This is a genomic window from Paenibacillus bovis (genome assembly GCF_001421015.2).
In the GTDB taxonomy this organism is placed as follows: domain Bacteria; phylum Bacillota; class Bacilli; order Paenibacillales; family Paenibacillaceae; genus Saccharibacillus; species Saccharibacillus bovis.
Genome location: NZ_CP013023.1, coordinates 576,714 through 672,500, shown reverse-complemented (window position 1 = coordinate 672,500; position 95,787 = coordinate 576,714). Strand labels below are relative to the sequence as shown.

Annotated in this window: 89 protein-coding genes, 1 tRNA gene, 1 pseudogene and 1 riboswitch (2 of these 92 running past the window's edge); of the genes and pseudogenes, 68 read left to right on the top strand and 23 right to left on the bottom strand. The window is 47.1% G+C overall.

Translation table 11 applies throughout. The features are described from left to right. Positions 1–247 carry the 3' portion of a hypothetical protein gene (locus AR543_RS02935; protein ID WP_060531706.1) on the top strand. Its footprint begins 209 nt before the window's first position, so 247 of the gene's 456 nt are visible here — the last part of the coding sequence; its start codon lies off the left edge, out of view; it ends in the stop codon at positions 245–247. Between the two features lie 155 nt (positions 248–402). Here AR543_RS02935 and AR543_RS02930 read toward each other — a convergent pair whose 3' ends face one another. The 9 genes and pseudogenes from AR543_RS02930 to AR543_RS02890 form a co-directional block, all read right to left on the bottom strand. After that, entirely contained in the window at positions 403–1,482 is a 1,080-nt protein-coding gene (locus AR543_RS02930; RefSeq protein WP_060531703.1) for an HD-GYP domain-containing protein, read from the bottom strand. 326 nt (positions 1,483–1,808) lie between these two features. After that, on the bottom strand, positions 1,809–4,358 hold the full coding sequence (gyrA, locus tag AR543_RS02925) for a DNA gyrase subunit A (RefSeq protein WP_060531701.1): 2,550 nt from the start codon (positions 4,356–4,358) through the stop codon (positions 1,809–1,811). A 388-nt stretch (positions 4,359–4,746) separates the two neighbouring features. Further along, positions 4,747–6,666 carry a DNA topoisomerase (ATP-hydrolyzing) subunit B gene (gene gyrB / locus AR543_RS02920; RefSeq protein ID WP_060531699.1) on the bottom strand — a complete coding sequence of 640 codons (1,920 nt, stop codon included), beginning with the start codon at positions 6,664–6,666 and terminating at the stop codon, positions 4,747–4,749. A gap of 52 nt (positions 6,667–6,718) precedes the next feature. Then, positions 6,719–6,970 (bottom strand): extracellular matrix regulator RemB, encoded by a 252-nt coding sequence (gene remB, locus AR543_RS02915; protein ID WP_060531697.1) that lies wholly within the window; start codon positions 6,968–6,970, stop codon positions 6,719–6,721. Positions 6,971–6,985: 15 nt separating this feature from the next. Further along, positions 6,986–8,098: a DNA replication/repair protein RecF gene (gene recF / locus AR543_RS02910; protein ID WP_060531695.1), complete on the bottom strand. Its 1,113-nt coding sequence runs from the start codon at positions 8,096–8,098 to the stop codon at positions 6,986–6,988. Positions 8,099–8,115: 17 nt separating this feature from the next. Then, positions 8,116–8,334: a S4 domain-containing protein YaaA gene (yaaA, locus tag AR543_RS02905; protein ID WP_060531693.1), complete on the bottom strand. Its 219-nt coding sequence runs from the start codon at positions 8,332–8,334 to the stop codon at positions 8,116–8,118. 246 nt (positions 8,335–8,580) lie between these two features. Continuing rightward, positions 8,581–9,723: a DNA polymerase III subunit beta gene (gene dnaN / locus AR543_RS02900; RefSeq protein WP_060531691.1), complete on the bottom strand. Its 1,143-nt coding sequence runs from the start codon at positions 9,721–9,723 to the stop codon at positions 8,581–8,583. A gap of 206 nt (positions 9,724–9,929) precedes the next feature. Further along, positions 9,930–11,281 (bottom strand): annotated as a pseudogene (gene dnaA / locus AR543_RS02895) (chromosomal replication initiator protein DnaA). A gap of 676 nt (positions 11,282–11,957) precedes the next feature. After that, positions 11,958–12,902 carry an SMI1/KNR4 family protein gene (locus tag AR543_RS02890; RefSeq protein WP_060531689.1) on the bottom strand — a complete coding sequence of 315 codons (945 nt, stop codon included), beginning with the start codon at positions 12,900–12,902 and terminating at the stop codon, positions 11,958–11,960. 249 nt (positions 12,903–13,151) lie between these two features. On the opposite strand from AR543_RS02890, the gene rpmH reads away from it, so the two are divergent. From rpmH to mnmE, 5 genes are all read left to right on the top strand, one after another. Beyond that, positions 13,152–13,286 carry a 50S ribosomal protein L34 gene (rpmH, locus tag AR543_RS02885; protein WP_017815451.1) on the top strand — a complete coding sequence of 45 codons (135 nt, stop codon included), beginning with the start codon at positions 13,152–13,154 and terminating at the stop codon, positions 13,284–13,286. A 205-nt stretch (positions 13,287–13,491) separates the two neighbouring features. Then, a complete protein-coding gene (rnpA, locus tag AR543_RS02880; RefSeq protein WP_060531687.1) occupies positions 13,492–13,842 on the top strand; it encodes a ribonuclease P protein component in 351 nt (116 codons plus the stop codon). Between the two features lie 76 nt (positions 13,843–13,918). Then, on the top strand, positions 13,919–14,776 hold the full coding sequence (locus tag AR543_RS02875) for a YidC/Oxa1 family membrane protein insertase (protein WP_060531685.1): 858 nt from the start codon (positions 13,919–13,921) through the stop codon (positions 14,774–14,776). Positions 14,777–14,839: 63 nt separating this feature from the next. Continuing rightward, the gene (gene jag, locus AR543_RS02870) at positions 14,840–15,577 is read left to right on the top strand and encodes an RNA-binding cell elongation regulator Jag/EloR (protein WP_060531683.1); all 738 of its coding nucleotides are present in this window, start codon (positions 14,840–14,842) and stop codon (positions 15,575–15,577) included. 113 nt (positions 15,578–15,690) lie between these two features. After that, positions 15,691–17,067, top strand: a complete 1,377-nt coding sequence (gene mnmE, locus AR543_RS02865; protein ID WP_060531681.1) for a tRNA uridine-5-carboxymethylaminomethyl(34) synthesis GTPase MnmE — start codon at positions 15,691–15,693, stop codon at positions 17,065–17,067. Between the two features lie 36 nt (positions 17,068–17,103). Here the strand turns inward: mnmE and AR543_RS02860 are convergent, their stop codons facing one another. After that, a complete protein-coding gene (locus AR543_RS02860; protein ID WP_060531679.1) occupies positions 17,104–17,298 on the bottom strand; it encodes a YjzC family protein in 195 nt (64 codons plus the stop codon). Positions 17,299–17,547: 249 nt separating this feature from the next. Here AR543_RS02860 and mnmG point away from each other — a divergent pair, with 249 nt between their 5' ends. From mnmG to AR543_RS02810, 10 genes are all read left to right on the top strand, one after another. Beyond that, positions 17,548–19,434: a tRNA uridine-5-carboxymethylaminomethyl(34) synthesis enzyme MnmG gene (gene mnmG / locus AR543_RS02855; RefSeq protein ID WP_060531676.1), complete on the top strand. Its 1,887-nt coding sequence runs from the start codon at positions 17,548–17,550 to the stop codon at positions 19,432–19,434. 2 nt (positions 19,435–19,436) lie between these two features. Then, entirely contained in the window at positions 19,437–20,159 is a 723-nt protein-coding gene (gene rsmG / locus AR543_RS02850) for a 16S rRNA (guanine(527)-N(7))-methyltransferase RsmG (protein ID WP_060531674.1), read from the top strand. 308 nt (positions 20,160–20,467) lie between these two features. Next, the gene (gene noc / locus AR543_RS02845; RefSeq protein ID WP_060531672.1) at positions 20,468–21,286 is read left to right on the top strand and encodes a nucleoid occlusion protein; all 819 of its coding nucleotides are present in this window, start codon (positions 20,468–20,470) and stop codon (positions 21,284–21,286) included. Positions 21,287–21,368: 82 nt separating this feature from the next. Beyond that, positions 21,369–22,130, top strand: a complete 762-nt coding sequence (locus AR543_RS02840; RefSeq protein WP_060531670.1) for a ParA family protein — start codon at positions 21,369–21,371, stop codon at positions 22,128–22,130. Further along, entirely contained in the window at positions 22,123–22,971 is an 849-nt protein-coding gene (locus AR543_RS02835) for a ParB/RepB/Spo0J family partition protein (protein ID WP_060531667.1), read from the top strand. Before AR543_RS02840 ends, AR543_RS02835 begins: the two co-directional genes overlap by 8 nt. A 22-nt stretch (positions 22,972–22,993) precedes the next feature. Then, positions 22,994–24,181, top strand: a complete 1,188-nt coding sequence (locus AR543_RS02830; RefSeq protein WP_060536612.1) for an aminotransferase class V-fold PLP-dependent enzyme — start codon at positions 22,994–22,996, stop codon at positions 24,179–24,181. Positions 24,182–24,395: 214 nt separating this feature from the next. Next, the gene (locus AR543_RS02825; protein WP_060531665.1) at positions 24,396–24,896 is read left to right on the top strand and encodes a DUF4446 family protein; all 501 of its coding nucleotides are present in this window, start codon (positions 24,396–24,398) and stop codon (positions 24,894–24,896) included. 304 nt (positions 24,897–25,200) lie between these two features. Further along, positions 25,201–25,458, top strand: a complete 258-nt coding sequence (locus AR543_RS02820; RefSeq protein WP_060536611.1) for a putative Se/S carrier protein — start codon at positions 25,201–25,203, stop codon at positions 25,456–25,458. A gap of 24 nt (positions 25,459–25,482) precedes the next feature. Continuing rightward, entirely contained in the window at positions 25,483–26,505 is a 1,023-nt protein-coding gene (locus tag AR543_RS02815) for a mechanosensitive ion channel family protein (protein ID WP_060531663.1), read from the top strand. 318 nt (positions 26,506–26,823) lie between these two features. Next, entirely contained in the window at positions 26,824–27,048 is a 225-nt protein-coding gene (locus AR543_RS02810; RefSeq protein ID WP_060531661.1) for a DUF951 domain-containing protein, read from the top strand. Between the two features lie 156 nt (positions 27,049–27,204). Here AR543_RS02810 and AR543_RS02805 read toward each other — a convergent pair whose 3' ends face one another. Further along, complete coding sequence (locus AR543_RS02805) at positions 27,205–27,732, bottom strand: VTT domain-containing protein (protein ID WP_060531658.1); 528 nt, start codon at positions 27,730–27,732, stop codon at positions 27,205–27,207. A gap of 726 nt (positions 27,733–28,458) precedes the next feature. On the opposite strand from AR543_RS02805, the gene AR543_RS02795 reads away from it, so the two are divergent. The 11 genes from AR543_RS02795 (at position 28,459) to dnaB (ending at position 39,058) form a co-directional block, all read left to right on the top strand. After that, positions 28,459–28,550, top strand: a tRNA-Ser gene (locus tag AR543_RS02795). 306 nt (positions 28,551–28,856) lie between these two features. After that, positions 28,857–29,144 (top strand): 30S ribosomal protein S6, encoded by a 288-nt coding sequence (gene rpsF, locus AR543_RS02790; RefSeq protein WP_017815435.1) that lies wholly within the window; start codon positions 28,857–28,859, stop codon positions 29,142–29,144. Between the two features lie 38 nt (positions 29,145–29,182). Next, a complete protein-coding gene (gene ssb, locus AR543_RS02785; RefSeq protein WP_060531654.1) occupies positions 29,183–29,677 on the top strand; it encodes a single-stranded DNA-binding protein in 495 nt (164 codons plus the stop codon). 21 nt (positions 29,678–29,698) lie between these two features. Beyond that, the gene (gene rpsR, locus AR543_RS02780; protein WP_017815433.1) at positions 29,699–29,974 is read left to right on the top strand and encodes a 30S ribosomal protein S18; all 276 of its coding nucleotides are present in this window, start codon (positions 29,699–29,701) and stop codon (positions 29,972–29,974) included. A 521-nt stretch (positions 29,975–30,495) separates the two neighbouring features. After that, the gene (locus AR543_RS02775) at positions 30,496–32,130 is read left to right on the top strand and encodes a copper amine oxidase N-terminal domain-containing protein (protein ID WP_060531652.1); all 1,635 of its coding nucleotides are present in this window, start codon (positions 30,496–30,498) and stop codon (positions 32,128–32,130) included. Between the two features lie 465 nt (positions 32,131–32,595). Further along, the gene (locus tag AR543_RS02770; protein ID WP_060531650.1) at positions 32,596–33,618 is read left to right on the top strand and encodes an LCP family protein; all 1,023 of its coding nucleotides are present in this window, start codon (positions 32,596–32,598) and stop codon (positions 33,616–33,618) included. 147 nt (positions 33,619–33,765) lie between these two features. Continuing rightward, positions 33,766–34,224, top strand: coding sequence for a CBS domain-containing protein (locus AR543_RS02765; RefSeq protein ID WP_060531648.1), 459 nt, complete (start codon positions 33,766–33,768; stop codon positions 34,222–34,224). 103 nt (positions 34,225–34,327) lie between these two features. Next, complete coding sequence (locus AR543_RS02760) at positions 34,328–35,254, top strand: DUF2232 domain-containing protein (RefSeq protein ID WP_060531646.1); 927 nt, start codon at positions 34,328–34,330, stop codon at positions 35,252–35,254. 11 nt (positions 35,255–35,265) lie between these two features. Beyond that, positions 35,266–37,257 carry a DHH family phosphoesterase gene (locus AR543_RS02755; protein ID WP_060531644.1) on the top strand — a complete coding sequence of 664 codons (1,992 nt, stop codon included), beginning with the start codon at positions 35,266–35,268 and terminating at the stop codon, positions 37,255–37,257. Next, entirely contained in the window at positions 37,254–37,697 is a 444-nt protein-coding gene (gene rplI, locus AR543_RS02750) for a 50S ribosomal protein L9 (RefSeq protein ID WP_017815427.1), read from the top strand. The genes AR543_RS02755 and rplI overlap by 4 nt, the downstream gene beginning before the upstream one ends. A 2-nt stretch (positions 37,698–37,699) precedes the next feature. After that, on the top strand, positions 37,700–39,058 hold the full coding sequence (gene dnaB, locus AR543_RS02745) for a replicative DNA helicase (protein ID WP_060531642.1): 1,359 nt from the start codon (positions 37,700–37,702) through the stop codon (positions 39,056–39,058). Positions 39,059–39,252: 194 nt separating this feature from the next. On the opposite strand, the gene AR543_RS02740 is transcribed toward dnaB, so the two are convergent. Continuing rightward, positions 39,253–39,621, bottom strand: a complete 369-nt coding sequence (locus tag AR543_RS02740) for a DUF2512 family protein (RefSeq protein WP_060531640.1) — start codon at positions 39,619–39,621, stop codon at positions 39,253–39,255. A gap of 251 nt (positions 39,622–39,872) precedes the next feature. Between AR543_RS02740 and AR543_RS02735 the strand changes: the two genes are divergently transcribed. The 16 genes from AR543_RS02735 to AR543_RS02660 all read left to right on the top strand — a co-directional run bounded on the left by AR543_RS02735 (position 39,873) and on the right by AR543_RS02660 (position 59,018). Further along, positions 39,873–40,241 carry a GNAT family N-acetyltransferase gene (locus AR543_RS02735; protein ID WP_335582705.1) on the top strand — a complete coding sequence of 123 codons (369 nt, stop codon included), beginning with the start codon at positions 39,873–39,875 and terminating at the stop codon, positions 40,239–40,241. Between the two features lie 308 nt (positions 40,242–40,549). After that, positions 40,550–41,836 (top strand): adenylosuccinate synthase, encoded by a 1,287-nt coding sequence (locus AR543_RS02730; protein WP_017815423.1) that lies wholly within the window; start codon positions 40,550–40,552, stop codon positions 41,834–41,836. A 385-nt stretch (positions 41,837–42,221) separates the two neighbouring features. Then, on the top strand, positions 42,222–43,787 hold the full coding sequence (locus AR543_RS02725) for a peptidoglycan DD-metalloendopeptidase family protein (protein ID WP_060531636.1): 1,566 nt from the start codon (positions 42,222–42,224) through the stop codon (positions 43,785–43,787). A 142-nt stretch (positions 43,788–43,929) separates the two neighbouring features. Then, positions 43,930–44,661, top strand: coding sequence for a response regulator YycF (yycF, locus tag AR543_RS02720; protein WP_060531634.1), 732 nt, complete (start codon positions 43,930–43,932; stop codon positions 44,659–44,661). Between the two features lies 1 nt (position 44,662). Beyond that, positions 44,663–46,513, top strand: coding sequence for a cell wall metabolism sensor histidine kinase WalK (gene walK, locus AR543_RS02715; RefSeq protein WP_060531632.1), 1,851 nt, complete (start codon positions 44,663–44,665; stop codon positions 46,511–46,513). Further along, positions 46,510–47,823, top strand: a complete 1,314-nt coding sequence (locus AR543_RS02710) for a YycH family regulatory protein (RefSeq protein WP_060531630.1) — start codon at positions 46,510–46,512, stop codon at positions 47,821–47,823. Before walK ends, AR543_RS02710 begins: the two co-directional genes overlap by 4 nt. A gap of 18 nt (positions 47,824–47,841) precedes the next feature. Further along, positions 47,842–48,588: a two-component system regulatory protein YycI gene (yycI, locus tag AR543_RS02705; protein ID WP_060531629.1), complete on the top strand. Its 747-nt coding sequence runs from the start codon at positions 47,842–47,844 to the stop codon at positions 48,586–48,588. Between the two features lie 6 nt (positions 48,589–48,594). Then, entirely contained in the window at positions 48,595–49,434 is an 840-nt protein-coding gene (locus AR543_RS02700) for an MBL fold metallo-hydrolase (RefSeq protein WP_060531627.1), read from the top strand. 73 nt (positions 49,435–49,507) lie between these two features. Then, entirely contained in the window at positions 49,508–50,779 is a 1,272-nt protein-coding gene (locus tag AR543_RS02695) for a S1C family serine protease (protein WP_060531625.1), read from the top strand. A gap of 40 nt (positions 50,780–50,819) precedes the next feature. Then, a complete protein-coding gene (locus AR543_RS02690; protein ID WP_017815415.1) occupies positions 50,820–50,987 on the top strand; it encodes a CxxH/CxxC protein in 168 nt (55 codons plus the stop codon). A gap of 476 nt (positions 50,988–51,463) precedes the next feature. After that, entirely contained in the window at positions 51,464–53,542 is a 2,079-nt protein-coding gene (locus tag AR543_RS02685; RefSeq protein WP_060531623.1) for an acyltransferase family protein, read from the top strand. A gap of 564 nt (positions 53,543–54,106) precedes the next feature. After that, a complete protein-coding gene (gene rlmH / locus AR543_RS02680) occupies positions 54,107–54,586 on the top strand; it encodes a 23S rRNA (pseudouridine(1915)-N(3))-methyltransferase RlmH (protein WP_046212405.1) in 480 nt (159 codons plus the stop codon). Positions 54,587–54,896: 310 nt separating this feature from the next. Next, on the top strand, positions 54,897–55,520 hold the full coding sequence (locus AR543_RS02675) for a DUF2306 domain-containing protein (RefSeq protein WP_060531621.1): 624 nt from the start codon (positions 54,897–54,899) through the stop codon (positions 55,518–55,520). 98 nt (positions 55,521–55,618) lie between these two features. After that, entirely contained in the window at positions 55,619–56,704 is a 1,086-nt protein-coding gene (locus AR543_RS02670; protein WP_060531619.1) for a 5-methyltetrahydropteroyltriglutamate--homocysteine S-methyltransferase, read from the top strand. 33 nt (positions 56,705–56,737) lie between these two features. Beyond that, on the top strand, positions 56,738–58,237 hold the full coding sequence (locus tag AR543_RS02665) for an aldehyde dehydrogenase family protein (protein WP_060531617.1): 1,500 nt from the start codon (positions 56,738–56,740) through the stop codon (positions 58,235–58,237). A gap of 379 nt (positions 58,238–58,616) precedes the next feature. Beyond that, positions 58,617–59,018 (top strand): VOC family protein, encoded by a 402-nt coding sequence (locus tag AR543_RS02660; protein ID WP_060531615.1) that lies wholly within the window; start codon positions 58,617–58,619, stop codon positions 59,016–59,018. Between the two features lie 155 nt (positions 59,019–59,173). On the opposite strand, the gene AR543_RS02655 is transcribed toward AR543_RS02660, so the two are convergent. Next, on the bottom strand, positions 59,174–59,836 hold the full coding sequence (locus tag AR543_RS02655) for a YczE/YyaS/YitT family protein (protein ID WP_060531614.1): 663 nt from the start codon (positions 59,834–59,836) through the stop codon (positions 59,174–59,176). Continuing rightward, on the bottom strand, positions 59,833–60,846 hold the full coding sequence (locus AR543_RS02650) for a YndJ family transporter (protein WP_060531612.1): 1,014 nt from the start codon (positions 60,844–60,846) through the stop codon (positions 59,833–59,835). Before AR543_RS02650 ends, AR543_RS02655 begins: the two co-directional genes overlap by 4 nt. Before the next feature lie 414 nt (positions 60,847–61,260). Here AR543_RS02650 and AR543_RS02645 point away from each other — a divergent pair, with 414 nt between their 5' ends. From AR543_RS02645 to AR543_RS02615, 6 genes are all read left to right on the top strand, one after another. After that, positions 61,261–62,526 carry a VanZ family protein gene (locus AR543_RS02645; RefSeq protein ID WP_082472096.1) on the top strand — a complete coding sequence of 422 codons (1,266 nt, stop codon included), beginning with the start codon at positions 61,261–61,263 and terminating at the stop codon, positions 62,524–62,526. 655 nt (positions 62,527–63,181) lie between these two features. Then, positions 63,182–64,426 carry a TerD family protein gene (locus tag AR543_RS02640; protein WP_060531608.1) on the top strand — a complete coding sequence of 415 codons (1,245 nt, stop codon included), beginning with the start codon at positions 63,182–63,184 and terminating at the stop codon, positions 64,424–64,426. Positions 64,427–64,518: 92 nt separating this feature from the next. Continuing rightward, positions 64,519–65,160, top strand: a complete 642-nt coding sequence (locus tag AR543_RS02635) for a hypothetical protein (RefSeq protein ID WP_060531606.1) — start codon at positions 64,519–64,521, stop codon at positions 65,158–65,160. A 109-nt stretch (positions 65,161–65,269) separates the two neighbouring features. Beyond that, a complete protein-coding gene (locus tag AR543_RS02630) occupies positions 65,270–65,557 on the top strand; it encodes a hypothetical protein (RefSeq protein ID WP_060531604.1) in 288 nt (95 codons plus the stop codon). Between the two features lie 245 nt (positions 65,558–65,802). After that, positions 65,803–67,542: an ABC-F family ATP-binding cassette domain-containing protein gene (locus AR543_RS02620; RefSeq protein WP_060531599.1), complete on the top strand. Its 1,740-nt coding sequence runs from the start codon at positions 65,803–65,805 to the stop codon at positions 67,540–67,542. A 415-nt stretch (positions 67,543–67,957) separates the two neighbouring features. Next, a complete protein-coding gene (locus AR543_RS02615; protein ID WP_060531597.1) occupies positions 67,958–69,142 on the top strand; it encodes a winged helix-turn-helix domain-containing protein in 1,185 nt (394 codons plus the stop codon). A gap of 72 nt (positions 69,143–69,214) precedes the next feature. Here the strand turns inward: AR543_RS02615 and AR543_RS02610 are convergent, their stop codons facing one another. Continuing rightward, positions 69,215–69,598, bottom strand: a complete 384-nt coding sequence (locus AR543_RS02610) for a RidA family protein (protein WP_060531594.1) — start codon at positions 69,596–69,598, stop codon at positions 69,215–69,217. Between the two features lie 105 nt (positions 69,599–69,703). On the opposite strand from AR543_RS02610, the gene AR543_RS02605 reads away from it, so the two are divergent. Continuing rightward, positions 69,704–70,072, top strand: a complete 369-nt coding sequence (locus tag AR543_RS02605; protein WP_060531592.1) for a winged helix-turn-helix transcriptional regulator — start codon at positions 69,704–69,706, stop codon at positions 70,070–70,072. Between the two features lie 96 nt (positions 70,073–70,168). Here the strand turns inward: AR543_RS02605 and AR543_RS02600 are convergent, their stop codons facing one another. Continuing rightward, positions 70,169–71,020: an SDR family NAD(P)-dependent oxidoreductase gene (locus AR543_RS02600; protein WP_060531590.1), complete on the bottom strand. Its 852-nt coding sequence runs from the start codon at positions 71,018–71,020 to the stop codon at positions 70,169–70,171. A gap of 180 nt (positions 71,021–71,200) precedes the next feature. Here AR543_RS02600 and AR543_RS02595 point away from each other — a divergent pair, with 180 nt between their 5' ends. From AR543_RS02595 to AR543_RS02585, 3 genes are all read left to right on the top strand, one after another. Further along, on the top strand, positions 71,201–71,692 hold the full coding sequence (locus AR543_RS02595; RefSeq protein ID WP_060531589.1) for a MerR family transcriptional regulator: 492 nt from the start codon (positions 71,201–71,203) through the stop codon (positions 71,690–71,692). A gap of 129 nt (positions 71,693–71,821) precedes the next feature. Then, entirely contained in the window at positions 71,822–72,403 is a 582-nt protein-coding gene (locus AR543_RS02590) for a GNAT family N-acetyltransferase (protein ID WP_060531587.1), read from the top strand. A 74-nt stretch (positions 72,404–72,477) separates the two neighbouring features. Beyond that, positions 72,478–72,765 carry a hypothetical protein gene (locus tag AR543_RS02585; protein WP_060531585.1) on the top strand — a complete coding sequence of 96 codons (288 nt, stop codon included), beginning with the start codon at positions 72,478–72,480 and terminating at the stop codon, positions 72,763–72,765. Positions 72,766–72,792: 27 nt separating this feature from the next. On the opposite strand, the gene AR543_RS02580 is transcribed toward AR543_RS02585, so the two are convergent. Then, positions 72,793–73,173: a hypothetical protein gene (locus AR543_RS02580; RefSeq protein ID WP_060531583.1), complete on the bottom strand. Its 381-nt coding sequence runs from the start codon at positions 73,171–73,173 to the stop codon at positions 72,793–72,795. Positions 73,174–73,269: 96 nt separating this feature from the next. Here AR543_RS02580 and AR543_RS02575 point away from each other — a divergent pair, with 96 nt between their 5' ends. Then, on the top strand, positions 73,270–73,536 hold the full coding sequence (locus AR543_RS02575) for a SunI/YnzG family protein (RefSeq protein WP_060531581.1): 267 nt from the start codon (positions 73,270–73,272) through the stop codon (positions 73,534–73,536). 158 nt (positions 73,537–73,694) lie between these two features. Here AR543_RS02575 and AR543_RS02570 read toward each other — a convergent pair whose 3' ends face one another. Beyond that, positions 73,695–74,045, bottom strand: coding sequence for a DUF418 domain-containing protein (locus AR543_RS02570; protein WP_227871879.1), 351 nt, complete (start codon positions 74,043–74,045; stop codon positions 73,695–73,697). Positions 74,046–74,214: 169 nt separating this feature from the next. Then, a complete protein-coding gene (locus AR543_RS02565) occupies positions 74,215–75,342 on the bottom strand; it encodes a low temperature requirement protein A (RefSeq protein ID WP_060531577.1) in 1,128 nt (375 codons plus the stop codon). Positions 75,343–75,546: 204 nt separating this feature from the next. Here AR543_RS02565 and AR543_RS02560 point away from each other — a divergent pair, with 204 nt between their 5' ends. Then, positions 75,547–76,542, top strand: coding sequence for a DNA-3-methyladenine glycosylase family protein (locus AR543_RS02560; protein WP_082472094.1), 996 nt, complete (start codon positions 75,547–75,549; stop codon positions 76,540–76,542). 10 nt (positions 76,543–76,552) lie between these two features. Here the strand turns inward: AR543_RS02560 and AR543_RS02555 are convergent, their stop codons facing one another. Then, entirely contained in the window at positions 76,553–77,446 is an 894-nt protein-coding gene (locus tag AR543_RS02555) for an AraC family transcriptional regulator (RefSeq protein WP_060531575.1), read from the bottom strand. Between the two features lie 157 nt (positions 77,447–77,603). Here AR543_RS02555 and AR543_RS02550 point away from each other — a divergent pair, with 157 nt between their 5' ends. The 6 genes from AR543_RS02550 to AR543_RS02525 all read left to right on the top strand — a co-directional run bounded on the left by AR543_RS02550 (position 77,604) and on the right by AR543_RS02525 (position 84,787). After that, on the top strand, positions 77,604–78,515 hold the full coding sequence (locus AR543_RS02550; RefSeq protein ID WP_060531573.1) for a DMT family transporter: 912 nt from the start codon (positions 77,604–77,606) through the stop codon (positions 78,513–78,515). A 47-nt stretch (positions 78,516–78,562) separates the two neighbouring features. Next, the gene (gene csaA / locus AR543_RS02545; RefSeq protein WP_060531571.1) at positions 78,563–78,895 is read left to right on the top strand and encodes a chaperone CsaA; all 333 of its coding nucleotides are present in this window, start codon (positions 78,563–78,565) and stop codon (positions 78,893–78,895) included. Positions 78,896–79,253: 358 nt separating this feature from the next. Next, on the top strand, positions 79,254–80,627 hold the full coding sequence (locus tag AR543_RS02540) for an SLC45 family MFS transporter (RefSeq protein ID WP_060531569.1): 1,374 nt from the start codon (positions 79,254–79,256) through the stop codon (positions 80,625–80,627). Positions 80,628–81,046: 419 nt separating this feature from the next. Continuing rightward, complete coding sequence (locus AR543_RS02535) at positions 81,047–82,273, top strand: MFS transporter (RefSeq protein WP_060531567.1); 1,227 nt, start codon at positions 81,047–81,049, stop codon at positions 82,271–82,273. Between the two features lie 147 nt (positions 82,274–82,420). Then, positions 82,421–82,501: riboswitch (glycine riboswitch) on the top strand. A gap of 145 nt (positions 82,502–82,646) precedes the next feature. Continuing rightward, the gene (locus tag AR543_RS02530) at positions 82,647–84,026 is read left to right on the top strand and encodes an amino acid permease (protein WP_060531565.1); all 1,380 of its coding nucleotides are present in this window, start codon (positions 82,647–82,649) and stop codon (positions 84,024–84,026) included. A gap of 146 nt (positions 84,027–84,172) precedes the next feature. Then, the gene (locus AR543_RS02525) at positions 84,173–84,787 is read left to right on the top strand and encodes a TetR/AcrR family transcriptional regulator (RefSeq protein ID WP_060531563.1); all 615 of its coding nucleotides are present in this window, start codon (positions 84,173–84,175) and stop codon (positions 84,785–84,787) included. 313 nt (positions 84,788–85,100) lie between these two features. On the opposite strand, the gene AR543_RS02520 is transcribed toward AR543_RS02525, so the two are convergent. Further along, positions 85,101–86,042, bottom strand: a complete 942-nt coding sequence (locus AR543_RS02520) for an alpha/beta hydrolase family protein (RefSeq protein ID WP_060531561.1) — start codon at positions 86,040–86,042, stop codon at positions 85,101–85,103. Between the two features lie 362 nt (positions 86,043–86,404). On the opposite strand from AR543_RS02520, the gene AR543_RS02515 reads away from it, so the two are divergent. Continuing rightward, positions 86,405–87,967 carry an SAM-dependent methyltransferase gene (locus AR543_RS02515; RefSeq protein ID WP_060531559.1) on the top strand — a complete coding sequence of 521 codons (1,563 nt, stop codon included), beginning with the start codon at positions 86,405–86,407 and terminating at the stop codon, positions 87,965–87,967. Between the two features lie 188 nt (positions 87,968–88,155). Here the strand turns inward: AR543_RS02515 and AR543_RS02510 are convergent, their stop codons facing one another. After that, a complete protein-coding gene (locus AR543_RS02510) occupies positions 88,156–89,247 on the bottom strand; it encodes a GntR family transcriptional regulator (protein WP_060531557.1) in 1,092 nt (363 codons plus the stop codon). Positions 89,248–89,815: 568 nt separating this feature from the next. Here AR543_RS02510 and AR543_RS02505 point away from each other — a divergent pair. The 3 genes from AR543_RS02505 (at position 89,816) to araA (ending at position 93,671) form a co-directional block, all read left to right on the top strand. Beyond that, a complete protein-coding gene (locus AR543_RS02505; protein ID WP_060531556.1) occupies positions 89,816–91,429 on the top strand; it encodes a xylulokinase in 1,614 nt (537 codons plus the stop codon). Position 91,430: 1 nt separating this feature from the next. Next, positions 91,431–92,126, top strand: a complete 696-nt coding sequence (locus AR543_RS02500) for an L-ribulose-5-phosphate 4-epimerase (protein ID WP_060531554.1) — start codon at positions 91,431–91,433, stop codon at positions 92,124–92,126. A 120-nt stretch (positions 92,127–92,246) separates the two neighbouring features. Further along, entirely contained in the window at positions 92,247–93,671 is a 1,425-nt protein-coding gene (gene araA, locus AR543_RS02495) for an L-arabinose isomerase (protein ID WP_060531552.1), read from the top strand. Positions 93,672–93,824: 153 nt separating this feature from the next. Here the strand turns inward: araA and AR543_RS02490 are convergent, their stop codons facing one another. Then, positions 93,825–94,703 (bottom strand): LysR family transcriptional regulator, encoded by an 879-nt coding sequence (locus AR543_RS02490; RefSeq protein WP_060531550.1) that lies wholly within the window; start codon positions 94,701–94,703, stop codon positions 93,825–93,827. A 109-nt stretch (positions 94,704–94,812) separates the two neighbouring features. Between AR543_RS02490 and AR543_RS02485 the strand changes: the two genes are divergently transcribed. The 3 genes from AR543_RS02485 to AR543_RS02475 form a co-directional block, all read left to right on the top strand. Next, entirely contained in the window at positions 94,813–95,220 is a 408-nt protein-coding gene (locus AR543_RS02485; protein ID WP_060531548.1) for a tautomerase family protein, read from the top strand. After that, entirely contained in the window at positions 95,217–95,570 is a 354-nt protein-coding gene (locus tag AR543_RS02480; RefSeq protein ID WP_060531546.1) for a carboxymuconolactone decarboxylase family protein, read from the top strand. Before AR543_RS02485 ends, AR543_RS02480 begins: the two co-directional genes overlap by 4 nt. Before the next feature lie 158 nt (positions 95,571–95,728). Beyond that, positions 95,729–95,787, top strand: partial view of a PQQ-dependent sugar dehydrogenase gene (locus tag AR543_RS02475; protein WP_060531544.1) — the 5' portion only. 1,147 nt of this gene lie beyond the right edge of the window; only the first 59 of its 1,206 coding nucleotides appear in the window; it begins with the start codon at positions 95,729–95,731; its stop codon lies beyond the right edge, outside the window.

The window sequence follows — 95,787 nt, the reverse complement described above, 5'->3', positions numbered from 1 at the left end:
TATCAAAGAGCAGCTTATTAAAATTATAGCTGCTCATGATTATGAAGACGATAGCCTAGTCGTGTACTGCATTAATACATTATCGTTATTAACTGTCAGCGACAAAGAAATCGACTTTGCAGTGAATATTATTCGGAGTAACAGCTACATTCTATTTAAAGCAGCAGCTTTGGAACTGCTTCGTCAGCACAAGTATCATCCTAAAGCGATTGAAGCGCTCAAAGATCTGGACAAAGGTACACATTAGTTGCGATGCGTCTGCCTTTGTTTTTCATAACCGCAGTATCGCGCTTTGGTGCCATGCTCTCATTGATGCTTATACGTATTAAATAACACAGTTTTTATGCTTCACCTTATATTGATATTCTCACACTACATGCATTGCTTAAGCGCAGATTACATTCATCCCGGAATTACAGCCTGTATATGCAATTTGCGATTCTCCATTAGATTATAAATGGTTTCTCCTACTGCTATTAGAGGTCGGGTTGGATGATCACGATCAGAGAAAATGATACGTCCGACCATTCCATTACTCAGACGCACGCGCGTACCATTATGGAACTGAGTAACTTTATGAACAAATGTAGTGACTATCATTGGATCCAGTTTGCCAAATGCCTCGGAATCCAGCTGCTCTAGTACGAGATAGGGAGACTGTGCCTGCCTGTAGTATTTGGACAGTGTCATGGCATGGAAAATGTCTGCTACTGCTACGATACGGGCATATACATGAATTTTGCTGTTATGAAGGCGCAATGGATAGCCAGTGCCATCTACCTTCTCGTGATGCTGTAATGCAGCAATCCGTACTCCGTCTGTGATTCCTTTTACATTTTTGAGCAGTTCATATCCATATAAAGTATGACGCTGGATCTCTTCGTGCTCCTGTGCAGTAAGCTGAGATGGTTTGTGCAGGATATCCGGATCTACTTTGCTGTTGCCGATGTCATGGAATAGACCTGCAAATGCAACCTGCATCCATTCTTTGGCCGGAAGATTCATCCACTGGGCAATTCGGTAAGAAGTAAGACTTGTTAATACAGCATTATGATATACATATTCTTCTTTTTTCATATAGGCAGGAGTAAATGTAAGAACATTGTATTCCCGGGAATAAGATAATAATTCTTCCATCTGATTACGCAGTTTGTAGATTGGTAGTTCTTCTGCCAGGATCGATTGAAATGCCTGCTTGGTCGCCTGAACCATTTCGGTATAGCATTTCTCAAACTTTATTCTAAGGGCAGAGCGGGAAGCAGCGGGGATCCCTGATTCGGCTAATGGCATTTCTGTAGTAGGGGCAGCGGTTGTTGACGCTATTCCATTTTGAATCTCGTCTATCATAAAAGCATGCAGTATTTTCAGGTCACGCGGCATTAGTACTTTGCCTTTGGGAAGCAGCAGATTACCTCTGGCTGTAAATACATCGTTATTGAGTTTCATACCAGGCTTCAGTTCATTAATAGTTAAAGTAGACATTGGCTACCCTCGCTTTTCATCATAAAATCAAAAATGGTTATATATCAAAACTGATATTTTTGCCTATTATATTTATATGTAGTTCTAAAGACTTGGTTATTTAGGCTTATTATATTCATAATATTACTTATTTACAATCTAATTTAGTAAATTATTTAGGATTTTAGACTTAAAAAGATTATTTAATACAGAAAAAATCCCTTATCTGTCTAAAAGATAAGGGATCAATATGGGGATTGGGCTGAACAACAGATTCACAAAATACATTTTATAATAGTCTGTCGGCCTTTTCCTATTTAGCTATCTGTCTGTTATAGAAATGTTATTTACTCTTCGATATCTTCGGCTGCTGAAGTATCCGGTTCAGGGAAATCATTGGTTTCTTCAATCGTCTCGACAATAGCATTTTCCATTGCCTGTTCCGCTTCTTCCAATTCTTCCTCTTCCGGCTCTTCGTTTTTGTTGGTTCGGCAAATGGTTGCGACCGAATCCTCTTCACGAATATGGATCAGACGTACACCCTGTGTATTACGTCCCATAGTAGAGATACTTTCCATATCCATACGAATCAGTGTACCGCTGGTTGTAATGATCATCAGATCCTGATTATCCTCAACAACCTTAAGTCCTGTAAGCTGACCATTTTTGTCTGTTACATTCATGGTCTTGATTCCTTTACCGCCACGTGTCTGCAGACGATATTCCGAACCTGGTGTACGTTTACCGTATCCCTTGGCTGTAACGATGAGTACTTTGAGATCGTCGTTGATCAGGTCCATGCCGACTACAGAATCACCTTCGTCCAGGGTAATCCCTTTGACACCGGTCGCGCTACGTCCCATGGAACGTACATTGTTCTCGTTAAAGCGAATCGACATACCATAGGCTGTACCCATAACGATATCCTGCTGTCCATCTGTCAGCTTCACTTCGATCAGTTCGTCATCTTCACGCATATTGATCGCGATCAGACCGCCTTTACGAATATTCGTGTAGTCATCCAGACGCGTCTTCTTCACAATACCCTGCTGGGTAGCAAAGAACAAGTATTGATCCCCTTCGAAGTTCTCTACCGGAATAACTGCGTTAACGGATTCGCCCTGTTCGATCTGGATCAGGTTAATAACCGGTGTACCACGTGCGGTACGACCCAGCTCCGGAATCTCGTAGGCTTTGATCCGGTACACTTTACCTTTGTCTGTGAAGAACAGCAGATGGTGGTGAGAGTTCGTTACGAACAGATGCTGGACAAAGTCCTGATCTTTCATATCTACGCCCATTACACCGCGTCCGCCGCGTCGCTGACTACGATACGTAGTAACTGGAGAACGTTTGATATAACCGGTATGCGTTACTGTTACGACAACCTCTTCCTGTGGAATCAGATCTTCGTCCAGAATACTTTCTTCGCCAATTGTAATCTCGGTACGGCGTTCGTCTCCAAAACGTTCTTTTAGTTCATTCAGTTCTTCACTGATGATTTCCAGAACACGGGATTCGTTAGCCAGAATATCGCGATATTCTCCGATCATACGCAACAGCTCGTTATATTCGTTCTCGATCTTGTCGCGTTCCAGGCCGGTCAGACGTTGCAAACGCATATCCAGAATCGCCTGGGCCTGTTCCGGACTCAGTGCAAAGCGTGCGATCAACCCTTCACGAGCAGCTTCAGTAGTCTGGGATGCACGGATCAGCGCAATCACATCATCCAGATTATCCAGAGCTATGCGCAATCCTTCCAGAATATGAGCGCGGGCTTCCGCTTTTTTGAGCTCAAACTGGGTACGACGACGAATAACTTCGATCTGGTGCTGGATGTAATGATAAATAACTTCGCGCAGACCGAGCAATTTCGGTTCGTTATTTACAATCGCCAGCATATTCACACCAAATGTGGATTGCATGGCTGTATGCTTGTACAGGTTGTTCAGTACAACACTCGGATTCACGTCACGGCGCAGCTCGATAACGACACGCATACCGTTACGATCGGACTCATCACGCAGATCGGTGATGCCTTCGATGCGTTTCTCACGCACGAGTTCAGCGATTTTCTCTACCAAACGAGCTTTATTCACCTGATAAGGAAGCTCGTTCACTACAATACGAGCCTTGTTGTTGTTTTCTTCGATAGTAGCTTTGGCGCGCATAGTAACGGCGCCGCGTCCTGTCTCATACGCCTGGCGAATACCGGAACGTCCCAGAATATAACCGGCCGTCGGGAAATCAGGGCCATGGATATAATCCATCAGTTCCATGGAAGTAATATCCGGATTCTGAATCATCGCCTGAACACCATCAATGACCTCACCCAGATTATGAGGAGGAATATTGGTAGCCATACCTACCGCGATACCCGATACGCCGTTGACCAGCAGATTCGGATAACGAGCAGGCAGAACAATCGGTTCTTTTTCTTCGCCATCATAGTTGGGCGCAAAGTCGACTGTTTCTTTGTTGATATCACGCAGCATTTCCAAAGCCATTTTGGACATACGGGCTTCGGTATAACGCATAGCTGCGGCCATATCGCCATCGATCGAACCAAAGTTACCGTGGCCGTCTACCAGCATATAACGCATCGAGAAATCCTGCGCCATACGTACCATGGTCTCATATACGGCAGAATCACCGTGCGGGTGATACTTACCGATAACTTCACCGACGATTCTCGCCGATTTTTTGTACGGTTTGTCCGGTGCCATGCCCAGTTCCGACATTGCATATAAAATACGCCGGTGTACAGGCTTCAATCCGTCACGCACGTCAGGCAAAGCCCGGCTGACGATGATGCTCATCGCATAGTCCATAAAGGACTCACGCATCTCTGTACCAATATCCCGGTCTTTAATTTGCGAAATATTCTCTTCCGCCATGCTAAGCCTAGCCTCCCTTATTGCAGCCTTCGTTTGCACAAATGGATGCTCATGGACTGAATACAGAATGTTTATTTCCGTATTCAATCTTTGTATAAAAATAAGTTTCTTGTCACCAGATTGGGGTTAAAAATCGTTACATGGTGCGGTGTTACATACACTATGGATGCCTACGGCTACATCACTTTATTATACCATTTTTCTGCAATTCTGTCCTGTATTTTGACGTTATTTCGCATGTATTTGCTGTAAAAAATGATAAATCGGATGCTTCCTTTCCTGAAACAACAAAAGCTAATGAAAAGAGCATCCGCAGCTTCGCGGATGCTCTCTGTAATTTGCATAATTACACTACTGTATACTGATTATTCGTTTGATAAAGGACCTATTAGAAATCGAGGTTTTTAACGTATTTGGCGTTTTCCTGAATGAAATCGCGTCTTGGTTCTACGTTATCTCCCATCAGCGTATCAAAGATGGCATCTGCCAAAATCGCATCCTGGATGCTAACCTGCAGCATGATACGGCTCTCTGGATCCATGGTTGTCTCCCAGAGCTGGGTCGCATTCATCTCTCCAAGACCTTTGTAGCGCTGTACGTTAAACTTAGCGTTTTCGCCAAATCCGGCAATAATCTCATCGCGTTCCTTTTCGGAATTCGCATACACCGCTGTTTTGTTGCGTTCTACTTTGAACAGTGGCGGTTGAGCGATATAGACGTAGCCTGCTTCGATAATCTGACGCATGTAGCGATAGAAGAAGGTAAGCAGCAGTGTACGAATATGGGCACCATCGACATCGGCATCGGTCATAATGATGACTTTGTGATAACGGGCTTTGGACAAATCGAATTCATCGCCAATACCTGTACCCAGCGCTGTAATGATGGCACGAATCTCGGCATTACCTAGAATACGATCCAGACGTGCTTTTTCTACGTTAAGGATCTTACCGCGCAGCGGCAAAATCGCCTGGAAATGACGATCGCGTCCTTGCTTGGCCGAACCGCCTGCAGAGTCACCCTCAACGATGTACAGTTCACTGATCGAAGCATCCTTGGACGAGCAGTCTGCCAGTTTACCCGGCAGCGCACTGACTTCCAGCACACTTTTACGACGTGTCAGTTCGCGTGCTTTGCGGGCTGCTTCACGGGCACGAGATGCCTGCAATGCTTTGTCCAGTACCCGGCGGGCTACAGAAGGATTCTCATTCAGGAATTCTTGCAGCTTTTCGGAGAACAGGGATTCCACGATACCGCGAACTTCACTATTGCCCAGCTTGGTTTTGGTCTGACCTTCGAATTGGGGCTCCGGAATTTTGACGGAAATGATTGCTGTCAGACCTTCACGTACGTCTTCACCAGTCAGATTGCTGTTGTTGTCTTTGAGCAGTCCGTTGCGGCGAGCATAGTCGTTGATGATCCGCGTCAATGCGCTTTTGAAGCCGGATTCGTGTGTACCGCCCTCATGCGTATTGATGTTATTAGCAAAAGAATAAATATTCTCGGTATAGCCTTCGTTGTACTGCAGGGCAATTTCTACCTGAATCTGATCACGCGTACCTTCGACGTAAATCGGCTGTTCACTGATTACTTCGCGGTTCTGGTTCAGATACTGCACGTACTCGATAATACCGCCATCGTATTTGAAATGATTGGAGACACCTGTACGCTCGTCTGTCAGCGTCATGGCAATTCCTTTGTTCAGGAAAGCCAGCTCACGGATTCTGCCAAGCAGCGTGTCATAGTCATAAACGGTCGTTTCGGTGAAAATCTCTGCATCCGGCCGGAAAGTAACAGTAGTTCCTGTACCTTCTTCCTCAGTCATATCACGCAGAACCTTGATATCGTACATTGGAGCACCGCGTGTATATTCCTGCTGGTGTACTTTGCCGTCTGTTTTGACAACGACGCGTACATGCTCGGACAGGGCGTTTACAACGGATACACCTACACCGTGCAGACCGCCGGATACTTTATATCCGCCGCCGCCGAATTTACCGCCGGCATGAAGAACGGTCATAACCACTTCAAGCGCGGAGCGCTGTGTTTTGGCTTCTACACCTACCGGAATACCGCGTCCGTTATCTACAACGGTTACGCTGTTATCTTCATGGATAGTTACTTCGATATGATCACAGTATCCTGCCAATGCTTCGTCAATACTGTTATCTACAATTTCCCAGACCAGATGATGAAGTCCCTTGGAGCTGGTCGATCCGATATACATACCCGGACGCTTACGCACCGCTTCCAAACCTTCAAGCACCTGTATCTGACTGGCATCATAAGCCGGTTGATTCATCGACATGCTGTTTTCACCTACTTCTATATTTTAAGACAGCCGGAGTCGCCAGCTGTATCTATGCGTTCGCAAAAAAGGTATTGGTACGTTTCTTGAGTGTAGCCGAGGAAATGGGGGAGTAATATACTTTGTTCTTGGTTACGACAATGGATTTGGGCTCTTCTTCGCCAATTGATTCGACTTTTTTGTCTTCATGGGCAAAGCTGACGAACTGTTTGGAGATTTTGGAAGACTTTTCGATCGATATATCAAAAATGGCAATCAGCTCGGAAAAGCGAATAATCTTCTCGCCGCCCAGGTGAATATACATGGAATAATCCTCCCTTTATTTCTCCACATGCCCCTGATGGACATGAAAAATCTGCGCTTCTTTCAGCCGGCCGGCGTTAATACTTTCTATTCCGGTCGCTGTTATGAAAGTCTGCACTTTATTCTGGAACGTCTCGATCAGCTGGGTCTGACGGTACGGATCCAGTTCGGACAAGACATCATCCAGCAAAAGAATCGGATATTCTCCGATCTCTTCGTGTATTAATTCGATTTCAGCCAGTTTCAGCGATAAAGCGGTGGTACGCTGCTGGCCCTGTGATCCAAAAACGGCGGCTTCATTCCCGTTAATGTGAAAGGTGAGATCATCGCGGTGAGGACCTGCCAAAGTCGCGCCACGCCGATATTCCTGTTCTTTCACTTGTGATAATTTTATCATAAATTGCTCAAATAAGACAGCTTCATCTTCTTCTTCCACCCCGCCAAACGACGGAACATACGACAAAACAAGCTTTTCCTTGCCACCAGTTATCCCCATGTGGATATTTTCTGCCCAGCCCTGCAGCTTGTGGATAAACTGCTTGCGCTTGCGGACGATTTTGACACCATGCTCTACCAGCTGTTCATTCCAGATATCCAGCATAGTGGCATCCTTGCTGCCGGCACTCCATGACTGCTTGAGATAATTGTTACGCTGAACGAGCACTTTTTGATACTGCTGCAGGTGGTACAGGTAGCTCGGCTGCACCTGCCCAATTTCCATATCGAGAAAACGACGGCGCACCCCCGGTGAGCCTTTGACGATCTCCAGATCTTCGGGTGCGAACATAACCGCATTGATCGTGCCGATAAAATCGCTCAGTTTGCGCTGCTCCAGGCCATTAATTTTGGCTTTTTTGCCTCTGGACGAGAAGTTGAGCTCCAGTTTGACGTTGCCGTATTTTTTCTCGGCTTCGCAAGCGATCCTGGCATTGTCGGCGCCGAAGGAAATCAGTTCTTTGTCTTTGTTGGTACGGTGGGATTTGGATAGAGCCAGCACAAAAAGAGCTTCGATCAGATTGGTCTTGCCCTGTGCATTTTGCCCGATGAAAAGATTGACGGGGGAAAAGGAATCCAGCTGGATATGCTCGTAATTGCGGTAATTCTGCAGACTGATCTGATTAATAAACATGGATGAGATCCTCCGGATTATTGTTCACTCTGAACTTTGAAAGACCCCTCACCCTGTACCTCTACTTCATCGCCGGCATACAATTTGCGTCCGCGGCGTTCTTCGGTTTCTCCGTTTACTTTGACCATTTGCTCCTGTAAAAGGGCTTTGGCACTTCCTCCTGTGGATACGCAGTCTGCCAGCTTCAAAAATTGATCGAGCTTGATATATTCGGTGGAAATCGAAATGTTTTTCATGAATAAATAACCGTCCTTTCAATGACAGATGGGGATAAGGCGCAGATATACGCCAGATAGGGAATGAATAGAATAGCCAGGTCTCTGCATCTTGTATTAGTGATTGTCGCACTATTACAGACAGGATGCAAAGTACCCGGCTATTTTGCTGAAGACATAATCGGTCTGCCGGAGTATGACCTGTTGTCATCTTCCGACAGACAGCCTGATAGGATAGATCCGGAAACAAGTTACAGTATCCGGAGATTAGTTGGTTGTACGATAAGGCAGAATGATGTACAGGCTGCGGCTTTCATCCAGCGGCTTGATAATGATTGGACTCATGATACCTGTAAACTGGATCGACAGCTGCTCGCTCTCGATAACTTTGAGTACATCCAGCATGTACTTGGAGTTGAACGAAATCCGCAGCGGTTCGCCTTCGAATTTGGCGATATCCAGCTGCTCGGTTACGCGACCAAGCTCGGAAGAACTGGAGGAAATTTCTACAGCACCGTTTTCCAGCGTCTGCATGCGGACGATGTTGGTTTTCTCTTCGCGGGACAGCAGATAGGCCCGGTCGATCGAGTCCGCCAGCTTTTTGGTATCGATAACGAGCTCGGTTTTGAAGCTGGTTGGAATAATTTTGGATGTATCTGGATAAGTCCCATCCAGAATACGTGAGTAGAACAGTACACGGTCAATTTTAAATAATACCTGATTATCGGCTACAACGATATCCAGCAGCTGATTTTGGTCGGGAATAATTTTGCTCAGTTCATTGAGCGTTTTGCCTGCGATAACTACGTTGCTAAAACGAACGCCGGTATCTTCGCCGGTATTCACTGTGCGGCTGGCCAGACGGTGACGGTCGGTAGCAACGAATTTCAGTTCGCCTTCGGCCAGATTCCACAGTACGCCGGTCAGGATCGGAGTTGTCTCCTGGGTAGAAATCGAAAAGGCGGTTTGTTTGATCATATTTTTGAGCAGATCACCGGGAACGGAGATTTGCTGATTTTCTTCGATGCTAGGCAGAACAGGGAATTCTTCCGGATCCAGTCCAACGAGCTGGATATCGGTAGCGCCTGCACGGATAAAAGTCTGGAAACCATCTTTGACTTCCATCTCGATTTCCTGGGAAGGCAGTTTTTTGATAATTTCTACAAAAAATTTGGCAGGTAGAACAACGCTGCCGGGGCGATCGATACGAACGACTGTTTTATCATTATCTTCTGCGGGTATGAAAGATTGAATTGAAATATCGGTGTCACTTGCTGTCAGTGTTACACCTGCATAATTCACATCGAATTTGATACCGCCAAGGATTGGAATCGTTGTACGGCTGGAAATCGCTTTGGATACTTGTTGTATGGAATCGTTGAGATAAGTTTTGGATATTTGGATCTTCATTTTTTCACTCCTAATCAGCATCGTTCATGCTTGGATATGCTTCATGCCATTTAAGAGTCCAGACGGACGCAAAATGTAAGAAGTATATATCTTTTAATTAATAGTAATAGTAGTAGGGGCACTGAATATGTGGATAACCCCTTCAAAGCCGCATAAAAGTAAGCCTATCCACATGTGTATAAAGTGTGTATAGGCTTGTTAGTTGTTCAGGATGGATTTTTGATCTTATCCATCAGACTGTTAACGACTTTAAACAATTCCTGGTCCACCTTGAGTGACTGGGAAATTTTCTCGTGGGCGTGAATAACGGTCGTATGATCGCGTCCGCCAAACGCTTCGCCGATTTTCGGCAGCGAATAGTCGGTCAGCTCGCGGGACAGGTACATCGCAATCTGCCTTGGGAACGCTACTGCCTTGGTACGTTTTCTTGCTTTGAAATCTTCCAGTTTGAGGTTGTAATACTCGCCAACCCGCTGCTGGATATCCTGAATCGTAATAATTTTGGGACGGCTGGAAGGAATAATATCCTTCAGGGCTTCGGCTGCCAGATGGGAAGTTACATCCTGATTAGTCAGCGAGGAATAAGCAACTACCCGGATCAATGCACCTTCCAGTTCACGGATGTTGGTATCGATCTGATTGGCAATATACATCATCGCTTCGTTCGGAATATCCAGATTCTCCGCTTTGGCCTTTTTCCGCAAAATCGCAATCCGCGTCTCCAGATCCGGAGGCTGAATATCTGTAATTAATCCCCACTCAAACCTTGAACGAAGCCGTTCTTCCAGGGTTGGAATCTCTTTTGGAGGACGGTCACTCGAAATAATGATCTGCTTGCTTTCCTCATGCAGAGCATTGAATGTATGGAAAAACTCCTCTTGTGTCGACTCTTTTCCCGCCAGAAATTGAATATCATCAATCAGCAAAATATCGATATTCCGGTACTTGTTGCGGAAGCTTTCCCCGCGGTTATCCCGGATCGAATTGATAAATTCGTTGGTAAACTTCTCCGAAGAAATGTAGACAACCTTGCTGTTCGGATTGTGCTGCAAAATGTAATGTCCGATCGCATGCATGAGATGCGTTTTGCCAAGTCCTACACCACCGTACAAAAACAGCGGATTATAAGCTTTGGCCGGCGCTTCCGCGACAGCAAGTGAAGCAGCGTGGGCAAAACGGTTGCCCGCACCAATAACAAAGGTATCAAACGTATATTTGGGATTGAGCATGTTGGCGAGAGGCTCTTCCGACTGCACAACTGCCGGCTGCACCGGTGCCTGCGGGGGATAAGTGTCTCCTCGGGAACGGCTTCTTCAATGACGAATTTGACGTCTACCTGTCTTCCCAAAAATTCAAAAACGGTGGAACTGACCAGTTTGGTATACCGGCTTTCCAGCCATTCTACAGCGAAGGTGGTCGGTGCTGAAATCACGATCAGATTTTCCGTAAATGTCAGCGCTTTGGTTGCCTTGAACCAAGTGTCAAAGCTGGGCTTGCTTAGCTTTGTCTGAATAATAGATAGAATTTGCTGCCATAATTCGGAGGTATGGCTGTCCACAGACTGTCACTCCTTTTAAACTTCCAATGTGTGGCTGAAGCCATGTGCAGATATCGGAAATGTAGATAATAGATATGGTAAATAGCGTAATTTATCCCCAGAATACCGGAACGGTGAATAAAATAAAAAATGGATAAGAAGAAATTGTTCACAACTTTATCCACAGGCTGTTGATAGTTTTTAAGTTTTAATTATCTATTCACAACGAAAACAATATCATAATAGCAAAAAGAACCCTTTATTTCAACGAAAACTGATAATTTATCCACAAATTCAATCTGTTGTGTATAAAAGTTATGCACACCACTAGATATTGTTTATAAATTGTTCGGAACAAGAGTGAAGGTTGTCAAGAATCAAAAATGATTATACACAGGCTTTCTGTCGATAAGTGAATAACTGTGTATAATTTCGGGATTTCTGTTGGTTGTGGATAAACAGGAAATGAACGAGCAGAGGTACGAATGGAGAGCTCACCATCTGTTCATAACAGACATCGAGAATACCGAGATTTGAAAGCTATAAAAAAACGACTGCCCCGGTATACCGGATAGCAGTCGTTTTGGTGTGCGATCTTTTGTTGACCTGGATAACAGTTAACAGCCCGAAAAGTGACAGTCTGAAAAAACAGCTCCAAATTCAGCGGCAGCATTGGTGCTTGAAACCCTAGCGTGTACTAGATTTCCAACTCCTCTGCATCGACCAATCCACAGATAAAGGCTTCAAAATGAGGAGCCAGATAGGTAATCTCATAATCATTTTCCTGATCGACGTGGACGACAGCCGGTTCGCCTGTAGGTCCGCAAAAACGGTAATCCAGCATAATGACGTCATGTCCGGCAGAAGGACAATCACCGAATACGATACCCAGATCCGGATATCCCCACTGTTCGATCATAAATCGGCTGCCCATATCTCCGGTCAGAGAATATGATTTTTGCCCGCCGATCCCGGAAATGCTCGTGATGGCTACATGATCGTTGGCCCACGAGGTAGCGCCTGCTGTTGGAAAAGCAGTACGTGCAGGAAACCCTCCATTTTGCGTATGCATCAGAGCGATATAGGAGGCCGGCAGCTTGTAACCCAGCTCCTGTTCAATCGACCGAATCATTTCCTCGTCAAATGGAGGTTCTATATGATCCTTTACAGCGTACTCGCTATCTTCCCAAAAATCACTCAGATCAAAAGAGGAAAACGGCAGCTGTTCGCCATGCTGCTGCTTCCACAATGCGGTTTCCTGCTCATAACGCTGTCGATCCTGCTCCATTGTATGTGCATAGGGCCGGATGCTCGACAAAAACTCCTGAACATACTCGTCTTCCGGCTGGAGCCGATTCGCCTGTTCAAAAGCAGTCAGCGCTTTATCATATTGAGCCAGGTGAGAATAGGCATAACCCAAACGGAAATGCCATGCATAATCATCTTGCCCTTCGGAAGCTGTGGACAACAAAAGTTCCAGTGCTTCCCGGTAGCGTTCCAGATTATTGTAGGCTCTGGCCAGCTGACCGGTAAGCTCGTAATTTCGCTCAACCGCTGGAACCTGTTCGATCTGTTTCACAATTCGTTCGTACTCTTCTTCGTTATGCCATCTGTTCAATTGTTCAATCCATTCCGAATTCATACAGATATCCCCTTTTCTTAAATTTATGGAATAGGTATAGCTTAATATGATTTTATCAGGTATATTCAAGAGAATCCCGAACGTATCAGGTTTCCTGTAGCATTAGGGATCCATAATTTATTCTAACAAATTGCAGAAAATCCATTGACGCCACCGTACTATTCATGATTAAATATAAAATGGTATTTTTATGTGAATTAGACATAGAATCAATATGGGATATAGATTACCTGCAAGGAGGTGCACAATATGAGACCGACATTCAAACCGAATGTAAGAAAACGTAGTAAAGTACACGGATTCCGTAAAAGAATGAGTACTAAAAACGGCCGTAAAGTGCTGGCGGCTCGTCGCCTTAAAGGCAGAAAAGTCATCAGTGCCTAATATGTACGTAAAGACCACTGCGGTGGTCTTTTTTTCTTAATTCCGGATTTTTGGGATCATTTTCGGTCCCGATCCGAGGTTAAAGAAGCTTTTTATAATGAGAAATGAATCTCTGTTCCGGACAATTTTGAAACAAATAAGGAACAGGTCACCAGATAAATAGTTCAGCAAGCGATGCCCAAGTAAACAGTAAGGAGAATTTACGGTGCAAAAAAAGCTGCGTTTACGGAATCGAGCCGACTTCAGCCGTGTCTACCGTCATGGCCGCTCCTTTGCCAATCATCAGTTTGTGGTGTACTGGTTTCACAAAAAAGAGATTGAGCAATTCCGCATGGGTGTGTCTGTGAGCAAAAAGGTAGGCAATGCGGTTGTCCGAAATCGGATGCGCCGTGTAGTCAAGGAAATCGTACGTCATCATGCCGAGGAGATCGTTCCGCATATTGATATGGTGCTGATCGTACGCAAGGGAGCCCTTTCCCTTCAATATAAGGAACTCGAAAAAAGTATCCTGCATGTACTGCGCAAATCTTCGTTACTTAAGCGTTCACAACGCTAGTGGTTTCAGTTTATTTGTGCTGGCAAATATGATATGATTTGCAAGGAAATGCAATGGTTAAGAGAGGGGTTATGAAGTGTCGCGATTGAAGACTCGTGGAGGACGATGGTTTCTCCTTATGGCTGCTGTAGCAATGGTAGCCCTGTTGGCTGGTTGTACGCCTTCCAATGTACAAACCCATACAACAGCAGATTTATTAAATCATGGCTGGTGGAACCGGTATGTCGTGTACTGGTTTGCATATGCACTGGACACATTTGCCAAATGGTTCAACGGTGAATACGGTCTGGCTGTCCTGGTCCTGGTATTGATTGTACGTACACTGATTTTGCCGTTAACACTCAAGCAGGTAAGAAGCTCCAAAGCGATGCAGGCGATTCAGCCTCAATTGCAAAAGCTGCGTGAACAACACAAGGATGATCCGCAAAAGCAGCAGGCGGAAACGATGAAATTGTTCCAGGAGAACCAGATTAATCCGGCTGCCGGATGTTTCCCGCTTCTGATTCAAATGCCGATTTTTATTGCCCTGTACAATGCGATTATTTATAACAGTGCTCTTCGTGAGCATACCTTCTTATGGATGCAGCTCGGTGAGCCTGACAAATGGCATATCCTCCCGATTATCGCTGCAATTACTACATTCCTGCAAACCTGGATGATGATGAAAATGAATCCGGCGTCCATGCAGGGACCGATGCAAATGATGATGTACATTTATCCGGTCATTATCGTTATTATGGCTTGGAGTTTCCCATCAGCGCTGCCGCTGTACTGGGTATACAGTAATATTTACACGATTGTTCAGAACTATTTCCTGTATCGCAACAACCAACCGATCGTTACCGATCTGGGTGTAGCGGTAGATACACGCGGTGCTGGCAATGGTGCCAACAAAAACCGCAACAAGAAAAAGTCCAAAAAGAAACGCCGCTAATGTACGGCATTGGCCGTATCAGGTTCTACTATTCCGACCACCGCAAGGAGGGCCGAACATCGAATGACTACAGTCATTGCGTCTGGAAAAACAATTGATGATGCTATCGCCGAAGGACTTGCCCGTCTTAATACGAGTAAAGAACATGTTCAAATCAGAATAGTGCAGCAGCCGTCAAAAGGATTCCTGGGCTTGATCGGTGTAAAACAGGCGCAGGTCGAACTGACGCTGATACAAGAGTCTGCTGCTCCGGTTTCTATTCCGACAGATGTTCCCCGGCCCGCGCCGGAGCTGAAGCCACATGCTGCAGCTTCGGTCCAGCCGGAAACGATGGAACCCGATTCCAGAGCGCAGGCTGCTTCCTATGAAGAAGCAGTACAGTTTGTCAAAGAGATCGGCGATAGTATCGGCATGGAACTGGAAGTGGATGTAAAGCGAACCCGCGACGGCTATATTATGAGCATATCCGGTAATGATCTGGGTCTGCTGATAGGTCGCCGCGGTCAGACACTGGATGCACTGCAGTATCTGGTCAATATCGTAGCGAACCGTTATTCCGATAAATACATTCGTATTATGCTGGATGCGGAAAATTTCCGCGACCGGCGTCGTAAAACGCTGGAAGAGCTGGCCGACAGGCTGGCTAACCGGGTAATTCGCTCCGGCAAAGAAGTTGTACTGGAGCCTATGTCTTCGCAGGAACGCAAAGTTATACATGCCCGGCTGCAAAATCATAACCGGGTCAAAACGGTCAGCAAAGGTGAAGAACCAAACCGCCGCGTTGTGATTACTCTTCGTTAAGTCTTACATGCAATGATTTTCTGTCTGCGGACAGGAGATCATTGCTTTTTATTTAGCCAAACAGCAGAACTTCGTTCTGTCATATAGATAGGGAAAAGAAAGGTGGAGCAGCAATGATCAGCGATACAATTGCAGCGATAGCGACAGCTGTAGGAGAAGCCAGTATTTCGGTAATCCGAGTCAGTGGTCCGGAAGCGGTACAGGAAGTGGACGCTATTTTTAAAGGGCGAATTCCACTGCAGCAGGCGGACAGCCATACGGTACACTATGGATTTATTATGGATTCGGCATCCGGGGAAAAGGTGGAGGAAGTGCTGGTGACGATCATGCGTGCACCGCGTTCTTTTACGATGGAAGATGTAGTGGAAATCAGTTCCCACGGCGGCGTAGTCGCTGTAAGACGGGTGATGGATATACTGCTGCAGCAAAAGATTCGGATCGCCGAACCGGGAGAATTCACCAAGCGTGCCTTTTTGAATGGACGGATTGATCTGTCGCAGGCAGAAGGTGTAATTGACCTGATTCGCTCCAAATCGGATCGTGCCTTTACCGTAGCCTTGAAGCAGGTAGAGGGCAAATTGTCCCGTCAGATCAAGCCTCTGCAGCAAACGCTAATCGAAACTCTGGCTCATATTGAAGTAAATATCGATTATCCGGAGCATGATGTGGAATCATTTACCTCTGAATTGATCAAAGAAAAGTCCGCCGAAGTAATGAAGGCGATTGATGAGCTGCTGCGCACTGCCAATGAAGGGAAAATACTGCGTGAAGGTATTACGACAGCAATTGTTGGCAGACCGAATGCCGGCAAATCATCGTTGCTAAATGCGCTGGCACAGGATAATCGTGCAATTGTAACCGATATTCCGGGTACCACGCGTGATGTGATCGAAGAATTCGTCAGTATCAACAATATTCCGCTCAAACTGCTGGATACAGCAGGTATTCGTGAGACTATGGATATTGTCGAAAAAATAGGTGTAGAGCGTTCACGCAGTGCTGTAAATGAAGCGGATCTGCTGCTGCTGGTATTGAATAGCAGTGAGCCGCTGAACGAAGATGAACTGGAACTGCTGGAGCAGATCCGGGATCGTCAGGTGATCGTCATTATGAACAAGATTGATTTGCCACGTCAGCTGGATATGGATCAGCTGCTGCAATATGTACAGGAAGACAGCATAGTGCCGATGTCCATTGTAAATGAGGAAGGAATCGATCGTCTGGAACAGGCTATTTCGTCCCTGTTCTTTGGCGGTAAGCTGGAAGCCGCAGATATGACCTATGTAAGTAATGTGCGGCATATTGGTTTGCTCAAACAAGCGAGACAATCCTTGGTGGATGCGTATGAAGCGGCTGACCAATTGATTCCGATTGATATGATCCAGATTGATGTACGTCTGGCCTGGGAACAACTGGGCGAAATTATCGGCGATTCTGCACCGGATTCCCTGATTGACCAGATCTTCTCCCAGTTCTGTCTGGGCAAATAAACAGACAACCGGGAGAGCTGGTCTGGAAGTGGCTTTTTATTTGCCGCTGCGCTTGTGCTTGGTTTTATCGACGAGTGTCCAGTGATCGCCGGCTTTATCGGTCGGCGGGAACGTTTTGCCTTCGATCGCCGTAGTTTCATTTTCAATCACTTTCTGTTCGTGAGGTCCGCGTTCCTGATATTGACCGGAATCGGACACTTTTTCACCGGGTTTGTGATTGTTGTCTGTCATCTGGAGCCCTCCTTTGAAGTAGAATAAGGATTTCATGCAAGCTTCATCAATCGTATGCTCCCAGCGGTTGTAGATACCGCTATACTATATTTACCCACTTATTTAAAATTATTTTAATTTTCATTTTCTCTCATATCGCCGTTCATTTTACGATATACTACTTGAGTATGGCTGTGAGCCTATGCTTGCAGCCTTTAATTTACCTGTCAGCTGAGAATATTCAGCTTGAGCTATAGAGGAGGAATACCCATGAGCTATATGGGTGGAGAATACGATGTAATCGTTATTGGCGCAGGCCATGCCGGTAGTGAAGCAGCCCTGGCTGCAGCACGAATGGGATGCAATACGCTGATGGTAACGATCAATCTGGATATGATTGCTTTTATGCCGTGCAATCCGTCAATCGGCGGACCGGCCAAAGGCCATGTTGTGCGTGAAATTGATGCACTGGGCGGCGAAATGGGCCGCAATATCGATAAAACTTTTATTCAAATGCGTATGTTGAATACCGGTAAAGGCCCAGCCGTTCACGCACTGCGTGCACAGGCTGACAAATTCCTGTACCAGCACAGCATGAAAGAAACGATGGAAAATGAACCGAATCTGACACTTCGTCAGGGAATGGTCGATCGTCTGATCGTTGAAGACGGCGTATGCACTGGCGTTATTACCCAGACCGGTACAACGTATAAAGGCAAATCGATCGTACTGACAACCGGTACGTATCTGCGCGGTAAAGTCATTATGGGCGAACTGGCTTACGAAAGCGGCCCGAATAACCAGCAGCCGTCACTGAAATTGTCGGATCATCTGCGTGAACTGGGCTTCGAGCTGGTTCGCTTCAAAACGGGTACGCCGCCGCGTGTACACCGCGATACGATTGATTTCTCCAAAACGGAAATCCAGCCTGGAGATGACAAGCCCAAATTTTTCTCTTATGATACGGAATCATCTACGAATGAGCAGCTGCCATGCTGGCTGACCTACACATCTGGTGAGACGCATCAGATTATCAGTGATAATCTTCATCGTGCGCCGATGTTCTCGGGTATTATCGAAGGAACGGGTCCTCGTTACTGTCCGTCGATTGAAGATAAAGTCGTACGTTTCAATGACAAGCCGAAGCATCAGATTTTCCTGGAGCCGGAAGGCAAAAACACATCCGAATACTATGTACAGGGACTGTCCACCAGTCTGCCGGAAGATGTACAGCTGCGGGTACTGCGTTCAATCCCGGGTATGGAAAATGTAAAAATGATGCGTAACGGTTATGCGATTGAGTACGATGCAATGGTCCCTACCCAGCTGTGGCCTACGCTGGAAACCAAACGTCTGCCTGGGCTATTCACTGCCGGACAGATTAACGGAACATCCGGTTATGAGGAAGCGGCAGGACAGGGTATTATGGCTGGTATTAATGCAGCACGCAAAGCACAGGGCAAAGAAGGTCTGGTGCTGGATCGCTCCCAGGGTTATATCGGTGTACTGATCGATGATCTGGTGACCAAAGGAACGAACGAACCTTATCGCCTGCTCACTTCACGTGCCGAATATCGTTTGCTGCTTCGTCATGACAATGCTGATCTGCGTCTGACCGAAATCGGTCATGAGATCGGTCTGGTTACCGAAGAACGCTACCAGAAATTCCTGGACAAAAAGTCCAAAGTAGAGCGTGAAATCGAACGTCTGCGCAAAGTGAAAGTGAAGCCGGTAGAGGTAGACGAGCTGCTGGCGAGTCTGGAATCTGCACCACTACAAAATGGTACCGATCTGCTGACCGTACTGCGTCGTACCGAGGTAGGCTATACGCATATCGAAAGCATCTCGCCATCACCGGAAGAGCTGACTGAAGATATGAAGGAGCAGGTCGAAATTCAGACCAAATACGCCGGCTATATCGAGAAACAACAGGCTCATGTAGAGCGTCTCAAAAAAATGGAAAAGAAAAAGCTGCCTGAAGATATTGTCTATGAAGACGTAAAAGGACTGGCGATTGAAGCTCAGCAAAAGCTGGCTAAAATCCGTCCGCTGTCGATCGGACAGGCTTCCCGTATTTCCGGTGTGACGCCGGCAGATATCTCGATTCTGCTCGTCTATCTGGAACACTATAATCGGGTAACGGCAGCACGGGGGTAATAATGGATCAGGTACAGCAGCAATTTACAGAAGCACTCGCAGCACACCATATCCAGGTGAATGAGCAGCAACTGCAGCAGTTCGAAGATTATTACCAAGAACTGATCACATGGAATGAAAAAATGAATCTGACCGGGATTACCGAGCGCGATCAGGTATACAACAAGCACTTTTACGATTCGGTGACACTGGCTTTCTATACCGATCTGAATAGTGTACAATCGCTGGCGGATATCGGCTCCGGAGCCGGATTTCCCGGTATTCCCCTGAAAATTCTGTTCCCGCATATCAAGCTGCGGATTATTGATTCCCTGAACAAGCGGATCAAGTTCCTGCAAAGCGTTGTTGATCGTCTCGGTCTGACAGATGTGGAACTGATTCATGGACGTGCCGAGGAAGTAGCACGCAAAGACGGATACCGGGATGCACACGATCTGGTTACAGCCCGTGCGGTAGCCAAACTGGCGGTATTGAATGAATTCTGTCTGCCTTTTGTCAAAACCGGTGGAACTTTTGCAGCCATGAAAGGCAGTGATCCTGCCGAAGAAATCAAGGAAGCGTATCGGAGTCTGGGACTACTGAGAGGCAAAGTGCAGCAGGTGCACCATTTCCAGCTGCCGGTTGAGGAATCCGATCGTCATATTATCCTGATTCAAAAAGAAGCGGCTACGCCGGTGAAATATCCACGCAAGCCAGGTACACCACTCAAAGAGCCGCTGCTATAAGCAAAATTAATGTTTCACGTGGAACAATGCAGCAAAAAACGAAAGGCGCCGGAAGGCGCCTTTTTCTTATTTGCAGCAGTGGAAACTACTTATAAGACAGTATTTACAGAACAATTGCAGCTGGAAGTTTTCGTAGAAAATTCTACGGTAATCATAGGATTATAGGGCGAAAAGTGATAAAATGAGTAGACGGAGCAGATGGAAAATACCGGAGCATAACAGGTCCGGAGAGTGCAGCGAGAGAGTCAGTATAAAGCACACCTGCAGACCAGGTGCTGCTATCATAAGATTAGGTGGTCTCATACCGAATGAAAGAACACATTTCCAAATTGTTTGGCTTGTCTGAACGTACCAGCGGGGATGAAGTCAAACAGATACCGGTTGCGAATATTACAACCAGTCCGTATCAGCCCCGTACTATTTTCGATGATGCCAAAATCGACGAGTTATGCCAGACGATCAAGACGCATGGAGTAATTCAGCCGATTGTCGTGCGGATGCGAAATGGAAAATATGAGATTATTGCGGGGGAACGACGCTGGAGAGCCGTAACCAAACTCGGATTGGCTACCATTCCGGCCATTATACGTGAGTTCAATGACTCGCAGGCAGCGTCAATCGCTTTGATCGAGAATCTGCAGCGGGAAGGCTTGACTTCGATTGAAGAAGCTATTGCCTACCATAAGCTGATTGATCTGCATTCATTAACCCAGGAAAGTCTGGCACAGCGTCTTGGCAAAAGCCAGTCAACGATTGCCAACAAAATCAGATTGCTGCAGCTTCCCGAAGGAATCAAGCAGGCACTGATGAACCGCCAGTTAACAGAAAGACATGCAAGGGCCCTGCTGTCACTCGACAGCGAGGAGATTCAGCTGCGCCTGATGAACGAAATTATCGAAAAAGAGCTGAATGTCAAACAAACCGAAGCGCGTGTCGCTTTTTATAAAGAAAAAAGCAAAGTGGCGAAAAAGTCCAAACGTGTATCCTACAGCAAGGATGTACGTCTGGCACTGAATACGATTCGTCAATCGATCGATATGGTCTCGGGTTCGGGACTTGCGATTGATACCTCCGAACAGGATCACGAAGATCACTACGAGATTGTTATCAAAATACCAAAACGCTGACAGCAAGGCGGCATTAAGCCGCTTTTTCTGTCTTGTCCGACGCTGATCACAGAACGATTTTCATAACATTGGGGTGAAGTAGTTGTCAAAGATCATTGCCATAGCGAATCAAAAAGGTGGAGTAGGGAAGACGACCACATCCGTGAATCTGGGAGCCTGTCTGGCTACGTTGGGAAAGCGCGTTCTTTTGATCGATATTGATCCTCAGGGCAATACGACCAGTGGAGTAGGCATCAACAAGGCAGATGTGGAAAATTGCATTTACGATGTCATTATCAATGATGTAGGACCCCGGGAAGCGATTCAGTCCACAGCGATTGAGCGGCTGGATATTCTTCCGGCCACGATTCAGCTGGCCGGTGCGGAAGTAGAGCTTGTCCCCGCTATCTCGCGTGAACTAAGACTCAAAAATGCGATTGCACAGGTGAAGCAATCTTATGATTACATATTGATTGATTGTCCGCCTTCGCTTGGTATTTTGACAATTAATTCTTTGACAGCGGCCGATTCGGTACTGATTCCGATCCAGTGTGAGTATTATGCGCTGGAAGGACTCAGCCAGCTGCTTAATACGGTTCGTCTGGTACAGAAACATTTGAATACGGATCTTCAGATTGAAGGCGTACTGCTGACCATGCTGGATGCCCGCACGAATCTGGGCTTGCAGGTGATTGAAGAAGTGAAAAAATATTTTCAGGACAAAGTGTACCGGACGATTATTCCGCGTAATGTCCGGCTGAGCGAAGCCCCTTCCCATGGAAAGGCGATCATCACCTACGATCCGCGTTCCAAGGGTGCAGAAGTTTACTTAGAGCTGGCAAAGGAAGTGGTTTCTTATGAGTAAACGTCTCGGTAAAGGGCTGGATGCATTGATTCCCTCCCTGTCCGTGAGTGAGGATGATAAAGTGATCGAGATACCGTTAAAAGAACTGCGTCCCAATCCATTTCAGCCGCGTAAGGCATTTGATGATGAAAATATTCAGGAACTGGCCGATTCGATTGCCCAGCATGGCGTGATTCAGCCGATTATTGTGCGCAAAGTACTCAAAGGGTATGAAATCATTGCCGGAGAGCGTCGATTCCGTGCTTCACAGGTCGCTGGTAAAAAGACCATTCCTGCAGTGGTACGCACATTCAGCGACCAGCAGGTAATGGAAATTGCGCTGATCGAAAATCTGCAGCGCGAGAATCTGAATGCCATGGAAGTGGCTACCGCTTATCAGGCGCTCATGGAAGAATTCAAATTAACCCAGGAAGATTTGTCGGCACGGGTAGGCAAATCGCGTTCGCATATTGCCAACTTCCTGCGTCTGTTATCTCTGCCGGAAGAAGTCAAAGAATATGTTTCACGTGGAACATTATCGATGGGTCATGCCCGTGCTCTAGTCGGTATCAAAAAAGAAGATTTGATCCTCATGCTGGCTCACCGCGCGATAGAAGAAGGCTGGAGTGTAAGACAGCTGGAAGAAGCGGTGCAGAATCTTGAAACCAAGCGCAAGGATAACGACAAGGATAAAGACAAAAAAACCGATCCGTATCTGGTCGATGTAGAGCAGACTCTGCAAAGCCGTTTCCAGACAACGGTCAAAATCCGTAACAGCAGCAAAGACAAAGGCAAGATCGAGCTGAACTATTACAGCAGGCAGGAGCTGGAACGGCTGCTGGAAATGCTGAACAATATGTAATAGCGGAGGAATACGGTTGGATATGGAACGAGTGGATACGGAAATAAAAGCAGAACGCCCGACTATCTATCTGGATCATGCGGCCACCTCCTGGCCCAAGCCGCCTGCTGTATATGAGGCGGTACTGCATACTCTTCAGAATGATGCAGCCAATCCGGGCAGGGGAAGTCACCGAATGGCTGTCAGAGCGAGTCGGGTACTATTTAACTGCCGCAAGGTGCTGGGTAGATTGCTGGATATTCGCAATCCGGTCGATATTGCTTTTACAGGTAATACGACGATGGCGCTCAATATGGCTATTCAGGGCTTTCTAAGACCGGGTGACCATGTGATTGCTACCATGACCGAACACAACTCCGTATGGCGGCCGCTAGAGGCTCTAAAACAGACTTTGCAGCTGCAGGTCGATTATGTTCCGGTAGACAGCCAGGGACAACTGGACCTGCTGCAGGTCGACCAATTATTTCAAGCTAATACTCGCCTGCTGATCTGTAATCACAGCTCCAATCTGCTGGGCAGCATACTGCCAGCAGCCGAACTGGCCGAGCTGGCGCATCGGCGGGGGGCACGTATATTGCTGGATATTGCCCAGAGTGCCGGACATATCCCGGTGCGACTGCAGGAATGGAAGATTGATATGGCTGCTTTTCCGGGACATAAGGGACTGCTGGGACCTCAGGGTACCGGCGGTCTCTATATTGCGCCGGATATGGAGCTGGAACCGTGGATCTATGGTGGAACCGGCAGCCAGTCCGAAGCATCCGGTCAGCCGGCTGTACGGCCGGATCGCTATGAGCCGGGTACACCGAATACACCGGGAATTGCCGGTCTGGCAGCAGGAGTACAACATGTACTGGAACAGTCTGTAAGTCATATTGCCAGTCAGGAACAGCAGCTGTCCCATCAAATGATGGAAGGGCTGCTGTCTATACCGGGAGTGCAGGTACTGGGACCGGAACTTGGCAGAGAACGTACAGGTATTGTATCTTTTATAATGGAGCATCAAGACCCGGCACAGATTGCTTTTCAATTGGATCGGGAATTCGGAATTGCTGTCAGAGCGGGGATGCATTGTACACCGCTGGCTCATCGTTCGGCGGGTACGATCGGTACAGGCGCAGTAAGAGCAAGTATCGGTTATGGATCGACAGCAGATGAAGTGCAAGCGCTTATTGAAGCGGTGCGCTGGATAGCACGGCAGAACAAATGAACAGGTAATTAATCTGTAACTTATATATCGAATTAATCGTGATATAGTCATATTCGTGAGTAATCTGGTGAATATAAGGTAGAAAGTGGTAAAATTCGGGAGCAGGAAATGCAGCCTGAATCGATAATAGGCGATAAGACCCCACAACTGCCGGAAAGTAGCCCAAGCAAACAACATCACAGTACGGAAAGAAATAAGAGGAGAGCGGACAACGATGGCGGAATTGAATAGTCTGATTGCAGAACAATTATTTGTATGTGTAGGTGCAATTGCCCTGCTGGTAGTGATCCTGTTGATCATTGTTATGGTACAGGGATCCAAATTGCGGAAAATGCGCAAGCGGTATGAGCTAATGATGTCTGGTAATGGAGTAGAGGATCTGGAGAGTCTGCTACTGGATCTGAAGCTGCAGCTGGATTCCCTGGAAGATGGGGAGAACCAGAAAAAGGCTCGTTTTCAGGCTATCGAGGATCGTCTGCGCCGGGTTCAGGCCTACACTGGTATCAAGCGCTATAATGCGTTCTCGGAGCATGGCAGTGACCTTAGCTTCTCTGTAGCCCTGTTGAATGATGAAATGGACGGAATTGTATTGACCGGGCTGCATAACCGGGACAGCTCCTATGTGTACGCCAAGCCGATTGTTAAAGGAGAATCTACCTACAATCTGTCTCCAGAAGAACGCGAAGCGATTAGTATTGCCAGATCATCCTCTTGATCGACAGGATCTGCACCGATAGCAATAGGCTATTTTTGAAAATGCACGATGCAAGTGGAAAGGACAGGGGCGCTCACCCTGTCCTTTTTTGAATTTGGCAGTCCTATACGGATTATCTCATCGATCAATTTGTCACCAGTCCATATCCATAGGTGAACTCTGAATACACAGCACGGCTGTATCGGCTTGTGGCACGGAAAAATGGGCAGGGATTGAAGAAGAGTACTAGTTCTTATTAAACTGGTACATAAGACAAATCTGTGGCAGGGCGAGACAGTCTGCATAGAAGGGGGTAAAGGTAATGATGGAAGATAGTCTGGTAATGGCCTTTGATTCGACCCAGCAAGCGCTGCGGGCAGAGATGCTGCTGGAATATGCGGATATCGAAAACGACATGTTCCCTACGCCAAAAGAGATTACGGCAGGATGTGCTTTGTCCCTGCAATTCCCGGCAGCCGAACTGGAGCAGGTCAGACAGATTGTCCGCGAGGAGCAGGTAGAGATTCGGGGAATTTTCCAGAACAACCAGGGCCGGTATGAACTGCTGGTACAACCGACATAAGCGGAAAAGCAAGGAGGACGAATAATGAATTTATTTTTGACAGGAAAGACTTCGGATGCAGATGGAATTACCGAGAATGCTGCCAAGGAATTTAACAGTTTTACCAGCGGGTTCTGGAATTGGTTTACGGATATCAGCATGTGGTCACATATCGCTTTCTCGGCGCTGCGCATTGTTATTATTTTTATCCTGACCCGGATAGCGATCAAGCTGATCAACAAGGTGATAGACCGCTCACTGGCAGGCAAGGACAAAACAAGAATCGCTGCCAATCCGAGAAGATTGATTACGATTCGCGAGCTGTCCAAAAATGTAGTATCCAGTGTGTTCAACTTTATTATGATTATGCTGATTCTGAACGAGTTTGGCTTCAATCTGGCGCCGCTGCTGGCAGGAGCTGGTGTAGCCGGTCTGGCAATCAGTTTTGGTGCCCAGAGTATTATTAAGGATATTATTACCGGATTCTTTATTATTTTCGAGGATCAGTTTGCGGTAGGAGACGTCATTCAGACCGGTACGTACAAAGGAACAGTACAGATGGTTGGTCTGCGTACGACGCGCCTGATCAGCTGGAACGGAGAAGTAAATATTATTCCCAATGGATCGATTATCAGCGTAACTAATTTCTCGCTGTCCAATTCGCTGGCAGTCGTCGATATTCCGATGAGCATGGACCGTTCGCTGGAAGATGCGCGTATGCTCGTTACCCGGGCTACCGAACATATGAAAAACGACAAGGACGAAGTGCTGGACGCACCGGAGATTCTGGGGATCCAGACACTGACAACAGGCGAATACTCTCTGCGTATCATCGCCAAATGTCAGCCGAATTCACGCGCCGATGTAGAAAGAGCTATTCATACAGCTATCAAAACACAGCTGGATCAGGATAAGGAACAAGCACGTCTGGAAGAAGAGCGCAAAGCAGCTGCCGAAGCGCAAACAGCCGCTCCGGAATTGCAAAAAGAAGCTGCAGATGCGCCTGTGACAGGAGTATTAAAAACAGAAGTAAACGAAAAACGTGATCCCAAAGAATCCAATGATTAACTAAATAAAAGTCGATCAAAATTCAAACGAGAACACGTTCACAAGGCTAAAAAAGTGTATAAATCAGAACAACAGTTATTAAAAAAGCAAAATTATAATGATGAAAAACATCAATAGTGATGCAAAAGGTCAACCGGGAACTGTCTGTAGACGTCCCGGTTGATCTTTTGTACGGATAATAAGAGCTATATCACGCAAATGCCAGAAAATCTGGTAAAATAACTGTGGGTAAACAATCGGCAGCATAACGAAGCAGGGTAGAAAGTTATGCACAGCCGCAAACAGAAGGCGGCTTAGGAAAAAGAAAGGGTGGACCGAATGGAGCGCAAGCAGTTTCAACTGGGAGATATCGTGCAGATGAAAAAACCGCATCCGTGCGGCAGCAATGAAATGGAAGTGATCCGAATGGGGATGGATATCCGGATTAAATGTGTAGGCTGCAAGCATAGTGTGCTTGTACCGAGAGCCAAGTTTGAGAAAAATATGAAAAAAGTGCTGCGATCGGCTGCAGATTCAGAACAAACGATGCCGACTGGAGAGTAAAAGCAGGAAAAAAGCTATGATATAATAAAAAGATAACAAAAAGTTATCAACAACCGCAAAACACATAATAGCGCACCAAAACCGGTTATCCACTGTGGATAACCGGTTTTTCTTTGGAATGGAACTCGAATAGAAACCTGCTGATTATTGAAATACTTAATCCAGGTTCCGTCTGGATTGGTATTTTACATAGACGCGATACAGGATAATCATCAGCAAAAGATATAAACCGGTAATAAGCAATGTTCTGCCGGGATGACTTATGAACTGGCTGCCTACAGAAGAAAACAAAAACATAACAGGCAGCTTGCCGATCAGCGTAGCCAGCAGGAATATTCTCCAAGGAATGCGGGCGATCGAGCAGGTGATATTGATCAGCTGGGACGGCACGATCGGCAGCATCCGCGCGAAAACAATAGCCATAAAAGCATGCCGCTGAAGCTGCTGCATAAAAGGATGTACGGACTGCTGCGATTCTGGAGTATGGGGTGATATCGTTAATTTGACCAGTCCGTACATCAGCAAAGAAGCGAGAGTAGAGCATAACAGGGAAAGCAATCCTCCGGCAAACCATCCATACAAAAATCCGAACAAACCACTTACGATACCATAAGGGACAATCGGAAAAAATCCGACAAGCAGACCGATAGCAAATAGCAGGAGAAGAGAAGGATGTTGCTGCATAGACTGTAGTATATCCTGAAGAGGAATCCGATAGACCAGTATGATAACCAACAGAATCACATATATAGCAGCTAGTATAATTTTGCTGATCCAAGGGGCACGAAAAGGACGGTTAAGGAATCGCAAAGGTGATTTTCTCATTGGATTTCCTTTCGAGAGAATAAGGTGAATTCAGGAAGTGGGCGAAATGATGTATGCGCTTTACAGAAGAAAAGGGAACGTCTGTAAAAGAACGAGACGTTACCTAATGAATGAAATGAAAGTATTATTAGAAAGTTATCCACTGTGGATAACTTTTTGCTTGATTCCAATAGTAAACGGGAAGTCCAAACAAAGAAGAATATATACTGATAAAAGACAGAGAAAAGAGCTATTCTATTCTGATCTATTTGCAAAGCTTCTGAGAAGAATCTGGCTGTAGATAATCTTTTCTATCATATAACGAAATCCGCTCAATGCAAGTCGTTGCCAAAAGGTAATAAAACCAATTGGCAACGACTTAATTACGAATACATACCAAAAACAGTTATCTGCAAAAGGAATAAAAATACAAAAAAACAGCATAAAACCAGATGGATTATGAAAACAAAGGGTGGCATAGAAGGGACCGATCGCAGCAGCATAATCTTCATTCGAAAATGTTGAACACGTCTATTGCCAATGCAGAAATAATCAAGTATAATCAATTTTGTCGTAAATTGGACATCGTAAAACGGTCTATATTACGGAGAGGTACCCAAGCGGTTATAAGGGGACTGACTCGAAATCAGTTAGGCGTCTTAGGGCGTGCGAGGGTTCGAATCCCTCTCTCTCCGCCATCCCATATTGATTTTGCTACATATATATAGCGCTCGGCACTGGAGCGCGGCAAACATCGTGACTAAGCTCTGCTGCAGTTTTCTGCGGTGGAGCTTCTTTATTTTATATACGGATTAGTAGGGTGACACGAACAGTGATTTTCCATCTTCTCGGACAAACCGGCCCAGAGTGAAAAAGCCGGATTTCTTATTAAAAATGTCTTGTACTTCTACTTTATTTCTGATAGACTAATAGGGTTCGAGTTTGTGCTCGTTCCTTGCTCCTGGCATTGATCAGGGGCCTTAGTCCAAGAGGAGGTGAAAAATATGCGCAATTATGAAGTAATGTACATCCTGCGTCCAGAAATGGAGCAAGAAGCAGTTGAAGCACTCAACGAGCGTTTCAAAGGCATCATTACAACTGACGGCGAAATTACAAAGCACGATGTAATGGGTAAGCGTCGCCTTGCGTATGAGATCAAGAAAATTCGTGATGGTATCTATGTTCTTGTTAACTTCACAGCTACACCAGCTGTTGTTGCAGAACTTGAGCGTATCATGAAAATTTCTGACGATGTTATTCGTTATCTCATTACTGTTGATGTAACAAAATAAGAAATTGAATTGTAAACTCGTTTGAGGAGGGGATTGGATTGTTGAACCGTGTCATTTTGATCGGACGGTTGACCAAAGACCCGGAACTTCGCTACACACCTGCAGGTGTGGCTGTTACGCAGTTTACGCTGGCGGTGGATCGTCCTTTTACGAGCCAGGGTGGAGAGCGCGAAGCGGACTTTATTCCGGTCGTAACTTGGAGACAGCTAGCAGAGACTTGCGCCAACTATTTGCGGAAAGGCCGCTTAACAGCGGTTGAAGGACGTATTCAGGTACGTAACTATGAGAATAACGAAGGTAAACGTGTCTACGTGACTGAAGTTATTGCTGATAATGTACGCTTCCTGGAGTCCAACCGTGATGGTGGAGGCAACAGCAGTGGAGGCAATCGTGAGGAAGCACCTTACGGCGGCGGTAACAGTAGCAATACGAACCGCAGCAGCAATGGAAACAGCTACTCGCGTGACAATCAGGATCCATTTTCCGATGACGGTAAACCGATAGATATATCCGATGATGATTTGCCATTTTAAAAACGGAAAGGAATGAATCAGATGAGCTTTAATAGACGTGAAAGCGGAGATGGAGAAGGCAGACGTCCAGGCGGACGTCGTGGCCGTAACAAGCGCCGTAAAGTATGTTACTTCACTGTAAACAAAATCACTCACATCGACTATAAAGATACGGACCTGCTTCGTAAATTTATTAGTGAGCGTGGTAAAATCTTGCCACGTCGTGTGACTGGTACAAGTGCAAAATATCAGCGTATGCTGACTATCGCGATTAAACGTTCCCGTCAAATCGCACTGCTGCCATACACTACTGAATAGTAGCAGAGATCTATTCGAAGTCGCGGCTTGACCGTGCTCTGAATAGAAGCGCACCGAATGAAATCTTCTTCGTTGAAGATGTTCATTCGGTGCGCTTTTTCTTTTATTATGGCGTTAACAAGCGTCCAATTTAGCTTACTTTACCTATTATTCACCTTACTAAAAAATAATTTTTTGTAGAATCAGCTTCAAATCAGGTTTAAAGAGCAAGTTAGTGGTTATATTTTATCGTACCGAAAAATCACTTACTTACTTAATACCTCTAATTCATTATACATAAAGGACGTATGAAAAATCCGGAGTTTTATACTTCATTTGTATAGGAACGAGTGTGGGTAGAGAAGGCGAATAATATCAGGTATTTTAGTGAAATGCGCTTATCATGCAGGGTGGATTTCCGGGATCATGATTATAAAAAAACAAACAAAGTGATCCAAAACGAAATTGCGCCCGTTTATCCAATCATGGACGGCAAAACAGAAATAGAAAAACAAATTCACTTACAATAGGGAGCGTACACTATGAAAATTCAAAAACTGATTGTACCTGCATTGAGTCTTTCTCTACTTCTTCCGGCAGCTGGAGCATTTGCAGCCACTCCGGTAACTGCCACACCAACGGTTAGCACCAAGGCAGCCGATCTTCGTGCAGGCCTGGATTACTTACTATCCGAACATTTCGCACTGGCTGTTGTAGCCATGACCAAAGCCTATGAAGGCGCACCTGATGCTAAAGAAGCTTACCAAGCACTGGATCAGAATGCACTGGACATGCAGCCGGCCATCGAAGCGATCTACGGAAAAGCAGGCGCAGCTGAATTCGAAAGAATCTTCCGTGCCCACAACAAATACACAGATAACCTCGTTAAAGCTACCAAAATGAACAACAAAGCAGCTATCAAAAAAGCTGAAGCACAAGTACAGGGATTCGTAGATGAATTCTCCAAATTCCTCGCTACAGCTACAGAAGGCAAACTGCCACAAAAAGCAGCTGCTCAGGCACTACGCATGCACGAAGATCAAGTACAGGATGTATTTGAGAAATATGTAGCAGGTGACTACAACGGCGCATATATGGAGTATCGTGAAGGTTTTGAGACGATGTTTACAGTAAGTAAAGCATTGTCCGGTGCGATCGTAGCCCAGAACCCGGCGAAGTTCAACAATGGATCGGTAGATACACCGGCAGCAGATCTGCGTTCGGCTCTGAATCATCTGGCAGCAGAACACTTTGCCCTGTCCGTCCTGCAAATGCAAAAACAATACAACGGCAAAACGAAAGATTCCGATGCGCTGATCAAAGCAGAAGCAGCGAATACAGCAGCATTTAAAAAAGCAATCACTTCGATCTATGGTGCAGAGGGTGGTAACCAGTTCGAGAAAATCTGGGTCACCAACCATATCAAAGCACAAAGCGATTATGTAACTGCTCTGAAAAAAGGAGATAAAACTTCTCTGCAGGCAGTGAAAGACCGTATTACCGATTTCACCAAAGAATTCTCTACATTCCTTGGAACCGCTACAGCTAACAATCTGCCAGCAAGTGCGGCAGAAAAAGCACTGATGACTCATGAGAAGCAAGTACAATCTGTTATTGACCAATATGCGTCCAAACAATATGCAGCTGCTTACAAAGCAGACCGTGAAGGATTCAAAACGATGTTTGGTATCGGTGAAGCACTGGGTGGCGCAATCGTGAAGCAGTACCCTGATAAATTCAAAAAAGCAGCAGCACCAGCACCAGCTCCGGCTCCAGCCAAACCATCCAATGCTTCGATGATGACTGTATGGATGAAGCTGAACAGCAAACAACTCAAAGTAGGCGACAAAACTACGATGATGGATACAATGCCTGTCGTGAAAAACGGAACGACTTATATCCCGCTGCGTTACCTGGCGGAAGGTATTGGCGCTAAAGTAAAATGGAATAAATCTGCTGGTGAAGTGACTGTTATGGCAGGTAAAGATACAATGAAATTCTGGATCAACAAAACGGCAGTCGATGTTAATGGTAAAACACAGCAGCTGGAAGCAACTGCTATGGTGAACAATGATGGCAGAACGCTGGTTCCTCTGCGCTCTATCACTGAACTGCTAGGTTGGGATGTAAAATGGAACAAGTCTACAGGTGCGATCACTCTGACTAAATCCATGTAATCTATAAACTATACTGATCTTATTGGAATGCTATCCCATGATCCATTAAGATAAAGGAAAAGCCTGCTGATGCAATACGGTCAGCAGGCTTTTTTTGTACAAGTATTATATAGGGACTATGCGGAATGATTATACAGTGGCTACAATGAAAGACAAGATAAATATCGTTCGGTACAGCAAAGAAAGCGAACCTGTTTCTACTATTAATATGGAGCAGGGAAGCGAAAAGCATATAAAGTACAAATCATGCGAATTCAACAAATGAATTCCAAATAGAAGATTCCCATGATAAGGGCATGAACTGTACGTTTATTTCCAGCCCCTGCGCCTGTAATAGGCTTGCAATTCATCCAGCTTTAAGCGAAACTGAAGAAATGGAACAAAATATTCTTATCTGTGTCACGGCTGGTACGAGGCGTTTAATGAAGTAAGAATATACGTCTGCTCGAAATGAGGAATGGAAGAATGACGAAAAAGCAAAAGATTCTGTCCGCGATCGCTGCTGTTGTGGTTATTATCGCGTGCAGCTTGCTCTTGTGGTGGAAGCCTATATCTGCTCAGATGTTTGACTGGTTTGTAGCGGATACCCTGGAGAATCAGCTGGAGCAGACTTATCAGCCTGTGCGTCAGACCGGTGGCGAACAGGAATCACAAGAACCAAGTGTAGTCATGACCGAACCCTTTTCTATTTTGCTGGTCGGCAGTGATCAGCGCAAAAACGAAAAAGCACGTTCAGATACGCTTATCTATGCTGTCGTACGTCCCATGGAACCAGAAGTCCTGCTGATCTCCATTCCCAGAGATACGTATACCGAAATTATCGGCAGAGACCGTATGGACAAGATTAATCATGCCTATGCTTTTGGCGGGATTAAAATGACGATGGATACGGTAGAGCATTTTCTGGATGAAGATCTCGATTACTATGCCAGTGTCAATTTTCAGGGACTGGTGAATGCAGTCGATGCATTGGGCGGCGTTAAACTGCCGATTGAGAAAGATATTGTGAACCGCGATCCGAATCATGAGAAGTTTACGATTAAGGCGGGTAAACCGATCTACTCCGGACAGGAAGCATTGTATTATGTACGCTATCGTGAAGACAGCGACTTTAACCGGACCAAGCGTCAGCAGATTTTCCTGCAGTCGATTACCGATCAGGCGATACAGCTGAACCAGATCGATCAAATTCCGGAGCTGTTGAATATTATGGGCAGCAATTTCAAAACAGATATGCGTCCGCAGATGCTGACCGGACTGGCCAGCCAGATTATGCGCGGCGGCGATCCCAAGATTACTTCCTTTACCATTGCAGGAGAGGGCGAGTATATCGACGGGGTATATTATGATGTACCAAATGAAGAGGATCTGGAAAAAGCGAAGCATCTGATCGATCAGTGGATGAGTCCGCAGGGACCCGAGCCATCTACCGATGCCAAGGAAACAGCCAATCCGGTAAACACCGAGGCTCAGTCCAAGGTGCAGTAAACGTATAACTGGCTTTATTGTGTCTTATTTATCGCTTAAAATAGAAGAGTACCCTGGATAGGGAACCTGATAGTAACATAGATGTGGAGCATCAAGAGCGGAATATACAATTGCAATGTTCAAGATTGCGAGGAGGAAGGTTTTTGCATGAATATCGCGTTTTTTCTGCTTCCCAAGCAGGAGGTCGTTTGCGTCACCCTTAATTCGACGCTGCGTCAGACGCTGGAGAAAATGGAATACCATCGTTATACGTCTGTCCCTATGCTGGACAAGGACGGTAAATACGTAGGAACCATCACGGAAGGCGACCTGCTGTGGTTTATGAAAAACTCGGACGGCAAAGTGACTTTTGAGAACGCTTCGAAATTCCTGTTGTCCGAAGTTCCGTTGCAGCGGGACGACAAGCCGGTATCGATCGATGCGAATATGGAAGACCTGATCAATCTGGCCAAAGTACAGAACTTTGTACCGGTTGTAGATGATATGAACCGGTTTATCGGTATCGTGCGACGCAGTCAGATTATCGAATACTGCGAACAATTTGTCCGCGGTGGAGAGTACACGCCCGAGAAAAGCAGAATGTCCAAAGACATGAATATGTCGTAGTTGTTCTGTATAAACCCGTGCGTGATTATCGGCGTCTATGCTATAATGGTTAGTAAATCTTTTTTAGAGGCGCCGAACAACTTGTGCGTAAGAGGTGAATCGTTTGAAACTGCGCTGGACATCCATAGCATGGAGCATGGCTTACCTGCTTCTGCTGCTATCTCTAATAACTTCTGTAAGAATCATCGGTATGCTATTTCTGATCGTGCCTGTCGTTGTGCTGTATTCGACATTGACCCTGCGCCAGTTTATTATGCATATGGTTCCCGTCTGGCTGGTTGCGCTTATTATTGCCGGACAGGCTGGCTTATTTCTGCCCATACTGGGCGTGTTCTTTATGATTCCCGGCATCGTCATGGGAAGAATGTACAAAAAGTTCACGCCTGCACTGCGTATTATTATTGCGGGCGGCGTCACCACGCTGATCGAATTGCTCGTACTGCTGGTGGCAGCCCGTGCTATTTTGGATTTTAGTCTGGGTGCTTATATCCGGGATGTGATTGAGATCTCGGTCGCACCGATGCAAGCCATGGCGGATGTGAATCCGGAATTGAATGATATTCTGACACCGGAATATATTATCGGGCTGAGCAATTATACGTTAATGCTCATTCCGTGTGCACTCATTATCGCTTCCTTTACGATGGCGGTGATTACGCATGCGGTATCGCGTCCGCTGCTGGAGAGTATGGGCTATTCCGTACCGCGTCTCAAGCCGGCACGCGACTGGCGTCTGCCGAGCTCGATGATCTGGTACTATCTGATTGCAGTATTCCTGGAGTTTATCGCAAGTGCGAACATGACCGGTGTGCTGGCTGCGGTTGTATTGAATTTTATGCCGCTGATCCATATCGCGTTTACGATCCAGACGATTGGCTTTGTCTTTTTCTGGGCCAATTACCGAAAGTGGAATTCGTTCCTGCCGTTCCTGCTATCTATCGTCGTGGTGCTGATTCCACCACTGCGTATTATTGGTATTCTGGATCTGGCATTTCCGCTCCGCGAGTATATTACAAGACCGAAACGGTAAGGTGATGAATGATGCCTAATTTTTTGTTAAACCGCTGGCATGGTTACCGGTCCGTATGGGCATCGTTGCTCATGCTGGGACTGGTGATTGTGCTGTCCTGGTTCAACTGGATTATCGGACTGGCTGCGCTGTGCTGCGTCATCCTTTTCGCTGCGGTCCTGCTTCGTTCAGAGCTTGCCTTTCGTAGGGAGCTGGAGGAGTATATTGCCGGATTATCCTTTCGGATCAGGCGCGTTGAGGAGGAAGCGGTCAGTACGCTTCCTTTTGGTCTTATTTTATACGATAACAAGTATTCGATTGAATGGCATAACCGCTATATTGCCGGCTTATTCGGTCGCAAGACATTAGTCGGTACGCCGCTCGAAGAATGCTTTACACAATTTCAGGACCAGTACAAAGCAGCACGGGAAGCGCGCAAGGATGGCGCCAAGGAAGTACGCTTTGAGCTGAATCATCAGGACAAAACGCTGGAATGTATTGTACTGCCGGATGAACGGCTTATTTATATCCAGGATATTACCGAATATGCGGATATGCGCTCTCGTTATGATGAAGAGCGCCTAGCCGTCGGTATCGTATTCCTGGATAACTTTGATGAAGCCTCCCAGGGAATGGACGATCAGCAGCGTGCCAGTCTGATCGCTCGTGTAGCGACGCGGATTACGGATTGGGCTAAAGGTTACCGGATCTACGTACGCCGACTGTCCTCCGAACGCTATTTGCTGCTGCTTAACCAGAAATCGCTGCGCGAGCTGGAGCAGAGCCGGTTTGTTATTCTGGATGAGATTCGCGAAATGACAGCCGATCTCAAGGTACCGCTCACGCTCAGTATCGGTATCGGCTTCGGTACGAAAACAATCAGTGAACTGGGTGAGCTGGCACAGTCCAGTCTGGATATGGCGCTTGGTCGCGGCGGGGATCAGGCTGCCGTCAAGGCAGAGCAGCGGCTTTCCTTTTATGGAGGCAAGTCCAATGCGATCGAGAAGCGTACGCGTGTGCGGGCACGGGTTATCGCCCATGCGCTGCGTGATCTGATGCTCGATAGTGATCAGGTGCTGATTATGGGGCACAAAATTCCCGATACAGACGTGATTGGAGCTTCGATCGGTATGCTCAAGGCTGCCGATATGTATGAAGTGGAAGCCTATATTGTGCTTGATGAAGTAAATCCGTCTATCGAGAAAATGATGGATCGTATTTCCCGAGATGAGCGGTTGTCTATTCGTTTCGTTACACCGGAAGATGCGCTTAGCATGATGACCGAGCGTACGCTTATGGTCGTCGTCGATACCCACAAAGCTTCGATGACGATCGAGCCGAAGCTGGTCGAGCGTTCACGCCGGGTCGTCGTGGTCGATCATCATCGCCGGGGTGAGGAATTTATCAATGACGCTGTACTGGTCTATCTGGAGCCCTATGCGTCATCGACCTGTGAACTGGTAACCGAACTGCTGCAGTATATCCATGACAAAGTACAGTTCACTACGCTCGAAGCTACTTCACTGCTGGCCGGGATCACAGTGGATACCAAGCATTTTGCGCTTCATACCGGTTCGCGGACATTTGAAGCTGCCGGTTTCCTGAGGCGCAATGGTGCAGATACCGTCATGGTACAGCAGATGTTGAAAGAAGATCTGGCCGAGTATATTGCCAAAGCCGAGATTATCAAAAAAGCCCGTGTTATTCATGATCATGTAGCGCTTGCTGTCACCAGTCCGGGCAAGCAGGTGCCACAGCTGCTGATTGCCCAGGTGGCGGATTCGCTGCTGAATATGAATGATATTTATGCGTCTTTTGTAATCAGCGAGCGTATGGACGGGCTGATCGGGATCAGTGCCCGTTCATTTGGCAAGATGAATGTACAGGTCGTTATGGAGCGTCTGGGCGGTGGCGGTCATCTGACCAATGCAGCGGTTCAGCTGGAAGGCGGAATCGACGAGGCCGAAGCCCGGCTGCTCGAAGTATTACATCAAATGAATGAGGAAGAGGGGTTATTCGAATGAAAGTCATTTTGCTAAAAGATGTTAAAGGTACAGGTAAAAAAGGGGATATCAAAGAAGTATCCGATGGTTACGCTCAGAATTTCCTGATTAAAAACGGCCACGCCAAACCGGCTACAGGCGGTAACGTGAAAATTCTGGAGAACCAGACAGCAGCTGTCGAAAGACAAAAGCAGGAAGAAAAAGAAGCGGCTGAGGCCCTTGGCAAAACGCTGGAAGAAGTCACTGTTCAGCTCAAAGCCAAATCCGGTGAAGGTGGCCGTCTGTTCGGTGCAATCACCAGCAAGCAGATTGCCGAAGCACTGGGCAAACAGGGACACAAGATCGATAAGCGCAAAATTGAACTGGATGAGCCGATCCGTACACTGGGAGTTACCCAGATCACGGTGAAACTGCATCCTGAAGTAAAAGCAACGCTTAAAGTCCAAGTGACTGAGGAGTAATTATGGGCGGCGAGATGTTTTACGACCGGGTTCCTCCACAGAATCTGGAGGCTGAACAGGCGGTTCTGGGGGCTATTTTACTGCAGGCCGAAGCACTGATCAGCGTCATGGAGCGAGTAGACACCGAAGACTTTTACGACAAAACCCACCAGTTGATCTATGAAGCCATGGTTCATCTGGGGGAAGAGAATCAGCCGATTGACCTGATCACACTGACTTCCCTGCTGCAGGATCGTTCGCAGCTGGAAGATATCGGCGGTGTCAGCTATCTGGCCAAACTGGCCAATGCGGTACCGACGGCAGCCAACGTAGACTATTACGCACAGATTATTGAAGAAAAATCCATGCTTCGCCGTCTGATCCGTACCGCAACACAGATCGTCAGCGAAGGGTATACCGGCGGCGAAGATGTAGGCAATATGCTCGGCGATGCAGAGCGCAAGATTCTGGAAATCTCCAACCGACGTACAGGCAGCGGATTTATCGCGATCCGTGATGTACTGATGGAAGTCTTCGAGAAGATGGAGACGCTCAGCGAGAGCAGCGGTAATACGACCGGTATCCCAACCGGCTTTATCGATCTGGATAAAATGACGGCTGGTTTCCAGCGGAGTGATCTGATCATCGTGGCAGCCCGTCCATCGGTAGGTAAAACGGCATTTGCACTGAATATTGCGCAAAATGTCGCGGTTCGTGCCAAAGAGACTGTTGCCATTTTCAGTCTGGAGATGTCAGCGGCACAGCTTGTACAGCGTATGATCTGTGCGGAAGCCAATCTGGACGCGAGTGCGATGCGTACCGGTGATTTCAAGGAAGAAGACTGGATGAAGCTGACGATGGGGATTGCCTCCTTGTCGGAAGCGGAAATCTATATCGATGATACACCGGGGATTACCGTTTCCGAGATTCGTGCCAAGTGCCGCCGCCTTCAAAAGGAAAAAGGACTCGGCATGATCGTAATCGATTACCTGCAGCTGATTTCCGGACGCGGCAAAGCGGGCGAGAACCGTCAGCAGGAAGTCTCCGAGATTTCCCGTACATTGAAGCAGATTGCCCGTGAGCTGCATGTACCGGTTATCGCACTGTCCCAGCTCAGTCGTGGTGTCGAGCAGCGTCAGGACAAACGTCCGATGATGTCTGACCTTCGGGAATCCGGATCGATTGAGCAGGATGCGGATATCGTCTCGTTCCTGTATCGTGACGATTACTACAACCAGGAGACCGAGAAGAAGAATATCATCGAGATCATTATCGCCAAACAGCGTAATGGTCCCGTAGGTACCGTCGAACTCGTCTTCCTCAAGAACTTCAATAAATTCGTCAATTACGAACGTGTCCAATCGGATATGTTCGCCGGATAGAATCAGCAGCAAAAACAAAGACCCTGAACTCCAGCAGACAGCTACACTGTTTGCAAAGTTCGGGGTCTTTTTTTGGATAAGGATAACAACAGGCCACAGATCAATAGCCGCATGGCTATATTTCGTTACAGCCTGTTGTATCCGCTGTTTCAACAAGTGATCTTCGATCTTACTCTCATCCTGGCTCATATAAATTACAAGCTGGAGTTCGAGTTGATGCTTCGAGTGCGTCCCGGAATACCGTCACGCAGCAGCCACATGTGGAATACGTATTCGAATACTCCAACAATGACGACAGGAACAAGCAAATCTACGAAAGACATCGTCCAACCGGCCATCGCCGAAGCTGCCCACAGTACCAGATAGGCCAGTACGGCATCGCATACAGTAGCTACAATATTATTGGTAGCAGGAAGAACCATCATATCTCCAATGACATACGCCAGTGCTCCCAATAACACTACAGTTACCAGGGAACCCCAGAAGCCTGCATTACTCAGCAGCATCAGGGAAGCGATCACGACCACACCGTTTACAACAAGCTTGGTAAGAATTTTGTCCATGTTATGTGCCTCCTTGTGTCTTGTGAATTGTAGTTAAGTATAAATAAACCTGTATCGTGAGGTTAAACATATACTTCTTGATTTACCACTTTTATTCGTATTCATTTTTTGTGATAAAGTAAGAGAGAAGCCTGCATATATGCAGAACCCAGACAGCCCATAATTCGGTAAACAACGACCGGAGCAAGCCGGTAGATCATTATTCGCAAAGGAAGTGGGAGCTAATAAATACTCCAAAAATAATTATAAATTTGCCACTGGAGCCTCATGAAGTTCCTGATCTAAGACAGCATATAGGCTGGGATCGCAGAGATTCGGATTATCCAGTACTGCTGGAACGCTGTCTATTCTATGCAGGCAGCCGGGATGATCAGGGACTGCTGATTGCTTTTGCTTATATATGCGGTATGGGCTTGCAGCATGGATATCTGGAAGATGTTATGGTGCATCCATCTATGCAGGGCAAAGGAATAGGGCAGCAGCTAGTCCAGCGTCTGCTGGCCTATTCCGTACAAAAAGGCGTAGAAATCGTAACTGCTACTTTTGCCGAGGAACATGCCTCCTTTTATCGAAAATGCGGCTTTGTGACAGGTAATGGAGGCGTATGGCGTAAGGAATGAATTAATTCCGAACAATGTTATTTTTGTAACAGAGTATTGTTCGCTTTTTGTTTGACTTTGTAAAAAGCTCCTGTTACACTGTAAATGCTGCGGTAAAGCGTGACAGACTCTGTTTATGGGAGTATGCTGTCAGATGTGATACCCGGCTCACCAATAAGGGATGAACTTCCGCCCGCGAAACGGTTATTATGTGTTTGTCCGCCCGACCGTTCCTCGCATGGAGGTTTTCATGCTGTCCATTTGGCATGTGTGTTGGAACGGGCAGCCCAAATATAACGGTGTACATACACCCACGGAGGAATGATTCTATGTCAACTGTAGTCGTTGTGGGAACGCAATGGGGAGACGAAGGAAAAGGTAAAATTACCGACTATCTTTCAGAAAAAGCGGATGTGGTTGCACGTTACCAGGGTGGTAACAATGCAGGACATACCATTCTGATTAATGAGAAAAAATATAAATTAACGATGGTACCATCCGGTATCTTCTATGAAGAAAAAGCATGTGTAATCGGTAACGGTATGGTTATTAACCCGGCTGCACTGATCGAAGAGATCAACTATGTGCACGAAAACGGATTCTCCACCAAAAACCTGACGATCAGCGATCGTGCGCATGTCATTTTGCCATATCACATGGTACTCGACAAGCTCGAAGAAGAACGCAAAGGCCCGAACAAAATCGGTACGACCGGTAAAGGGATCGGCCCTTGTTACATGGATAAAGCAGCCCGTGCCGGTATCCGTATCGCAGACCTGATGGACGCCGAAGAATTCGAACTGAAGCTGCGTCATCTGGTCAAAGAGAAAAATCAGATGATCACACAGGTGTACGGCGGTGAGCCGGTAGATGTGGAAGCGATCCTGCAGGACTATCTCGGTTATGCTGAGACACTGCGTCCTTATGTACGTGATTCTTCTGTTGTACTGAATGATGCCATTGATGAAGGCAAACGTGTACTGTTTGAAGGCGCTCAAGGCGTAATGCTGGATATCGACCAGGGAACATACCCGTTCGTAACATCTTCCAATCCGTCCGCAGGCGGTGTCTGCATCGGTTCCGGCGTAGGTCCTGCCAAGATTCAGCAGGTTATTGGCGTAGCCAAAGCCTACACTACCCGTGTAGGTGATGGTCCTTTCCCTACCGAGCTGCATGATGCAGTAGGCGATCAGATCCGTGAAACGGGTCATGAGTATGGCACTGTTACCGGCCGTCCGCGCCGTGTAGGCTGGTTCGATACGGTAGTAGTGCGTCATGCACGTCGTGTCAGTGGTATTACCGGACTGTCCCTGAACTCTCTGGACGTACTGACTGGTCTGGATACCGTGAAAATCTGCACAGGCTACAAATACCGCGGCGAGTTCATTACCCACTATCCGGCAAGCCTGAAAATGCTGGCGGAATGTGAAGCGGTATACGAAGAAATGCCGGGTTGGAGCGAAGATATTACCGGTGTGAAGACGCTGGAAGAACTGCCGGAGAGCACGCGCAACTATGTGAACCGTGTATCCGAGCTGACCGGTATTCCGATCGCGATCTTCTCGGTTGGACGCAACCGGGAGCAGACGAATCTGGTAGCACCGATTTACGTATAATTGTATTCATATAGGATACTGTGAAATAGCTGTAGATAGACAATAAAGACACAGCGCTATAATAAAAAGGCACCCTGATGGGTGTCTTTTTTGTATATATGCTATGAAAAGTGAAGATTGAAGTGCAGAGAACGAATAGATAACCAGTTCAGATGATTGTGTGAAAGTTGAAAGTTTTGGCGGGATTATGGTAAAGTAAACGGGGAGTTATAAAGGTTAATTTTTTGACATTTTTTGATTACAATTATTCATAATTTACGTGATATTTGACCTTATAAGTCTTTTTCGATGAATCGGATGCAGGGTTAATTGATTGCACCGAATATTGGGAAAAGGCTATTGAACGATAAAATGGAGCCATGCTATAGCACAAAAGGAGACGGTCATGAAAGGTTTGAAAGGTAAACGGGGAACCGGCCAAGCGTCTGAACAGCAGACAGTCCGGGATGAACAGCAAAACAATCAGCAGTCCAGTGAACAACAGGAGACATCGTCCAAATGGTACACGCTTACCGTAGATTCGATTCGCCAGGGGAAAAATAAGGTACGTCGTCGTCTGATTATTGCAGCTGCCAGTGTAGCGGTAGCAGGCGGCCTTGTTTTGGCGGGGAATCATTACGTTACAGCAAACACCACTTCGTACTATGTCGTATATGTCAAAGACAAAGCAATCGGCAGCGTGCTGCAAAAATCGCAGCTGGATAAGCTATTTAATGAAAAGCGCGCCGAATATCAGAAAAAATATCCGGATGCCGCGATGGTATTGAATACGAATGGCATCACCACCACCGAGGAAAAAGCATTCAAAGCCCAGGTGGATTCCGCTTCTACGCTGAAGCAGCTCGATAGTATGCTGACTGCTTATGCCAAGGGTGTACAGGTTGTGATCAATGGCAAAAATATCGGTGTCGTCGATGATCAGAAAACGATTGATCAAGCGCTCAAGCGGGTCCAGGCCAACTATACCCGCAAAGCCGAGACAGCTGCCCAAAATATGAACAAAGCATCTGTGAAAAAGCTCACCCAGAGCTATGCCTACAGCAAAAAGGTCAACAAGCTGGAGTCGGTCAAGCTCAACGAAAAGGTGACCACCAAAGAAATCAAAGCCAATCCGCAAAAGCTATTGAGTAGCAAGGAGCTGGCCAAAGTAATGCTAACCGGCGTAGAATCGCCACTTAAATATACCGTACGTGAAGGGGATACGATCAGTTCGATTGCAGCTGCCTATGATGTATCCCAGCAGGACATTTTCGATAATAATCCGGGTATTCAGGAAACGTCCCTGCAGATCGGGGATGAGCTGACACTGACTGTACCGCAGCCTCCAATCACGGTAACTACCGTCGAGGATTATTCAGAGCAGGTCGTAACAGAGCCAGCCGTAGAGATCCGCAAAAGCGAAACAATGCGTGCCGGTGAATCCAAAGTGGTCTCTGCCGGCAGCAAAGGACTCAAGCGGATCAATTATCGTGTGACCAAGGAAAACGGTCAGATGGTTCGCGAAGAATGGGTAGGCCAGGAAGTAGTCAAGGAAGCTTCACCCAAAATCATTATCAAAGGAACCAAAGTGGTCGTTGGCGAAGGCAGTGGTAACTTTATCTGGCCATCCAGCGGCGCAATAGTAACAAGCCCATTCGGACAGCGCTGGGGTCGTATGCACAAAGGAATCGATATTGTGGGCAGTGCCTCGGTGATGGCTGCCGATGATGGCGTTGTTACTTATGCCGGTACAATGACTGGTTATGGCAATGTGATTATTATCGATCATCGCAATGGCTATGAGACCCTGTATGGTCATCTGAGCCAGATTGATGTCAGCAACGGCGCAGTCGTCGAGCAAGGGCAGCATATCGGCGTGATGGGCAATACAGGCCACTCGACCGGTACACATCTGCACTTTGAGATTCATAGCGGTGGCGCACTACAGAATCCGCTCTCCTATTTGCGTTAATTCCTATCGAAATGGACAGGTCATCTGAATAAGACCTGTCTTATATCAGTGCAGCTTCTGGATCGATCCTCAGAAGCTGCATTTTTTATAGCCATGATATGGTAAAATAAAAAAATCAAAGCAGGTATGAGGTGACTACCCAATGCAGGGAAAAATTCTGGTCGTAGACGACGAACAACCGATAGCAGATATCTTGAAATTCAACCTGGAAAAAGAAGGCTATGAAGTCATATGTGCTTTTGATGGGATCAGTGCGGTAGAGCAGGCTTTTGCCGAGGAACCGGATCTTATCCTGCTGGATCTGATGCTGCCCGGCAAGGATGGGATGGACGTGTGCCGCGAAGTGCGTACCCGTCTGGATATGCCTATCATTATGCTGACTGCCAAGGACGCCGAGATCGACAAAGTGCTTGGACTGGAGCTGGGCGCCGATGATTATGTGACCAAGCCGTTCAGCACCCGTGAGCTGCTGGCCCGGGTCAAAGCCCATGTGCGCCGCCAGCAGAAAAAAGCGCCTGTAGCCGCCGCCGCTGTACCGGAAGTACCGGAGGAGAAAAACGGACTGGCTTTATTTGAATTATTTATCGATACGGATATGTATCTGGTGTATAAAAGCGGAGAGCCGCTTGATCTGACTCACCGCGAATATGAACTGGTCTATTATATGGCCAAAAATGCTGGCAGGGTAATGACACGCGAGCATCTGCTGCAAGCGGTATGGGGATTTGAATACTTTGGAGATGTGCGTACAGTCGATGTAACGATTCGCCGTCTGCGGGAGAAGATCGAGGATGATCCGAGCAAGCCGGAATATATCCTGACCCGTCGTGGACTCGGCTATATGATGCGCAGTCCAAAAGCAGGAGGATGGTAAGGTGAAGCGCAGGCTTCGGCTGCTGCCAGGATTCAGCCGCACGATTCAGGCGCGGCTGATCATTATTTATGTGCTGCTCATTTTGATTGCGATGCAGCTGATCGGTGTTTATTTTGTAAGTTCAATGAAAAACTCCCTCACCAGCAACTTTACCCAGGATCTGCAGGAGCGGGCTGAGCTATTGTCGGTACTTGCTGCCGATAAATGGTCGGGCAGCGGAGAGACCGGTGCCAACTCGGTTAGCGATCTGAAGCTGATGGTGGATAATCTCTATAATATGAGCGGTACCGAGATCCAGGAAATCCAACTGCTCGATGTGAGCGGACGTATCGTTATCTCGTCGCTGGATTCCGACTCCAATACGGAAGCACGCCGCAATACGCAGACGGTAGTCAGTCGTGCTCTACAGGGAATCAGTGATAATGAAGAATATATTATCGATGAGACCGGCGAACGCAAACGGGTGGTAGCCGAGCCGATCATGAGCGGCAATCGTACAGTAGGTGCCGTCTATATTGTCGCGTCGATGGCCGAGCTATATGACACGATGAAGCGGATTAACGGGATCTTCCTGTCGGGACTGCTGATCGCACTGGCACTGACAGCCGTACTCGGCGTTATTCTGGCTCATACCATTACCCAGCCGATCAAGGAAATGACCCGGCGGGCCAAACAGGTGGCCGAAGGGGACTTTGACCATCATATGACCGTGTACAGTAATGACGAGATCGGACAGCTGAGCGAAGCTTTTAACTATATGACGAGCCGCCTGCGGGATGCGCTGGCCCAGAACGAAGAGGAAAAAGACAAGCTGGCCTCCATACTGAAAAATATGAGTGATGGCGTGATCGCGACCGATGAGCATGGCTGCGTGATTCTGGTCAACCGGGTAGCAGGAGCCATGCTGGATACGAGCGAGCAGGATATCACCGGCAAAACGCTGCTGGAGCTGCTGCCTTTATCCGAACAGGATCGCAGCAAGCTGCAGGCAGGTACGCTGCGTCATGTCATTTTGAAAATGGGACAGGAAGAAGAAGGCAATACTTCGATCATCCGCGTCACCTTCAGTCCGATTCACCGGCGCAAAGACAATATCGCAGGTGTGATTGCCGTATTGCAGGATGTCACCGACCAGGAGAAGCTGGAAGGTGCACGGCGCGAGTTTGTCGCCAATGTCTCGCATGAGCTCCGTACGCCGCTCACGACGATCAAGAGCTATACCGAAGCGCTGGAAGACGGCGCACTCGATGAACGGGCACTTGCCGAACGCTTTATAGGCGTGATTCGCAATGAAACCCAGCGCATGATCCGGCTTGTCAGCGATCTGCTGCATTTGTCCCGTCTCGATTCCAGCGAAGCCATGATGCGTAAGCAGCGTACGAATGTACTGGAGCTGCTGGAGGATACAATCGATCGTTTCTTTGTCCAGATGAAACAAAAAGATATTCGTTCATCGATCGATATGCAGCCGGAAGTGGGCAGTGTATGGATCGACCGGGATCAGATGGATCAGGTGCTCGACAATCTGGTCTCCAATGCACTCAAATACACGCCCGACGGCGGCAGTATCAAGCTGGCTGCACGCTGTACGAATGACGGAATGCTGGCATTGTCTGTGGAGGATACCGGTATCGGTATTCCCAAGCAGGATCTGGGACGAATCTTTGAACGCTTTTACCGGGTGGATAAAGCCCGTTCCCGCAATATGGGCGGTACCGGACTTGGACTGTCTATTGCCCGGGAAATGGTGCGTGCCCATGACGGTACGATTGAGCTGGATTCCGAGCTGGGGCAGGGTACAACCGTGACCGTTATGCTGCCTCTGCATGAGGAAGGAGAGGGTATGAGTTGAGAGAAAATATCAAATCATGTGCACTCATGCTTCTGATTGTACTCAGTCTGATCCAGAGTTATTTCCTGATCTACCGGATGCCCGGTGCCGATTCGGTTGCCAATTCGGAAGCAGGCTATGTGCAGGCAGAAGATATTGGACCACGTTCCGATATCGAGAACCTGGTGTTTCCGGATCAGATGATTATTCACAAGTCGGGAAATCGGCATACGATTTTCTATCCTTCTTCATCCAATTACAATTCGATCTACACCGATCTCAAAAATAGCAGCTTCGGACAATTCCGCCGTCTGCCACTGCAGAGCATGAACTGGAATGCGATCCGTAGTGAAGCTGGCATCGAACTGACTTTTAACAGCGGTATTCCGGTCAGTCTTCTGGAGCGCAGCATGAATCTGAATCCGGATTCGCTGTTTGAAGGAGATGCGGTGAATCGTATCCTGATCTATAACGCTGCCGAGAACAATGTGCCGCGGGCGTTCTTTTTCAGTGCCGGTGGCGATGTGGTCTATGAAGCGACCGATATAAAATGGACCAGCCAGGATGTGCTGAAGCATGTACTGCTTGGTGAAAATGGTATCAATTATCAGTATGCTGCAGGTGGATATTATGTACCGCAGACCGGTCTGAGCATTCCGACCATCACGCTCAAGCTGGATAGTCTGACGACCGAGCAGATGCAGCGCAATCTGTTTTTTGATCCGGGAGCGACGCGGAATATTAACGAAGAGAACGGTACGGAAATCTATACGGACAGCAAGCGCAGTCTGCAGGTAGATACCCGACAGAGATGGATGACCTACACCGATCCTACCGCACCGACAACCGGCACCAACAGCGTAGTCGATAATGTACTATCGGCAGTGGAATTTGTAAACCAGCATGGTGGCTGGCCGGGTACGTATATGCTGAATATGAGCAGTACGGATAACAAGAAAGGCTTTACGTTCCGCCAGTATTATCATTCGTATCCGATTATGGATACGGACAAGCTCCGGTTCGGCTATATGCGGCTGATGGTGGAATACAATACCGTTTCTTCCTATGAGCGTTCCCTGCTGTATCTGACAGCCGATCAACAGCTGGCCGATCAGCCGCTGTCGTCCAATTCGCAGATTCAGGTGCTGCCGGGTGGTCCACAGCTGATCAACCTGCTGCAAAAGCAGGTTCCTGCCGGTCAGACCGTGAGCAATCTGTCTCCGGCTTATCGTCCGACGCTCGGTAATGGCGTAGTCGTTCTGACGCCGGTATGGATGGCGGAGCTGCAGGACGGCAGACATCTGCTCATAGAGTTAAATCACAAATTGTAATCAAGCGGGAGGTCCAAGATGGATTGGGGAAGAGCCAAAAGCGTATTGATCAGCGCCTTTTTACTGCTGAATATCATATTGGGTTACCAGCTCTGGATGGATATACGTGATCAGGCCCAATCCAATCTGGATATTGCCTCCCTCAGTGAAAATGCACAGCGGGCCCTGGAGAACAAGCATGTTCAGGTGACTGCCCAGATTCCAAGAGAAACACCCATTTTGCCCGAAATGATCTACCGCAGCAGTGCGCCGGCTGTACAGCAGCCGGTGAAGCTGTCGCGTCCGGTGGACAGCCAGCTTATTTTTAATGAAGACGAGCTGAAAAGTCAGCTGAATGGCGAGATTCAGAACATAAACAAGTATCAGTATGATCCGTTTATTACCGAAGAAGGAATTTTTGTGATGCATCCGCTTATAAATAACGATTTACCCCTGTTTAATGCGAATCTGGAGCTGTATTATAGTAATCAGAAGATTATTTCCTACACTGCCCCGCAGTTGATGGTGGATGGCGAGAATGAAGGACAGCCAAGACAGGAGATTTTGTCGGCATCCGTAGCGCTGGGTACTTTGATTGAAAAAGAACTGCCGGATAACGCGGTAGTGAAAGATATATCGCTGGGTTTCTATGGTCAACCGCTGGACAGCAGCCGGTTCAAAGCCGAACCGGTCTGGAGAATTGTACTGGAAAGCGGCGAAATCTATTATGTACAGGGAATAAACGGGGAGGTTATGAGAGCCCCGGCGGCAGAAAATGAGGAGTAGACATAAATGATAGGCATACATGGTATACAATTTACAGTATTATCGAGTGGCTCCACAGGCAATGCCACTATCGTTCGCAACAAAGACGCGGCCATCCTGATCGATGCCGGACTCAGTGCCAAACGGATCGATGAGCTGATGCGTGAGCGGGAGATGACCGGGGAAGAACTGAACGGTATTCTGGTCACCCACGAACACTCCGATCATGTCAAAGGACTGGGCGCAGTCGCGCGCAAGTATCAGCTGCCGATCTACGCCAACGAGAAGACCTGGATGGCTATCGAGCGGGCAGTCGGCAAAATTACTCCCGAGCAAAAGCAGATTATGCAGACGGGAGACTTTCTGACTTTTGGTTCGCTGCGAATCGAGTCATTCGGCATCTCGCATGATGCGGCTGAACCGGTGGGCTACTTTTTCCGGGATGGCGCCCAGAAGCTCAGCGTAGCAACCGATCTTGGTTATGTCAGCGACAAGGTGATGCAGAGTATCTCCGATTCGGATGTGCTTGTGCTGGAAGCCAATCACGATATCGAAATGCTGCGCATGGGTCGTTACCCGTGGAACACCAAGCGGCGTATTTTGAGCGATGTGGGCCACCTGTCCAATGACGCGGCTGGCGAAGCGCTCAGTGAACTGCTTTGCAAAAAAATGAAACGTACGTATCTGGCCCATCTCAGCCGTGATCATAATATGATGGAAATCGCCAAAATGACCGTCAGAGATGCGATGGAGAGTAGAGGCTGCTTTTTCAAAGACAGCGAATTTCAGCTGTGTGCCACCTATTATGATCGTCCTACACCATGGGATATGCTCAGTGAAACCTATGTACCCGAGGAAATATTATAATCCGGCGTTTGAACAGCAGGGAACCGCAGGTAATAGATAAGGCACAGCAGAAGAACGCAGAGGGGCGATAAGCATGGCATTGTTTGATGATGATTTCTATTCCACCAAAGTGCCGCGAAAATCCCGGCGCCAGGCTCCGCTTTCCCCTTCCTATCCGGTTCCCCGCTCGTTTCGCGTACAGCCGCGCAGATCGTCTATGCTGAAGATCGTGCTGGTTAGTGCATTGACGAGTGCAGTTACCGTATTCGCCGTACTGGGAGCCTTGATCTGGTATCACAACAGCTACCCTGCTGCTGCATCAGCCAGTATGCTGCCGCTGGAGCAGACCGGAGGCAATCCGTATGAGCAGCTGACCCGGGTAGCCGAGCAGGTACGTCCGGCAGTGGTCAGTATTGTGAATTACCAGAATGGAGAAAAGGAACTGGATACGCCGCCTGCACTGGATGAATCAGCGCTAGGTTCGGGCGTTATTTTCCGCAAAGAAGGTGGCAAAGCCTATATTGTCACCAATAATCATGTCATCTCCGATGCCGATGAAGTCGATGCTGTCTTAACCGATGGCACAATGCTCAAGGCTACGGTCGTGGGTGCCGACTTTATCAGCGATATCGCTGTGCTGTCGGTCAGTGCCAAAGATGTGGATACTGTCGCCCCGATCGGGGACTCGGATCAGCTGCAGCTGGGCGAGACCGTGCTGGCTATTGGCAATCCGCTCGGGTTTAATGGTACGATGACATCAGGGATTGTCAGTTATGACAACCGATTGATCCCTGTATCGCTCAACCAGGATGGCAATTACGACTGGGAGCAGAATGTGATTCAGACCGATGCGGCTATTAACGAAGGCAATAGCGGCGGTGCACTCGTCAATCTCAGCGGCCAGGTGATCGGGATCAACACGATGAAAATCGCCGATACCGGCGTCGAAGGACTGGGCTTTGCGATTCCGATCAACGAAGTGATGGACAATGCCGAGCAATTGATGAAAAACGGCAAAATTAATCGTCCGTATCTCGGTGTATACAGCGTCGATCTGGATAATGAGTATGCCTACCGTTCCTATGACGAAGAAGAACCGGAATCCAAAAAGCCGGAGCTTCCGGATAGTGTCAAAGAAGGCGCAGTAGTCGTCGAAGCCAGCGGACCTGCCAAAGCAGCAGGACTCGCAGCCGATGATGTCATCGTCCAGCTGGACCGGGAAAAAGTCGGCTCCACCCTCGAGCTGCGCAAATATCTGTATAATCACAAAAAAGCCGGAGATACACTCAAAGTTACGTATTACCGCAGCGGAGCCAAGAAGACGGTAAATGTCACTCTGGAATCCCAGCCGGATAATCATAAATAACCAACTCAGTACACACCGGAAAGGAAGCTTGAAACTATTGATGTATGTCGTATGCAAAGATCATGTGGAAGAGGCGCTGGAAGCGTTTGTGGATGAATTCGAAGATGCTCCGGATGTCGTAGATCTGAAAGAAACCGAATTCTCGGACTGGGACCCGCCCGCCAAATGTATTTATTGCGATCAGCATGGCGAGTTTCTGGTCGTCTGATAGACCGGATCGTTCCGGATGATACACAGCCCGTCCTTTTGCCTGCTCCGCACCGGAGACAGGAGGGACGGGTCAAGCTGATAGAGAGAGACAACGAATGCCTTACACTACTATATAACAGCCAGACATTCCATTAGCGCGTACTGATCATGACGGAACAAAGGGGAAAGGACCGGATATCACGGTCCTTGTTTCTTGTTGCCCTCAGAGCCGTAGGCTTTTTTTTCATTTACGACTTTGCTGTAAACCAATTTTAACTGCTTTGAGACGATTGCTGCAGAATACTTGGATATAATGGGACATGTCGGTTTATGCGCTGTCAGTATGCAGAATCAGAATGCCCAGGGAAAGGAAAGGAATAATGATAGACATCAGGTATGGAATGCTCACAACGAAACAAAAGGAACCGCAGCGACAGAGAGAAAAGTATACCGGCGAATCGGCCGGTTTGAATATACATAGAGGGCGGTGGGTATATGCCTAAGCCGCTCCAGCAACACCGTTATATGCCAGGGCTGGATGGCCTCCGGGCATTCGCCGTACTGGCTGTTATTATCTATCACCTGAATACCGATTGGGCGCCGGGCGGACTGCTGGGTGTCGGTATTTTCTTCGTATTATCCGGTTATCTGATTACGGATATTCTGGCCGGACAGTGGGAACGCCACCACCGCTTTGCCATGAAGGATTTCTGGATTCGGCGTGCACGTAGACTGTTGCCAGCGATGTTCGCCATGATCGCCGTGGTAGCTATCTGGTGTCTGATCGGCGACCATTCCAGACTTAGCGCGCTGGCTGGAGATATTCCGGCAGCACTGCTGTATATTAGCAACTGGTGGTTTATTTTTCATAAAGTATCGTACTTTGAGAGCTTCGGACCGGCTTCACCGCTTGGACATCTATGGTCACTGGCTGTAGAGGAGCAGTTCTATCTGCTATGGCCGTTCCTGCTGCTGCTCGGACTGAAGTTCCTGCCCAAGAGGGGTAATCTGGCTGGCTGGATTCTCAGCCTGTCCATTATCTCGGCGCTGCTCATGGCCGTCATCTATGTGCCGGGCGAGGACCCGAGCCGTGTGTATTACGGAACAGACACGCGAATCTTCGCCCTGCTGATCGGTGCAGCGCTGGCGATTGTCTGGCCGAGCATGAAGCTCAAGACCAATGTCTCCGCACCGGCCCAGCATGTATTAGATGCAGCGGGTACCATCTCACTGCTGGTACTGATCTGGCTGGTGTGGCATACGAATGAGTATCAGCCATTTCTGTATCGTGGAGGTATGCTGCTCATCGCTATAATAACCGCGATCCTGATCGCCGTACTGGCCCATCCGGCGAGCCGTCTGGCGGTAATCGTCGGCAGCAAGCCGCTGCGCTGGTTAGGCAGGCGCTCGTACGGGCTGTACCTCTGGCATTTCCCGGTTATTACGCTCAGTACGCCGCAGGTCAGCACGGAAGAGCCTTCGATTCTGCGAGCCGTTATCCAGGTTGCTGTTAGTCTGGCACTCGCCGAGCTGAGCTGGAGATATGTCGAAGAACCGGTTCGCAGAAATGGATTCCGTCAGACGCTGAACCGCACCTATGCACAGCGCAGCCAATGGCGTAATTCCCGCTCCTGGATATACGGCGGGGGTGCTGCCATGCTGTTCGTCGTATCGGCGCTGGTGCTGGGACATGTCGTCTCCAGTTCTGCACCCAAAGTCGATCCGCAGCAGCCGCAGTCTGTATTTATTGTCGGCAAGCCAGCTTCGACAGAAGACAAGTCCGACTCCAAAACAGATAAAATGCCCAAGGAAGTGGCAAGTACTGTGAAGCCCAAGGACGAGACAGATGCTAAAGACAGTACAGCCGAACAGCCTGCCGGAGACAAAGAAAAGACAGACACGCCGGATAGCACAACGGCCGACAGTACAGATGAACCGACGAGCAAGCCATCCTCCGGCAGAACGACAGGATCAAGCAGCCTGAACTCGGGCAGTACCAAGGAATCGGCGTCCAATCAGCAGAGTAAGCTGACATCGGCTGCCGATCAGAATGCATCCGATCCTGCAGCTGCTACAAACAAGAAAGTGCTGGACAAAATCGTCTCCGGCGACGGCGTAACCGCGATTGGGGATTCGGTTATGCTGGATGTCGCTCGTCACCTCAGCGAAGTGATGCCGGGCATTACGATCGACGGCCGTGTAGGCCGCCAGATGACCGAAGCCCCGGCAGAAATCCAGCAGCTGCGCCGCAGTGGTCACCTGGGCTCCAAGGTGATTATCGAGCTCGGTACCAATGGTTCCTTTACCCGGGAACAGCTGGAAGGTCTACTGGATGAACTGGGCGATGTGAAGAAGATTATCCTGGTAAATACCCGCGTGCCGCGTCCATGGGAGACGCTCGTAAATGATACGATCAATGCGGTAGCTGCGGAAGATCCGCGTATTACCGTGGTGGACTGGTATTCGGCGAGCAAGGGACAGGACAGCTTCTTCGCGACTGACGGTGTGCATGTGAATCCATCAGGTGCCAAGGTATTTGCTACACTGGTAGCCAATGCGATTGCTGGTAAGTAGATCGTCCGTAGAAATAAATATACTCATGATCATTCGTAGGGATGATCATGAGTATATTTAACTGGATTTAGAGGATATATTTTACAATTCATACCGAAGTCCTATACAACTGCCTTAACAGACTTCCGATAATATTAAAGGAAGAATTACAAGTGCTCCCTCTGGGCCGACTGCCATTCAGTCAGCGTGGAGGGAGTTTTTAATTGATACGGATCATTTTAATTCAGTAATACGGTCTGTTTTTTTCATCCATTGCACGTACTTGTTCTTCCAATACACGTATTATTCGATTTTGCCGATACAAGATCGGAGAAGTAACTATGATGAAAAAAATGATAACTCCTATGATCATATTAAGCCTCCTTATGTAGGTGAGTCGTATAAATAGTCTACATAAAAGAATGTATTCATTCAAAATAAAATTTAAAAGTAAAGTATACGTGTTTTTTTGAAATGATGAAAGATCATAGTAGCAGACTCTACCCGGATATCTGGTATGATAATAACATGTGAGTTCCAGCGACGGACGACTATACAGAGACAGTAGAATTCAGGAGGATATCGATGTTCATACAGATTATTGGAGTAGGCAAGCTTAAGGAAAAATATCTCGTACAGGGAATCGCCGAGTACGCCAAGCGGCTGACCCCATATATCAAATTCCAGGTGATCGAAGTTAGTGACGAGAAGGCACCGGATACACTCAGTGATGCCGAGGTACGGATTGTGAAGGACAAGGAAGGCGAGCGAATCCTGGCACAGATCAAGCCGGATGCGCATGTGATTACACTGACGCTGGACGGCAAGCTGTGGAGCTCCGAGGATCTGGCAGCCGAGATCGATAAGCTCGGTACATATGGTAGCAGCCATGTGGTATTTGTGATTGGCGGCAGTCATGGGATTGGGGATGAAGTGCTGAAGCGGGCGCAGCAGAAGCTGTGCTTTGGACGGATGACGCTGCCGCATCAGCTGATGCGATTGGTACTGGTAGAGCAGATTTACCGGGCGGTGAAGATTAACAGGGGTGAGCCGTATCATAAATAGGGTGAACTGGTGAGAATTATCGTACAGATAGAGACTACAAAACATGCTAGAACTATGATTCTGACAACAAGCACCTCCTCCAACTAGAGATACCACAAAGTGGCATCAAGACCAACAGTAGTTGAAGTGAAACACACACGTAAACGAATTTTCAATTTCCGCGGGCATGAAGCTTGGCGGATTTTTTTATTAAACGACAGAATTTGTTGAATCAGGCAAAAAATCTAATAGAAAAGGCAAAGATTACAGTATTCAATCCCCTATACTTAGAGTAAATATCCTACCGATAGGAAAAGGGGTTTTTGAGAATATGACAAGTAAAATGGTTCGAGTAATCGTGTTCATTCTCGCATTTGCGATTGCCGGATACGCAATGGTTCAGTATGGCATTCTGAAAGCTAGTGATGCTGGACTGGTTTCTTTCAAATTGCCAAAGCCAGATTTTGAACTCAAACCCTGGGTCTATGTGCTGTACGTCCATATTTTCACCGCGATATTTGCTTTGGTTATAGGACCCTTTCAACTATTTATAAAGCCAACACCTGCCAGAAGACGCTGGCATCGTCTATTCGGGTATGGATATGTTTTTTCGATTGTACTGAGTGGGGTCGTGAATGTGTATTTATCCCTTTTTGCGACAGGCGGTTGGGTTTCCAGTCTTGGATTCATGTCGCTCGATGTATTGTGGGTAGGGACTACGCTTACGGCAACAAGAAAAATTATGTCCAAAGACATCCAGGCTCATAAAGAATGGATGCTTCGCAGTTACGCGCTTACTTTTTCAGCGGTCACGCTTCGAATCTTTTTAGCGCCGTTGGCTATTCTGCTTGGCGATTTCGAGGCGGCGTTTCGGGTTGTCGCTTGGCTGTGTTGGATTCCTAATCTGCTCGTTATAGAAGCCGTAATTTTCAGAATGAGGTTACGTCAGCTATAGCCTCAACATATGACCAGACATGCTTTTTTCATATGACAGAACTCCTCTTCCCTCATGTTATACTCATGAGAACAAAAAAGGCAGAAGGAGCAAGTGATATGATACCCTTTCGACATGACCATGTAGGTAGTTTTTTACGTCCTGGCAACTTGAGTCAGGCACGCGAACAATATAAAGCAGGCAGCATCACCCATGAACAATTACGAGCTGTAGAAGACCAAGAGATTATCCGCATTATTGAAAAGCAAAAAGAAAATGGCGTGCTAGCTGTTACGGATGGCGAGCTGCGCAGAAGCTGGTGGCATTTTGATTTCCTCGGCGGTCTGGACGGCGTAGAACTGTATGAGCAAATCGACGGACCACAATTCCACAATATGCAAACGCGTAAAGGCGGAATTCGCGTTATAGGCAAAGTGGATTTCTCGACTCACCCTTTCCTGGAGGACTTCAAGTTCGTTAAGCAGCATGCAGGTGACGCTGTGGCAAAGCAGACAATTCCGAGTCCGAATATGCTGCTGTATCGCTTGGAGAATGGTGCAAATGTCTATACGGATCGCGAGGCATTCCTGCAGGACACGATCGCGGCGTATCAAAAAGCGATTCAGGCTTTCTATGACGCAGGGTGTCGCTATCTGCAGCTGGATGATACCGCCTGGGCAGACCTCTTCTCGGAAGCGGGTCACGATAAGCTACGTGCCAAAGGGTTGGATCCTGCGGAAGAGTTGAAAACGATGCAGCGTATGATTAACGAATCGTTGGCTCATAAACCGGCGGATTTGGTAGTGACGATGCACATCTGCCGCGGTAACTACAAATCGAATTATTTCTCGACGGGTGGCTATGATTACGCTTCTGAGGTGATCTTCGGCGGCTTGGACGTAGATGGATTGTTTTTGGAGTTTGACGATGAGCGCTCAGGCAGTTTTGATTCCTTAAAACATGTGAATCGCAAAGATCTGAAAATCGTGCTCGGTCTGCTCACCTCCAAAACTGGCGAGTTAGAAGATAAAGAATACATCAAAGCCCGGATTGCTGAAGCGGCTACGTATGTGCCTCTGGAGCAGCTTTGTTTGAGCCCGCAATGCGGATTTTCGTCTACAGAAGAGGGCAATATTTTAACCGAAGACGAGCAGTGGCGTAAGCTTCGTTACGTGAAGGAAATTGCAGACGAGGTATGGGCGTAATCCATTTATTCAGATAAAAAAAGGGGTTATACAATGACAATTCAAGCAGACCAAGAAGCTGTGAACATCGTTACTGTTGAAGCGTTGATCAATGGCCAGAATGTAAAGTCCCTTTCCCAATCGACCAAAGAGAATCCGGCGAACCCGACCGAGATCGTTGGCTATTTCCCTGTCACGACGAAAGAACAAGCTGTCGAAGCGATCGAAGCTGCAGCCGCTGCTTTTAAAACATGGAAGAAAACCGATATCGAGCAGCGCGTTGCGAGCATGCGCAGAGCGATCGAGAAGATTAGAGCAGCCGAGAACGAAATCGTACATTTGCTGTCCAGAGAGCATGGCAAGCCATTGTATGATGCGCACGGCGAAATTTATGTTGCGTTGATGTGGATGGAGTTTGCTTGTAATGAAGCAGCAGCGGCTCTCAAGGAAGAAATTCAGGAGCATGATCACGGCAAGACGATTCTGTCGTATGACCCGATTGGTGTGGTGGCTGCGATTAGTCCATGGAACTATCCGATTGCGTTGTCTACGATCAAGATTGCTCCTGCCTTGCTGGCGGGCAACACGATTGTGCTGAAGCCAAGTCCGTATGCGCCGCTGGCGGCAGCGAAAGTGGCAGAGATTATCGCAAGCGAATTCCCAGCGGGCGTCATTAATGTCGTTCATGGAGCTGCGGATGTAGGCGTTGAACTGACTACGAATCCGCATGTGGCAAAAATCGCTTTTACCGGCGGAACCGAGACGGCCAAGCATATTATCAAAGCGGCTTCCGACACGATTAAAGATATGACGCTTGAGCTTGGCGGTAACGATGCAGCTATTTTTCTGGAGAGCTTTGACGTAAATGACGAGCGCGCCATGCGCCGGATCGTCGTTTCCAACTTCCTTACGACGGGTCAGATCTGTATGATCGCCAAGCGCGTGTATGTACACCGTTCGATCTATGATCAGTTTGTGGAGAAATATATCGAGGCAGCCAATCGCTGGATTCGTATCGGCGATCCGTTTGATCCGGATACGACAGTAGGCCCGGTCAACAACGTGAAGCAGCGGGATTACGTGCTGAGTCTGGTTGAAGATGCGAAGCAGCGCGGCGCGAAGGTCATTCCACTCGGCACAATTTTGGATCAGAAGCTGTTCGACCAAGGATACTACCTGCAGCCTACGCTCGTTCTGGATTGTGACGTGCATGATCCGATCGTGGTGGAAGAACAGTTCGGTCCTACCGTTCCGATTCTGCCTTTTGATGATGAAGAGCAGGTCATTCAGCTCCACAATGAAAGTATCTACGGATTGACGAGTTCGGTATGGGGGAAGGAAGAAGATGCGATTCTCCTGGCGCGTCAGCTCGAAGCCGGAACGACTATGATTAATACCGCTGCCGTACAGGGGCTGGACGTTCAGTTCCCGTTCGGCGGTGTGAAGCAATCCGGAATTGGCCGCGAATATGGTACAGAAGGCATCCGCACATATACGGAGCAGCATGTGATCAATGTGCCGAAGATGCTGGATCTTCCTTATATTCCCGAATAAAGAGTAGATGTTGTTCCAGAATCCTGCAGTTTGCTGCGGGTTTAGACTCTAATTAAAAGCCCTATCTACCGAATCTCAAGGATCGGCGGATAGGGCTTTTTGCTATAATAAAGCCGAATTCAGGTTTAAGCGGTTGACGTACTAGACACCGGGCTCGAACTTCAAGACAGGCCGGATGTCCGAATGAAGGATTGCCGGAACGAGGGAATCTTTTGCGCAAAAATCATAAAAACTTCAAAAGACTACTGACATCACGCTGTCAGTAGCGATTCGTTATGATTAAACCTGCGAACGGATAACCCATCGATACAAACAGGTTATAAAGCGGTGACGCTAAACAGCCGAATTTATCGTCGAATCGCAGAAAGGATGATTATTTATGAATTTCGCGTCAGTACGCATCATCACGGACGATGTAGATCGTCTGGTCGAGTTTTACGAAAAGGTTACGGGGATCGTGGCAGAGCGGCCGGCGCCTGTATTTGCTGAAATCGTCATGGGGTCGGGCACGCTTGCTATCGGCCACTCTCAGACTGCGCAGCTATTCGGGGTCGATTCCGTGGTAGCCGCATCGAATCGCACAATGATCATCGAGCTTCGCGTAAAGAACCTCGAAGCGGAGCATGAGCGTCTGAAGCTGTGGGTCGATCAATGGGTACAAGAGCCGACCCTGATGCCGTGGGGGAATCGTTCGATGCTGTTCCGTGACCCCGACGGCAATTTGGTTAATCTGTTCGAACCGATGAGCGAGGCCGCGATCGAACGGTTCAGAGATCGGTAGACGAATCGTCTGCAATTATAATCCATTCAATAGAATGGTCCAACACTCTGCAGCAAACGCTGATGCAGCTGCTGCTGAATATAATCCCGGTGCTAAGATCCGCGATGCCCGGGATTTCCTTTTTGCTTTTTCGCAGTATGCGAAAAGGCGAATCGTTAAATCTCCAACTCCGCCTTTTCCTCCAACCGTCTTTCCCCCAAGAGCTTTTCCGCAACATGCACATTAAAGAAATGAATGATCGGTCCTAGTCCGAACATGGACACCAGCGTCCCCAGTCCAATAATGCCTCCGAAAATAAAGCAAATCAACGCACAGAACGCGTCCGTAAACATTCGGTGCCAGAAATAGCTGACTTGCGGAAAGCGATCCCTCATCAGCAAGGAGAGACAGTCGTAAGGGGCGATACCGACATTGGAAGTCTGATACAGAGACACGCCGAAGCTACATACGACGACGCCGATCGCGACCGTAATCACGCGCTGCCACAGCAGTTGGGGTTCGCCCAGTACATTTAACCCAATATCATAAAAGAAGGTAACGAAGTAACCTAGAAATACGGCATTTACGATAGTCCCGATTCCGATAAATCGGCGTCCCGCGATAAGCTGTACCATAAACAAGGACAGGTTCAACAAGATCAGAAAGAGAGCATACGCGATCCCGCTCGTATCCGCAAGTGCCATCACCATACCGCTGAAAGGGTCGTTCCCCAAACCAGACAATTTGAAAATACTAATTCCCATACCCAAAAAAATGTTGCCGACCAGCATAATGATTAATCGCTTTGGATCTGTTAATGCAGTGATGAATCCTCTCATATGAACCGTCCTATCGTCAGATTATCATTCCGCTCATCAAGAATATGGTAATGATTTTTTCGCTTAAGAGAATCTAACAGGTAGATCCACCCGATCAATCCACATAAAACAAACCCAAATGCATGCAGCGCTCCGTAAATAGGGATGAAATCAAGGATCGTTAAGTCAAACTTCCTTTTTAGCAATGGATAGAACATGGAGACGACCACAATGGTGTAGAAAGCCAGGCATGAAACAACTAAAAAGACGGCTGCCTTTCTATATAATGGATTTCGCTTCAAGTACGTAAGGAGATACGTAGTGTAGATCGCAATATTACAAGCAAACAACGTAACACCAATGTACTCAATGGGCTTGGAGAAGATCATACCGATCGCGATCAGAACAGGCCCGATAATATCGATAGCAACGACCCATGGATACCAGCTTTTCTTCGTCATGATCCGTCCCAGCATACCAATAAAAATCGGAACGATTGCAGAGGAAAAATGAAAGTGAACCGAACTTAATGCATGCGTAGCCGGATTCGCCTGGAAGAGCGTCCATTGATACTGATACAACGTGAACCAAATACCCCCGATAAAAAAGTAAACCAGTCCTGCACCAATCGCAATTTCCGCTATTTTCCCCTTATGTATCGATATATTGGCTATCCCATACAGGCAAAGCAGCAAGGTGAGCAATAGCCAACCAAGAGATAGGATACCCGGTATAGCTGTACCTTCCAATCCCCAATCATTACTGCTCATCACAGAGGATAGAGCAAGCAGCGCTGCGGGAAATTGAAACCACTTTATAGCAGTATAGATCGTCTGTAGATGGGTACTCTTCTCATCGTACTTCAACAGTAAAATGACCAGAGGTACAATAACAAAAGCCGCAAACAACAGAAACTTTTCGACCAATTCAAATTGAAAATATTCAAGAAAAAATAGAAGAATGACGATGATTGCACCTGGAATTATAGGTACGAATAAGGATTTCATCATTGACTGCTGGAAACGATGCATAACGGCTCCTTTCTAATGGTGCTTTGTGTTAGATGTGCCTATCCCTGTTGGTAAAGTATTCGTTCTCATGGATAGCCGGTTCTTTTGTAGTAGTTTAACATAGTTATTTGCCGATAGATCTATCACGGTAATAGGGAAGCCTCCAGTCATTTTCAAATAGGCTGTTACCTAATACGAGTATGCAGCGTCTAACGTATAGCAAAACTCATTATCATTTCATGCCACGCAAATGAAGGGAGTCCAAACATAGATATTCAAGGAATACTCAGCACGCTATTACCGTTTCTACCCAAGGTATTAGTTATCGCATTATTATTTTTAGGCGTTATCTCCTTTTTATACGTTTTATACCGCAAAAGAGGCGGAAAAAGAAAGTTCTCGGCCACACAGTTTGCAGCAAGTTGCTTGCTTATCATGTGGTTTGGGTTGGTCATGATGTTAACCACATTCAGTAGAGGAGCCAACTTTGAGGGATGGGTGAACTTCCGACTGTTTAGCGGCTATCTGAGTGCATGGAATCAATGGTCGCTCAGCGAATTTCAACTCATCCTTTTTAATATGATGATGTTTATGCCGCTTGGTTTTTTGCTGCCGCTGCTGGGCATGCGAATACGGCGCTTTACGCCTGTACTTATCATTTCTCTAATCGTAACGATTGGGATCGAGCTGATCCAGATGATTAGCGGAAGAGGCATCTTTGAGTTAGACGATATTTTCCACAACACGCTTGGCAGTATAGCAGGCTACTTGATCATGCAGGCGATTCTGGACAGTGTGCAGCAGCGCAAGCTGCACTTCAAATCGGCAGGGCTGGCGCTATGTATTCCAATGGCTTTTGTTCTATTGTTCACCAGTGCACTCGCTATCTATCAGGCAAAAGAGCTGGGTAATCTATCGATCCGGCCGGCGATCAAACAGGATATGGAGGGGGTGAAGGTTGAACTTGATGCCAAGCTTCCGGAGAAAGCAGAGATGGTTTCACTGTATGTCAATGATCACATTTACAATCTGGAATATGGTAAGCATATGGCTGAGCTGGTTCAGCAGTCTTTTGATCTTCAGCAAAAGCAGGGAAAACGAGTAGATGGAATGAACCGAATCTGGTTATTTACAGATCGTAGCGGAATCTCCTACACGTTCAATTATAATCTGCAGGACGGTGGATGGCAGTTATATGGCGAGAGCGGAGAAACGGTTAAGCTCACCAAAGAAGAAGTAGTGAAGCATAGAGAGGTCTATGAAAACTGGATGCGTGACAACGATATTCTACCCGCGGATACTATATTTAGCCTACAGAACGAAGATACGCTGAGATGGGATATCCGAAAACCGGTGGATGGTATTGCAAAGGGCGAAAAGGGTTTTACTAGCGGGATGGTCATGATTATGCCTTCTGCTATTGGCCAGAAGGTACCTCGTGATTTGTTTTATATGATGAATCAGAATAAATATGTGCGTAAAGTGGAGGTAATGAGTCCGGCACAAGCTTATGCGCAAGTCCTTGAAGGGAATTTCTCGGTGTATAACGATATGAAGAAAGGCGATCTGCTGCGAGTTAAGCAATATGAGCTGGCGTATACGTATGATTCAAAAGGATACTACCAGCCGGCATATCGCTTCAGCGGAACGGTGAATGGAGAACAGTGGGAAACGCTCATACCGGCTATATCTAATTCTTGAGTAAAGCGAATTTTTATAAAGTTCTCTATAGAATGAACATGATAGATGAGCATATACTTCGAATTACGGTTCGATTGGAACGTTACTTGAGGCAATGCTGTTTGGAATAAATATTTTTGTGATTTTCGTCAGATATCACTTCTGTATCTCAACATTTTTGGTCTTGTGTAATGACATGATAACGATCTACAGTAATGGTAGAAAGGCAAGGTAATCGTCAGTATACAAGACTAAAAGAGATATGGAGGTCGTACATAATGGTAACTATTTTTGTTTATCAGGATCTAAGTCACCCGACTCTTATTGAAATCATCGAACACCAAGAAATTAGAGGCGTGTCTAACAGGACTTGAATGGTATAAAGAAGATGGTATAGCAGACAATAGGATGATTTCAATAAAATTTTGACACTGCCTTTAGAAAAGAACGCCTGATTACCTATCCACTTCATGAACAATAGCAGTTTATCAAAGCAAAATCAAAGAAAATTACTCAGAAAACTATTGCTGCGAGAATAGCTTTCTGCTTGTATATTTATATATATTCTGAGCATTTCCTTGCTGTGTTAATATAAGGGAGTCAGTACATATTTTGAATGTTAGCATTTAAAAAGCCTGCTTGAATGCGAGCTATTAATAGACAGGAGTGGTTACAGGTGAATCAATTTCTGCAAATGGGAGCCAATGCAACCTTAGATGCCTCCAAAGGTCATATCACAATTAGCCATGAAGTTTCTGCATCCATCGATATTTCATTAACAGCCTTTCTGTTAACCGATGCCGACAAAGTGCAGGGAGATAGCGGGATCATCTTTTATAATCAACCAACCAGTGCCACCGGTGTAGCTACGCTTCTTCCGTCCGAGACAACAGGCGATACCAAAGTTCATAAGCTTAACTTTGACATGGACAAAGTCCCTGCCGGTATCACCAAAATAGCTGTAACGCTGACAGAGGATAACAGTACGGGATTTGCGAATGTGAAGAATCTGCAAGCCGAGATCCATACCGACAATACGAATATTCAGTTAACTCCATCCACGTTCACGAGCGAAAATGGAATCATCGTGCTGGAGTTATACTTACGAAATGGACAGACCAAAGCAAAATCAATCTGGCGTGGATTTAATTCCGGATTGGATGGATTATGCCAAAACTACGGGGTTGAGGTTGAAGCGAACGAACCCGATCTGTCTTCTGTAACCGAGACTATGCCCAATCCTACCTCCCAACAGTCGGCTACGCCTTTATCTGTTCCTGCACCTAATAACCAGCAGCTGCCTTCATCGATCAATCTCGTAAAAGTAACCGGCAAGGTCAATCTCGATAAAGGACAAAAGTCAGTCATTATTGAGAAGACACCCGAGATTACAGCTACGGTATCCTGGAAGACGGGAACGGATTACGACATCTATGCTCTGGTCTACACCAGGAATGGAGAGCAGATCGATGTAGCGATGTTTGGTGCGGAGGGAGTGCCGCCTCTACGGAGTTTTGGTAACGGGACCGTAGAGCATATGGGCGATGTAGGGAGAAGCAAGAATTCAGAGAAAACAGAGATTATCAAATTAAGATTAAGAGACGATGTGCTGGCTGTCGTTCCTGTGGTGTATTCCGCGCAGTCCAATGGCACCGGTTCATTTTACCGGTACAAGGTATCCATGAGTATTGATAATCATAAAGGAACGTCCGTGACGATCTCCGCCAAGAATGCTAATAATAATGACCAGATCTATACCTGTGTACCGGGAATTCTGCATAATACACCAGATGGGGTTATTATTAGCCCATTGGAGCTGTACAGCAGACCGGATTCGGAGTACCGACCTATGCTGCGAATGGGATCTTCGAATATGGTAGAAGTAATCATGGATGAAGGACCTTTAAATGACTATAAATAATATATATTAGTCGCGTAGGAAAACGATAAAGCTCAAGCAGATAAGTGGCTTGAGCTTTCATTATTTGAAATTCGTTGGAGGCGAGCTGAAAAATGGCTATGGAGAATCAAGACAACATATTGCATCAACGAACAGACTGTATCCTGTATCATGCTCATCTAGCTGGAACAGATGAATATGGAGCTGGCTGGATCGGTGGGAATGCACCTGCTTTCTTTGATGATCGATCCGATCTGATCCATCAGGGAAACTCCCGATATCGATTTTACCTCAGTTTTATTCATCCGTTCCGACCGGGAAATATGATCTCTATTTTTATTCCGGACAGTTATGAAGACTACTTGGAAAATAACATGTATCCGGATTGTTCGATCCAAGTGATAGAGCATCCTGCTGCAATAGAAAGTATCCACACTACGTTTGCTCATCCGCATCTGATCAAACACACCATCTCCCGCGGGAAACAAAGCAAGGATGAAGAATCGAACGACCAGCCTTTTTTGATCAAAGTGGGCGGCCATCCAAGACTGATTCAGCAGGAAGACTATTATGCGGCGAAGCTCAAAAAGAACTCTTTTTCTTTTCTATTTCAGATCGATGAAGAGGGTTACCCGGACACGCTGCTTCACGAAGAGGGCAGCTATCCTTTTGGTTTTGGGGCATTATATATTTATGCCAAAATAAAAGTGCTGGAGATTGAGCATCCTGTAGCAGGTTTTTGGCAATTCTCCTGAGTACTATTGGCAATTTCAGCTGCGAATCTGCCAGTGCTTCATCTAGCATCATTTGCAGCATTAAAAAGCTAAAGATGATTAAGTAACATAGGAAAGGATGAGTGAGATTATGCCAATCAGATACACCGAATATGTACGCCTGAAGAAAGGTAGATATCAATCGGTAGGCAAGTTTGGCGAGGGTATTTATGCCTATGAGGTTCTAACCGGGATAACCGATTCCCCAGAGTACCACCAAATTTCCAAAGCAGAGTTCGACTTCTTCAAAACATGGTCTAAAGAGGTAGACGGAGTGATGGATATGAAGAAATTTTACGAAATCGTGAATCGTCCGGTTCTCTGCAGCGGTTATTTGGGAAAAGAATATCTGGATACTTCGCGGCTTCGGGATATGTAGTCAGATAGAGATCATGAGCTGGATCAAAGCAAAAATATTGTCCTGATGAACAGTAATATAGCAAAGGTAATGTACGGCAATGGCTCGATTAAATATTACTGTCTCAAACTGCGAATAAAACCCACAAATCAATTGTACTTCCCTCCAAACAGTGTTACTCTGAGGAATGGCAAACACAACATCCACGTTTTGTACTACCCCTACTAAAAATAATCACCATTTTGGCTATACAGAAAGGTAACACTATGATCAAAGTTGAAAATCTGTCTTTCTCGTTTCCCCAGAAAGAACTCTATACCAACATCACGTTTACGCTTGAGGAAGGGCAGCATTGCGCGTTTATCGGCACAAGCGGCAGCGGGAAAAGTACGCTGATCGATATCCTGATGGACCCGCAGCGTTATTTGTACGATGGCAAATTGGAGATCGATCCGGAGTATACGATTGGATATGTCAGTCAGTTCTCCCAAGTCGATACGACCAAAGAAATCACCGTTTTTGAATATATTGCAGAACCATTCATGAAGATCCAGGATGAGATTACTGACATCTATGCCGAAATGGCGACCACATCGGATATGGATGCGCTTATGGAAAAGTACCAGCTGGCTTTGGATGCGCTTGAAGCTCTCGGGGGCGATGATTTTGAGAGCAAAATCAATAAGCAGCTCAATCTCGCCAACCTCATGAAGCTAAAAGATACAGACGTCTCCTCCTTGAGCGGCGGTGAATTCAAGCTGGTTCAAGTGATGAAGGAAATGCTGAATCGCCCTGATCTGATGATTATGGACGAGCCGGATGTGTTTTTGGATTTTGAAAATCTCAATGCGCTCAAAAACCTTATTAATTCGCACAAAGGCATGCTGCTCGTAGTAACGCACAACCGCTATTTGCTGAATCATTGTTTTAATAAGATCATTCATCTCGAAAATGCCGAAATTCAGGAGTTTGATGGACGCTATATCGATTACAACTTCTCCTTGCTGCAAATGAAGATGGAGATGCAGGAAATTGCCGTTGCCGAAGCGGAAGAAGTGGCGCGCAATGAAGCCCTGATCGATAATCTGCGTACCATTGCAACGTACAATTCCGATGAATCCAGAGGCAGAGCGCTAAAAGCCAGAATGAAGGTACAGGAACGATTCGAAGCGAGCCGGATCAAGGCACCATTCGTGGATATTAAGCAGCCGCGTATGGAGTTTGGTCTGGATCATGAACTGGAAGATACGGTTATCGTGCAGGTAAACGATTATGGGGTTTCGTTTGACGAACTGCTGCTGGAGCATGTAGATTTTGAAATGAAATCGACAGATAAAGTGGCGATTATCGGCGCCAATGGAACAGGGAAAACAACGTTACTGCGAGACATTTTCCGAAACCAACAGGAGTCGATTACGATCCATGACGACGTGAAGATCGGTTACCTATCCCAGCTTCAAGGCGAGACATTGACCGATTCCAATAGCATTCTGGATGAGTTTATCGAGGCCGGATTCAGCACGTATGATGATATTAGAGCATACCTGTCCAGTTATGGCTTTGAAGGGGAAATCTTGAATCAGAAGATTCAATCGCTGTCCGGTGGTGAGAAGAATATGCTGCAATTGGCGAAGATTGCTTCCAGCAACGCCAATCTGCTGCTGCTCGACGAACCGACAAGCCATCTGGATATCTATACACAAATTGCTTTGGAGAAAGCGATTAAGGAATACAAAGGCGCAATCCTCATGATCTCCCATGATTTCTATTCCGTCGTTAACGGTATGGATTATGTGCTGATCATCGACAACAAAACGATCCGCAAAATGAGTATGCGCAAATTCAGACAGATGATTTATAAGCGTCATTTTGACAAAGATTATCTGGAAAAGGAACAAAACAAAAAAGAGGTTGAAATGAAAATTGAATTGGCTTTGAAAGATACGAATTTCGAGCTTGCCAAAGTGCTGGTGGATGAGCTGGAAGCGTTGATCAAAGCGCTGTAACGTATAGCTACTATATGCAAATAATCAAATCGGGATTGAACTATAAGACCCGATAGTATCAAAGAATAAACAGCAAAAAGACACTGATGAGTAATAGCGCAGTGTCTTTTTGCTATATGGATTTCGGGATAGCTGGGAGTACATATCTTCGTCCATTTGGAAGAACATGAACAAGCGATGGAAAATATATAATATAATAAATACAGGAACATTTGTTTGCATATATTTCTTTTCTTTTGAACCTATCCTTTGTATGATAAAAGAAATAGGAATGGAAAAGTTAACCAGAATACCAAGTATAATGAATAGCTTTATCTAATACCATCAGGCAGCATATGAAATACCTCCAGTATATACGCGAATCATGGCTCGTTGAAGGCTACGCTTTATACTCCAAGCAGAGGCAGGTGTGAACATGATCCAGTTAACCAATCGTCAGGCCCGGCAATTTCTGTTATTGAAGCATGGGCTATTGGGCGACTATAGATTTGAGGAAAAGCAGGGTATATTGGACTTTGCCAGACAGGTCGGCTGTATTCAGTATGACCCTATCGACGTCTGTGGCAAAAATGCCGAATTGGTGCTGCAGTCGCGAATCAAGAGATTTACCAAGGATATGCTCGCAGAGGTATTGTATGAAGATCGAAGCCTGATTGATTATCCAGACAAAAATCTGGCGATTATCCCTGTTGAGGACTGGCCATACTTTGAACGATACAGACAGGCCGCCCGGCAGCATGCTGAACGTTATCCAGAGATGGTAGCATTAGCAGAACAAGTGCGGACACATATTCAGCATCACGGCGCAATCAGCTCGGATGATTTGAAATTGGAAGGTAATTTTGCTTGGCGATCGGCGATTCACTGGAGCAGCGGTAATAACTCCTCTCGCTCGGTACTGGAACAGATGTATTCGACAGGCGAGCTGATTATCCATCGCAAAAAAGGAACACGTAAATACTACGATATCGCTACCCAGTACATACAGCCCGATTTGCTGAATGCACCGGAGCCATTGGTAGATGAGCTTGAGCATCACAAGTGGCGAGTGCTGCGCCGTATTGGTGCTGTAGGTCTGTTATGGAATCGTGCATCGGATGCCTGGCTGAACATATGGGGGCTAAAAGCGCCACAGCGTAATGAAGTTTTTCGCGAGTTATTACTGGAAAAGCGTATCGCTGCTGTCGCTGTGGAACAGATGAAGGATCTATTGTACTGCCTTGTAGAGGATCTGCCGCTTATAGAAACCGTTCTGACTAACCCGGAGCCGGTATGGCGCTGCGAGCTGATTGCTCCTTTGGATAATCTCATGTGGGATCGTAAGCTGATTAACCAATTATTTGGCTTTGATTACACCTGGGAAATTTATATGCCGGCAGTCAAACGGAAATTCGGTTATTATGTGCTGCCTCTGTTATACGGAGATCATTTCATTGGACGAGCCGAAATCATCGCAGAGCGTAAAACGAGTACACTGCTTGTCAAAAATATCTGGTACGAGCAAGAGGTGAAGCAAACGGTAGAGCTGCGTACAGCCTTGAACCAGTGCCTCCAGAAATTCGCATTATTCCATAGCTGCGAGACGATTGTGATGGAGTAGTGGCTTCAAAATATCGGATATGATTTCAAAAAAAGAAGGAGCTTCGCTTCCACGAAGTCCCTTCTTTTTTAATTATTCTACATACGCCACTGCCCGGGCCTCGACCCACTGCTCCGGGAAAGCCAGATAGGTTACTCCGATCATACTGCCGGCTGGACGATGTTCTCCGACATATTTTTTGAATAATTCGATCGCAATCTCGCCATGCTCCTGGGGGTTGGTCAGATACAGCTCCACATATGCAAGGTTGGACCGGGTAACGCCGAATTCGGCGAGTACATGATCCAGATTCTCCAGTGTCTGATGTACCTGTGCTTCAATATCACCTGCGCCGATAAATTCGCCCTGGGCGTTGTGCGAGAATTGGCCGGAGATATGAATGGTATTATCGACGCGATAGCCTTGGGAGATTCCATGATCCCACAGATCGTGATTGTACACTTGAGTCGTAGTCATTGTGTTAGCCCCTTTACGTTGAATTAAGGCTAGTATAAACTGGACGAAACGAAAGGGATAGTACGCACAAGTACGATAGGTACTATCCGAAAGGGTAGTGTAAACATGGGCATATCCGACTTGAAAGATACAGAAATGAATATTCAGGACACACCATTTGGCTACACGATGTCCATCATCGGCGGCAAATGGAAAATGGTGATTTTGTACCTGTTAGCTGCCAGACAGCCGGTACGTTTTAATGAAATGCACAGACAGATCGGAGCAATCACCTACAAAATTTTGAGCGCACAACTCAAAGAACTGGAAGCAGACGGACTGGTCGAACGCAAAGAATATCCACAGATTCCGCCCAAGGTGGAATACTCGCTCACTCCCAAAGGACAAACGCTGCTACCGGTGATGGAGCAGCTGTGCGAATGGGGTGCGCAGAATCGCCAACCTGATCCACTGGCTGCAAATAATGACCAATAAATAAGTGGCGCGAATGCCATACATGGCAGCAGTCCAAGAACGCTGGGAAATTGCGCTTATCAGCAGGCATGCAGGAGCATATGCATGATTCCTATGTCACTGCGAGTATTGCAGAAATTCCTGTTTATAAATCCGGTTGAGCCGCTCCAGAATCTCCGGTGCCTGCTCCTGAAATTTCAATTCCATCATCTGTCCTTTGGATACGAATATCCCCGATTTTTCGCGATGTTCTCCTACAGCCCCTTGATACAACTGATCTGCGCCATGAGTAGGAGGAGCAAAAAAGAACTTCATCAATGGTCTGACAAACCACGGAAGACCCGATTTTTTTTCTTTGCGCAATGTATTGTTGCTGCCGGGATCAACGCTGCGTATGAGGATGCCTTCCTTGGCTAGCTGGGGTGCGGCTGCTTGAGTCCATAGCGATAGAGCCAGCTTGGATGTGGCATAAGGACCAACCAGTTTGCGAAAGGTTTTGGGACGCTCCAAAATCTCGTTATTGATCGCTTTGGTGTACTTAACAGCCGCCGATGAGGTATTGATGACGGTATGAAGACGGCTATTCTGCAGCAGATTTTTTAATTCCATCAGTATAATATACGGAACTACAGTCATGAGCTCATAATGCATTTCACGACCCTGTTTGGAATAAGCCAGTTCTGCAAAGCTCCCACCCGCATTGTTGAACAGCACATCGATCTGCTGTTCATGATGCTTGATCATCTGCAGGACCTGTCTCAATTGATCGTAATCCGCCAGATTGTTGACCGTATAGGTGCGCAGCTGTCTGCTCTGAATCGCTTGGTGGATCGTCAGATCATCTGCTGAGAATCCGGATCGATGCACAGCAATGACCTGCCAGTCCTCTGCAAGCAATTTGCGGGTAAGTTCCAGTCCGATTCCGGCATTGGCACCGGTGACCAGTGCGGTGTATGAAGGTGTAGGCATTAGATTTCTCTCCTTTAGGCGATAGGATATATTCCTGATTGTGCCTATTGTAGAAGTTGGAGCCGACTCCAGGTCAAGAGTTGGTTAATTATCTGAATGATCTTGACTGAGCTTGCTTGACTTGGAGTTGACTCCAAGATATATAATGCACAGTAAAAGCGTATACGGGAGGGGAATACCATGAAGACCGAGACTACATTTACGATCAGACAGGCAGCACAGTATACAGGTATCAGCGAGGACAATATTCGTTATTACGAAAAAATATCGCTGCTGCCTCGTGCAGAGCGCAAGGAGAATGGACACCGTATTTACCGGGAACAAGACGTACAGACGATCCAGTTTATCTCCTGTCTGAAAAGAACGGGAATGTCGCTGGAAGAAATGCGTCCTTTTCTGCATGTCTCTGCCAATAGGGACCCTGCCGAATATCCGGAGCTAGTAGAGCGCTTGAGAAATCATCGGGATCATATCCGGGAACAAATTGCTTCATTGCAAAAAGTTGCCGATTTTGTAGACCAGAAGCTGGAAGAAGGCAAATATCTAAAGAGCTTCACGCCAGAGCAGCGCAAAGAATGCGCAGATCGTGAAGCGGCAGAATCATCGGAAAAATTCATCTCCTCCGTACAAATGAACTATTTTCCCACCCCTGTCAAAGCGGCAACCAAGTAACTGTAGATAGGGTGTTTATATTCACGGCATAACACCTAACAGGCAGCCCGTAGTGAAATGGGCTGCTTTCTTGTATACTGGGGGCAGGAAATATCTGGTTACATACTTGCTTGTCAGGGAGGGATTTTCTTGAGAACGATTGATTACAGTAATTACTATTGGCAGGATGACCGCATACGCCTGCGGGCGCTGGCACCGGAAGATTGGGAAGACCACTATATTAACCGCTTTGATACGCCGGCAAGACGACTGCTGGAATGCGCGGTAGAGCTGCCGCCGACGATGGTAGAAGCGCAGCAATTTACCGAGACATATGCCGGATTTGCAAATAATCGGTTGATGTTCACGATGGAATCACTCGATGGAGAGAACGTAGGAGCCCTGAATCTCAACAGTATCGACGAACGTAATGGAACATTCAGTATTGGCATTCAGGTCGATCGGGATCATCGGGGTAAAGGATACGGCACCAGAGCCATTCACCTGCTGTTGAAGTATGCCTTTTTCGAGAGAAGACTGAACAAATTCAATAATTATGTACTGGAAGGCAATATAGCCTCGGCTACGATGCTGCGCAAGGTAGGCTGCATCCAGGAAGGAATACGTCGGCAGATGTTCTATACCGATGGACGATACCAGGACTGCATCCTGTTCGGAATGACCAAGGATGAATATGTACAGTTTCTCGAATGGAAGGAAGTTCAAGATTGATATCGTATGTGACGGGAGAAGATATACATAGGTTATTTAGTTGGGATGATAAGTTTGCACGGAGGTGATAACAAATGGATAAAGTAGAAGTTCTGTATTCTTTTCGGCAGATGTATGAGGAATTGAATCAAATATTGTGTCGATTCGATCCGTATGGTCTTTCGGATGGAGGAAGAATAGCTGATGAGTTTGATGGAGAAGCATGGGATATTTTGTACGGTTTGATGGATACTAGAGAATTGTCTGAAGTTATTCATCTGGTTACCAACGTATTTGCTCAGTCCTTTAGTAAAGAATCCTTCAATCAAGACAACTGCAGTGAGGTAGCCACCATTATTTATTATTGGTGGAACAATAAATAAGCTTCGGCTTCTGAAGTAGCTGCTCATTTACCATTCTCCAATCCAAAGAGGTGTTGGATTCTTGTAGCCCATTTCGGTTAATATCTCCCAAGCGTTATCCAGAATCTGCGGTGTGGTCTGCGTCCAGAGTTCCTGATGACTGGTCAGCAGATAAGAGAGGATCTCTGCAATATGTCGTGGTTTGCCCAGATGGATCGTAGTATCCACCCCATCCCGCTGCGTTGGAATATCGTAAAATGCCCAAAAGGTATGTGGATCTTCGTCAGGTGGATTCGCTTTGAACAGGAGCGTGATTTTGATGTTTTTATTCTCTTTGGGCGACAGGTTTAAGGTAAAGCAGGCACCGCTGGAATACCAGTACATAAATGCACGATGATTGACAGTTATATTTCGAAGTGGACTTTTCATGGGTACCTCTTTATCTGAACTCAGGAATGTAATAATGGTATATTAAATAAGGTATCACAAGTAAGTTATGAATTAAATTAAAGGAGGAATAGAACAATGTTGGGAATCGACGTCAAGAAGGTAGATGAGGATATTATTATTAGATATCAGCTTACAAAGCTGGTCATTCCTGTTGCTGATATTATCAGTGTCTCTCTGGATGATACGTATGGCGGCAAAGAGACAAATGCTATTCGGATCGGTGCACCGTATGGCACAACCGATCGAGTCGCTATCCAGACCAAAACCAATAACTACATACTTTTTACTACCAATTATACGAAGATCATGAATACTATCAACTCAGCGATTGAGAACAATTAACAGGTTGAATTTATATAGTAATATTCAAAAGGTCACTTCTTATTTTAAGAAGTGACCTTTTAACGTGCAAAATGAAGTAATGTTTAGAGGGGATGATCATAGGCAACTTTGGTTATTTTTTAAAAGAAAGCAATCTAAGTGACATCTTGGAAATTCATCTATTCATCTGCATGACGTACAGCAGCTGTTTTTCTTTCTTTGCGTCGCATCGGTGAGACTTTCCAGTAAGTCCCGGTACGCCATAGCCATTCAACAGGACCATAATTGAAGTGTTTAAGCCACAGCTTGCTAACCCCAATTTGAAGTATAAAGAATACAATTCCAATCGGAAGTAACGCTGCAAACGGGATCGGAGGAACGAAAGCAATTTTACCTAAAGCAGCCATGCTTCCTCCTATAAAAATAGAACCAAACACTAAGGATTGCAGTAAGTAATTGGTTAAGCTCATACGGCCAATCCAGGCAAACGGATGAACTAACCAAGAGAACCTGGATGAAGAAAGAAACAGAAAGATTAAAGCAAATCCAATAGAAATTCAAGAAACAGCAGGATAGACGATACCTATCCATGCTGTTTCTGTTAGACATGCTTTGTTTAGGAAATTAAGTGTGGTATCTTTGTATTCATTTTTGTTTTAATTTAATTCTGCATTATAAATAGCGGTTCAGATGAGTATCTCAATTCCCCGCTTGTTTGCCGCGCTTACGCACAATCCCTTCTGCCAAACCATACCCGGCAAAGCAAATTGCCAGTACAGCATAGATCATCTCTACCGAAGGCAGCAGTGGTAAAACGATCACCGCCACCAGCACGAATACAGCGGTGCGGATCAGACTGCGTACGATCTGCGCCTGATGCTTGCCCGGCAGGAAAATAATTGCTGATGATATCGCATACACTACAAATCCAGCCACTGACAGCCATGCAAAGCTGCGCGGAGTCAGCTCATGATGGAATCCGTAATGTACCACATTTGCAACAATCCCCAATGACATAAACGTCAGCAGATGGCCGTAAATGACAGACTGCCCGGAGCTTTTGCGGTCTTCACCGGCGATATGCTCCGACGATTCAAAGTAATGCCACCAGACCGATACCGCAATGATGAATCCCAGCACCGCAGATACGACCGTAGCGCCGGTAATATGATCTTCACGCAGTCCATTAACTATGACCAGGATCAGCTCGCCCAGCAGGATGATTGTCGCCAGTCCGTATCGTTCGAGCAGATGCGGATGATGGACCGGCAGCTTGCTCAGTACGCGGCGGCGCCCCAGCAGCGGCAGCAGGATATCGACCACAATACCGGTGTACAGCACGATGAATTTGCCATCGCCCGGCACCAGTACGGAGGAGAAGCTGATCAGTGCCCCGATGAGGAAGCTAATCGCCAGATAGCGGGAGATACGGCGGGGTTCGCCATCCCGCTGCATCCAGCCGCGCATGTACATGAATACGGTAGACAGCCGAATCCCGACATAACCCAGCATAAAGAACAGATAATATGCTCCAAAATCCAGATTGATACTCGCCGCCATCATAATGACGAACACCATCTGTACAAAGTAGGCGATCCGCTGGACGCTATCGTCCTGTCCAAAGCGGTTAACGTATACAGTGAAGCCTGTCCAGGCCCACCAGAGTGGAACAAAAATCAGTATGTATTTCAGAATGACATCGACCGGAATCGTGCCGTGATGCGAGTGAGCCAGCACATGCGCGGTGATCGAGACGGCTGCGACATAGACCAGATCATAGAACAGCTCCAGCCAGGTGACTTTTTTGTGTGAAATGAAATGACACATCCTTTCGGAAAAAGTAGATTTCCAGTTGAAACCAGTATAGCAAGGATTACGGTACAAAATCAGCTTATTTGTCGGTAAAAGTCATACGCTTATCCGCCTCATTCTATTTTTTGAGGCAGACACAGTTAACGAATAGGGTCAGACGGTTAATAGGTGAATAACTCACCTCTTTATGGAAAATACGAACGGAGGCTTTTGCATCCCATGTCCAACTCTCATCCCGAACACTCCCAGTCGTCACAGCAGCATTCCGGTACCAATGCCAACCCGTCCGCTACACCTGCATTCTGGCATAATGATGGGACCGATATTCGTATCCCGGTTCCGCGTGAATTCAGCTTTGCCGAAAATTACAGCCATCTGGCGACCGCGACCAATGAATCGCTGTATACGCTGGTGGATGGCGCGATCTATAAAGCAATTGCCGTCAATCAGCAGGCTACGGTAGTAGAGATTACTGCTGAAGATAGCACGTATATCCGGATTCGCTTTATCGATGAGCCACATTGGGATTCGCCTGAATTGCGTGCTGGCGTAGCGCAGTATGTGTATGACTGGTTTGATCTGGGGACCGATCTGGCTCCTTTTTATGAAATGGCCAAAAATGACCCTCTGCTCAAGGAAGCGATCGTGTCTTTTTATGGCCTGCGCAATATGGGCATTCCGGATCTGTATGAAGCGATTTGCTGGGGGATTCTGGGGCAGCAGATCAATCTGGGATTCGCCTATACGCTGAAAAGGCGATTTGTCGAGCAGTTTGGACAGGCGCTGTTACGGGAAGGCCGGAGTTACTGGCTGTTTCCTACAGCAGAGCAGATTGCCGGTCTGACAGTAGAGCAGCTGTCTGCCGCTGGAATTACTACGGTCAAAAAGTGCGAGTATCTGATTGATACGGCCAGACGTATTGCCGAAGGCACATTGTCCAAGGAACAGCTGCTTCAAGCAGGCGATGTAAAGCAGGCCGAGAAAATGCTCGTGCAGATCCGGGGCATCGGGCCCTGGACAGCTCATTATGTGCTGATGCGCTGCCTGCGGATGCCGTCAGCTTTTCCGATTGATGATGTGGGACTGCATAACTCAATCAAGCATGTGCTTGGACTGGAGGCCAAGCCGACCAAAGCGCATATTCTGGAGTTATCTGCCGGCTGGTCATTATGGGAGTCGTATGCAACGTTTTACTTGTGGCGGTTTCTGTATTAGCTGTTGCTATCTAAGGATTCATGCCGTTTCTGTAGTTACGGAATTCCTTAGGAGTACGCTCATAATACTTTTTGAACGATTGTATAAAATGGGTGACATGATTAAAACCGACTTTATGCGCGATTGCTGTAATAGTCTGATTTGTAGAGAGCAGTAAATCACTGCTTTTTTTGAGTCTATATTTGATGAGGTAATCGTAAGGAGTCATATGAATGGTTTTTCTGAAGCTGCGGGTGCATTCGGAAATGCTCAAATGAGCAGCATCTGCAATTTCCTGCAAGGTAATATTCGTATCATAATGTTGGTGGATAAAGCTGAGCATAAGCTGCAGCCGCTCCTGCTGCAGTCTCAAGTGACGCGGTGACTCCTCGATGGGAAGCGAAAGGTTGGAAATCAGGATAAACCACAATTGTACGGTTTTAATAGATACCTCGTACTGCCAGCCCCAGCCTTTAGGCATGTCGAATTTACTTTTCATCTCCCATAGCATATTCAGTACCTGCTTCTCCCAGTCTTCTTCGCCGCCAATTACCAGCGAGATCAGGGACGAATTGGTATACGGCAGCACATAATTCTGCTCCATCGAGCTCTCCGTATAAAAAGCTAACAGCTTTTCGGGAAAATTAAAACTGACATACTGACCGTTTGGTGTCAGTTGAGTAACAATATGAAGTATTCCCTTATTGATCATAATCGCCTGTCCAGTCTCCAGTGTATAATCAATACCATTCACCTGAATGACCAGCTTTCCTCTCGTAACCAGCGTGATTTGCAGCTCGTCATGCCAATGCAGATCGTTAAATCCTCTGCCTTCCGGAATGCTATTATGAACAGTATGAGTATACATAATATAAGGGAATGAATGATCCGGATAAGCAATCGCTTCGTATAATGGCTTCTCCACGAATGATTCCTTCCTTTCGTATGACGATATTCTGATATAAATAAGTGATATTACTGCACAATTCATTCCAGAGTGATGATATTATCATATCAGATCTTGGGCTTGTTCTTAAAGCCTGTGCACAGACTGCAAGAGAAAGCCTCTTGGAGGCGCAGTAATGAAAATAAATAATTCTCGATTGGGGATTCATCCCTATGTTTTGCTTTTTATTAGTATACTGTCTGTTTCGGTCTCATCCATTATGATCAAATCTTCGGATACGCCTACAGCTGTAGCCGGCATGTATCGTTTGTATATATCAGTGATTATTATGCTCCCTTTAATCTCGTGGAGAGCACTGTATACTTCCCAATTGAATAGAAAAGATTGGAGTACGATTGGGATTGCCGGTCTTTTTCTGGGATTATACTTTCTCTGCTGGATGGAATCGCTGGTATATACTTCAGTAGCGAGTTCGATGGTCATTCTAGCATTGCAGCCTTTGTTTGTGATGGTTGGTTCATACTTTATGTTTGGTGAACGGATGGGACGAGCCGCTATATTATGTCTGCTGGCATCTCTGATCGGATCTGTAATCATAGCATGGGGAGATTTAGGTATATCCAGAGAAGCACTGATTGGTGACGGATTGTCACTGCTGGGTACCCTGCTGGTCTCGGCTTATATGCTGGTTGGACAGAAAGTCAGCCACAAAATAGATGCCAATGCCTATAGTGTAATTGTGTTTTTTATTGGCGGTACGGTTATGCTGCTTTATAATCTGCTAAATCATAGTTCGCTAACCGAATATCATGCTTCGGACTGGCTATATTTCGTCCTGCTGGCCATAATACCGACTATATGTGGACAGTATATTTTTAATCTGCTGCTCCAATCGATAGGTGCTACTACAGTGTCGGTAGGTATTATCGGTGAACCAGTACTGGCAATTATACTGGCTTATCTTTTTTTGGGTGAGCAGATTTCTATTTTCCAGTTGATTGGAGGCTGTATCACACTAATAGGAATGGGCATGTATTTCTGGCTGCATACCCTGAAGCACACGGCAGCAAGGCAGATTTCTGAATAAGTGACACACAAATATCATTTCAGAATAATAAACAGGAGATGAATAACATGGCTGTATTTGATGACTTTGCCAAATTGGATATTCGCACCGGAACCATTATGAAAGCTGAGTTTTTTGCCAAGGCCAGAGTGCCTGCGATCAAGCTGGAGATTGATTTTGGACAGGAGATTGGATATAAAACGTCCAGTGCCCAGATTACCAAAAGATATACAGCTGAAGAGTTGGTGGGTCGACAGATTATAGGGATTGTAAATTTTCCGCCACGGCGTATCGCTGGATTTGATTCGGAAGTGCTGGTATTGGGAGGTATTCCAGATGAGGGGGATGTCGTTCTGCTCCAACCGGATGTTCCTCTTCCTAATGGCATACCAATAGGCTGAACAACAATAATTTCAGGCAAAAGGGATAGGGATGGAATCGTTCCTATCCCTTTTTCTGTTAAATTCACAAAATGGATAAATATTTTTGCGCACTCTTTGATGCAAACGGTTGCATAAATCAAAAGATAAGACTATAATAACTTATAATTTCATACCAAATGCAATACGTATTCAATCGTCTGTTTCTCCACAGTTATCCCAGGAAACCTGGCACAACGCAATTAGTTACACTTTGGCCTACATAGTTTACTGAAAACCCTTACTTCGGCTTTTGAGCAAACGATTGCGCAAAAACAGCTTCTTGGCCATTACCGATGAAGAACAGTAACAATCTATGGAATCGGATTAGGAGGATATTATGTTAGCAGAACAGCTTAATAAAAAAGGCAACAAAGTTACCCGGCAGCACCTGCCTAAGCTTCCCCTTCATATGATCTGGATGATCAGCTTTGGATTTTTGGGAGTACAGATGGCGTTCTCACTGCAAAGCTCCAATATGGGACGTATTTTTCAGACGATTGGTGCCGACCCTCATAGCCTCGGATTCTTCTTTATCCTGCCGCCGCTGGCAGGTCTGATTGTACAGCCGCTGGTTGGCTATTTCTCGGATCGTACATGGATGCCGAAGCTAGGACGGCGTATTCCGTACCTGTTGATGGGCGCGATTGTCGCCGTTATCGTGATGTGTCTGCTGCCCAACTCGGGCAGCTTCGGCTTTGGTCCGATGGCTGCGCTTACCTTTGGCGCGATTACGATTTTGTTTATGGATGTATCCTCGAACGTAGCCATGCAGCCTTTTAAAATGATGGTTGGCGATATGGTCAACGAGGAGCAAAAGGGATTTGCCTACTCGATCCAAAGCTTTCTGTCCAACAGCGGCGCGGTAATCGCTTGTATTTTCCCGTTTCTGCTAACGATGCTGGGTGTATCGAATAATGCGGCACCGGGTGTCGTTCCGCAATCTGTAGTCATTTCCTTCTATGTGGGGGCGATTGTACTGATCGTCTGCAGTCTGTTCACGGTATTCAAAGTCAAAGAATATACGCCAGCCGAATATGCAGCCTACCACGGAATTACAGACGAGAACAAGCCAAAGGCGGGCATGATGAGCCTGCTGCGCACAGCGCCACGGGTGTTCTGGACGGTGTCTCTGGTACAGCTGTTCTGCTGGATGGGATTCCAGTATCTGTGGACGTATGGTACGGGAGCAGTCGCAGCAAATGTATGGAACACAGCTGATCCTTCCAGTGCTGCATATCAGGCAGCAGGTAACTGGTTCGGCATTCTGTCGGCGGTACAATCGGTGGCAGCTGTACTGTGGTCACTCGTACTCGCCAATATGTCGAACAACAAGCGCAAAACCTGGTATGCACTCAGCTTGGTGCTGGGCGGTATCGGATTTGGCTCGGTCTTCTTCATTCACAGCCAGGGCGCTTTGGTCGTATCCTTCCTGCTGATCGGTATTGCCTGGGCAGCGATGATGACGTTCCCGTTCACCATGCTGACCAATGCACTGTCCGGGGAAAATATGGGTACGTATCTGGGTCTGTTCAACGGCAGTATCTGCCTGCCGCAGATTATCGCTTCCTGCCTGAGCTTCGCTCTGTTCCCGGCACTCGGTTCCTCGATGCCGGTCATGATCCTGATTTCCGGTGTGCTGCTGGTAATTGGTGCCTTTACGGTAGGCACGATCAAAGAAACCTATGCAAGACGAGATCAGACATTGAACTAACATGGTAGGTATAGGCCGTATAAGCCTGAACCTGGCACGAACCTTCTGAAGAAGGAAGAGATTATACATCTCTTCCTTCTTTTTTTAATATTCGCATTATCCTGCCCCATTGCTGCTTTCTTTAATTTACAGATAATTACTTTAATGATAGTATGAACCCATCTGGTACAAAGGAGGGTGGCACTCAATGATTCATTCCATGCGTTTACGCTAAGCAGCCGAAAAAGACGAATCCCTATTGAGGTGGGCTTTTTTTGTGATGCTTGTCGTTACGTATATGGACATTGACTGCGATCCGGACGGCTGTCTGTTGTGTTGTCCCGCTATGTTCCTGTACGTCATGAAGCAGATCCGGCCCCTGTAGGCGTTGATCTGCTTTTTTGCTGCTTTATCTGTACAGAAAAGGAGAGGGTATCATTATGTATGCAGATTGGAAACGAAAATTCGCATTCATTTTTAGCGGGCAGATCTTCTCGATCCTGACATCTTCGATGGTACAATTCGCGATTATCTGGCATCTGACCGAAACGACAGGCTCGGCTTCGGTATTAATGATTGCAGCGCTGGTTGGATTTATGCCGCAGGCACTGCTCGGGCCATTTATAGGGGTATGGCTGGACCGCTGGAACCGCAAGTTCACCATGATTGTAGCGGACAGTGTAATAGCGGTATCCAGTCTTGCACTCGGGGTATATTATTTGGCTGGAGAGCCGAGTCTGTGGGTGGTCTATGTGGTGCTGTTTATCCGCTCGGCGGCTTCGGCTTTTCATGGACCTTCCTTTCAGGCAGCGATTCCGCTGATTGCGCCGGAAGATCAACTGACCCGGGTAGCCGGATGGCATCAGCTGGTATTCTCCGCCTCGAGTGTACTGGGTCCGGCACTGGGTATTGCCGTATACTCGGCTACTTCACTCGGAACACTGCTGCTGCTCGATGTCGCAGGAGCATTGATCGCCAATGTGATGCTGATCATGGTTCGGATCGATCAGCCGAAGCAGGAGATTCAGGAGACTCCTTCCTTTCGGCGCGAATTCGTTCTGGGCTGGAAGACATTGATCTCGGATCAATCGATAGTGACGATTACGATCGCGATGGCTGTATTCAGTGTCGTCTTTATGCCGCTGGCGATGCTGTTTCCGCTAATGACGCTGTCGCACTTTGGCCGTGGCGGATACAGCGCCAGTCTGATTGAAGCCGTATTCGGCATAGGCATGATCCTGGGCAGCATGCTGTTGTCCGTGCTGGCGTCCAAATGGAAGGATTCCACGTATATCAGTCTGAGTCTGGGCATCATCGGAATAACCTGCATGGTGAGCGGCATGATCAGCAGCAGCGCCTTCTGGGGATTCGCGGCTCTGTCTTTTCTGATGGGCGCGGCGGCTCCACTGTTCAATGGACCGTATATGGCGATGATCCAGAAAGCCTATGAACCGGAGATGCTGGGACGGGTTCTTTCGCTGATTACGAGTATCGGGCTGCTATGCTCGCCGATCGGATTGGCTCTGGCTGGTCCGGTAGTGGACCGGTATGGCGTTCAGGTATGGTTTTTCTGGTCCGGTATTATCGTGGCACTGGTAGGACTGGCGATGTTTATACGATTGTATGGCATTCCCCAGCCAGGTGAGGAGAAGCAGGCACTGGATTAAGCAGAAAACAGGCAGGCTTATCGTGCATGTGTAATTTTTTTCACTGATGGATTGCTTACATTGCCGGTAATATGGTAGCATAGCAATACCGTTTTATAACTTCATAATTATTCAAGGGCTATGATTGCTATGGATCACACTATAGCAGGAGCAGCTTCTGGAGAGACTGCGGATTAACCGCGGCGCCGAAGGGTTCACAATCTCAGGCAAAAGGACAGAAGAGTACCGAATATATATTTGTCATGCGGATCGTTGCGATCCATAGGGCAGGTGTATATTTTGATATTCTTGTGCACTCGAGATTGGATGATATCCAGTCTCTTTTTTTATGGATTTTTACGTAAATTACGCAAGGATTGAGGGGGAAATCAGTATGGCACAGAAAGAATTAAAAAGAGAACTTGCCAATCGGCACGTACAGCTGATTGCGATCGGAGGTACGATTGGTACGGGGTTATTCCTCGGATCGGGCAAAGCGATCGAGAAGGCAGGACCTTCGATTATTATCACGTATCTGATCGTCGGCATGGCTATCTTTTTCGTAATGAGGGCACTGGGCGAGCTGCTGCTCTCCAAAGCAGGCTATCAGTCATTCACGGATATCGCCGAAGATTATCTGGGGCCCAAAGCCGCTTTTATCACCGGCTGGACCTACTGGTTCTGCTGGATTATGACCGCAATGGCGGATGTAATCGCGGTAGGCGTATATGTGCAGTATTGGCTCGATATTCCGCAGTGGATGCCGGCAGTCCTGTGCCTGATTATTCTGCTGGGGCTCAATCTGATGACGGTCAAGAATTTTGGGGAACTAGAATTCTGGTTCGCGCTGATCAAGGTAATTACCATTCTGGCACTGATCGGTCTCGGAATAGTGCTGCTGATCATGGGATTCAAGACCGATGCAGGCTCGGTAACGGTCCGCAATCTGTGGGAGCACGGCGGGATCTTCCCGAACGGAGTCACCGGTTTCCTGTTTTCGTTCCAGATGGTCGTCTTCGCCTATGTAGGTGTAGAGCTGGTCGGTGTATCGGCCGCGGAAACGGCTGATCCGCAGAAAAATATTCCGTCGGCGATCAACAAGATTCCGCTGCGCATTCTGTTTTTCTATGTGGGCGCATTGATTGTTCTGCTCTGCATCAATCCATGGACACAGCTGAGTCCGGCGGAAAGTCCTTTTGTACGTACTTTTACCCTCGTCGGTATTCCAGTCGCAGCGGGAATTATCAACTTTGTCGTACTCACCTCGGCGGCATCTGCGTGCAACAGCGGCATGTTCTCGACCAGCCGGATTTTATATAACCTGAGCCGCAAAGGACAAGCTCCCCAAAAGCTGGGTGAGCTCAATCGCAATCATGTACCAGGCAGCTCCTTGTTCGTCTCGACGCTGGTGATCTCCGGTGGCGCGCTGCTGAGCAAGCTGATTCCAGGGCAGGCTTTTGAGATCGTAACGACGATCAGTGCGATTTGCTTTATCTGGGTGTGGGGCGTTATTCTGGTCTGTCATATCCGGTACAAAAGAAAACGCCGCGATCTGCATAATGCGTCCACGTTCAAAGCGCCTCTGACTCCATTTATCAATTATGCGGTACTGGCACTGTTCGCTGCGATCCTGATCATTATGCTAATCGCCGAGGAGACACGCCCGGCGCTGCTGTGTACGCCGCTATGGTTTATTTTGCTGCTGGTGCTGTATTCTCTGCGCACCAGAAAGATCAAGGAAACTACAGATACGAGTAGCGTAACTCACTCCTGATTGTCAAAGAGATACGGGAATCAGCATTGAGCAGGTGAAGCAGGAATAGTATAATGAATCAGATATACACTGACGTTTATAAGGATACTTATTCCTTTTGTATGGATAAAAAAAATAAAGGCTTGGTGAGCGGAGGGAAATACGCGATGAATGACAACACAGTCGATACGACACAGCGTTTGGAGAATCCTGAATCCCAGCCCCGCCGTATACGGGCAGATGCACAGCGCAATATGGATTCTCTGCTGCAGGCAGCGATGAATGTATTTGCTTCTTCGGGAGTGGATGCGCCGGTACGGGAAATTGCGGAGCAGGCAGGAGTGGGCGTCGGGACAGTCTATCGCCATTTCCCGCAGCGTTCGGATCTGATCGAAGCGGTCTTTCGGCAGGAGGTCGATGCCTGCGCCGATGCAGCGACAGAATTGTCTGCACAGTACGGACCGGGAGAAGCGTTGGCACGATGGATGCAGCGGTATGTGGACTTTATTACAGCCAAGCGCGGACTTGCCGCAGCACTTCATTCGGGCGATCCGGCGTATGAGATGCTGCCGGCCTACTTTGATAAGCGACTCAAACCGGCTCTGGCCGATCTGCTGGAGACAGCGGCGGCAGCTGGTGAAATCGGTGCAGATGCCGAGCCGGATGATCTGCTGCGTGCAGGTGCAAGTCTCTGCGCAGCTGGGGCAAAAGGAGATCCACAGCAGGCACGCCACATGGTAGCCTTGCTCGTAGATGGGCTACGTTACCGGGCGAATCGTTAAGCTGGCAAAATCATCGGGATGCAGAACACTGGGCGATTGATGTTGATTTCATTTATGATGTTGATTTCATTTATATAGAAGGAATGTCATTATGTCTATTCAGCAATCGCAGGAAGATAGCAAATATGTATAGTCATGATTCAAGATAGAATTAAAAATTATTAAATAAAAAAGGAAGCCATGCGGATGGCTTCCTTTTTTATTTAATCAGGTATGAGATGCGGCTGTAGGCAGAAAACGGTCATGGGACATCATAGTTGCTGACTGCATAGCCGATTCTGTCTGATCCGCACGCTTAAAATGAATTACGATCTTACTTGGATTCAATGCGACCCATCGGATTGTCGCCTGCTGCCAGCACTGCCTTGGCAGCTTCCCAGGAAGTATCACCTGGATACAGCTGGCTGCGGAGATAAGCCCAGGTAAGCTGCTGCACCAATGCGACCCGCTTTGGATTCTCGTCGGTTGTCTCAGCCACATCATAGCCGGATACACCACCCAGTCCGTGACCCGCATCGAACAGGGTGAGCAGATCTTTGGGACCCGGTGCAAGGAAGTACGGGTCGGTATGCCAGTCGGGACCCACTACCGTCAAATGACGGGAATCATCCTGGTCACCGGCGATCACAAGCGCAGGTGTATCCATACCTGTAAAATGCATGGTCGAGAAGAAAGGATAATTCTGTGCAGTAAATTCGCTGAGTGCATCGCCGCCCCGGCCAGGTGCAGCGAGCAGTATCCCTGCTTTGATCCGGGACTCTTTCAGATTCACGTCGGTTCCATCTACGGGGTCGGTGAGGCTGGCGCCGAGAAGTAGACTGATCGTATTACCACCCATGGAATGACCTGCTGCAGCGACGCGGCTGTGATCCAGCCGTCCGGCAAGCAGCGGTACAGCAGATTCAATCGCATCCAGATGATCCAGAATATACATCATATCCTGAGCACGGGAACGCCAGTACATCGGCGCTTCGGGATGATCCGAACCAAGATCCAGTGTACGGGAGCTTAGATGAGTAGGCTGGATCACGACAAATCCGTGCGCTGCCCAAAAATCGACGAGTGGCGCGTATCCATGCAGCGAAGACAGATGATTGGAAGGCCCTTGTCCATGCGAAAGCAGAATAATAGGCAGGTTACTTCCCTCAGCAGGTGCAGTGACTTTGATATGCAGATCGACAGGACGGCCAGGAACAGGAAGCACTAACGGACTATACGAAAGAATGGGAGTCGGGACACTCATTGTGATTTCCATGTTTAAATTAATCTCCTTTTCGGATCAAATGTTGGCTATCGCTGTCTGGATGTAGTATGTATAAGTAACAAGCGGAACCATGTTCCGATTATATACGGAACATGGTTCCATTTACAATAGGTTTTTGAATAAAATAAAAAAATCGATTTATCCTAGAGAAATGGATAGAGGATGTATCTGCGCAGAACTTCTTTATTTTTACCGGGAAAAGACTGTCTGGGCTGCAACCGTAATGGTATACTGATTGCTGTAGCGCAAGTAACGGACATTTCATGCACTGCTGTAACTGACAGACATTCAACCCTGGAATCATTCCAATAAAGCACTACCCTTATTAACTTTGAGAGAGCAGGATTATATTAATGACAGATAACAACACCCCGGTTTATCGCTTTAGTGAAGCACCAATATGGAATCTATTGTGGGAATACTATGAAGAAGAAGGACTGAGAGCTTGGAGTAACGATCAGGTACCTCAATATGTAACGAGCAATCCAATGATCGGCGATGCCTATGCGGAGATGATCTTCGGATTTCTGCAGGACCGGGCGAATCAGGGGTTTGGTTCGGAGCCGGTATACATTGTGGAATTGGGCGCCGGAGCCGGCCGTCTCGCTTATCATGTGATTCATGAGCTGCGCGAGCTGATCGATTATGCAGGCATTGATGTACCGAATTTCTGCTATGTGATGACGGATTTGGCGATGAACAATGTAACGGCCTGGCAGCAGCATCCTGCGCTGCAGTCCTTTATTGCCGAAGGAATTGTGGATTTTGCACGGTTTAATGCAGTTGAGGACACAGAACTTCATCTGGCTGTATCCGGAAAAGTCATTAAGCAGGGCGATCTCAAACAGCCTGTGCTGGTTGTCGCCAATTACTTTTTCGATGGGATTCCGCAGGATCTGATCTATATCGGAGACGGCAAAGTCCATGAAGTAGATGTAGCGGTGCAGTACCCCGAATCCGATGGCGTCCTCAAAGCTTCCGAGCGTATCAGCCAGATTCAGCTGGACTATACGTATCGTCACGCCCCGGAATATGAACAGGATGATTATCCGTATCGCAGCGTAATCGCTATGTATCAGGAGCATATGGAGGACTCGCATATTCTGTTCCCGGCAGCCGCATTTACCTGTCTGGATCGGCTGAATGCACTGTCCGAAGCCGGATTCCTGCTGATTACGGCGGACAAAGGCGATCACCTCATGGAGAAATGGCAATTCGCCGAACCGCCTGAGCTGATCCTGCACGGCAGCTTTTCCTTTACCGCCAACTACCATGCGATGCAGCAAGTATATGAGCAGCGCGGCGCAGAAGTATTATTCCCGACCCAGCACTACAGCAGCATCAATATCGGCTGCATTCTGAGCCTGGAAAAGCCAGCCAAGTATCCGAATATGCGACTGGCCTATCGCCGCTCTGTGGAACGGTTTGGCCCGGATGAATTTTTCAGTCTGAAATTGTGGGTGGATCAGCATCTGGACAGCATCGGATTGCAGCAGATTCTGAGCTTCTGGCGGCTGGGCGGCTATGACGCAGAGTTCTTTATCCAGACAACCAAGCAGATCTCCAGTCTGATGCCAGAAGCAACCGATGATGAGAAAGAAGATATTCTGAGCGGTATCGAGACCATGTGGTCTTCGTATTATGTAATGGAGCATCAGCATTATGATCTGGCGCTGGATATCGGTCTGGTGTTGTTCGAGATGGATATGTACGAACAGTCCAAGCGTTTCCTAGAGATTTCGGTTGCTGGGGAAAAAGAAGAAGTCGTGTCGACCGTCTATTACTGCCTCGCGATCAGCTGCTTTGAGCTGGATCAGATCGAAGAGGGCGCACAGTACCTGCGCAAACTGCTGGAAGTCGAGCCGGATCACGAAGAAGCACTGGCGCTGATCAGCCACTTTGAGTCCATGGAATAGACCTATTGAGCAAAGTGTTACCAGATCAAAGGTTCGGGTTCATATCGAGGTCATTAAAGACTAGTTATGTGGAATAACGATCCTTTGGCTAAATAGCATATGTAGAATATGGAGATTCTATTTCTCCAGTAATATACAAAAGCACAAAAGACGCCTGTAATGGGCGTCTTTTTGTTAATCATCAGAGGCTATTCAATCTCTATTTCTTTCACCGTCTCGCCCTCGATCAGTACCGGCTCATAACAGGTATTGTCCGGCAGATCCTTTTTGCCCTGTAGCTTTTTGATGATCCACTCAGCAGCATCGCGTCCCATCTGTTCCTGCGGATGAGTGAGTGTCGTCAGCTTGATGCTGGCGTTTTTGGCGATATAGGAGTTGTCCTGGCCGATAATCGACATATCATCTGGAATAGAAATCTCTAGCCTTCGGCAAGCATGTACCACTTCCAGCCCTACTTCATCGTTGTAACATACAATCGCCGTCATCATATCCCGGTTATCCTTGAGAAAAGTATCCAGATGCTGAGCGAGATCCGGCTTGGAATCTGTATCAAAAGACAGCACCTGCTCCGGATGGAAACGCAGTTTGGCTTCACCGAGTGCTTTGATATAGCCTTTCATACGGTACTTGCCCTGCAGGTCGTCCATTTTGGCAATAATACCGATCTGGGTGTGACCTTTGGAGATCAGCTCCCGGGTAGCCAGATAGCTGGACTGCACATCATCCAGACGGAAGAATGGCACTTCCAGTTCCTCGTAAAAGGCATTGATCATCGTAAAGGGTACATCCTGCTCCTTGAACGACAGGTAGTACGCAATATTCGGATTGTACAGATTGCTCTTGGTCGGCTCGACGATCAGACCTTCTACGCCGTAGGAGAGCATCATCTCCAGCGCCTTTTTCTCCTGAGCTACGTCATTATTGGTACTGGCCAGCAGCAGCGAATAATTGTCCTCATTCAGCCGACTCTCGATACCACGAATAATGGACGGGAAAATATAATCCGAGATGTAGGTCGTAATCACACCGATTGTTCGGGTCGCTGTATGACCACCTGAGCGGATACGGTACTGGTTGCTGACATATGTGCCAGACCCTTTTTCACTACGCAAGAATCCTTCGTTCGACAGTTCCAGAATCGCCTTGCGTACCGTTTGGCGGCTCACATTATAACTTTCCTGCAGCGCCAATTCTGTCGGAATCTGTGTACCCACACTGTAGGTTCCCGAGAGAATATGACTTTTTATATCATCAATGATGACCTGATATTTGGGCTTCACGTAACCACTTCTTTCATCGTTGTTCATCCATACACCGTTCATTTTCAAATAGTTGTACGTACACATTTTATCATGATTAGGTATAGATGGAAATGAAATGACCTTTTTCTCCAAATTAACCGTACAAATATGGCTTTCTGTAAAGAAATGTACCTTATATTTTTATCTAAATCAATCCTAAAATTCTGCCTTACTCGTTCGATTCAGCTATTATGTAAGTATAAATTGTATATAATGTTGACAAATGTACGTACAAAAAATATACTTGAACTGTCGAAAAAAGAGAGCGCATTCTTTTTGTGAAGATAGAAAATATCTATTTAGTCAGATGAATGTGACAACTCCAGGTTGCTATATCACATACACGAACACATACATGAATTTATATCAGCATAGGCTGATGGATTCCGAACAAGCTATTGATACATTGGCGTGAACCTGTCGGAGTTCAGGAAAGTGATTCTAACGTACATGATCAGTTTAGAAAGCGCTTTTTTGAAATCGACAGGACATGCTGACAAGCCATCCACTGGATGTAAAACGGCAATCAGAGAGGGGATACAGGATCATGAGTCAGGTAGATATGAAAGAAGCGATCACGGCGGGAGCAACGTCGCTTGGTATCGAATTTGGATCGACACGGATCAAGGCGGTACTGATCAACAAGCGCTTTGAGACGATCGCATCCGGCAGCTATGAATGGGAGAACCAGCTCAAAGACGGATTCTGGACCTATGATCTGGAGACGATCATTGACGGTATGCAGACAGCTTATCGCAAAATGAAGCAAAGTATCCAGGAGCAGTACGGTATCACGCTGCAGACGGTAGGATCGATCGGATTCTCCGCGATGATGCATGGCTATATCGCACTGGATAACAGCGGCGAATTGCTCGTTCCTTTCCGTACATGGCGTAACGCTACTACGGGAGCGGCAGCGAGAGAGCTGACCGAACTGTTCCAGTTCAATATTCCGGAGCGCTGGAGTATTGCCCATCTGTATCAGGCGATTCTGAACGAAGAGACGCATGTACCACAACTGTCTTCTATCACAACGCTGGCTGGATATATCCACTGGCGGATGACTGGCAATCATGCGATCGGAATCGGCGATGCATCCGGTATGTTCCCGATCGAAGAGACTTCGCACAATTATCACCCGTCCATGATCAAACAGTTCAATGAGCATGTGTCCGGCAAAAGCTACCCATGGAAAGTAGAAGATCTGCTGCCCAAGGTGTATCGCGCAGGTGAAGAGGCCGGTACATTGACTGCCGAAGGCGCCAAGCTGCTCGATCCGGACGGTGATCTGCAGACAGGCATTCCACTGTGTCCGCCGGAAGGCGATGCCGGTACGGGTATGGTCGCAACGAACAGTGTACGCAAGCGCACAGGTAATATCTCGGTCGGTACATCCGTATTTGCCATGATCGTCCTGGAAAAGGAATTGTCCACGGTGTATCCGGAGATCGATATGGTCACTACACCGGACGGCAGTCCAGTCGGTATGGTACATGCCAACAATTGTTCCAGCGATATCAATGCGTGGCTCGGACTGTTCCTCGAATTCTCGGAAGCAATGGGTTATGGATCGGACAAAGAAAAATTGTTCGGCGTACTGTTCAACAAAGCACTGGAAGCCGACCCGGATGGCGGCGGACTGCTGAGCTACGGTTACTATTCCGGCGAGAATATTACCGGTATGGAAAAAGGACGTCCGCTGTTTGTTCGCTCCCCGGAAAGCAAGTTCAACCTGGCGAACTTCATGCGTACCCATCTGTTCACGGCATTCGGCGCACTGCGAATCGGTATGGATATTCTGACCAATGAGCAGGTACAGATCGACAGCGTTCTGGCACACGGTGGGCTGTTCAAGACGCCGCTGGTCGGACAGCGTATCGTATCGGCAGCACTGAACGTGCCTGTAGCAGTAATGTCCACAGCGGGTGAAGGCGGAGCTTGGGGTATGGCGCTGCTGGCATCCTACATGATCAACAAGGATGCCGAAGAGAGCCTGGACATATTCCTGGAGCAAAAAGTATTCCACGATGTAGAAGGCGAAGAAGTGACGCCGGACGATACGGATGTACACGGATTCGAGATCTTCCTGGAGCGCTACCGTCAGGGCCTCGCGATTGAGCAGGCAGCGATTGATCATCTGTTAGAGAACGGAGGAAACTAATATGTTGGAGCAACTGAAAGAAGAAGTATATCAGGCGAATCTGGAGCTGCCCAAGCATGGATTGGTGAAATTCACATGGGGCAACGCGAGTGCCGTCGATCGTGAAAGCAATCTGTTCGTTATCAAACCAAGCGGTGTCAGCTACGAGACGATGAAGCCAAGCGATATGGTGGTTGTCGATCTGGACGGCAATGTAGTAGAAGGCGATATGAGACCTTCCTCCGATACAGCGACACACGCTGTTCTATATAAGCACTATGCGCAAATCGGCGGTATCGTGCATACCCACTCCACCTGGGCAACGATCTGGGCGCAGGCTGGTCTGGATGTACCTGTGATGGGAACGACACATGCCGATACTTTCTACGGTGCTGTACCCTGTGCCCGTTTCCTGAATCAGGAAGAGATCGACCGCGGCTATGAAGCCGAGACTGGACGCGTGATCATCGAAACTTTTGAACAGCGCGGTCTAGATGTTATGGCGATTCCGGCAGTATTGCTGCATGGCCATGCACCATTCACATGGGGCAAAGATGCCAAGTCCGCTGTCGTAAACAGCGTCGTACTCGAAGAAGTCTGCAAAATGAACCTGTACGCACGTGAACTGAATCATTTTGCCAAAGAACTGCCGCAGAATATTCTGGACAAGCACTATCTGCGCAAGCACGGCAAAGACGCGTACTACGGTCAGAAATAAGTAGCAGCGCTCCCGTCGGATCGTTCCATAATCATTTATCAGTCATAGCGCAATTGTAATATACCGTCCCGGAACAGCGTATTTTCAACAATTATATATTATGGAAAAGAGGATGATTACATGTCAGCAGCAGCAGAAAAACAATTTTGGTTCGTCGTAGGTTCCCAGCATCTGTACGGAGAAGAAGCACTCGGTGAAGTTAAAGCCAATGCACAGAAAATCGCCGACTCCCTCAATGCAAGCGGCGTACTGCCTTATCCGCTCGTTCTGCAGGATCTGGCGGTAACAGCAGACAAAATCACTAATATCATGAAAGAAGTCAACTACCGTGATGAAGTAGCTGGCGTGATCACATGGATGCACACATTCTCTCCTGCGAAAATGTGGATTCGTGGTACCAAATTGCTGCAAAAGCCGTTGCTTCACCTGGCAACGCAGTACAACGAAAGCATTCCTTGGGCAACCATCGATATGGACTTTATGAACCTCAACCAGGCTGCACACGGTGACCGCGAATACGGATTCATCAATGCCCGCCTCAAAAAACAAAACAAAATCGTCGTTGGATACTGGGAGCGTGAATCCGTACAGCAGCAAATCGCTGACTGGATGGATGTAGCTGTTGCCTACAACGAAGGATTCAACCTGAAAGTAGCCCGTTTCGGCGATAACATGCGTAACGTAGGCGTAACCGAAGGTGACAAAGTAGAAGCACAGATCCAGTTTGGCTGGACCGTGGACTACTATGGTATCGGCGACCTCGTGGAATACGTTAATGCCGTAACCGAGCAGGAAATCGATGCGCTAATGGCTGAATATGCCGAGCTGTATGACTTTGAATATGGTTCCAACAGCAAGGAAGCATGGGAAGCCAGCGTACGTGTACAAGCGAGCTACGAGATCGCCATCAAGCGCTTCCTCGATAACGGCGGCTACACTGCATTCACAACGAATTTTGAAGATCTGCATGGCATGAAGCAGCTGCCAGGTCTGGCTGTTCAGCGCCTGATGGCACAAGGCTACGGCTTTGCCGGTGAAGGAGACTGGAAAACAGCAGCCCTGGATCGCCAGCTGAAAATCATGAGCCACAACCTGAACACAGGCTTCATGGAAGACTACACGTATGAAATGGCAGCGGGGCAAGAAGCGATTCTGCAATCTCACATGCTGGAAGTAGATCCTACCCTGGCAAGTAGCAAGCCAAAAGTAGTCGTATCCCCACTGGGTATTGGCGATCGTGAAGACCCTGCACGTCTTGTATTCGACGGCAAAGCAGGCGAAGGCGTAGTCGTATCGATGGCTGACTTTGGTACACACTACAAACTGCTGATCAACGAAGTATCCGCATTCGAGCCGACTGTTCCGGCACCGAACCTGCCTGTAGCACGCGTACTATGGGAAGTGAAACCGAACTTCCAGGACGGCGTACGTGCATGGATCGAGAATGGTGGCGGTCACCACACGGTTGTTTCTTTGAACCTGACTACCGATCAGATCATCACTTATGCGAAGCTGGTGAACCTGGACTACGTGGTTATCAAGTAAGATGATGTAGAGACTTGTCTGCATGCAGACAGGACGCCCTATAGCATATGCACTTCTAGACCGGAGAGATTCTCCGGTCTTTTTTGCTATTTTGATGTAATAGGGCAGATACATCATATACATTCAAGGAACACATTCATGGAACAGATATATTTAGCCCTTAATATGTTCCTTGATTATTTCCTGCAGCAAGTTGGCAGGAGATTGCTTGGAATAATGTGCCTGGCGCAGCTGTAATATTCCTACGGGAATAAAAGAAAGTTCCAATTCCACGTCAATCTGTTGGATTCCTGAAAGTAAGGGTGTCGATTCCAGAACAACACCTATAGCAGAAGTGTGCTTGACCATAGGAGGAATCAGTGAGATTGGGGTCACCGAATGCATTAGGGACGGGGATGTCTGATAGCGGGACAGATACCTGGAAAATTGAAGATGATATAAACAGGTAGGTCCTCCAGCAATAAGCGGATAGCCTAGAACATCGTTAAATGAAGCAGAGCCAGACTGGCACAGTGGATGATTATGATCCGCAACGAGGATGGTTTTCTCCTCATACAGAGGATCAAAATAAAAAGCGGATGCATCAGCGGGACACCCGCAAATAGCGAAATCCAGCCGGTCACTCCACAATTCCTCAACCAGCCTATCGGTACTGCTGGTTGTAATCTCGCAGGTCATTCGTGGTCTGTCCTGCTGCAGCTGGCGCATGGCATTCGGCATGATCCTATGAATGGCCGATTCAATTCCACCAATTCGCAGCGTGCCAATCTGCTCCTGCTGCAGTGATCTGGCGAGCTCAGCCGTGTCATTCCAATGACGGATCAAATGATCTACCTCTGCTGCAAAAATCTGTCCGGCTGGTGTAAGCTGAACATCCCATCCCCGTTTAAATAGTTGAATGCCCAGTTCTTTTTCCAGCCGCTGAATCTGGTTGGTTATAGTGGACTGGGCATAATTCAATTTTTCTGCGGCCCGGGAGAAGGTCTTCTCCTGCACAATCGTTTGAAAAGCGACAAGTTCCTTTAGGTCCATTCCAATCACCTCTATCGAAGAAATCAATTAACTTTATATACTTATTCCATTATATAGATCAACGAATATGGCGTACACTGGAATCATTCTGAGCAAGGAGTGATGAGAAATGCCTTTTATCCGGGTCAGTTATATGGAGCAGCACTATGGAGAGGTTCAGTTAAAGCATATCAGTCAGGTCATTATGAAAGCGTTGGTTGATCATTTCAATGTACCGGAAGATGATTGTTTTCAAGCTTTTCATGCCCATAAGAAAGAAGAATTTTATTATCATCCCCATTATCTGAATGTACAGCGAAGTGATGGACTGATCTTTATTCATATTACCTGTAAATCTGGCCGATCGATTCGGCAAAAAACAGGTCTGTATCAACAGCTGGCACAGCAGCTGAGTATTGAAGTGCCCATGCGTCAGGAAGACGTATTTATCGTTATTAACGAGAACGAGTTCGCCGATTGGTCATTCGGTAATGGAATTGCCCAGATGATCTCTGTCTCAGAGGAGGTATCCGAATGACTCATCCAACAATTCTATCCAGTGCCAGAGAATCTTACGGAGAGATTGCGCCGGAATTTGTCCGTTATTCGGAAGATCTATTATTTGGAGAAGTATGGAGACGTGAAGAGCTGTCCTTGCGTGACCGCAGCATGATTACGGTAGCGGCGCTTACAGCTGGAGGAATGGTGGAGCAGATGCCATATCATATGCGTCTGGCTATGCAGAATGGAGTGCAGTCCTACGAGTTGGTAGAAGCAATCACCCATCTGGCCTTTTATACAGGTTGGCCTCGTGCAGCAGCTGCCCTGACAGCAGCCAAACAAGTGCTGACACAATCGGATCAGCCTGACCCTAAAGAACAGAAGTAGATAGCTTCCCACAGCCTAGCAGAATCATGATACGTGTATCCAATCAAGGCTGCTTTCTTTTATTGTAGTTCTTTATAAATAAAAAAGACTTCTTTGTCCGATTTCGATTAGCAGCGCCTGTAATGGGTAAAAATGGGAAAAGGACAAGGAGGGATATAATGTTCAAAATGCATGAAAAAGGAAAAATAGTCACACTTGCTCTGCTGCTGGCCCTGCC

Coding starts and splice junctions, on each gene's coding strand:
- AR543_RS02930 (WP_060531703.1), bottom strand. CDS start 1,482: ATGTCTACTTTAACTATTAATGAACTGAAGCCTGGTATGAAACTCAAT.
- gyrA (WP_060531701.1), bottom strand. CDS start 4,358: ATGGCGGAAGAGAATATTTCGCAAATTAAAGACCGGGATATTGGTACA.
- gyrB (WP_060531699.1), bottom strand. CDS start 6,666: ATGTCGATGAATCAACCGGCTTATGATGCCAGTCAGATACAGGTGCTT.
- remB (WP_060531697.1), bottom strand. CDS start 6,970: ATGTATATTCACCTGGGCGGCGAGAAGATTATTCGCTTTTCCGAGCTG.
- recF (WP_060531695.1), bottom strand. CDS start 8,098: ATGTTTATTAATCAGATCAGTCTGCAGAATTACCGCAATTACGAGCAT.
- yaaA (WP_060531693.1), bottom strand. CDS start 8,334: ATGAAAAACATTTCGATTTCCACCGAATATATCAAGCTCGATCAATTT.
- dnaN (WP_060531691.1), bottom strand. CDS start 9,723: ATGAAGATCCAAATATCCAAAACTTATCTCAACGATTCCATACAACAA.
- AR543_RS02890 (WP_060531689.1), bottom strand. CDS start 12,902: ATGAATTCGGAATGGATTGAACAATTGAACAGATGGCATAACGAAGAA.
- rpmH (WP_017815451.1), top strand. CDS start 13,152: ATGAGACCGACATTCAAACCGAATGTAAGAAAACGTAGTAAAGTACAC.
- jag (WP_060531683.1), top strand. CDS start 14,840: ATGACTACAGTCATTGCGTCTGGAAAAACAATTGATGATGCTATCGCC.
- mnmE (WP_060531681.1), top strand. CDS start 15,691: ATGATCAGCGATACAATTGCAGCGATAGCGACAGCTGTAGGAGAAGCC.
- AR543_RS02860 (WP_060531679.1), bottom strand. CDS start 17,298: ATGACAGACAACAATCACAAACCCGGTGAAAAAGTGTCCGATTCCGGT.
- mnmG (WP_060531676.1), top strand. CDS start 17,548: ATGAGCTATATGGGTGGAGAATACGATGTAATCGTTATTGGCGCAGGC.
- rsmG (WP_060531674.1), top strand. CDS start 19,437: ATGGATCAGGTACAGCAGCAATTTACAGAAGCACTCGCAGCACACCAT.
- noc (WP_060531672.1), top strand. CDS start 20,468: ATGAAAGAACACATTTCCAAATTGTTTGGCTTGTCTGAACGTACCAGC.
- AR543_RS02835 (WP_060531667.1), top strand. CDS start 22,123: ATGAGTAAACGTCTCGGTAAAGGGCTGGATGCATTGATTCCCTCCCTG.
- AR543_RS02830 (WP_060536612.1), top strand. CDS start 22,994: ATGGAACGAGTGGATACGGAAATAAAAGCAGAACGCCCGACTATCTAT.
- AR543_RS02825 (WP_060531665.1), top strand. CDS start 24,396: ATGGCGGAATTGAATAGTCTGATTGCAGAACAATTATTTGTATGTGTA.
- AR543_RS02820 (WP_060536611.1), top strand. CDS start 25,201: ATGGAAGATAGTCTGGTAATGGCCTTTGATTCGACCCAGCAAGCGCTG.
- AR543_RS02815 (WP_060531663.1), top strand. CDS start 25,483: ATGAATTTATTTTTGACAGGAAAGACTTCGGATGCAGATGGAATTACC.
- AR543_RS02810 (WP_060531661.1), top strand. CDS start 26,824: ATGGAGCGCAAGCAGTTTCAACTGGGAGATATCGTGCAGATGAAAAAA.
- AR543_RS02805 (WP_060531658.1), bottom strand. CDS start 27,732: ATGCAGCAACATCCTTCTCTTCTCCTGCTATTTGCTATCGGTCTGCTT.
- rpsF (WP_017815435.1), top strand. CDS start 28,857: ATGCGCAATTATGAAGTAATGTACATCCTGCGTCCAGAAATGGAGCAA.
- rpsR (WP_017815433.1), top strand. CDS start 29,699: ATGAGCTTTAATAGACGTGAAAGCGGAGATGGAGAAGGCAGACGTCCA.
- AR543_RS02775 (WP_060531652.1), top strand. CDS start 30,496: ATGAAAATTCAAAAACTGATTGTACCTGCATTGAGTCTTTCTCTACTT.
- AR543_RS02770 (WP_060531650.1), top strand. CDS start 32,596: ATGACGAAAAAGCAAAAGATTCTGTCCGCGATCGCTGCTGTTGTGGTT.
- AR543_RS02765 (WP_060531648.1), top strand. CDS start 33,766: ATGAATATCGCGTTTTTTCTGCTTCCCAAGCAGGAGGTCGTTTGCGTC.
- AR543_RS02755 (WP_060531644.1), top strand. CDS start 35,266: ATGCCTAATTTTTTGTTAAACCGCTGGCATGGTTACCGGTCCGTATGG.
- rplI (WP_017815427.1), top strand. CDS start 37,254: ATGAAAGTCATTTTGCTAAAAGATGTTAAAGGTACAGGTAAAAAAGGG.
- dnaB (WP_060531642.1), top strand. CDS start 37,700: ATGGGCGGCGAGATGTTTTACGACCGGGTTCCTCCACAGAATCTGGAG.
- AR543_RS02740 (WP_060531640.1), bottom strand. CDS start 39,621: ATGGACAAAATTCTTACCAAGCTTGTTGTAAACGGTGTGGTCGTGATC.
- AR543_RS02730 (WP_017815423.1), top strand. CDS start 40,550: ATGTCAACTGTAGTCGTTGTGGGAACGCAATGGGGAGACGAAGGAAAA.
- AR543_RS02725 (WP_060531636.1), top strand. CDS start 42,222: ATGAAAGGTTTGAAAGGTAAACGGGGAACCGGCCAAGCGTCTGAACAG.
- yycF (WP_060531634.1), top strand. CDS start 43,930: ATGCAGGGAAAAATTCTGGTCGTAGACGACGAACAACCGATAGCAGAT.
- yycI (WP_060531629.1), top strand. CDS start 47,842: ATGGATTGGGGAAGAGCCAAAAGCGTATTGATCAGCGCCTTTTTACTG.
- AR543_RS02700 (WP_060531627.1), top strand. CDS start 48,595: ATGATAGGCATACATGGTATACAATTTACAGTATTATCGAGTGGCTCC.
- AR543_RS02695 (WP_060531625.1), top strand. CDS start 49,508: ATGGCATTGTTTGATGATGATTTCTATTCCACCAAAGTGCCGCGAAAA.
- AR543_RS02690 (WP_017815415.1), top strand. CDS start 50,820: ATGTATGTCGTATGCAAAGATCATGTGGAAGAGGCGCTGGAAGCGTTT.
- AR543_RS02685 (WP_060531623.1), top strand. CDS start 51,464: ATGCCTAAGCCGCTCCAGCAACACCGTTATATGCCAGGGCTGGATGGC.
- rlmH (WP_046212405.1), top strand. CDS start 54,107: ATGTTCATACAGATTATTGGAGTAGGCAAGCTTAAGGAAAAATATCTC.
- AR543_RS02675 (WP_060531621.1), top strand. CDS start 54,897: ATGACAAGTAAAATGGTTCGAGTAATCGTGTTCATTCTCGCATTTGCG.
- AR543_RS02670 (WP_060531619.1), top strand. CDS start 55,619: ATGATACCCTTTCGACATGACCATGTAGGTAGTTTTTTACGTCCTGGC.
- AR543_RS02665 (WP_060531617.1), top strand. CDS start 56,738: ATGACAATTCAAGCAGACCAAGAAGCTGTGAACATCGTTACTGTTGAA.
- AR543_RS02660 (WP_060531615.1), top strand. CDS start 58,617: ATGAATTTCGCGTCAGTACGCATCATCACGGACGATGTAGATCGTCTG.
- AR543_RS02655 (WP_060531614.1), bottom strand. CDS start 59,836: ATGAGAGGATTCATCACTGCATTAACAGATCCAAAGCGATTAATCATT.
- AR543_RS02650 (WP_060531612.1), bottom strand. CDS start 60,846: ATGCATCGTTTCCAGCAGTCAATGATGAAATCCTTATTCGTACCTATA.
- AR543_RS02645 (WP_082472096.1), top strand. CDS start 61,261: ATGTGGTTTGGGTTGGTCATGATGTTAACCACATTCAGTAGAGGAGCC.
- AR543_RS02635 (WP_060531606.1), top strand. CDS start 64,519: ATGGCTATGGAGAATCAAGACAACATATTGCATCAACGAACAGACTGT.
- AR543_RS02630 (WP_060531604.1), top strand. CDS start 65,270: ATGCCAATCAGATACACCGAATATGTACGCCTGAAGAAAGGTAGATAT.
- AR543_RS02620 (WP_060531599.1), top strand. CDS start 65,803: ATGATCAAAGTTGAAAATCTGTCTTTCTCGTTTCCCCAGAAAGAACTC.
- AR543_RS02615 (WP_060531597.1), top strand. CDS start 67,958: ATGATCCAGTTAACCAATCGTCAGGCCCGGCAATTTCTGTTATTGAAG.
- AR543_RS02610 (WP_060531594.1), bottom strand. CDS start 69,598: ATGACTACGACTCAAGTGTACAATCACGATCTGTGGGATCATGGAATC.
- AR543_RS02605 (WP_060531592.1), top strand. CDS start 69,704: ATGGGCATATCCGACTTGAAAGATACAGAAATGAATATTCAGGACACA.
- AR543_RS02600 (WP_060531590.1), bottom strand. CDS start 71,020: ATGCCTACACCTTCATACACCGCACTGGTCACCGGTGCCAATGCCGGA.
- AR543_RS02595 (WP_060531589.1), top strand. CDS start 71,201: ATGAAGACCGAGACTACATTTACGATCAGACAGGCAGCACAGTATACA.
- AR543_RS02585 (WP_060531585.1), top strand. CDS start 72,478: ATGGATAAAGTAGAAGTTCTGTATTCTTTTCGGCAGATGTATGAGGAA.
- AR543_RS02580 (WP_060531583.1), bottom strand. CDS start 73,173: ATGAAAAGTCCACTTCGAAATATAACTGTCAATCATCGTGCATTTATG.
- AR543_RS02575 (WP_060531581.1), top strand. CDS start 73,270: ATGTTGGGAATCGACGTCAAGAAGGTAGATGAGGATATTATTATTAGA.
- AR543_RS02565 (WP_060531577.1), bottom strand. CDS start 75,342: ATGTGTCATTTCATTTCACACAAAAAAGTCACCTGGCTGGAGCTGTTC.
- AR543_RS02560 (WP_082472094.1), top strand. CDS start 75,547: ATGTCCAACTCTCATCCCGAACACTCCCAGTCGTCACAGCAGCATTCC.
- AR543_RS02550 (WP_060531573.1), top strand. CDS start 77,604: ATGAAAATAAATAATTCTCGATTGGGGATTCATCCCTATGTTTTGCTT.
- csaA (WP_060531571.1), top strand. CDS start 78,563: ATGGCTGTATTTGATGACTTTGCCAAATTGGATATTCGCACCGGAACC.
- AR543_RS02540 (WP_060531569.1), top strand. CDS start 79,254: ATGTTAGCAGAACAGCTTAATAAAAAAGGCAACAAAGTTACCCGGCAG.
- AR543_RS02535 (WP_060531567.1), top strand. CDS start 81,047: ATGTATGCAGATTGGAAACGAAAATTCGCATTCATTTTTAGCGGGCAG.
- AR543_RS02530 (WP_060531565.1), top strand. CDS start 82,647: ATGGCACAGAAAGAATTAAAAAGAGAACTTGCCAATCGGCACGTACAG.
- AR543_RS02525 (WP_060531563.1), top strand. CDS start 84,173: ATGAATGACAACACAGTCGATACGACACAGCGTTTGGAGAATCCTGAA.
- AR543_RS02520 (WP_060531561.1), bottom strand. CDS start 86,042: ATGGAAATCACAATGAGTGTCCCGACTCCCATTCTTTCGTATAGTCCG.
- AR543_RS02515 (WP_060531559.1), top strand. CDS start 86,405: ATGACAGATAACAACACCCCGGTTTATCGCTTTAGTGAAGCACCAATA.
- AR543_RS02505 (WP_060531556.1), top strand. CDS start 89,816: ATGAGTCAGGTAGATATGAAAGAAGCGATCACGGCGGGAGCAACGTCG.
- AR543_RS02500 (WP_060531554.1), top strand. CDS start 91,431: ATGTTGGAGCAACTGAAAGAAGAAGTATATCAGGCGAATCTGGAGCTG.
- araA (WP_060531552.1), top strand. CDS start 92,247: ATGTCAGCAGCAGCAGAAAAACAATTTTGGTTCGTCGTAGGTTCCCAG.
- AR543_RS02490 (WP_060531550.1), bottom strand. CDS start 94,703: ATGGACCTAAAGGAACTTGTCGCTTTTCAAACGATTGTGCAGGAGAAG.
- AR543_RS02485 (WP_060531548.1), top strand. CDS start 94,813: ATGCCTTTTATCCGGGTCAGTTATATGGAGCAGCACTATGGAGAGGTT.
- AR543_RS02480 (WP_060531546.1), top strand. CDS start 95,217: ATGACTCATCCAACAATTCTATCCAGTGCCAGAGAATCTTACGGAGAG.